Raw genomic sequence first — 111,967 nt, 5'->3', positions numbered from 1 at the left:
GGGCAGGGTGGAGATCGGCAACTGAAGCTGCAAGTTTCAAGCTGCAAGCGGCAAGTGAGGAGCGAGTAGCGTCGCCACCGCTTTCTCTTGCAGCTTGCAGCTTAGAGCTTGCAGCTCGTAGTTGGGCGGATAAACTCGCTCCCCATGAACCTCGACACCCGCATCAAATTCCGCCACCTGCTGTGCTTTCTCGAAATCGCCCGCCAGGGCAGTTTCGCCAAGGCCGCCGATGCCGTGGCCATCACCCAGCCGGCGATTTCCAAGACCCTCAAGGAACTGGAAGACCTGTTGCAGACCCGTTTGTTCGAACGGGGCCGCCAGGGCGTCGAACTCACCCCTGCCGGCGTGCGCTTCATGCGCTACGCCGGTCCCTGCGTGCAGGCCCTGCGCGAAGGGGTGAGCACCCTGCGCGGCGAGGAGCACGCGCCGCCGCAGGTGCGGGTCGGGGTGTTGTCCACGGTGGAAAGCCTGCTGATGCCGGAGGTCATCTGCCGCCTGCACCAGCGCCACGCCGCGCTGGTGGTCAGTGTCTCCACCGGGCCGAGTGCGCACCTGCTGGCGCAGTTGCATGTCGGCGATCTGGATCTGGTGATCGGCCGCATGACCGACAGCCCGCAGATCCAGGGCCTGCTGTTCGAGCACCTGTACAGCGAGTCGATGTCCCTGGTGGTGCGTCCCGGACATCCCTTGCTGGCCCGCCCGACGGTGGAGCGCAGTCTGCTCGGCGATTACCCGCTGGTACTGCCGCTGGCCGGCACCACCATTCGCAAGCACGCTGACAGCCTGTTCGTGCAATGCGCCATCGAACAGCCGCGTCAGCGCCTGGAAACCCTGTCTCCGGCCTTGAGCCGGCGTTATGTGCAAGGCAGCGATGCGATCTGGGTGGCACCCCGGGATGCGGTGCGGGTCGATCTCGATCGCGGTGAACTGTGCGAGCTGGACCTGGGCGTGAGCGAGCCGGGGGGCTCGGTGGGGATCTGCAGCAATGCGGCGTTGCCGTTGCCGCTGCCGGCTCAATGGCTGTGTGAAGTGTTGCGCGAAGTTGCAGCGCAGTACCGCGATGGTGCCTATCCCTGAGCGGCGCACCACCACGTTTGGTGCACGCTGGCCGTCGATGCTGGCCCTGTGCCGGGCCGCTTCATGAAGACCTGTTCATCTGGCTGAACTTATAGGGCTTTTCTCGTTCCTATTGCCGGTAGCCATTGGTCGTGGCCGCCTGATATTCTCGCGGCTTTACCCGATTGCCCCTTTGGCGCATGAACAAGGAAATAGCATGAAACAGCATCGGTTGGCGGCTGCGGTTGCCCTGGTTAGCCTGGTCCTGGCGGGTTGCGATTCGCAGACCAGCGTCGAGCTGAAAACCCCGGCACAGAAAGCCTCCTACGGTATCGGCCTGAACATGGGCAAGAGCCTGGCTCAGGAAGGCATGGACGATCTCGATTCCAAGGCCGTGGCCCAGGGCATCGAAGACGCCATCGGCAAGAAAGAACAGCGCCTGAAAGACGAAGAGCTGATCGAAGCCTTCGCCGCGCTGCAGAAACGCGCCGAGGAGCGTCTGGCCAAGCAGAGCGAAGAATCCGCCGCTGCCGGCAAGAAGTTCCTCGAAGAGAATGGCAAGAAGGCCGGTGTCACCACCACCGCTTCCGGCCTGCAGTATGAAGTCGTGAAGAAGGCCGACGGCCCGCAGCCCAAGCCGACCGACGTTGTGAGCGTTCACTACGAAGGCAAACTGATCGACGGCAAGGTGTTCGACAGCTCCGTCGAGCGTGGCGCGCCGATCGACCTGCCGGTCAGCGGCGTGATTCCAGGCTGGGTCGAAGGCCTGCAACTGATGCACGTTGGCGAGAAGATCAAGCTGTACATCCCGGCTGACCTGGCCTACGGCGCCCAGAGCCCGAGCCCGATGATCCCGGCCAACTCGGTCCTGGTCTTCGACCTCGAACTGCTGGCGATCAAGGATCCGGCCAAGCTGGACGCGCCTGAAGCCGAAGCTGAGGCACCCGCCGCTCCGGCCAAGTAATCCGGTCGATGCTGTTGTCAAACGCCCCGTATGCACGGGGCGTTTTCATTTGTGGCGCCGGATGCAAGCCTGGCTGGCGTCAGACGGTGAGACGCTCGTAAAACGATTGCGCGTTGAAACAAGTGTGTAAAAAACGCCCGATTTGACCTCGGCCCTTGTCTGCCGGGAGTCGCGGGCGGGAAATGAAGCTCTGTTCACAAGGTTATCCACAATTAATGTGGATAACCTTCCCGGCCCCGCCGTTGGAGGACACATGAAAGCACCGTGGAATTTCGCCCGTTTCCTGCCACTCGCCGAGCGCCTCTTGAGTCGCGGTCGCCTGCCGGCACTGTTGTTCGCCGTGGCCCGCAAGGGGCCGCGGCTGGGCCAGCTCAGGGAGGATGTGCGGTTGCTGCAAGCCCTGTGCGTCGCCTGGTGGCGCGGCGAATACCGGGCGATCAGCCCAAGGGCACTGGTGACCATCGTCGCCGGGTTGCTGTATTTCGTCAGTCCGCTGGACGCGATTCCGGATTGGCTGCTGGGTGTCGGGCTGCTGGATGACATCGCGGTACTGGGCTGGGTGCTCAAGACCGTGAGCGACGAGCTGGAGGCTTTCCGTGCCTGGCGCCAGCGCCAGTCGCCGGAAAAACTGCGGGTGGTCGAGCGCCTCCCGGATACACCCGAAGCGCTGCGCCTGGAGCAGGGAAAAGGCTGAGCGAAGCGGCGCTGCTGCAATTCTCTTGTTGGCTGGTAATATTATTGGCATAACGATTATGCCTACAGATTACATGCGAGATGTCCGACAAGGGGGGTTGTAATGGCTATTCAGGTAATCAGCCGAGATGGTCAACCCGAGTACGCGGTTGTTCCCTGGGATCAATACCAGGCGTTGCTCAAGGCGGCAGGGGTGTCAGAGACTGCCCCGGCCGCTGATCACGCCGACCAAGCACCTTCCACACCGACCAGTGCGCCCGCTTTGAGCGAGCTGGCGGCGCTGCGTCAGGCCAAGGGCCTGGCACTGGAGCAGCTGGCACGCACCGTGGGCATCAGCCCTCACTACCTGGCGATGATCGAAAGCGGCGAGCGCCTGCCGGATTCGGCGATTCGACGCAGTCTGGCCTGGGAACTGGGCCTGCCTGGCTGGAGCGATCCGTCATGAGCGCGGTACGGATCAGCCGACAACACTGGGAAGGGCTGCTGGGCGAGCTGGATGTCGCCCGCCGCCAGCGCCATCTGCTCACCTACCGTGCACTGCTGGAGCGGCTGCAACTGCCGAGTCCGGCCATGCAGACCCTGACGGCGGCGCTGGAGTACCTGGCGGTGCTCGACGCCCGCGCCGAGCAGCCACTGCGCAGCTCGCTGGTGATCAGCCAGGGCGCCAGCAGGTTGCCGCGTACCGGTTTCTTCGAATGCGTGGAGCGCCTGGGGCGTTTCTCCGGGCCGTCGGACGGCATGGCTGCGGCGTCCTGGCACGCCTCCGAGGTAGTGCGGGTTTTCGAATTCAGCTATCCGGAAGCGGACTGATCAGGCGGCAGACGTATCGATCAGGTACAGGCTGTGTCCCGCAGTCTCTTTCGCATGGTGCTTGGCCTGCGAAGCAAGGTCGGCCAACTGATCGGCATCCAGGTGCGCGCACGCCTCAGGGCGCAGTTGCACGACGCCGATGGAGAGCGATAGCAAGGGAAACTCCTGGCGCTGGCCCAGGCGGTTGTGAGCGATGAAACAACCCGCGTCAAGGTGTTCGGCGCGGTGGAAACGCCGGCACTGTTTCTGAAAGTCTTCCAGCAGTACGTCCAGCCGCTGCTGCCAGTCTTGTGAGCCCAATACCAGCATGAAGTCGTCGCCGCCGATGTGGCCGACGAAGTCGCGGCTGGGATCTACCCGTTCATTCAGGCACTGGGCCAGGCACAGCAGCACTTCGTCCCCGCGGGCATAGCCATAGATATCGTTGAAAGGCTTGAAGCTGTCGATATCGACGTAGCAGATGGTCGCCTGGCGCTTTTGCTGCAGCAGGCGTGTCAGGCACTGCTGGATCGGCACATTGCCCGGCAGCAGGGTCAGCGGATTGGCATAGCGGGCTTGCTGGATCTTCTGTTCGGTAATCAGCTTGAGCACGTCGATGACCCGGCCAAGACCCACGTAGCGGCCCTGCTGGGTGATGATGAAATCTTCCTCGATACGCTGCCGTGCACGGCTGGTCAGCAAGCGGCTGACGGTCTGCAGCGACTGGCTCAGTTCCACGGCAAGAAAATCGTCGCTCATCAATCGGCTGATCGGTTTGCGCGCGAACAGATCGGTGGCGAAGGGCTTGAGCAAGGCATCGGAGAGCGAATGGCGATGGACGATGCCGATCGGCCGCTGGTGTTCGTCGAGTACCGCCAGCGAGTTGAGGTTGGCCTGGCGGCGGAACGCTTCGAGCACTTGCGGCGTGGCGGTGTTGCCGATCACTGCCTGCTGCTCGATGAGCAGGGCGCTGAGGTCCGAGGCTTCATCGGTCAGCGCCGGCACCTGGCTTGGCACCGGGCCTGGGAGCAACTGTGCGGCGTCGCGCGGGGGCTGTTCCTGGGGGCGGCAGATGAAATAACCCTGGACCAGATCGACGCCCATGTCGGTCAGTACCGTCAGTTCTTCGGCCAGTTCGATGCCTTCGGCGATCACCTGGGCGCGCGATGCCTTGGCGATCTGCAGGATGGACCCGACGAACTCGCGCTTTACCGCATCCAGATGAATGCCGTCGATGAAATGGCGGTCGATCTTCACGTAGTCCGGGCGCAGTTCCGACCACAGACGCAGGCTCGAATAACCGGCGCCGAGATCGTCCAGGGCAATCGAGAAACCCATGTCGCGGTAGTGATGCAGGGCGTTGTAGAGCAACTGGAAGTCGTCGGTCGGGGTCTGCTCGGTCAGTTCGATCACCACCTGGCTGGCGGGAATGCCGAGATTCTGCAACAGCCGGAGGGTCAGCCCGGACTGGTACTGCGGCTCCAGCAATGACTCGGGCGAAACGTTGAGGAACAGCTTGCCTTCCAGTTTCTGCTGGCTGAACCGTCGGCAGGCACTTTCCCGGCAGGCGATTTCCAGTTCGGTCAGGCGGCCGGCATGGCGGGCCACGGCAAACAGGTTGATCGGTGAGTGCAGCGGGCTGTTGGACGGTCCCCGGCTCAGGGCCTCGTAACCCAGGATGCGGCGTTCGGAGAGGCGGACGATGGGCTGGAACAGGCTGTGCACGCCGTTTTGAGTCAGGATGGAACTCAAGGCGCTGAGCTGTTCAGTCATGGTCATGTCGTTACTACCCCGGACAAAAAAAGGACCGGAGGCGTATGGCCCCCGGTCCTTTATTTCACGACAGTTTGATGACTGTTTGATGACCAGACATCATCCGCTCATACTATTTTGCCATTATCGATTCAGTGCTTGGCCACTGCCGAATTCAGGCTCAGGTAATCCAGCAGGATGCGCCCGGTCTCGCTCAGGTAGGCGTCGTCTTCCGGCTTGGTATCGTCCGGCTCGGCGGGGATCGCGTCCTCGTCTTCCTTCTTCAGTTCCTTCAGCGGCTCTTCCCCCTTGGCCTTGCGCCGGGTGTTTTCCAGCGCCAGTTGCTTGCCTTCGATATCGGCGTGCTGGGCGCGGCGCTCGACCTCGTTGAGGCTGACGGTCTTCTCGCTCATCAGCTTCTGGGTCAGGGCCAGGCGGTCGCGGATGTAGACGAACTCCGGGTCCTTGGCGCTGCGGCTGTCGTGGCGGATCTTGAGCTGGGCCAGGAATGGCTTGAACGGGTCGCTCGCGGGTTTGATCGCCGGGCGGATGGTGTCCCATGGCATGGCTTCGGGCAGCGCGCTTTCGCCGATTTCCTTGGTGTCGATGATCGACGGGTAATCGATGTCAGGCAGCACGCCCTGGTGCTGGGTGCTCTGGCCGGAAACCCGGTAGAACTTGGCCAGGGTCAGCTTCAGCTCGCCGTGGTTGAGCGGCTGGATGGTCTGCACGGTGCCCTTGCCGAAGGTCTGGCCGCCGATGATCAGTGCGCGGTGGTAGTCCTGCATGGCACCGGCGAAGATCTCCGAGGCGGAGGCCGACAGGCGGTTGACCAGCAGTGCCAGCGGGCCTTTGTAGAAGGCGCCGGTGTTTTCGTCTTCGAGCACGTCCACGCGGCCATCGCTGTTGCGCACCAGCACGGTCGGGCCCTTGTCGATGAACAGGCTGGTCAGCTCGGTGGCTTCCTGCAGGGAGCCGCCGCCGTTGTTGCGCAGGTCGATGACCACGCCGTCGACTTTTTCCTTCTGCAGTTCGGTGAGCAGTTTCTTCACGTCACGGGTGGTGCTCTTGTACTCCGGATCGCCGGCACGGAAGGCCTTGAAATCGAGGTAGAAGGCCGGGATCTCGATGATGCCGAGCTTGTAGTCGCGGCCATCCTGCTTGAGGTTGAGCACGGATTTTTTCGCCGCCTGCTCTTCGAGCTTCACGGCTTCGCGGGTGATGGACACGACCTTGCTGGTCTGGTCGTTCGGCGCATTGCTGGCCGGGATCACTTCAAGGCGCACCACCGAGCCTTTCGGACCGCGGATCAGCTTGACCACTTCGTCCAGGCGCCAGCCGATCACGTCGACCATTTCCTTGTCGCCCTGGGCCACGCCGATGATCTTGTCGGCCGGAGCGACCTGCTTGGTCTTGGCGGCAGGGCCGGCCGGTACCAGGCGGACGATCTTGACCTGATCGTTGTCGCTCTGCAGCACGGCGCCGATGCCTTCCAGCGACAGGCTCATGTTGATGTCGAAGTTTTCCGCGTTGTCCGGCGACAGGTAGTTGGTGTGCGGGTCGTAGGACTGGGCGAAGGTGTTGATGTAGGCCTGGAAGATGTCTTCGGAGCGGGTCTGGTCCAGGCGCGAAAGCTGGTTCTTGTAGCGCTTGGTCAGCAGTTCCTGGATGGCCTTGGGTTCCTTGCCGGCGATCTTCAGGCGCAGCACCTCGTCTTTCAGGCGTTTGCGCCACAGGTCGTCGAGCTCGGCGTCATTCTTCATCCAGGCGGCGTCCTTGCGGTCCACCAGCAGGGTTTCGTTGACGGTGAAGTCGATCTTGTCGATGCCCTTGTTCAGCTCGGCCAGGGTGAAGTCCAGACGAGACTTCACACGGTCCAGGTAGCGCTTGTAGATATCGAAGCCGGGCTCCAGGTTGCCGCTCTTGAGGAAGTCGTCGAACTGCGTCTTCCACTTGTCGAACTCGGCGATGTCGCTGCCGGTGAAGTAGATGCGCGCGGGATCGAGCAGCTTGATGTAGCTGTCGTAGATGATGATCGAGCGGGCATCGTTGAGTGGCGGCTTGCTGTAGTGGTGGCGCTTGAGCAGCTCGACCACGTTGAGGCTGGCGACGACCTGGTCGCGATCCGGATGCAGCGACTCCCAGCTGTTGGCGGCCAGCGCATTACCTGCCAGGGGCAGACTGGCGAAGCCGATCAGCAGGGCGAGGGCGGTGCTGGGAAGAAACTGCTTCATGCTGATTCGACGCGGGGGCAATTGATAACGCATAGTGGGCCGTCTTTGAATTCGCCGGCTCCACAAGAGCCGGTCGCATAATGCAAAAAGCCCGGGGCCACAGCACCCGGGCTCAGTCTTGACATCAACTATGGAGGCACTGTGAAGGCATTGCAAGGCGTTGACGGACATGTGGAGTGGGTTGAGGCGACAAGTCCAGCCTGCGATGTAGGTCAAGTGCGGATTCGTGTCGCCGCCGCTGGCCTCAATCGTGCCGACCTGCTGCAACGTGCCGGGCTCTACCCGCCGCCGCCGGGGGCGAGCGAATACCTTGGCCTGGAGTGTTCCGGAGTGATCACCGAAGTGGGCGCGGGTTCGTCCTGGCAGGTGGGTGACCGGGTCTGTGCGTTGCTGGCCGGTGGCGGCATGGCCGAGGAAGTGGTGGTAGACGCCCGTCATGTGCTGCCGGTGCCCGAAGGCCTGAGCCTGCACGAGGCGGCGGCGGTGCCTGAGGTCTACGCCACGGCCTGGCTGAACCTGTTCCAGCTCGGCGGCCTCAAGCCCGGTGAGAAGGTGTTGCTGCACGCGGGGGCCAGTGGTGTGGGCTCGGCGGCGATCCAGTTGTGCAAGGCCTTCGGCAGTCCGTGCTGGGTGAGTGTCGGTTCCTCCGAGCGGCTGGCCTACTGCGAAGGCCTGGGCGCCAGCGGGGGTGTGGTCCGTGGTGATGATCTCGAAGCGCTGAACGACTTCGCGCCGTTCGATGTGGTGCTCGATCCGGTGGGCGCCAGCTATGCCGCGCTCAACCTCAAGCTGCTGGGGCGCGATGGCCGCTGGGTCATCATCGGCCTGATGGGCGGGCGCAAGGCCGAGGTGGACATGGCGCTGCTGCTGGGCAAGCGCATTCAGGTCACCGGTTCGACCCTGCGCAACCGCGCCGAGCAGTTCAAGGCTGATCTGCTCAGTGATCTGCAGCAGCATGTCTGGCCGCTGTTCGCCGAAGGCCGGTTGAAGCCGCAACTGGTGGGTAGTTTCCCGATCAAGGATGCCGAAGCGGCGTTCGAAGAGCTGGCAGGGAACCAGGTGTCCGGCAAGCTGGTGCTGGTGATCGACCCGGAACTGGTGTGATGTCGAGGGCCTCATCGCTGGCAAGCCAGCTCCCACGGTGGGAGCCGGCTTGCCGGCGATGGGGCCCTGATTGGGTCGACGTCAGGTCCAGGCCAGCACCGGCCAGCCATTCTTCTCGGCATGCTCGCGCAACACCGGGTCCGGGTTCACCACATTGGGGTGATCCACCTTCAGCAACAGCGGCAGGTCATTGCGCGAGTCGGAGTAGAAGCTCGCCCCTTCAAGGTTCTCTTCTTCCTGATCCAGCCATTCCAGCAAGCGGGTGATCTTGCCCTCGCGGTAGGTCAGCACGCCTTCGGTACGGCCGCTGTAGACGCCGTTGACCACTTCCAGATTGATCGCCAGGAATTCATCGATCCCCAGTCGCTCGGCAATCGGTCCTACCAGATGCTCGCCCGAGGCGGAAATTACCAGGATGCGGTCGCCGTTGCGCCGGTGTTCGGCGATGCAGCGGCAGGCGTCGCTGAAGATGATCGGTTCGATGAAGTCCTCGACCCAGGGTTCCACCAGGTGCGCGACCTCGTCGGGGGTGCGCCCGGCCACGGGTTCCAGGCTGAAGGCCATGTAGTCCTCCATTGCCAGGTGGCCCTTGCCGTAGGCCTCCATCAACTCGTGGTCGCGGCGCAGGAAAGACTCCCCGTCGACCCAGCCCAGGCGGGCCATCTGCTCGCTCCAGAGCGAGGCGCAGTCGCCGTGGATCAGGGTTTCGTCGAGATCGAAGATCGCTAAAGCCATTCAATAAAACTCCTGTTCGGCCCTAGGCGACTTCGCGCAGGGCTGTGGGATCGATCGACAAGGATACCCGTTGTCCGTCCGGATAGAGATCGGCGGACGAGCGGTTGAGCACGTCTACCAGCACCTCCACGCCACGGGCTTCGACCCGGTAGCGGATGATGTTGCCGAGCAGGCTGTGGCTGCGGACCTGCCCGTCCAGCTCGCCGTCCAGGCTCAGGGCGATGGCTTCCGGGCGGATCGCCAGGCGGCTGCTCACCGGGCGCTGCAGCAGGCGGCTGGCGCTGTCGGCGTCGAGCAGGTTGTAGTTGCCGATGAAGCCCGCGGCGAAGGCGTCTACTGGCGCGGTATAGAGGGTTTCGGCGTCGCCGCTCTGGACGATCTTGCCCTGGTTCATCAGGAAGATGCGGTCGGACATCGTCAAGGCTTCTTCCTGGTCATGGGTGACGAATACCGTGGTCAGCCCCAGCTCGCGCTGGATCTGGCGGATCTGCTCGCGCAGGTGCTTGCGGATCCGGGCGTCGAGGGCCGACAGCGGTTCGTCGAGCAGCAGCAGGCGTGGCCGGGTCACCAGCGAGCGGGCCAGGGCCACGCGCTGGCACTGACCGCCGGAGAGCTGGTGCGGATAGCGCCCGGCGAAGTCCTGCAGCTCGACCATGCGCAGCACTTCATCGACCCGGACCTGACTGTCTTCGCCCTTGACCTTCTGCATGCGCAGGCCGAAGGCGACGTTCTGTGCCACGGTCATGTTGGGAAACAGCGCGTAGCTCTGGAACACCATGCCGATCCCGCGCTTCTGCGGGCTCTGTGGCACCAGGTCGTGGCCATCGAGGAGGATCTTGCCGCTGTCCACCGGGGTCAGTCCGGCGATGCAGCGCAGCAGCGTGGACTTGCCGCAGCCGGAAGGACCGAGCAGGGTGATGAACTCGCCGCGGCGGATGTCGAAATTGATGTCCTTGAACACCGGGCTGCCGGCGTAGGTCTTTTCCAGGTTCTGGATGCTGACGAAGCTCATATCAGGTCTTGTCCTTGTTCAGACGGTTGGCTGCCCAGGTCAGCACCAGCACGAAGAGGAAGTAGGAAATCACCAGGGCACTGTTGAAGTGGCCGCTGCTGTTGCGCATGTTGTTGAGGTACACCTGCAGGGTCTCGTAGCGGGTGCCCACCAGCAGGTTGGCGAAGACGAACTCGCCGAACAGGAACGAGAACGACAGCAGCAGCGCCACCATCAGGCCCTTGCGCAGGTTCGGCAGTACCACCAGGAACGCCGCCTGCCAGGTGCTGGCGCCGAGCAGTTGGGCGGCGTCCATCAGGTCGCGCAGGTTGATGGCCTGGAGGTTGTTGGTGATCGCCCGGTACATGAACGGGAGGGCCACGGTGAAGTAGCAGCCGATCAGGATCCACGGCGTTCCGACCATGGCCATCGGCCCGGAGCCATACAACTGCAACAGGCCCACCGAGGACACCACCGGCGGCACCGCGAAGGGCAGCAGGATGAGGACGTTCATCAGCGCGTCGAGCCGTGGGAAGTGGTAATGCACCACGAACAGCAGCGGCAGGATCAGGAGCACCGACAGCACCAGTGCGCCCACGCAGACCAGCAGCGACTGGGCGAAGGCGGTGAGGAAGCGCGGGTCGCTCCACAACGCCAGGTACCACTTGAAGGTCAGGCCGCTGGGCAGCAGGCTCGCCGACCAACTGGTGGAGATCGAGTAGAGCAGGGTGCCGGCCAGCGGCAACAGCAGGATCAGGAACAGCACCCACACCACCAGGCGATGGTAGAGACTGCTGCGACCGGGTTCAGCGCGCGACATGGTAGCTCCTCTTCAGCAGCCATTGATGGACCAGGGTGACCAGGGTCATGAGCCCGACGAGGATGATTGCCAGGGCGCTGGCCAGGTTCGGGTCCAGGGAAATGTCGCCGGCCACCAGTGCAGCGATGCGAATCGGCAGTACGTTGACGTTGCCGGTGGTCAGCGCGTAGACCGTGGCGTAGGCGCCCAGGGCATTGGCCAGGAGGATGACGAAGGTGCCCAGCAGTGCCGGCGTCAGCACCGGCAGGCCGATGTGCCGCCAGTACTGCCAGGCGCTGGCACCGAGCAGCGAGGCGGATTCGCGCCAGTCTTCGCGCAGGGCGTCGAAGGCCGGGTAGAGCAGCAGCACGCCGAGGGGAATCTGGAAGTAGGTGTAGAGGATGATCAGCCCGGTCTTGGAGTACAGGTTGAAGTCCTCGATCAGTCCGGCCTGTTTCAGGGCCAGGGTCAGGGCACCGTTGAAGCCGAGCAGAATGATGAAGGCGAAGGCCAGCGGCACACCGGAGAAGTTGCTGGTCATGTTGGCGAAGGCGTTGACGAAATCCCGCAGGCGCGAATCCACCTGTTGCAGCGAGTAGCTGCCGAGGATGGCGACGAGGATGCCGAACAGGCTCGACCAGAAACTGATCTCGAGGCTGTGCTGGATCGCCTGGCGGTAGAACTTCGAGGCGAAGATCTTGCTGAAGTTGTCCAGTCCCCAGCCGCTTTCGGCCTGCAGGCTGTGGATCGCGACCCATGCCAGCGGGGCGATCTGGAAAATGATGAAGAACACTGCGAAGGGCAGCAGGCACAACAGGGCCAGCCACTTGCCGCGGGAAAACGGATTCACGAGAGCAGCTCCCGGCAGAACGGTTTGTCGTGGTCCACGCCGAGCAGTTCGCAAATCGTGCCGCACAGCTCGGTTTGCAGGGGCTTGGCGTTGGGGTCGAGGCTGAAGCCGTCGCCGAAGACGAACAGCGGCACATCGCGCTCTTCGGGCAGCAGGCCGTTGTGCGAACGGTCGTTGTTCATGCCGTGATCGGCGGTCACCACCACCTGATAGCCCTCGGCGAGCCAGGTAGCGAGGTAGTCGGCCAGCAGGATGTCGGCCGTGCGGGCGCTGTTGCGGTACTGGCTGCTGTCCAGGCCGTGGCGGTGGCCGGCATCGTCGATGTTCATCGGGTGCACTAGCAGGAAACCGGGGTGGTACTTGCGGCGCAGGTACTCGGCATCGGCGAACAGGTGCGAGTCCGGGTAGTGGTCGGCGTAGTAGAACAGGCCATGCTGGATCGGCAGCTTCGGCGCATGGGTGTGACGGTCGCGCACCGCATCGAAGGGCGTGCGGTTGTACAGCTCGCTGACCCAGTGATAGGCCGCGGCGGCAGTGCCGACCCCGGCGTCACGGGCGTAGTGGAAGATGCTGCGCTCGCGGGACAGGCGCGAGACCTGGTTGTGCACGATGCCGCTGTCGATGGGCGGCACGCCGGTGAGAATGCATTCATAGAGCGGGCGGGACAGCGCCGGCAGCTCGCATTCGAGGCGGTACAGCGCGGCACGGTCGGCTTCGACGTAGGCGTGCAGGTGGCCCATGGCATGGTGGGCGACCTGATGGTTGAGGCCGTCGAGCAGGACCAGGATGACGTTGTGTTTCATTGCAGAGCTCCGCAGGACAGTGTGTGCCTCATCACAGGCAAGCCAGCTCTGTGGGAGCTGGCTTGCCAGCGATTGGGCCGCAAAGCGGCCCCAGGGGCTTCACTCCATCTCGATGATGACCTGCTCCTGCCACTTCTGCGGCAGTGCCTTGGAGGTCGCTTCCCAGGCAGCGGCGTCCTTGATCGGCTGGGCCGCGCGGTATTGCTCGTTCGGCAGCAGCTTGGCCTGGACGTCGGCCGGCAGCTTCAGGTGCTCGGCGCGGATCGGCCGGGCGTGGCCGATGGCCAGGTTGGTCTGGCCGGCATCGCTGAAGATGTATTCGCGGGTCAGCTTGGCCGCGTTCGGGTGCTTGGCGTATTTGTTGATGATGGTGGTGTAGCCGGAGATCACCGAACCATCGGACGGGATCAGCACTTCGAAGCGCTTGGGGTCGATCTGTTCGCGGTAGCTCAGGCCGTTGAAGTCCCAGACCACGCCGACTTCCACTTCACCCTTTTCCAGGGTCTGGATGGTCGGGTTGGCCAGCGACAGACGCTTCTGCTGGGCCAGCTTGGTGAACAGTTGTAGGCCCGGCTCGATGTTGGTCTCGTCGCCCTTGTAGGCGATGGCGGCGGCCAGTACACCGTTGGCGGCCTGGGCAGCGGTGCCGACGTCGCCAATGGCGACCTTGTACTTGCCTTTCTCCAGGTCATGCCAGGTTTTCGGAATGTCTTCTTCCTTCACCAGTTGCTTGTTGATGATGAAGGCGATGGTGCCGGTGTAGGCCAGTGCCCAGTGACCGTCCTTGTCCTTGGCCCAGTCGGGCACCTGGTCCCAGCTGCTCGGCTTGTATGGCTGGGTCACGCCCTTGGCCACGGCGATGGGGCCAAAGGCAGCACCGACGTCGCCGATGTCGGCGCTGGCGTTGTCTTTCTCGGCGTCGAACTTGGCCACTTCCTGGGCCGAGCTCATGTCGGTGTCCATGTGCTTGAGGCCGTACTTGCTCGCGAGATCGGCCCAGGTCCCCTTCCAGTTGGCCCAGGCGTCGGGCATGCCGACACTGTTGACCGTGCCTTCCTTGCGGGCAGCGTCTTCGAGGGCTTTGAGGTCGGTGTCGGCGGCCACGGCCGCATGGGACAGGGCAATGCTCGCGCCTAACAGAGAGGCCAGGAAAAGCTGTTTCATCCGAAGCTCCTTAATGGGGGTGCCTTGCAAAACGTGTGAGGGGTGGGACGTCGTTGCGTTTCGGTTGGTCTAGGTCAGCAATACCTGCGCCAAGGTAGGGATGTTGCATGACAGTTTGATGTCGGGTGCCAAGTCCCCCGGCTGTCGACCGACCTTGGAAATACAGCGTAGACCAGATGCAAAGTCCCGTTATCCGCGGCTTTCGATGGCCCTCGGGATGACCGTTGGGCGGTCTTGTCATCTGCTGTTCATTTGTTTTGCCTAGGCTTGAGACGTTTTTCCGGTGCTGCGTGGCTGCTCCCTGATGGGGCGCGCGGGTGCTGGACTAGTCCAGAAAGGAACCCTTTGATGCATGCACTGGCGCCACGTGCAGTAACAGCGATCTGCCACGCCCTGCAGGAACAGATCGAACACGGTTTGCTCGCTCCCGGCTGCAAGCTGCCGGCCGAGCGCAAGCTCAGCGAGGTGTTTGACACCACCCGGATCACCCTGCGCGAGGCGCTGGTGCAACTGGAGGCTCAGGGGCTTATCTATCGCGAGGAGCGGCGCGGCTGGTTTGTCGCGCCAGAGCGGTTGACCTACGACCTGATCCAGCGCAGCCACTTCCATGCGATGGTTCGCGACCAGGGAAGAACGCCGGCGACCGAACTGTTGTCGGCACGGCTGTTGCCGGCGGCTGCGGCGATCTGTGCGCGGCTGCAGCGGCCGGCGCTGTCCAGCGTAATCCAGATCTGCCGCTTGCGGCGCATCGACGGGAGGGCGGTGCTGTACGCCGAGCACTACCTGAACCCGGATTACTTCCCGGGCATCCTCGAGCACGACCTGGGCCAGTCGCTCACCGAAATCTATGCCCGCCACTACGGCATCCAGTATGGGCGGGTGTGTTTCGAGATTTTGCCCACCGCCTTGCCGGCGGCGGCTGCCTCGGCCTTGAAGGTTTCACCGGGCAGCGCCGGTCTGCATATCACCCGGGTCAACAGCGATCAGTCGGGGCGGTTGATCGACTGCGACCTTGAATATTGGCGGCATGATGCGATCCGCATTCGGGCGGATGCCGGTTAGGCCTTCTCGCTACCGGTCGCGGTGTTGGCGCTGGTCGTGGTGCCGCCGGACGAGGTGAGTACCTGCACCGACAGGCGCGGTGTAGCGAGGTCCAGCCCGGCCTCGTCGAGCTTGCGCTTGAGCGCCAGGTTGAAGGCCCGTGAAACCTCCCACTGCTTGATCGGCGCGGTCTTGAAGCGCGCCCGCAGGACAGCCGAGCCGGACTCGAAACTCTCCACGCCCTGCAATTCCAGCGGCGACCAGATATTGCGCCGCTGCAGCGGGTCGTTGCGCATTTTTTGCCCGACATCGCGGATCAGGGTGATGGCCTGGTCGATGTTCATGCTGTGGGGAATGGCGATGCGGAAGATCGCGTAGCCGAACTCGCGGGAGTAGTTCTTGATGCTCTTGATCTCGCTGAACGGGATGGTGTGGACGATGCCGTCGATGTCCCGCAGGCGCACGGTGCGGATGGTCAGGCCCTCGACCGTGCCGAGGTGGCCGCCGACATCGACGTAGTCGTCGATGGCCAGGGAGTCCTCGATGATGATGAACAGGCCGGTGATGAGGTCGGCCACCAGCGACTGTGCGCCGAAACCGATCGCCAGGCCGATCACGCCGGCACCGGCCAGCAGCGGCGTGACGTTCATGCCCATGTTCGCCAGGGCGACGATCAGGGCAATGATGAAGATGGCCACGAACAGCACGTTGCGGATCAGCGGCATCATGGTCTGCGCACGGGCGTTGGCCAGGCCCTTGCGCGAGCGCGTGAGGGCGTGGTGCACGGCAGTGTCGGCGAGAATCCACACCAGCCAGGCGGCGATCAGCGTACCGGCCAGCCCCGCCAGGCGCATGGCCACTTCATGACCGTCGCCCTCGGCGAAGGTGATCAGTGAGAAGCCCCAGACCCGCAGGCCCAGTTCGATGAACACCAGCCAGATGCCCAGGTGTACCAGGGTGTAGCCGAAGCTGCGCAGGCGTTCGGTGTACACCGCCTGGCGACGGTTGGCACGGCGGGGCTTGAGGGCATGGCGGCGGACCAGGCCGTTGATCACCATGCACAGGATCACCAGCACGGTGCACATCAGCGACTGGCGCAGGGCGGTGCTGGTGTCACCGGCGGAAACGAAGGTGGCGAACAGCGAGATGCCCACCAGAACCAGCGCCGGCATCCACCAGAAGCTGCCGAGGATCTCGATGGTGTCGCTCAGCGCCTTGCGCTTGAGGCGCTGGGCCAGCGGCTGGTTGCGGATCAGGTGGGCGATGGGGCGGCGGAAGCGCAGGATGAACAGCGCGGTGGACAAGGCCGCCAGCACATTGGCCAGGGTCGCCAGGGCGTGGGCCAGGTGACCGCCGAGGGCCAGGGACAGGCGCGGGTCGTTCATCGCCTCGCCGAAGGCGGCGAAGCTGCCGATCAGCCACAGCGGGCGGAATGCCTGGTGGCGGAGGATGTGCAGGGCGCGATGGCGGTGAGGGCCGTCGAGCAGGGAAAAGGCGATCACGCAGATGGCCGAGAAACAGGTGCCCACCACCAGCGCGTAGGCCAGCACCATCGCCAGGGATTTGCCCAGGGACGAGGGCAGGGCGAAGCTCAGGTACACCGTGATCAGCAATGCCACCAGCCAGGGGCCCAGCTTGCGCAGGGCGAAGCGCACCAGGTCCCAGGTGCGCGGGTGTTGCGGCAGCTCTTCGGTGAGACCGAAGCGCAGTCGTACCTGATGGCCGATCCAGTTCAGGGACCAGGCCAGCAGGCTCCACAGGGCGATGATGCCGATGAAGCCGAAGAACATTGACGGCCATTGCTGCACCGGAACCTTGAGGGCGACGAGTTCGATCTGCGCCAGTTCCATTTCCTCGGCCCAGCGCTTGAACGGGCTGGCTTCGCCGCTGAACTGCTTTTCCAGCTCGGCGAAGGTGCTGCCGATCAGCCCCAGGACACCTTGTTCCGGCTCGGGCTGGGCCTTGCGCGTGCTGTCGCGGAGTTTCTTCAGGTCGGTCAGCAGGCGGGTACGCTGCTGATCGTTTTCCAGGGTGGTGATGACTTCGTCGAGGGATTTGCCCAGCGGCTCGCTGGCCTCCGGCTGGGCGGTGCTGCCGCCGCCGAGCAGGTTGGGCAGGCCGGCGGCCTGGGCCTGGCCGGTGGCGCCGCAGAGAAACAGGAGCAGAACAAGGCAACGCAGGAAGGCGGGCACTGGGCGATCAACCTCAAACACAGGTGGTTGGCGCAGTGTAGAGGATTTGTCAGGTCAGTTTCTCGAGGATCTTCCAGACCATGATGCCGAGTATGGAAAGCATGCCGAGCCACATCATCAGTACGCCCCAGTTGCTTTCGCGCTTGCTGAAGCCGATGGTCAGCAGGATCAGGCCGGCCAGCACCGGAAGGAACATCGAGTGGAACGCGGACATGCGCAAGGTCCTTCTTCTTCCTGGGAAAAGTCAGGCTTGAGCATAGGCGCTAAATGACGGGGCGAGGTTGACCGGTGTCACAGACTGCGCGAACGGGCTCGCTCGCGCAGGGCGCAAACCGCGGGGCAGAGAGCCCCGCGCGGGGTCACGGCAGCTCGCGGCTGCGGTAGAAGGCAGTCAGTACCTTGACCAGGTGAGCCAGGTCATGGCTGCCGCACAGCTCGCGGATCGAGTGCATGGCGAAGGTCGGCAGGCCGATGTCGACGGTGCGCACCCCCAGGTGACTGGCGGTGATCGGGCCGATGGTGGAGCCGCAACCCATGTCGCTGCGCACCACGAAGCTTTGCACCGGTACTTCCTCGGCCATGCACAGGTGGCGGAAGAACCCGGCGGTTTCGCTGTTGGTGGCGTAGCGCTGGTTGTTGTTGACCTTGATCACCGGGCCGGCGTTGAGCTTCGGGCCGTGGTTGCCATCGTGCTTGTCGGCGTAGTTGGGGTGCACGCCGTGGGCGTTGTCGGCCGAGACCAGCAGCGAGCGCTGGATGGCGCGGACGAAATCATCGCCCTCGGGCAGCAGGCGGCGCAGGGTCTGCTCAAGCATCGGACCGTCGGCGCCGCAGGCCGAGCAGGAGCCGACTTCCTCGTGGTCGTTGCACACCAGCACGCAGGTTTCGTCGCTATCGGCGTTGAGCAATGCCTGAAGGCCGGCGTAGCAGGACAGCAGGTTGTCCAGTCGCGCACCGGCGATGAACTCGCCGTGCAGGCCGATCAGGGCGGCGTCCTGGGTGTCGTAGAAGCTCAGTTCGTAGTCCAGCACCACATCGGCGATCAGGCCGTGTTCCTTGGCCAGTTGCTCGGTGAGGAGGGCGCGGAAGTCGACGCGTTCGTCACCGGCAACCTGGGCCAGGATCGGCGGCAGTTCCAGTTGCGGGTTGATCGCCCAGCCTTCGTTGGCGGTGCGGTTGAGGTGAATCGCCAGGTTGGGGATTACGGCGATCGGCAGTTTGAAGTCCACCAGTTGGCTTTCTACCTTGCCGTCGCGGCGGAAGGTGACGCGACCGGCCAGGGACAGGTCGCGGTCGAACCAGGGCGCGAGCAGGGCGCCACCGTAGACTTCGACGCCCAGTTGCCAGAAGCCGTGGCGTTGCAGCTCGGGCTGCGGCTTGACCCGCAGGCACGGGCTGTCGGTGTGGGCGCCGACCAGGCGGATGCCGTCGAGCAGCGGCGAGTGGCGACCGAGCTTGATGGCGATGATCGAGGAATCGTTGCGGGTCACGTAGTAGCGACCACCGGGCACCGTGGCCCAGCTGTCGCGCTCGTCCAGGCGCTGGTAACCGGCGGCTTCGAGGCGCTTGACCAGGCTGGCGGTGGCGTGGAACGGGGTGGGAGAGGCTTTGAGGAAATCAATCAGGCCTTGGTTCAGGGCGTCGCGCATAAGTCACTCCAGACAGCAGTGGCGGGAGTTTGAAGCTGCAAGCTTCAAGCTGCAAGCCTCAGTTCGGCGTGCCAATGCCGGCAACTTGCAGCTTGCAGCTTATGACGTGGCGCTCAAAACGGCGCCGGACACTCGAACCTGAGGCGCTCGCCGCTCACCGGGTGGGTAAAGCTCAGCATCGAGGCATGCAGGCACAGCCGCTCATGGGCAGCGAGGGCCTCGGGGTTGGCGTAGAGGCGATCGCCCAGCAGCGGGTGGCCGATGGACAGCATGTGCACGCGCAACTGGTGCGAGCGGCCGGTGATCGGGGTCAGCTCGACGCGGCAGTGGTTGCCGCAGCGCTCGACGATGCGCCAGAAGGTCAGGGCATGCTTGCCTTGCTCGTGGTCCACCACATGCCGCGGCTTGGTTGGAGGGTCGTAGCGCAAGGGCAGGTCGATGCTGCCGCTGTCGCGCTCCGGCTGGCCCCAGCACAGGGCGGTGTAGGCCTTTTCGGTCTCGCGGTCGTGGAACTGCCGGGACAGCTCGCGGTGGCTGTCGGCGTTGCGCGCCAGAAGGATGATGCCCGAGGTTTCCCAGTCCAGGCGGTGGACGATCAGGGCGTCGGGGTAGCCGTTTTCCTGCAGGCGGGTGATCAGGCAGTCCTTGTTGTCTTCGGCCCGGCCAGGCACGGACAGCAGCAAGGTCGGCTTGTTGACCACCAGAATGGCGTCATCCTCGTGGAGGATGTGAACGTTGGACAGCGGCATTGAGTGTTCTCTGCAAATGCCAACGGCGACGGCCAGGCCCGGGCTTGTTCAAGCCCGGCCCGGCCGTCGCCGTGGCAGGTTGCCCGGGACGCCGATCAGCGTTCGGGCAGGGTGATGTTGAGTTCGAGGATCGAGCAGCTGCCCTGGTTCTCCAGAGCCACCTGTACGTCGTCGTTGCCGATGTTGACGTACTTGCGGATCACTTCCACCAGCTCTTTCTGCAAGGCGGGCAGGTAATCCGGAGTGCTGCGCTGGCCACGCTCGTGCGCCACGATGATCTGCAGACGCTCTTTCGCTACCGACGCACTGCTTTGTTTCTGTCTGCCACGAAAGAAGTCAAGAAGGTTCATGGTTTACTTACCTCCAAACAGGCGCGCGAAGAATCCTTGCTTCTGCACATCGACGAAGCGCAATGGCTTCTCTTTACCCAGCAGACGGTCGACCGTGTCGCTGTATGCCTGGCCGGCATCGCTCTGGTCGTCGAGGATTACTGGAATGCCCTGGTTCGAGGCCTTGAGCACGGCTTGGGACTCTGGAATCACACCCTTGAGCTTGATCGCCAGGATCTCTTCGACGTCGGCGATGCTGAGCATTTCGCCTTTTTCGACGCGCTCGGGGTGGTAGCGGGTGATCAGCAGGTGTTCCTTGATCGGCTCCTCGCCGTTTTCGGAGCGGCGCGATTTGCTCGACAGGATGCCCAGCATGCGGTCGGAGTCGCGGACCGAAGAGACTTCAGGGTTGGTCACGACGATGGCCTCGTCGGCGAAGTACATCGCCAGGTGCGCGCCCTTCTCGATACCGGCCGGGGAGTCGCAGATGACGTAGTCGAAGGTTTCCTTCAGTTCCATCAGGACCTTCTCGACGCCTTCCTGGGTCAGGGCATCCTTGTCACGGGTCTGGCTGGCGGCCAGCACGTACAGGTTCTCGAGGCGCTTGTCCTTGATCAGGGCCTGCTGCAGGTTGGCTTCGTTGTTGACCACGTTGACGAAGTCGTACACCACGCGGCGTTCGCAGCCCATGATCAGGTCGAGGTTACGCAGGCCGACGTCGAAGTCGACGATCACTGTCTTGTGCCCGCGAAGCGCGAGGCCGGTACCGATGGCGGCGCTGGTGGTGGTCTTGCCCACACCACCCTTGCCGGAAGTAACCACGAGAATCTTGGCCAAGGTGTATCACCCCTAAAAATGATGAAAAAGGACGATCGGTCCCAAAAATGCAAAAACGGCAACAATCTGATCAAGTTGCGCGGAAAATGGCGGCAGTATCCGTTAAAGGCGGGTGATGTTCAACACGTCGCCGGACAGGCTGACCTGCACGCCGGCACCCCAGAGCGGATCGCGGCGCAGGTCTTCGGAGACCTTGTACTGTCCGGCGATCGAGACCAGTTCGGCGGTCATCTGCTGGCAGAAGATCCGCGCCCTGGTATTGCCTTTGATACCCGCCAGTGCACGCCCCCGCATTGGCCCGTACACATGGATGTTGCCATCGGCGAGAAGTTCCGCGCCGGGACTGACCGTTGACACGACTACCAGATCGCCACCTTGAGCATAGATCTGTTGGCCGCCCCGTACAGGCGTGGTGATGATCTTGGTCGGCCGCACTGCGGGCTCGGCCGGCGCAGGTGCAGGCGCTGGCTCGGGTTTCTTCACCTCGACTTCCGGCTCCACCGGCCGCTCGCGGGCACCGGAGGGTGGAAGCACCGGCAGGTCGATGGCGATGGCAGCGGCGATGTCCTCGATGCGGCTGGCACGGATCGCCAGGGTACGCAGGCCGTGCTGGCGGCAGATGCGCATCAGGCCCGGCAGATCCACCGCGCCTTCGTCGGCAGGCAGCTTGTCCAGCGCCAGCACCAGCGGGGTATTGCTGAAAAAGTTCGGCGCCTGGGCGACCTTGGCCGCCAGTTGCCGGTCGAGACCTTCGAGGTTGTTCTGGGCAAGCTCCAGCACGGTGATGGCGAGCATGCTGCCCTTGAGCTGGAACACGGGTGCGGAGTCGGGCGTCTGGGTTTGGCTCATGGTCTGCGTCGAGGCGCCTTGTTGCGAAAAAAGTGCCCAGACTTATAACGAGAACGCCGGTTAGCCGCAACCCGCGCCGAACCGTTGTAGAATGCCCGGCCTTTTTCTTCCCGGAATCTTGAATGGATCGCCCGCGTTTTCGTCGTTATTTCCTGCACCCGCGTTTCTGGCCGCTGTGGCTGGGGCTTGGCCTGCTCTGGCTGATCGTCCAGCTTCCGTACCCGGTTTTGCTGGGGATCGGCCGCGTTCTGGGCGCGCTCATGTACCGCGTGGCGGGCGCCCGGCGAGCCATCGCGGCGCGCAATCTGGAACTGTGCTTCCCTGAACTGCCGTCCGTCGAGCGGACTCGCCTGCTGAAGGAAAACTTCGCCTCCACTGGCATCGCGTTCTTCGAAATGGCCATGAGTTGGTGGTGGCCAAAGGCCCGTCTGGCGCGCCTGGCGCACATCGAGGGGCTGGAACACCTGCAGGCCGCCCAGCGTGATGGCCAGGGCGCCATCCTCATGGCCCTGCATTTCACCACGCTGGAAATCGGCGCCGCGCTGCTGGGGCAGGAGCACACCATCGACGGCATGTACCGCGAGCACAAGAACCCGCTGTTCGACTACGTCCAGCGCCGCGGGCGCGAGCGTCACAACCTCGATTCGCTGGCGGTGGAGCGTGAAGACGTGCGCGGCATGCTCAAGCTGCTGCGCTCGGGCCGAGCGATCTGGTACGCGCCTGACCAGGATTATGGCGCCAAGCAGAGCCTGTTCGTGCCGCTGTTCGGCATCCAGGCGGCCACCGTGACTGCCACCACCAAGTTCGCCCGCCTGGGCAAGGCGCGGGTGATTCCCTTTACCCAGGAGCGCCTGGCCGATGGCAGCGGCTACCGGCTGGTGATTCATCCGCCGCTGCAGGACTTTCCCGGCGAGACGGAAGAGGCGGATTGCCTGCGCATCAACCAGTGGATCGAACAGGCGCTGCGGGCCTGCCCCGAGCAGTACCTGTGGGCGCACCGGCGCTTCAAGTCGCGTCCACCGGGGGAGCCGAAGCTCTACAAGCGGTAAGTCACATTCATCCCAGGGAGTTGGAGCATGGCAGCAGCGCAACCGGTGACCGGTCTGATCCTTTCAGGAGGCGGCGCCCGTGCTGCCTATCAGGTCGGGGTCCTGGCGGGTATCGCCGACTTGCTGCCGCAAGGTGCGTCCAACCCCTTTCCGGTGATCGTCGGCACCTCCGCCGGGGCGATCAATGCGGTGACCCTGGCCAGCGGTGCCCTGCATTTCGCCGAGGCGATCCGCCGCCTGACCAGCTTCTGGCAGGGCTTTCGCAGTCATCAGGTACTCCGAAGCGACTGGCCCGGCGTAGTGCGCCAGGCCAGTCGCTTCGTCGGTCACAGCCTGCTTGGTCTTGGCCGCCAGGTGCCGGTGGCGCTACTGGACAGTTCGCCCCTGCGCGGCCTGCTCACCGAACACCTTGACCTGCAGGGCATCGGCCACGCCATCGAACAGCACTGCCTGAGGGCGGTGGCGGTGACGGCGTTCGGCTATGAGTCCGGCCAGGCGGTAACCTTCTATCAGGGCCGTGGCGCCATCGATCCCTGGCTGCGCCACCGGCGCATCGGCCTGCCGACCCGGCTGACTGTCGAGCACCTGCTGGCCAGTTCGGCGATCCCGCTGCTGTTCGCGCCGGTCAAGCTCGGCCATGAGTACTACGGCGACGGCGCGGTGCGGCAGTCGGCGCCCATCAGCCCGGCGCTGCACCTGGGCGCAAACCGGATTCTTGTCGTCGGCGTGAGCGGGAACCCGCGCGGGCCGTCGGCCAATGTTCCGGCCCAGCGCATCTACAGCGGCCAGCCACCGAGTCTGGCGCAGATAGGCGGCCATCTGCTCAACAGTACCTTCATCGACAGCCTCGAAGACGATCTGGAACTGCTCCAGCGCCTCAATCACCTGAGCCATCTGGTGCCGGAGCAGGCGCAGCCGCGGCGCCTGGGGCTGGCGCCGGTGGAGGTGCTGGTGGTTGCGCCGAGCCAGCCGCTGGACGAGATCGCCGCGCGCCATCGTCGCGAGTTGCCGGCGGCCCTGCGCCTGTTCCTGCGTGGACCGGGGGCGACCAAGACCAGTGGTGCCGGGGTGCTCAGCTACCTGCTGTTCGAGGCCGGCTACTGCAGCGAACTGATCGAGCTTGGCCGGCGCGATGCCCTGGCCAAGCGCGACGAGCTGTGCGGCTTCCTTGGCCTGCCGCCTATCCGCAACTGATCTCTATTCGGCAATCTGCAGCTTGCGCGACTCGGTATAGACGTAGCGCACTTTCTCGTACTCGAACGGCGAGTTCATCTGGCCGTAGCGGAAGTTGGTGGTATAGCGCTTGTCGATGGCGCGCAGGACCCAGATTTCCGGATGGTTGCTGCTCACTTCGGCGACGTTGAGGAAGTTGATCTGGTTCTCGGCACTGTAGTCCACCACCAGGCCGCCGGTGTCGCGCAGGTTGGACGGGCCGAGGATCGGCAGCATCAGGTACGGGCCGTCCGGAACGCCATAGAAGCCAAGGGTCTGGCCGAAGTCTTCGTTCTGTTTCGGGATGCCCATCAGGGTGGCCGGGTCCCACAGGCCGAAGACACCGATGGTGGTGTTCATCAGCAGCCGCGCGGTGATGTCCAGGGAGCGCTTGCCCTTGAACTGCAGCAGGCTGTTGAGCAGGTTCGGCACATCGCCCAGGTTGCCGAAGAAGTTGCTGACGCCACTGCGCACGAACTGCGGGGTGACGTAGCGGTAGCCGTTGACCACCGGCAGGAACACCCATTGGTCGAAGCGGTAGTTGAAGTGGTACACCCGACGGTTCCACGACTCCAGCGGGTCATAGACTTCCAGGGCGTTGAGGGTCGAGCGCTCGAACTCGCGCTGGTCCAGCCCGGGATTGAACTTGAGTTCCTTGAGCGGCTCGGTGAAGCCGTCGGTGTCGAGGACACTGGTCGCAGGCGCGGTTTCTTCGGCGAAGGCCGGCGCGGTGGACAGCAGCAGGGCGGTGATCAGCAAGCGTTTAACCACGGAAGAACTCCAGCATGTCTTCGCTGTTGACGCGATAGTTGAGGTTGCCGCAATGGCCGCCGTGGGGGTACAGGGTCAGCCGGTCGCCGAAGGTCTTGCGCAGGAAACCGATATCGCCGGGGCCGAGGATCAGGTCGTCGGCGTTGTGCATCACGGCGATCTTCGGCGATTTGCTCAGGTAGTCCTGCAGGGCGTAGAGGCTGACCTGGTCGATCAGTTGCAGCAGGCTGCCGCCGTCGGTGCGGGCGCGCCACATGGGAATCACCTGCTCGGTCAGGTAGCAGTCGAAATCGCATTGCAGTGCGCGCTTGAAGAAGGGGGTCAGGCTGCTGCCTTCGGTGATGGGAAATTTCGGCGGGATGATCAGGCCACGACGGTTGATCAGGTCCGACGTGAACGCGATATCGGCGGCGGAGAAGCGGAACGAGCTGCCGATCAGCATCGCCATCTGTTCGTTGGACAGGTGCTGGCGCGACTGCTGGAAGTCGTAGAGCAGCGCATCATTGAGGTCGATGTAGCCTTTCTGCTGGAAATAGCGTGTCAGCTTGGTCAGCACCAGCTCATAGAAGGTGGTGTGGCTGGTGACGCCCTTGACCTCGGTCTGCACCAGGCGGTCGAGGTTGCTGATGGAGGTGTAGAGGTTCACCGGTGGGTTGAGCAGCAGCACGCGCTTGAAGTTGAAGCTGCGCCGGGTTTCGTCCAGGTGGCTGACGAAGGCTGCATCGAGGGCGCCGAGGCTGTAGCCACTGAGGTAGAACTCCTTCACTGGCAGGCGCGGGTGCTGGGCGCGCACGCCCTGCATCACCCGGTACAGGTCTTCGGCATCCTCGCTGCTGACCCCGGGGGTGGCGAAGCGCGAGGCGGCGCTCATGAAGTCGTAGCTGGTGGGCGAGGACAACTGCACCACATGGAAACCGGCCTTGTAGTACAGGCGCTTGAGGTATTCATTGATGCTGGCGTTGTATGGCGCGCCTGTGCCGGCGATCAGGAAGATCAGCGGCGCCTCTTGGTCCTGGCGGGCCAGGCGGTAGCGCAATTTCTTCACCGGCCAGAAGTTGTCCGGCAGGGTGAAGGCCCGTTCCGGACGCAGGTTGAGGTCGTAGTCTGACTGATCGATCTCGTCGTCGGTCGGCACTTCGGGCCGCAGGTCCGGCGGCGTGGTGGCGATGGTCGCCTCGAAGGGGTTAGTCAGTGGATAGCCGTAGGTGGCGGCATCGATGTCCGCCGCCGACGCGGCCGCACTCAACAGAAGGCCACCCAGCAGGGCAGCCAGGCGCAGTGGTCGAAACATGACGGATCCCCGGAAAAAGGCAAGTAAGCGTTTTGCTATGGTCCAGCCTAGGACATCTGTGTTACCGGCAAAGTTGCCGGCCGCCACGGTATTTGTGGTGCCTGATGTTGCCGTGCCGGGCTTGACCGCTGCAACAATTGGTTCCATTTCTCTTGAGGTTAAAAATAGCCGAGCCCGGCGCTTTCGCCTTGCGCAGACGCTGTGGGGGATTATGCTGGGCGCCGATTTTTCTGATTGCGAGGTCACCCATGTCCCAGCGTTTGCCGTTGATCGCCTTGTTGCTGTTCGTGCCGTTGTGGCTGGCCGCCAGTTACGGGGTTCGCTACGGGTTCATGGAAGACCCGCAGTGGGTCGGTGTCTGCTCGGCGCAGGTGCAGGTCTGGGAGTGCCAGGTGCGTTCCACGCTGGGATTGACCATCCACTTCCGCATCCTGGCGTGGATTGCCCTGGGTCTGGCGCTGGCGGGGACGTTCATCCGGCACCGGGCCGGACGCTGGCTGGCGGTGCTGGGGCTGGTGGCGGGGATTCCGGCGCTGGTGCTCTACACGGCGAGCATTGCCGTGTTCGCGGTGGTGCTGGCGGGGTTGAGGCTGGTTCGCAAGCCTGTTCATTGAATGTCAGGGCCTCATCGCTTGCCAGCGATGAGGCCCTGACGCGTTACCGGGTCTTCAGGCAGCGCCACAGCGCCAGGGTCATCAGCACACTGATCGCGGCCCATCCCCAGGCCTGCTGGCTGGCCAGTCCTTCCCGATACAGCTGCGGCACGATGCCGACACCGACGATGACCGCCAGCAGTGTCACTTCCGCCTTCGCGACCTTCACCGGCCGCAGCAGGTATACGAGCGCCGGCAGCACGAACGCCGCGCTGGGGAAGCTGCGATAGCGCGGATCGAACACCAGCGCCAGCATGCTCACCGCCGCCGCGAAGCCGGCTGCCAGCACCCACCATCCTGCCCGGGCTTCAAGCCAGGCAAACGCCCGCTGCCGCCCGCCTTCGCGGGATGCCAGCGCCAGCGCACCATGGGCCAGTACCAGCAGGTTCAATCCCGCCAGCAGTACGACCCACAGCCACTCGCCAACGAAGCGGCTGTTGGTCCGCGCCAGTTCGCCCCACAGGCCGATGCTCGCTGCGCCGATCGCCGCCAGCAGTGGCAGGGCCAGGGCGTTGCGGGTGTTGCGCACCGGACCGGCCAGCAGCAGGGTGGCAAGGAACAGCGCCACGCTCGCGGCCAGCCATTGCGGCCAGAACGCCAGGTTGCTCACCGGCCCTTCGAGGATGCCCTTGTCGTGACGGTCGGCGTCGTACAGGCCCCAGTAGCCGCCCACTGCGCCCTCGCTGGCCCGTTTCCAGGGTTGGTCGAAGGCTTCGATCAGGTTGTAGTGCCAGCCGTTCTTTTCGGCCATGGCGACGAAACCGCGAATGAACAGCGCTTCGTTGACCCGGCTGGGCACGGCCGTTTCACGCTGACGGCCTTCGCTGGGCCAGCCGGTTTCGCCGATCAGGATGTCCTTGGGGGCGAAGCGTTCGCCGAATTCACGACGGATATCGCCGACATGGGCCAGGGCATCGTCGATGCCACGCGGGTCGTCTTCCCAGTAGGGCAGCAGGTGGATGGTGAGGAAGTCCACCGCCGGGGCGATCTGTGGATGCTGCAGCCAGAATTCCCAGACGTCGGCGTAGGTCACCGGTACCTGCACCTGGCTTTTGACCCGGGCGATGAGTTCGGCCAGACGGTCGCCGGTGACCTCCTTGCGCAGCAGGGTCTCGTTGCCGACGATCACCGCGCGCACCACGTCGGGGTTGGCGTTGGCCGAGGCGATCAGCGCGCTGATTTCCTTGTCGGTGTCCACCGGGTTGCCATTGACCCAGGCGCCGAGCATCACTTTCAGCCCGTACTTGCGAGCAATGTCGGGGATGCCTTCGAGGCCGGTCATGGAATAGGTGCGGATGCACTCGAAGCGTTTCGACAGCAGCGCCAGGTCGGCGTCGATGCGCTCCGGGCGCAGGGTGAAGGGCTGGTCGAAGGGCGACTGGTCCTTGTCGAACGGAGTGTAGGAGGCGCATTGCAATTTGTGCGTGGCGCTGGCGGCGTCGGGCAACACCACCGGCTTGCCGAGCCCGTACCAGAGCCCGGCGAGGGCGAACAGGCCGAGCAGGCAGGCGAACAGGTAGGGCGGCAGCGCAAAGCGGGCAGTCGAGGACATGGAGCGTTCCGGCTGAGGTGACAAAGCCGCCAATACTACCCGCAAACCTCCTGCCGTTTGCCCTTGCCATGCAAAGTTCGGGCGGGATTTTTCGTGGCCCCCGTGATTGCTGGCGGTGCTGGCAATCTGGTGTCGTTTCTCGATGTTTCGAGGTCGCTGGCAGATCAGGTTCGTCGTCGGCCGAGGTTGATGATGGACGCATCAGTACTCCACTGATGGCGGTCGCGGTTCAGTGGTTGGGGCGTGAAGGGGGCGCCGTGCACCAGAACAAGACGTGGCCCGAACACCGTCGGGGCATGACTATCCGTGAAGTGACAAGGGGAAGCTTTGATGAAAATGCGACGACTCCTGGGGGCGGGCACCGCCCTGGTATTGGCAATGAGCGCCGTGACGGCGATGGCCAAGGAAGTGAGTATCGGCTACGTCGATGGCTGGGCCGACAGTGTGGCGACCACCCATGTGGCCGCCGAGGTCATCAAACAGAAACTGGGCTACGACGTGAAAGTCCAGGCCGTGGCGACCGGGATCATGTGGCAGGGTGTGGCCACCGGCAAGCTCGACGCCATGCTCTCGGCCTGGTTGCCTGTCACTCACGGCGACTACTGGGCGAAGAACAAGGACAACGTGGTCGACTACGGCCCCAACTTCAAGGACGCCAAGATCGGCCTGATCGTGCCGGAATACGTCAAGGCGCAATCGGTCGCCGACCTCAAGACCGACGACAGCTTCAAGAAGAAAATCGTCGGCATCGACGCCGGTTCCGGTGTGATGATCAAGACCGAACAGGCGATCAAGGACTACGACCTGACCGGCTACAAACTGCAGGCCAGCTCCGGCGCGGCCATGACCGCCGAACTGGGCCGTGCCTACGCCAAGCAGCAGTCCATCGCGGTCACCGGCTGGGTGCCGCACTGGATGTTCGCCAAGTGGAAACTGAAATTCCTCGAAGACCCGAAAGGCGTGTACGGCGCCGCGGAAACCGTCAACAGCATCGGCAGCAAGGAACTGGCGACCAAGGCGCCGGAAGTGGCGGAGTTCCTGAAGAAGTTCTCCTGGCAGTCGAAAGACGAAATCGGCGAGGTCATGTTGGCCATTCAAGAGGGCGCAAAGCCCGACGCAGCCGCCAAGGACTGGGTGGCCAAGCACCCGGAGCGAGTGGCCGAATGGACCGGCAAATAATGGCCTGATGCCTCTATCCTGAGCCTTCCAGGGCCGCCCCCGGTTTTCGCCGGTGGGCGGCCCTTGCGTTTGCGGGCTGTTACCGACTTTGCAAAAGACTTTTACATCTAAGACTAAGGTCGTCTGGAGCGCGTTCATCAGCAGCATAAAGTGGAGGCGGGTTCTACCTAATCTGTGCTGCGAGGACAAAAACAATGAACGACAGCATTTACCTCTCGATACAAAACAGCCCGCGGTTCAAGGAGCTGGTGTCAAAACGGGAACGATTCGCCTGGATTCTCTCGGTGATCATGCTCGGGCTTTACTCTGCTTTCATTCTCCTGATTGCCTACGGTCCCCACATCCTGGGTACCAAGATCAGTCCTGATTCATCGATCACCTGGGGTATTCCCCTGGGCGTTGGACTGATCCTGTCGGCCTTCATCCTCACCGGTGTCTATGTGCGTCGCGCCAACGGTGAATTCGATGAGCTGAACAACGCAATCCTCAAGGAGGCTCAGCAATGATCCGGCGTGTACTGGCAACCCTGGCCATCGGCGCGTTCGCACCCGCCGTCTGGGCCGCCGACGCGCTGACCGGCGCCGTCGAGAAACAACCGCTGAACGTCGCGGCGATCCTCATGTTCGTCGCCTTCGTCGGTGCCACCCTGTGCATCACCTACTGGGCTTCGAAGAAGAACAACTCGGCGTCCGACTACTACGCCGCCGGCGGCAAGATCACCGGCTTCCAGAACGGCCTGGCGATCGCTGGCGACTATATGTCCGCGGCGTCCTTCCTGGGGATTTCCGCCCTGGTGTTCACCTCCGGCTACGACGGCCTGATCTACTCGATCGGCTTCCTCGTCGGCTGGCCGATCATCCTCTTCCTGATCGCCGAACGCCTGCGCAACCTGGGTAAATACACCTTCGCCGACGTGGCGTCCTATCGTCTGGGCCAGAAAGAAATCCGCACCCTGTCGGCCTCCGGCTCGCTGGTGGTGGTGGCCTTCTACCTGATCGCGCAGATGGTCGGTGCCGGCAAGCTGATCCAGCTGCTGTTCGGCCTTGACTACCACGTTGCGGTGATCCTGGTCGGTATCCTGATGTGCATGTACGTGCTGTTCGGCGGCATGCTGGCGACCACCTGGGTACAGATCATCAAGGCGGTGCTGCTGCTGTCCGGTGCCAGCTTCATGGCGCTGATGGTGATGAAACACGTCAACTTCGACTTCAGCCAGCTGTTTTCCCAGGCTATCGCCGTTCACCCGAAAGGCGAGGCAATCATGAGCCCTGGCGGCCTGGTGAAAGACCCGATCTCGGCCTTCTCCCTGGGCCTGGCGCTGATGTTCGGTACGGCTGGCCTGCCGCACATCCTGATGCGCTTCTTCACCGTGAGCGACGCCAAGGAAGCCCGTAAATCGGTGTTCTACGCCACCGGCTTCATCGGCTACTTCTACATCCTGACCTTCATCATCGGCTTCGGCGCGATCCTGCTGGTCAGCACCAACCCGACCTTCAAGGACGCCGCTGGCGCCCTGATCGGTGGCAACAACATGGCGGCGGTGCACCTGGCCGACGCAGTAGGCGGCAGCATCTTCCTCGGCTTCATCTCGGCCGTGGCCTTCGCCACCATCCTCGCGGTGGTTGCCGGCCTGACCCTGGCCGGTGCCTCGGCGGTGTCCCATGACCTGTACGCCAGCGTATGGCGCAAGGGCAAGGCCAACGAGAAAGACGAGATCCGTGTGTCGAAGATCACCACCATCGCCCTGGCGGTGCTGGCCATCGGCCTGGGTATCCTGTTCGAAAGCCAGAACATCGCCTTCATGGTGGGCCTGGCATTCTCCATCGCGGCCAGCTGCAACTTCCCGGTCCTGCTGCTCTCGATGTACTGGAAGAAGCTGACCACCCGTGGCGCCATGATTGGTGGCTGGATGGGCCTGATCAGTGCCGTGGCGCTGATGATCCTCGGCCCGACCATCTGGGTGCAGATCCTGCATCACGAGAAACCGATCTACCCGTACGAGTACCCAGCGCTGTTCTCCATGATCATCGCCTTCGTCGGTATCTGGTTCTTCTCGATCACCGACAAGTCCAAGGCGGCCGACGAAGAACGCGCGCTGTTCTTCCCGCAGTTCGTCCGTTCCCAGACCGGCCTGGGGGCCAGTGGTGCGGTCTCACATTGATTAGCTGCAAGTTGTAAGCGGCAAGCTGCAAGAGGAAGCCGGCGTAAAGCCGGCTTTTTCTTGCAGCTTGTTTTTATGCGGTACGAAAGTGTCGCTTCACTCGGGCTGCTCTTTCTTGCGGCTTACAGCTTGAAACTTGCAGCTGAGTTACGCACCGCGCGAATCATATATAGCCGAGCAACAGCAATATCAGCAGCACGATCAGCACGGTACCGATGATGCCCGATGGCCCGTAGCCCCAGCTTCTGGAGTGGGGGAATACCGGCAGACCACCGATCAGCAGCAGGATCAGGATGATGATGAGAATTGTGCCCATGACGATTCCTCTGGTTTCGGTCGGATGGGCAGACCTGGCGTTCAGGCCCGCTTGTCATTGTGATACCTGGCGGGCGTAGAAAGTTTAATCGGCTTGGTTTAGTTGCAAGCTTCAAGCTTCAAGCTGCAAGTAAAAGCGGCCGCGGCGGCTCCTGCTTTTTCTTGCAGCTTGAAGCTTGCAGCTTGTAGCTATGCCGGGCTTTGCCCTAGCCATTCAGCAACCTGATAGCCCTCGGGGCCGCGCCGGGCCTTCGCTACACTGGCCTTCACCGTCAAGCACACAAGGCAGCTGGCTATGCAGAACCGCATGATGATCACGGGCGCGGGATCCGGTCTGGGTCGCGAAATCGCCCTGCGCTGGGCCCGCGAGGGCTGGCGACTGGCGCTGGGGGATGTCAACGAAGAGGGCCTGCGCCAGACGCTGGCACTGGTTCGCGAGGCGGGCGGTAGCGGCTTCGTACAGCGCTGCGACGTGCGCGACTACAGCCAGTTGATCGCCCTGGCCCAGGCCTGCGAAGAGCATTTCGACGGCATCGATGTGATCGTCAACAACGCGGGTGTGGCGTCCGGCGGCTTCTTCAGCGAGCTCTCGCTGGAGGACTGGGACTGGCAGATCGCGATCAACCTGATGGGCGTGGTCAAGGGCTGCAAGGCGTTTCTACCGCTGCTGGAACGCAGCAAAGGCCGGATCATCAATATCGCCTCCATGGCCGCGCTGATGCAGGGTCCGGCCATGAGTAACTACAACGTTGCCAAGGCTGGCGTGGTGGCGCTGTCGGAAAGCCTGCTGGCGGAGCTGCGTCAATTGGACGTGGCCGTGCATGTGGTCTGTCCGTCGTTCTTCCAGACCAATCTGCTGGACTCGTTCCGCGGCCCGACTCCGGCGATGAAGGCTCAGGTCGGCAAGTTGCTGGAAAGCTCGCCGATCAGCGCCGCCGATATTGCCGACTACATCTACCAGCAGGTCGCCCGCGATCAGTTCATGATCCTGCCCCATGAGCAGGGACGCATGGCCTGGCATCTCAAGCAGCATGATGCCCAGGCGCTCTACGACGAGATGGCAGGCATGGCGGAAAAAATGCGCGCCAAGGGCCGCCAGGCCCAATCCTGACGGGGGAATCGGGTATCCTCGGCGCTTTGCCAGCATTGGGGATGCCCGTGGTCAACTACCTGTTGTTCTTTCTCGCCGCGGTCTTCGAGATCGCCGGCTGCTACGCCTTCTACCTGTGGCTGCGCCTGGGCAAGAGCGCCTGGTGGATCGCCCCGGCCCTGCTCAGCCTGACCCTGTTCGCTTTGTTGCTCACCCGTGTCGAAGCGGCCTACGCCGGGCGCGCCTATGCGGCCTATGGCGGGATCTACATCGTCACCTCGTTGCTGTGGCTGGCGGTTGTCGAGAAGGGGCGGCCGCTGGGCAGCGACTGGATCGGCGCGGCGCTCTGCGTCGTGGGTGCGACGGTGATCCTGCTCGGGCCGCGTTTACAGGGACAGGGATGAGCTTGTAGGAGCTGCCTGTAGGTCTATTCCGTTGCGGATGTAGTCCATCTCTCTTTTGCCGTCGGACCATTGAAGCGAATTATCTCGACAGCCAGTCTCCGGATTCACCTTGAAAAGGAGGATTCCGGAATGCTGGTCATAGGAAGAGAAGTCGGAGAGGTCATCAACATCGGCAACGATATCAAGCTCAAGGTCCTCGCCGTGGACGGCGGCACCGTGCGTTTCGGCATCAGTGCACCGCGCAATGTCGAGATTCATCGCGGGGAAATCTACAAACGGCTGATGGAACAGCTGGAAAAAGAGGCGCAGGCCAGTTGAAGCGGCGCTTCAGTCGAACAGCTCTTTCGGCACGTCGTGCTTGGGCAGCAGCTGGCATTGCTGGCTGTCGAGGTCGAAGAGGATGAACGCCTGGCCCTTGGCCAACGCCTGGCGTACCCGCAGCACGCGGGTTTCCAGAGGGGTGTCGTCACCGTTGTCGGTGCCGTCGCGGGTGACGAAATCCTCGATCAGGCGGGTCAGGGTCTCGGCTTCGAGTTGGTCGTAGGGGATCAGCATGGTGTGGGGCCTTCAGGTTCGATGGCACATGCTACCTGTTTTGTCGTGGGCAATGGCCCTACCGCTTGCCAGCGGTAGGGCCTTCAGGGTCGATCAATCCCTTCGGCCAAGCACCTCTTCCACCGCCGGCACCCGGGTGTCGCTCTCCATCTGCGCATCATGTTCCAGTTGGTGACTGAAGCGCTCCAACGAACTTCCCGCCGGGTGCGAGTCGGCGGCGAACACCGGCGGGCTCAGCAGATAGGCGCCCAGCAGGCGGCTCAATGCCGCCAGGCTGTCGATATGAGTGCGCTCGTAGCCGTGGGTGGCGTCGCAGCCGAAGGCCAGCAGTGCGGTGCGGATATCGTGCCCTGCGGTGATTGCCGAATGGGCATCGCTGAAGTAGTAGCGGAACAGGTCGCGGCGTACCGGCAGCTTGTGTTCGTTGGCCAGGTGCAGCAGGTGCCGCGACAGGTGGTAATCGTAAGGCCCCGATGAGTCCTGCATCGCCACGCTCACTGCGTGTTCGCTGGAATGCTGGCCGGGGGCGACCGGGGCGATGTCGATGCCGACGAACTCGCTGACGTCCCAGGGCAGGGCGCCTGCGGCACCGGAGCCGGTTTCCTCGGTGATGGTGAACAGCGGATGGCAATCGATCTGCGGCTGCTGCCCGCTTTCGACGATCGCCTTGAGCGCCGCCAGCAGCGCCGCCACGCCGGCCTTGTCATCCAGGTGGCGGGCACTGATATGCCCGCTTTCGGTGAACTCCGGCAACGGATCGAAGGCGACGAAGTCGCCGATATTGATGCCCAGCGACTCGCAGTCGGCGCGGGTCGCGCAGTACGCGTCCAGACGCACCTCGATGTGTTCCCAGCTCACCGGCATCTGGTCGATGGCGGTATTGAAGGCGTGCCCGCTGGCCATCAGCGGCAGCACGCTGCCGCGCAGCACGCCATTGTCGGTAAACACGCTCACCCGGCTGCCCTCGGCGAAGCGGCTCGACCAGCATCCCACCGCGGCCAGGCCCAGGCGGCCGTTGTCCTGCAGGCTGCGCACGCTGGCGCCAATGGTGTCCAGGTGTGCCGAGACGGCGCGGTCGGGAGAATTCTTGCGACCCTTCAGGGTGGCGCGGATGGTGCCACGCCGGGTCAGTTCGAAAGGAATGCCCAGCTCTTCCAGGCGCTCGGCGACGTAGCGCACGATGGTGTCGGTAAAGCCGGTGGGGCTGGGGATCGCCAGCATTTCCAGCAAGACTTTCTGCAGATAGTTCAGGTCCGGTTCGGGTAGCGGGACAGACATTACGCCCTCCTGGGTTCAGGTCATCGGCCGGCTGTGGGGAAACAGCAGGTCGACGAAACGTTCGGCAGTGGGTTGTGGTTCGTGATTGGCCAGGCCGACCCGCTCGTTAGCTTCGATGAACACATGGTCGGGCTGATCGGCGGCGCGGACCATCAGGTCCAGGCCGACTACCGGGATGTCCAGTGCCCGGGCAGCCTGCACCGCGGCTTCGGTAAGGCTGGGGTGCAGCCGTGCGGTGACGTCTTCGAGGCAACCGCCGGTGTGCAGGTTGGCCGTGCGCCGCACTGCCAGGCGCTGCCCGGCGGGCAGCACGTTGTGGTAGTCGACGCCGGCGGCCTGCAGCGTGCGCTGGGTTTCGTCATCCAGCGGGATGCGGCTTTCGCCACCGGTGGCGGCCTGACGCCGACGGCTCTGTGCCTCGATCAGCGCGCCGATGCTGTGCAGACCGTCGCCGATCACTTCCGCCGGATGGCGAATGGCGGCGGCCACCACCTCGAAGCCGATGACCACGATGCGCAGGTCCAGGCCTTCATGGAAGCTTTCCAGCAGCACGCGGCTGTCGAAACGGCGGGCCTGTTCGATGGCGTGATTCACTTCTTCGAGCGTGGTCAGGTTGACCGCCACGCCGTTGCCTTGCTCGCCGTCTACCGGCTTGACCACCACCGCGCCGTGGTCTTCGAGGAAGGCCAGGTTGTCGTCGGCATTGCCGGCCAGTTGCTGGGCCGGCACCTTGAGGCCGGCAGCGGCCAGGGTACGGTGGGTCAGGAGCTTGTCCTGGCACAAGGTCATGCTTACGGCGCTGGTGAGGTCGCTCAGGGATTCCCGGCAGCGCACCCGTCGCCCGCCGTGGCTGAGGGTGAACAGGCCGGCATCGGCGTCGTCGACCTGCACGTCGATACCGCGCTGGTAGGCTTCCTCGACGATGATCCGCGCGTAGGGGTTGAGCCCTGCTTCCGGGCCGGGGCCCAGAAACAGCGGCTGGTTGATGCCGTTCTTGCGCTTGACCGCGAAGGTCGGCAGGTTGCGAAAGCCCAGCTTGGCGTAGAGGCGCTTGGCCTGGCGGTTGTCGTGCAGCACCGACAGGTCGAGATGGCTGAGCCCACGGCTCATGAAGTGCTCGATCAAGTGCCGCACCAGTACTTCGCCAACGCCCGGCCGGGTGCTGTTGGGGTCCACCGCCAGGCACCAGAGGCTGCTGCCCAGTTCCGGATCGTCGAAGGCCTTGTGGTGGTTGAGGCCCATGACGCTGCCGATCACCGCGCCGCTGTCTTCGTCCTCGGCCAGCCAGTACACCGGTCCGCCAAGATGGCGCGGGGTCAGCAGGGCGGTGTTCACCGGCAACATGCCACGGGTCAGGTACAGGGTGTTGATCGCCTGCCAGTCCTCGTCGCTCTGCGCCCGGCGGATGCGGAAACCGCGGAACACCCGCTGCGCCGGGCGGTAGTCGCTGAACCACAGGCGCAGGGTATCGGAGGGGTCGAGGAACAGTTGCTGCGGGGCCTGGGCCAGCACCTGTTGAGGCGCCGCGACATACAGGGCGATGTCCCGCTCGCCGGCACGCTCTTCCAGCAGTGCACTGGCCAGCAGGCCCGGCTCGGGGTAGGTGTGGCCGATCAGCAGGCGGCCCCAGCCGCAATGCAGGGCACGGGGCTCGTCGCTGGGTTCGTTGCCGTCACCGGCCAGGCGCGCCTGCAGGCGCTCGTAAGAGGGCACCTGGCCGCGCAACAGGCGTTGGCCGTAGGCGGATGCATGAGGCTTCATCAGTCAGATTCCTTGCTCGCTGAGCCACAGGTTGAGGGCCGCCAGTTGCCAGAGTTTCGAGCCGCGCAGCGGGGTGAGCTGACCGTGCGGGTCGCTCAGCAGGCGGTCGAGCATGGCCGGGTTGAACAGGCCGCGGTCCTGGCTCGGGTCCAGCAGCAGCTCGCGCACCCAGTCCAGGGTGGCGCCTTGCAGGTGCTTGAGGCCGGGCACCGGGAAGTAGCCTTTCTTGCGGTCGATCACTTCGCTGGGGATCACCAGCCGCGCCGCTTCCTTGAGCACCTGCTTGCCGCCGTCGGGCAGCTTGAAGCGCGCCGGAATCCGCGCCGACAGCTCCACCAGGCGATAGTCGAGGAACGGCGTGCGCGCTTCCAGGCCCCAGGCCATGGTCATGTTGTCGACCCGCTTGACCGGGTCATCCACCAGCATCACCGTGCTGTCCAGGCGCAGTGCCTTGTCCACCGCGTCGCGGGCGCCGGGCTGGGCGAAGTGTTCGCGGACGAAGTCGCCGGCGGCGTCGTGTTCCAGCAGCCAGGGCAGCTGCACAGTGTCACGGTACTCGGCGTGGCTGCGGTCGAAGAAGGCGGCGCGGTAGGCGGCCAGCGGGTCGCTGGCGCCATCCACCTGCGGGTACCAGTGGTAGCCGGCGAACAACTCGTCGGCGCCCTGGCCGCTCTGTACCACCTTGCAGTGTTTGGCCACTTCCCGCGACAGCAGGTAGAAGGCAATGCAGTCATGGCTGACCATCGGCTCGCTCATGGCGCGGAAGGCCGCTGGCAACTGGGTGATGATCTCGCGCTCGTCGATGCGCAACTGGTGATGGCGGGTGCCGTAGTGGCTGGCGATCAGGTCCGAGTACTGGAATTCGTCGCCGCGTTCGCCGCCGGCATCTTCAAAACCGATGGAGAAGGTCGACAGGTCGTCGACGCCGGCCTCGCGCAGCAGACCTACCAGCAGACTGGAATCGACGCCGCCCGACAGCAGCACGCCGACGTCTACCGCCGCACGCTGGCGAATGGCGACGGCTTCGCGGGTGCTGTCCAGCACGCGGTCGCGCCAGTCTTCCAGGCTCAGGTCGTGCTCGTCGCTGCGCGGGCCGTAATGCAGGCTCCACCAGGTCTGTTGCTGGGCGCGACCCTGGGCGTCGATGCGCATCCAGGTGGCCGGCGGGAGTTTTTCGATGTTCGCCAGCAGGGTGCGCGGGGCAGGCACCACGGCGTGGAAGTTCAGGTAGTGATTGAGTGCGATCGGGTCCAGCACCGGATCGATATCGCCGCCCTTGAGCAGCGCCGGCAGGCTGGACGCGAAACGCAGGCGCTGGCCGTTGCGCGACAGGTACAGCGGCTTGACGCCGAGGCGGTCGCGGGCGAGGAACAGTTGCTGGCGGTCGCGTTCCCAGATCGCCAGGGCGAACATGCCGTTCAGCCGTGGCAGCAGTTGCTCGCCCCAGGCGTGGTAGCCCTTGAGCAGCACCTCGGTGTCGCCGCCGGAGTGGAAGGTGTAGCCGAGGCTTTCCAGCTCGCTGCGCAGTTCCGGGAAGTTGTAGATGGCGCCGTTGAACGCCAGGGACAGGCCCAGTTGTGCATCGACCATGGGCTGGGCCGAACCGTCGGACAGGTCCATGATCTTCAGCCGCCGGTGACCCAGGGCGATCGGGCCCTGGCTGTGAAAGCCCCAGGCGTCCGGGCCGCGAGGCGCCAGGTGGTGGGTGATCCGTTCAACCGCGGCGAGGTCCGCCGGGCGCGAAGGGGTGTCTACAGGGGTGAAACGTAACTCTCCAGCTAATCCGCACATAAGTCCTTACCGGTTTTGCCGTTGGGGAAGGTGCCCGAAAGGTGGGCACTCAGGAACTGACCGGTGCGAATCCTGGGAGTTTTAGATCGATATGGAATAAGCGCGAAGGTGACGGACCGCAGGGCGGTCCGATCACTGGCTGGCGGCGTCTGTGCCGGACGAGGTGTCAGGTCTTGCCGCGCTTGATCTCCCGAAGCATGAAGCGGTTCGGATGACAGGCCTCGGCCATCTCCCGTGGCACCGGCAACGCATCGCCGTTGATCCAGGCCGCCACCAGCTCGCCACACAGCGGCGCGGTGATCAGCCCGCGGGAGCCATGCCCGCTGTTCACATACAGGCCTTCGAGCCACGGGCACTGCGCCTCGGGGATCAGCCGCGCATTCTTCGCCAGCGCCGCATAGGTGTCGGCGAAGCGGGCCGCGTCCGCCACCGGGCCTACCAAGGGCAAGTAGTCCGGGGTGGTGCAGCGGAAGGCGGCCCGACCCTGCAGGCGCTGCGGATCGCACTGGTCGATCTCCAGGCGTTGCGCCAGGTCGGTGGAGATGTCCTCCAGCAGCCCCAGGTTACTGCGGTGTTCTTCCACGGTTGGCGTCAGCTCGGTGGCGTGGAAGTCGAAGCTGGCGCCGAGGGTATGTTCGCCATGTCGTGGCGGAGCGACGTAGCCATCGGCGCACACCACCGTTTGCAACGCCTGACTGGCGGCGGTCACCGGCAGGCGGGTGACCTGCCCGCGAATACGTTTGAGCGGCAAGCCGGCCGCGCCTTCGAACTGCTGGATGTCGGCAGCACCGGCCAGCACCACTGCCGCTGCCGAGGCCAGCAGGCGATCGCCGTCCCACGCTTGCCAGAGGCCATCGGCCTTGCGCAGTTGCACCACGTTGGTGTGGGTAAGCAGCTTGACGCCCGGCTGGCCGGCCTGCCAGTGGCACAGCGCCGGCGGATGGACCCAGCCGCCTTCGGGGTAGAACAGGCCACCGCTGGCCAGTGTCACCCCGGCAATGGCTTCGGCTTGCTGACGGTCCAGGCGCTGGACCAGTTCGTCGCTGAAGGCGCTGGCCAGTTGCGCCTGGCGCTGGTCTTCCTTGTCGTCGAAGGCCAGTTGCAGCACGCCGCAATCGTCCCAGTCGCTGCCGCGCTGCAAGCGCTCCAGCAGTCGGCGGGTGTGGCCGAAACCGCTGACGATCAACTGCGAGAGCAAGGTGCCGTGGGCCGAGAGTTTCAGGTACAGCACGCCTTGCGGATTGCCCGAGGCTTCCCGCGCCGGGGCATCGTGGCGCTCCAGCAGACTGACCTGCCAGCCGCGGGCGGCGAGGCTGGCGGCGCTGGCGCAACCGGCCAGTCCGGCGCCGATCACCAGGGCCTGGCGCGGACCTGTCACCGTCGCCGGGCGGCGATACCAGGGCGCCGCAGGCACCAGGGCCGGTTGTTCCGCCGGCCAGCCGTTGAATACGCCGCGCAGCACTTCCCATTTCTTGCCGATGCCGGGAATCCGTTTCATGGTGAAGCCCACCGCAATCAGGGCGCGCCGTACCCAGCCGGTGCTGGTGAAGGTGCCCAGAGTGGTGCCCGGTACCGAGAGCCGGCCCAGTTGCGCGAACAGTTCCGGGGTCCACATATCGGGGTTTTTCGCCGGGGCGAAGCCGTCGAGGAACCAGGTGTCGATGCGGGCGTCCAGCTTCGCGAACTGCTCGCTGGCGTCGCCGATCATCAGGGTCAGGCTGACCCGGCCATTGTCGAAAAGAAAGTGCTGGTAACCGTCGTGCACCGCCACGTACTGCTCTAGCAAGGCCTTGCCCAGGGACGCCAGTTCGGGCCACAGGGCGAGGGCGCGGCGCAGGTCGTCGCGGGTCAGGGGAAATTTCTCGGCGCTGATGAAATGCAGGCGGGTGCCGGCGGGGGCGAGCTGGTTGAACAGTTGCCAGGCGCACAGGAAGTTCAGCCCGGTACCGAAGCCGGTTTCGCCGATGGTCATGCAACTGCCGGGCGCGAGGCTGGCCAGGCGCGAGCGCAGGTCGTTCTGCTCGACGAACACATGTTCGGTTTCTGCCAGGCTCTGGTCCTTGGAGAAGTAGATGTCGTCGTACTGCCGCGAATGCGGGCGGCCGTGTTCGTCCCAGTCGATCTGGGCGTGGCGAGGGGCGGGGGTATCGGTCATAAGCGGCTCGGCAACAGCGGATGGCGCATTCTAGCCGATCCCCCGAAGGCTGTTTGATCTGGCGCAACAGGGCGGCTGCCGGGATGAAAATCGGAGCCGACAAAACCGATGGCGATCCGCTAGTCTTGCTTATCCAAGAAGGAGCCTGGACATGTTTGAATCCGCCGAAATCGGTCATGCGATCGACAAAGAAACCTACGAAGCCGAAGTGCCCGCCCTGCGCGAGGCCTTGCTCGAAGCCCAGTTCGAACTCAAGCAGCAGGCGCGTTTTCCGGTCATCGTGCTGATCAACGGCATCGAAGGTGCCGGCAAGGGCGAGACGGTCAAACTGCTCAACGAATGGATGGACCCGCGCCTGATCGAGGTGCGCACCTTCGACCAGCAGAGCGACGAGGAGCTGGCCCGGCCACCGGCCTGGCGCTACTGGCGGGCGCTGCCGGCCAAGGGAAGGATGGGCGTGTTCTTCGGCAACTGGTACAGCCAGATGCTGCAGGGCCGGGTGCATGGCCAGTTCAAGGATGCGGTGCTGGACCAGGCCATCAATGGTGCAGAGCGCCTGGAGCAGATGCTCTGCGACGAGGGGGCGCTGATCTTCAAGTTCTGGTTCCACCTGTCCAAGAAGCAGATGAAGGCGCGGCTCAAGGCGCTCAAGGACGACCCGCAGAGCAGTTGGCGCATCAGCCCGCTGGACTGGCAGCAATCGGAAACCTACGACCGCTTCGTGCGTTTTGGCGAGCGCGTGCTGCGCCGTACCAGCCGCGACTACGCGCCCTGGCATGTCATCGAGGGGTCCGATCCGCACTACCGTAGCCTCGCGGTCGGGAGAATCCTGCTCGAAGGCCTGCAGAACGCGCTCAAGACCGAGGGTAATCCCAAGCAGCCAACCCATATCGCGCCCTTGAGCGAGAGCATCGACAAACTCAGCCTGCTACAGAGCCTCGACCTCGGCGTGCGCCTGGGCAAGAACGACTACCAGGAGCAATTGCTCGCCGAACAGGCGCGGCTGGCCGGCTTGCTGCGGGACAAGCGCATGAAGCATCACGCGCTGGTGGCGGTGTTCGAGGGCAACGACGCGGCGGGCAAGGGCGGAGCGATCCGCCGTGTGGCCGCGGCACTGGACCCGCGTCAGTACCGGATCATTCCGATTGCTGCGCCCACCGAAGAAGAACGGGCACAACCGTATTTGTGGCGGTTCTGGCGGCACATTCCGGCACGCGGCAAGTTCACCGTGTTCGACCGGTCATGGTACGGGCGGGTGCTGGTTGAGCGGGTCGAAGGCTTCTGTACGCCAACCGACTGGATGCGTGCCTACGGCGAGATCAACGACTTCGAGGAACAGTTGAGCAATGCCGGTGTGGTGGTGGTGAAATTCTGGCTCGCCATCGATCAGCAGACTCAGTTGGAGCGTTTCCAGGAGCGTGAGGAGATCCCGTTCAAGCGCTTCAAGATCACCGAGGAAGACTGGCGCAACCGCGACAAGTGGGACCTCTACGCCAAGGCCGTCGGCGACATGGTCGATCGCACCAGCACCGAGATCTCGCCCTGGACCCTGGTGGAAGCCAACGACAAGCGCTGGGCACGGGTGAAAGTGCTGCGCACCATCAACGATGCGCTGGAAGCGGCGTTTCGCAAGCACAAGAAGTGAACAGACAAGGCCAGGCGAGTACGCCTGGCCTGCTGATTCAGCCCTTGCCACCGGCCTCGAGCATCTGCTCGGGGCGCACCCACTGATCGAACTGGGCGTCGGTCAGGTAGCCGAGGGTCAGCGCCGCTTCCCGCAGCGTGGTGCCTTCGGCATAGGCTTTCTTGGCGATTTCCGCCGCCTTGTCGTAACCGATGTGCGGGTTGAGCGCGGTCACCAGCATCAGCCCGCGCTCCAGGTGCGCGGCCATCTGTTGCGGGTCGGGCTCGATTCCGGCCACGCAATGCTGCTGGAAGTTGCGGCAGCCGTCGGCCAGCAGTTCGATGGACTGCAGCAGGTTGTGGATGATCACCGGCTTGAATACGTTGAGCTGCAGGTGGCCCTGGCTTGCGGCGAAGCTGATCGCGGTGTCGTTGCCCATTACCTGGCAGGCCAGCATCGACAGGGCTTCGCACTGGGTGGGGTTGACCTTGCCGGGCATGATCGAGCTGCCCGGCTCGTTGGCCGGCAGGCGCACTTCCTGGAAGCCGGCGCGTGGGCCGGAGCCAAGCAGGCGCAGGTCGTTGGCGATCTTCATCAGGGCCACCGCAAGGGTTTTCAAACCGCCGGCAAGGGCGGTCAGCGGTTCGTGGCCGGCGAGGGCGGCAAATTTGTTCGGTGCGGTGACGAACGGCAGCCCCGACAACGCTGCCAGCTCCGCAGCAATAGCTTCGGCGAATCCGTGCGGTGCATTCAGCCCCGTACCCACCGCCGTGCCGCCCTGGGCCAGTTCGCACACCGCCGGCAGGGCCGAGCGGATGGCCCGCTGGGCGTAGTCGAGCTGAGCGACCCAGGCCGAGACTTCCTGGCCGAAGGTAATGGGCGTGGCATCCATCATATGGGTACGGCCGGTCTTGACCAGCCGCATGTGTCGCGCCGACAACTCCGCCAGCCCCTCGGACAGCTCGGCGATGGCCGGCAGCAGGTGCTCATGCACGGCCTGGGCGGCAGCGATGTGCATGGCGGTGGGGAAGCAGTCGTTGGAGCTCTGCGAGCGGTTGACGTGGTCGTTGGGGTGGACCGGATCCTTGCCGCCGCGGCCCTTGCCCGCCAGTTCGTTGGCCCGGCCGGCGATCACCTCGTTGACGTTCATGTTGCTCTGGGTGCCGCTGCCGGTCTGCCAGACGACGAGCGGGAACTGGTCGTCATGCTGGCCGTCGAGCACCTCGTCGGCGGCCTGTTCGATCAGGCGGGCGATGGCGGCAGGCAGGTCGCCGTTGCGGTCGTTGACGCGTGCAGCGGCTTTTTTCACCAGCGCCAGGGCGTGCAGAACGGCCAGCGGCATGCGTTCCTTGCCAATGGCAAAGTTGATCAGCGAGCGCTGTGTCTGGGCGCCCCAGTAAACCTGATCCGGAACTTCGACCGGGCCGAGGCTGTCAGTTTCGATGCGGCTCATGCGTTACCCACTCCTTATGCAAGATGCTAGGTCTGACCAAGCAGTTTAGGCCCTCGTTCAAAGGGCCGGTTCCATAGTCTTCCGGACTATTGAGCAGTCGCTCCCGTCGGCGCAGAATGCTCTACGCTGGAAACACTCACTTACTCTTTTAAGGAATTCCGATGACCCGTCTTCGCGCCCTTTGCACGGCTGTCGCTCTGGTTTGCGCCAGCGGCCAGGTGTTTGCCGCTACCGCCAGCCACAATGCCGCCGCCGAGAGGTTCCTCACGCTGGCGCACGCCGACAAGCTCGGAACCCCGGTCTACATGCAAGTGCAACAAATGTTCGCGCAGCGCTTCCAGCAGACCAAGGCACCGGAGTCGAAGAAATCCGTGCTCGACAGCTATCAGGCCAAGGCCAATGCTGCCCTGGACAACGCCATCGGCTGGAACAAGATCAAGCCAAAGATGGTTGACCTGTACACCGCCACCTTCACCGAGCAGGAGTTGAAGGACCTGGTGAAGTTCTACGAGTCGCCGCTGGGCAAGAAAGTGCTGAGCGAGATGCCCAAGGTCACCCAACAGTCGGCGCAGCTGACCCAGCAAAGCCTGGAACCTGCCGTACCGGTGGTGAACAAGCTGCTGGAAGACATGACCAAGGAACTCGACCCGAGCGCCGGCAAGGCCGCTCCTGCCAAGAAGCCTTGAGCGGAGCCGGGTGATGTCGATGCAGCAGAAGATCGAGCAGAGCCTGTCGGCGCTGGCGCCCCGGCACCTGCAGGTTCTGGATGAAAGCCACATGCACAGCCGGGGCACCGAGACCCACTACAAGGCTGTGCTGGTCAGCGAGCAGTTCGAGGGGCTGAACAGCGTCAAGCGCCACCAGAAGGTCTACGCCACCCTGGGTGACCTGATGGGGCAGTTCCACGCTCTGGCGCTGCACACCTACACCCCGCAGGAATGGGAAAAAGTCGGCGCCGCGCCGGCATCGCCCACCTGCGCCGGAGGCAGCAAGCACTGATTTCGCTTTCAGGCTTTGCTAGAATCCGCACCCGCGCCGCTTGTCGGCGCGTTTTTATTTGTATTTTTCACCCGGTCCGCCCTTTGCGAGGGCAACTACTGGAGAGTTGAACGCATGACCCAACCCATCGTCGTGGCGGCGCTGTACAAGTTCGTCACCCTGGAAGATTACGTCGAGCTGCGCGAGCCATTGCTGGCCTGCATGGAAGCCAACGGCGTCAAAGGCACTCTGCTGCTGGCCGAGGAAGGCATCAACGGCACCGTTTCCGCCACCCGCGAAGGCATCGACGGGCTGCTGGCCTGGCTGCGCAACGACCCGCGCCTGGTGGACGTGGACCACAAGGAGTCCTACTGCGACGAACAGCCGTTCTACCGCACCAAGGTCAAGCTCAAGAAAGAGATCGTCACCCTCGGCGTGCCCGGCGTCGATCCGAACAAGGCCGTCGGCACCTACATCGAGCCGCAGGACTGGAACGCCATCATCAGCGACCCGGAAGTGCTGCTGATCGATACCCGCAACGACTACGAAGTCGCCATCGGCACCTTCGAGGGCGCTATCGACCCGAAGACCACCACGTTCCGCGAGTTCCCCGACTACATCAAGGCCAACTTCGACCCGTCCCGCCACAAGAAGGTCGCCATGTTCTGCACCGGCGGCATCCGTTGCGAAAAAGCCTCGAGCTATATGCTCGGTGAGGGTTTCGAAGAGGTCTATCATCTTAAGGGCGGGATCCTGAAATACCTTGAAGAGGTGCCTCAGGACCAGAGCAAGTGGCAGGGTGACTGCTTCGTCTTCGATAACCGGGTCACCGTGCGCCACGACCTGACCGAGGGCGACTACGACCAGTGCCACGCTTGCCGCCATCCGGTCAGTGCCCAGGACCGGGCCTCGGAGCACTATTCGCCAGGCATCAGTTGCCCGCATTGCTGGGACACCCTGAGCGAGAAGACCCGCCGCAGCGCCATCGACCGGCAGAAGCAGATCGAACTGGCCAAGGCCCGCAACCAGCCGCACCCGATCGGATACAACTACCGCAAAGCCGAGGTGTGATGCATGACTGCTCGCCTGCTCTATGTCATGGACCCGATGTGCTCCTGGTGCTGGGGGTTCGCGCCGGTGGCTGCGGCGCTGATCGCCCAGGCGCGGCAGGCGGGGGTCGAAACCCGGCTGGTGCTGGGCGGCCTGCGTACCGGTAGCTCGGCGCTGGATGCCTCGACCCGGCGCTACATCCTCGAACACTGGCAGGCGGTCAACGAAGCCACCGGCCAGACGTTCCAGCTCGATGGTGCCATGCCCGACGGCTTCGTCTACGACACCGAGCCTGCGTGCCGGGCGCTGGTCACGGCCCGCAGCCTTGATCCGGAAGCGGTCTGGCCACTGCTGGCGTTGATCCAGCAAGCGTTCTACCAGCGTGCCGAAGACGTGACCCTGGCGCCAAAGCTGGTGGAGCTGGCCGAACAGGCCGGCTTCGACCGCGCGCGTTTCGCCGCGGCGTTCGCCAGTGCCGAGCAGCGCAGCGCCACGGCCGCCGACATCAGCTGGGTCCAGGACCTGGGCATCGCCGGCTTCCCGACCCTGCTGGCCGAGCGCAACGACCAGCTTGCCTTGCTGACCAATGGCTACCAGCCGCTCGACGCCCTCGAGCCGCTGTTGGGCCGCTGGCTGGAGCGCGCCGCTTATGCTTGATCTGCCAGGCTCGCCCGACCCGGTTCCCGGGCCTGCGGCGGCGTCTGCCGATCGCCTGAGCTGGGCGGAAATCCGTCGCCTGGCCCTTCATCACAAGAAAGCCCTGTGGATCGCCAACGGCGTTGCCGTGCTGGCGGCGCTGTGCAGCGTGCCGATTCCGCTGTTGCTCCCGCTGCTGGTGGACGAGGTCCTGCTCGGTCATGGCGATACCGCGCTGAAGTGGATGAACCAGCTGCTGCCGTCCAACTGGCAGGTCGCGGCGGGTTATATCGGCCTGATGCTCACGGTGACGCTGGTGCTGCGCTGCTGCGCCCTGGCCTTCAACGTGGTTCAGGCCAAGTTGTTTGCCGGCCTGGCCAAGGACATTGTCTACCGCCTGCGCATCCGCCTGATCGAGCGCCTCAAGCGCATCTCCCTGAGCGAGTACGAAAGCCTGGGCAGCGGGACGGTCACCACTCACCTGGTGACTGACCTGGACACCCTCGACAAGTTCGTCGGTGAAACCCTCAGCCGTTTCCTGGTGGCCATGCTCACCCTGACCGGCACTGCGGCAATCCTGATCTGGATGCACTGGCAGCTGGCGCTGCTGATCCTGTTGTTCAACCCCTTGGTGATCTTCGCCACGGTGCAATTGGGCAAGCGGGTCAAGCACCTGAAGAAACTGGAAAACGACAGCACCTCGCGTTTTACCCAGGCCCTGACCGAAACCCTCGATGCCATCCAGGAAATCCGCGCCGGCAACCGCCAGGGCTATTTCCTCGGGCGGCTTGGCCTGCGGGCCCAGGAGGTGCGCAATTATGCCGTGGCCTCGCAATGGAAAAGCGATGCCAGTGGGCGGGCCAGCGGCCTGTTGTTCCAGTTCGGCATCGATATCTTCCGCGCCGCGGCCATGCTCACCGTGCTGTTCTCCGACCTCAGCATCGGCCAGATGTTGGCGGTGTTCAGTTACCTGTGGTTCATGATCGGCCCGGTGGAGCAGTTGTTGAACCTGCAGTACGCCTACTACGCGGCGGGCGGGGCACTGAGCCGGATCAACGAACTGCTGGCCCGTGCCGATGAGCCGCAGTTCCCCGGCGGTGCCGATCCGTTCCAGGGCCAGACCACCGTGGGTATCGACGTCCGCGGTCTGCGCTTCGGTTATGGCGAGGAGCCAGTGCTGGACCAATTGAACCTGTCGATCGCGCCGGGCGAGAAAGTCGCCATCGTCGGCGCCAGCGGCGGTGGCAAGAGTACGCTGGTGCAATTGCTGCTGGGGCTCTACAGCGCCCAGGCCGGGAGCATCCGCTTCGGTGGCGCGACCTTGCAGGACATCGGCCTGGAAACGCTGCGTGAAAACGTCGCCGTGGTGCTGCAGCACCCGTCGCTGTTCAACGACACCGTGCGGGCCAACCTGACCATGGGGCGCGACTGCAGCGATGACGCCTGCTGGCAGGCCCTGGCCATCGCGCAACTGGATGGCACCATCCGCGCCTTGCCCCAGGGCCTCGACAGTGTGGTCGGCCGTTCCGGAGTACGGCTTTCAGGGGGGCAGCGCCAGCGCCTGGCAATTGCCCGGATGGTTCTGGCCGAGCCCAAGGTGGTGATTCTCGACGAAGCCACGTCGGCCCTCGACGCGGCGACCGAATACAACCTGCATGAAGCCCTCGCGCGCTTCCTCAGCGCCCGCACGACCTTGATCATTGCCCATCGCCTGTCGGCGGTGAAACAGGCGGACCGGGTGCTGGTGTTCGATGGCGGGCATGTGGCGGAAGATGGCGGTCACCAGCAACTGATCGCCGAAGGCGGGCTCTACGCCAAGCTGTATGGGCATCTGCAACAAAGCTGATTGCGACATCGCGTGAACCGCGGTGAGAAATTGCTTTTTGCCATGAAGGCAAATGGCCTAGTCTGTGCGGTAGCCGCGAAGAAAACAGGGTGGGGTGACCCACCGGCTCTGCTGCAAGGGACTTCATGAAGGGAAAACGGACGCTCGGGGCGCCCAGCCTGCTGGGACTCATCTGGCCATTTGTCGCCGTGGTGCTGTTTCAGGCACTGCTGGGCGGCATCAGTCTTTATTCGATGTCCGCCATGCGCGCTTACGTCGGCGGGGAAAGCCTCTGGTCCAAGGGCCAGAAAGATGCCATCTATTACCTGAGCCTGTACGTCGACAGTCGCGACGAAGAGCATTTCCAGAAATACCAGCAGGCACTGGCCATTCCCCTGGGCAGTCATCGCCTGCGCCTGGCCCTCGACCGCGAACCACCGGATCTGGAAGCGGCGCGCCAGGGCATCCTCGCCGGCGGCAACCATGCCGACGATGTGCCCAGCATCATCTGGTTCTATCTCAACTTCCGTAACGTGAGCTACATGGACCAGGCCATCCGTCTATGGCAGGTGGGCGATGGCTTTCTCGATGAGCTGGCCCGGGTGGCCGACGAGATCCATGAAGGGATCGTCAGCCATCGGGCGACGCCCCGCGATCTGATGGACTGGAAGCGCCGCATTCTGGCGATCAATGAAGGCGTGTCACCACCGGCCCGGGCGTTCAGTGATGCCCTGGGTGAAGGTTCGCGCATGCTGCTGCGGGTGTTGCTGGTGGTCAACCTGGCCACTGCGCTGTTCCTGATCGCACTGGCCTGGATGCGTTCGAGCAAGCTGTTGGCTCAGCGCCAGGCCTTCGCCAGCGCGCTGCAGGTGGAAAAGGAGCGGGCGCAGATCACCCTGGCATCCATCGGCGACGGGGTGATCACCACCGATGTCGAGGGCTGCATCATCTATATGAACGCCGCTGCCGAACAGCTGACCCACTGGGATGCCGGCCATGCCCATGGCCTGCCACTGGCGGCGCTGTTCAGCGTACTGGACGACAACGCCGAGAAAGACAACCTGACCCTCACCGAACACATCCTCAATGGTGCGCTGCGTGGCGGCAGCGAGCACATCCGCATGATTCAGCGCCTGGACGGCAGTACGGTGTCGGTGGCCCTTGTGGGGGCGCCGATCATGAACGAGGGGCGGGTCAGCGGCATCGTACTGGTGCTCCACGACATGACCCAGGAGCGTCAGTACATCGCCAACCTGTCCTGGCAGGCCACCCATGACGCCCTCACGGGCCTGGCCAACCGTCGGGAGTTCGAATACCGGCTGGAGCAGGCCCTGGCCGACCTGGCCCGGCAATCGGCGCGGCACTCGTTGATGTTCCTCGACCTCGACCAGTTCAAGCTGGTCAACGACACCAGCGGTCATGCTGCCGGCGACGAGCTGTTGCGACACATCTGCGCCGTGCTGCAGTCAGTGTTGCGCGAGGGCGACGTGCTGGCACGGCTGGGCGGCGACGAGTTTGGCGTGCTGCTGCAGAACTGTCCGCCGGAGCAGGCCGAACGCATCGCCGAGAACCTGCGCCAGGCAGTGCAGAGCCTGCACTTCGTGTGGAAGGGACGACCCTTCATGAACACCGTCAGCATTGGCCTGGTGCATCTGAACCAGGCGCCGGGCTCGCTGGAGGCGGCCTTGCGGGCGGCGGACATGGCCTGCTACATGGCCAAGGAAAAAGGTCGCAACCGGGTTCAGCTCTACCACGCCGACGACACCGAGCTGTCGGTACGCTTCGGCGAGATGGCCTGGATCCAGCGCCTGCATATCGCCCTGGAGGAAAACCGTTTCTGTCTGTATGCCCAGGAGATCGCCGCCATCGACCCGGAGGAGCGTGGTGGCGGGCACCTGGAGATCCTGCTGCGCCTGCACGACGAAAGCGGGCGGATCATCCTGCCCGACAGTTTCATACCCGCCGCCGAGCGTTTCGGCCTGATTACTGCGCTGGACCGCTGGGTGGTGCGCAGTGTGTTCAAGGTCATCCGCCAGTGCCTGGACGAAGGGCGCGAAGGGCCACTGGCGATGTGCTCGATCAACCTGTCGGGCAACAGCATCGGCGACGACAAGTTTCTCGACTACCTGCGGCGGGAGTTCAGCGAGTCGGGCGTACCGCCTGAGCTGGTGTGTTTCGAAATCACCGAAACCAGTGCCATCGCCAACCTCGGCAGCGCGATCCGCTTCATCAACGAGCTGAAGGGACTGGGCTGCAAGTTCTCCCTCGATGACTTCTGCGCAGGCATGTCGTCGTTCGCGTATCTGAAACATTTGCCTGTAGACTTCCTCAAGATCGACGGAAGTTTCGTCAAGGATATGCTCGATGATCCGGTCAACCGGGCGATGGTCGAAGTGATCAACCACATCGGCCACGTCATGGGCAAACGCACCATCGCCGAGTTTGTCGAGACGCCGTTGATCCAGCAGGCCTTGCAGGAAATCGGTGTCGACTACGCCCAGGGTTTCCTGATCGAGCGACCGCAGATCTTCTCCTGCGACAGCCTGTTGCGTCAGCGTGACGCCGCCAGGCCGTTGCTGTTCGGATCGCCGGAGGCCAATCGCTGACGCTTTCTTTCCAGATCACAAGGACAAGGAGCTGACAGTGATTGATACGTTCGTTCGTACGGGTCCATTGATGGACGCCACGAGTTATCCCCTCTGGGCCCAACGGCTGATTCAGGAATGCAGCGCGAGCAAGCGCCGGGTGGTGGAGCACGTGTTCTACCAGCGCATGCGCGATGGCCAGTTGGGCAGCCGGGCCATGCAGCAGTACCTGATCGGTGGCTGGCCCGTGGTTGAGCAGTTTTCCGTGTACATGGCCCATAACCTCACCAAGACCCGCTACGCCCGCCATCCCGGCGAGGATATGGCGCGCCGCTGGCTGATGCGCAACATCCGCGTCGAACTGAACCACGCCGACTACTGGGTGCACTGGTGCGAGGCCCATGGTGTCAGCCTCGACGACTTGCAGGCGCAGGACGTACCGGCAGAGTTGCAGGGCTTGAGCGATTGGTGCTGGCACACCTGCATTGCGGATTCGCTGGTGGTGGCCATGGCGGCCACCAACTACGCGATCGAAGGGGCGGTGGGCGAGTGGTCGGCGGTGGTCTGTTCCACCGGTGCCTACGCCGAAGGCTTCCCCGAGGAAGGCCGCAAGCGTGCGATGAAATGGCTGAAGATGCATGCCCAGTACGACGATGCCCATCCATGGGAAGCGCTGGAGATCATCTGTACCCTGGCCGGCAACAGTCCCGACAAGGCACTGCAGGCTGAACTCAGGCGGGCCATCTGCAAGAGCTACGACTATATGTTCCTGTTCCTGGAGCATTGCCTGGCGCTGGAGCAGGCGCAGTCGTACCAGGGCGCGCGCGTGCGCGGCGCCCTGGCGCAGGGTTGAGGCTTACTGGGCGTTGAACGCCTGACCGTTGACCCCGGTGCTGTCCGGGCCCATCAGGTAGAGGTAGACAGGCATGATGGCCTCGGGCAGCGGGTTGTCCTGAGGATTCTCCGCAGGATAGGCCTGGGCGCGCATGCTGGTGCGGGTCGCGCCCGGGTTGACGCTGTTGGCCCGTACCGGGGCCACGCCTTCCACTTCGTCCGCCAGGGTCTGCATCAGGCCCTCGGTGGCGAACTTCGACACGCCATAGGCACCCCAGTAGGCGCGGCCCTTGCGGCCGACGCTGCTGGAGGTGAACACCACCGAGGCGTCTTCCGACAGTTTCAGCAGCGGCAGCAGGGTCTGGGTGAGCATGAACATGGCATTGACGTTGATGTGCATCACGCGCATGAAATTGTCGCCAGACAACTGCTCCAGCGGTGTGCGCGGGCCAATGATCGAGGCATTGTGCAGCAGCCCGTCCAGGCGGCCGAAAGCGTTCTCGATCATCACCGCCAGTTCGTCGTACTGATGCGGCAGGGCGGTTTCCAGGTTGAACGGAATGACCACCGGCTGTGGGTGGCCGGCGGCTTCGATCTCGTCGTAGACCTCGGTCAGGTTGGCTTCGGTCTTGCCCAGCAGCAGCACGGTGGCGCCGTGGGCGGCAAAGGTCCTGGCGGCTGCCGCGCCGATGCCGCGACCGGCGCCGGTGACCAGGATGACCCGGCCTTTGAGCAGGTCGGGGCGAGCGGAATAGTCGAACATGAGGGTTGCCTCGGAAAAATGGCTTCGATCACCCGCGGGCCGGCGTCACTGCCGGCCCGGCATGGCTCAGGGATGCGGGCTCAGCAACCGCACAGGGCGTTGTCGAGGACCTTGCGCAGTTCCAGGGGATGGTCGACCACCACATCCGCGCCCCAGTTGTTGGGGTTGTCCTCTGGATGAATATAGCCATAGCGCACGGCGGCCGTGCGGGTGCCGGCATCGCGGCCGGACTCGATGTCGCGCAGGTCGTCGCCGACGAACAGTACGCTGGCCGGGTCCAGGTCGAGGGTCTTGCAGGCAAGGATCAGAGGCTCGGGGTCCGGCTTGCTGTTCTTGACGTGATCCGGGCAGATCAGCAGCGACGAGCGCTCGGCCAGGCCCAGGCGCTGCATGATCGGCTCGGCGAAACGCACCGGCTTGTTGGTAACCACGCCCCACAGCAGGTTGCCACGCTCGATGTCGGCCAGCAGCTCGGCCATGCCGTCGAACAGCTTGCTGTGCACCGCGCAGTCACGCTGGTAGCGCTCCAGGAACTCCAGGCGCAGCGCTTCGAATTCCGTAGCCTGCGGGTCGATGCCGAAGGTGGCTTCGACCATGGCCCGGGCGCCACCGGAAATCACGTCGCGAATGGTCTTGTCGGCGACCGCCGGCAGGCCGCGGTCGGCGAGCATCGCCTGGCAGATGGCGATGAAGTCCGGCGCCGTGTCGAGCAGGGTGCCGTCCATGTCGAAAAGTACTGCTCGCAAACGCATGCTCATTCCTCGCGAAGGGTCTGGATCATGTAGTTGACGTCAACGTCGGCAGCCAGCTTGTAGTGCTTGGTCAGCGGGTTGTAGGTCAGACCGATGATGTCCTTGACGCTGAGGCCGGCGGCGCGACTCCAGGCGCCCAGCTCGGACGGGCGGATGAACTTCTTGAAGTCGTGGGTGCCGCGGGGCAGCAGCTTCATGATGTATTCGGCGCCGATGATGGCGAACAGATACGCCTTCGGGTTGCGGTTGATGGTGGAGAAGAACACCTGGCCACCCGGCTTGACCATTTTGAAGCAGGCCCGGATCACCGAGGACGGGTCGGGTACGTGCTCGAGCATTTCCAGGCAGGTGACCACGTCGAACTGCTCGGGCATTTCCTCGGCCAGGGCTTCGGCAGTGATCTGCCGGTACTCGACGTTCACCCCGGATTCGAGTTGATGCAACTGGGCCACTGCCAGCGGCGCCTCGCCCATGTCGATGCCGGTCACCGTGGCGCCGCGCAGGGCCATGGCCTCGCTGAGGATGCCGCCGCCGCAGCCGACGTCCAGGACCTTCTTGCCGGCCAGCTTGACCCGCTCGTCGATCCAGTTGACCCGCAGCGGGTTGATGTCGTGCAGCGGCTTGAATTCGCTTTCCCGGTCCCACCAGCGATGGGCCAGGGCCTCGAACTTGGCGATTTCGGCGTGGTCGACGTTGCTCATGGAACAGTCCTCTGAAGCTGTGAAAATTCGTTTGCGGCAGCCAGGCTGCCGTCAGTCATTCGGTTGGCCGGCAATCCGCTGGCCCCAGGCGATGGCCCGGGCGGTCAGGGCCTGTTCGTCCATCCGGGTCAGGCGGCCGTCTTCCAGCAGCGCCTTGCCGGCGACCCAGACGTGCTTCACGCAGTCACGGCCGCTGGCGTAGATCAGTTGCGACACCGGATCGTAGATCGGTTGCTGCGCCAGCCCCGAGAGGTCGAAGGCCACCAGGTCTGCGGCCTTGCCCGGCTCCAGTGAGCCGGTGAGGTCTTCCAGGCCAAGGGCGCGGGCGCCGTTGAGGGTGGCCATGCGCAGCGCGCGGTGGGCATCCAGGGCACTGGCCGAGCCGGCCACGGCCTTGGCCAGCAGGGCGGCGGTGCGGGTTTCGCCGAGCAGGTCCAGGTCGTTGTTGCTGGCAGCACCGTCGGTGCCGACTGCCACGTTGACCCCGGCCTGCCACAGCCGCTCCACCGGGCAGAAGCCGCTGGCGAGCTTGAGGTTGGATTCCGGGCAGTGCACCACGCTGGTGTTGCTTTCTACCAGCAATGCCAGGTCGTCATCGCTGATCTGGGTCATGTGCACTGCCTGCAGGCGCGGGCCCAGCAGGCCGAGACGTGCCAGGCGTGCCAGCGGGCGCTCGCCGTGCTGTTCCAGGGATTGCTGGACTTCGTTGGCGGTCTCGTGGATGTGCATGTGGACCGGCGCATCGAGCTCTTCAATCACGACCCGGACTTTTTCCAGGTTCTCATCGTTGACCGTGTACGGCGCGTGCGGGCCGAAGGCGACGCTGATGCGCGGATGGTGGCGCAGGTCGCCGAACAGTTCGACACCCAGGTGCAGCCCCTCGTCGAAGGTGCGTGCGCCGGGGATCGGGAAGTCCAGCAGGGGAATGGCGATCTGGGCGCGAATGCCGGCGTCGTGCACGCATTCGCTGGCAATCTTCGGATAAAAGTACATGTCGCTGAAGCAGGTGATGCCGCCCTTGAGCTGCTCGGCGATGGCCAGGTCGGTGCCGTCGCGGACGAAGGCTTCATCGACCCAGCGCCCTTCGGCGGGCCAGATGTGCTCCTGCAGCCAGGTCATCAGCGGCAGGTCGTCGGCCATGCCGCGGAACAGCGTCATCGCGGCGTGGCCATGGGCGTTGATGAGTCCGGGGGCAAGCAGGCAGCCCGGCAGTTCGCGAACCTCGGCGGCCTCGAAGCGACCGGCTTCGTCGCGCGGGCCGATAAAGGCGATCTGGCCATCGCGGATGCCCAGCGCATAGGCCTTGAACACCACGCCGGCCGGTTCGACAGGCACCAGCCAGGAAGGCAGGAGCAGCAGGTCGAGAGGGACGCGAGGCTTGGGCATGGGGACGGGATTCCCTGGGTTGCTGGGGTGGTGGCGAAGTATACCCGAGCGTCCGTGCTTGGGGCTCGTTATAATCGCCGGTTTTTGATGTCCGAATGACGGGGTGAGCATGCGCGATCGACTTCTGGCTGCAGAGAAAGTAAGGGCCATCGATTGGCGTGACGGCACCCTTCACTTGCTCGATCAGCGCGCTTTGCCGTCCGCCGAGCGCTGGCTGGCCTGCAGCGATGCTGCCAGCGTGGCGGAAGCGATTCGCCTCGGCGCTGTCGGTGGTGAGGCGGCGGTCGGTATCAGCGCTGCCTATGGCCTGGTGCTGGCGCTGCGCCAGCGTCTGTCCGCCGGTGGCGACTGGCGTGATGCGCTGGAGGCGGATTTCACGCTTCTGGCCGCGACCCGGCCCGCCGAGTGGACATTGAACCGCCTGCGTGAACGCCTGCAACGGCTCAAGCCCGGAGACGATCCGTCGCAGTTGCTGGAGGCGGAAGCGCTGGCCATTCATGAAAGCGATCGCGAAGCCAACCTCAACATGGCCCAGGCGGGCATGGAGCTGATCCGCAAGTACCAGGGCAGCGAGCAGGCGGTGCTGACCCATGGCAACGCCGGTGCCCTGGCAAGTGGTGGTTTCGGCACAGCCCTTGGGGTGATCCGGGGCGCCTGGCTCGACGGCATGATCGAGCATGTGTGTGTCGACGAAAGCCGTCCTTCCCTGCTAGGAGCCCGCCTGACTGCGTGGGAACTGGCGGCTGACGGGATTCCGGTGACGGTCAATGCCGATGCCGCGGCCGCACACCTGATGAAGACCAAGGGCATCACCTGGGTGATCGTCGGTGCGGAGCGCATTGCCGCCAACGGCGATGTGCTGGGCAGGATCGGGACTTATCAGTTGGCCGTCAATGCGATGCATCACGGGGTGCGTTTCATGGTGGTCGCGCCCGGCTCGTGCATCGACCTGGCACTGGACAGTGGTGATGACTTCCCGTTGGAGGAAGATGCCGGCGCGCAATGGCTCGAGGGGTTCGCCGCCGGGGCAGGGGGCGAGGTCGAGGCCTTCGATCCGGTATTCGACGTGACTCCGGCGGACCTGGTCGACGTGATCGTGACCGAAAAGGGGATCGTCGAACGTCCGGACACCGCCAAGCTCGCGCAGTTGCTGTGCCGCAAGCGCCTGCACTGAGCGCCCGCGAGCGGGGCTGTCGGGCCCCCTTATGCTCAAGCCGGGCGGCGCTTTGCCATACTCCCATGCCCCCGGCGACTGTGATAACATCCGGCGGTTTCCAAGACCGCCCACAGGGGCTGTCTTCACTACGCAGATCCATGGTTTAACTTGTTGATTTGTCGTAAGTCGTTGCGGGGGAGCCCCTCCGTGGCGGCGAGCTTCGTTCCACCCCATATGGATGTGACGAAGTTTCACCAGAAAAAGGAATCAGGCTTCTCATGGGCGAACTGGCCAAAGAAATCCTCCCGGTCAATATCGAAGACGAACTGAGACAGTCCTATCTCGACTACGCGATGAGCGTCATTGTCGGGCGTGCACTGCCCGATGCGCGTGATGGCTTGAAGCCCGTGCATCGCCGCGTTCTGTATGCGATGAGTGAACTGGGTAACGACTGGAACAAACCGTACAAGAAATCCGCCCGTGTGGTCGGTGACGTCATCGGTAAGTACCACCCGCACGGTGACATCGCCGTGTACGACACCATCGTGCGCATGGCGCAGCCGTTCTCCCTGCGTTACCTGCTGGTCGATGGCCAGGGCAACTTCGGTTCGGTCGACGGCGACAACGCTGCGGCCATGCGATACACCGAAGTGCGCATGTCCAAGCTGGCCCACGAGTTGCTGGCCGACCTGCACAAGGAAACCGTGGACTGGGTGCCGAACTACGACGGCACCGAGCAGATCCCGGCGGTCATGCCGACCCGGATCCCCAACCTGCTGGTCAACGGCTCCAGCGGTATCGCCGTGGGCATGGCCACCAACATTCCGCCGCACAACCTCGGCGAGGTCATCGACGGCTGCCTGGCGCTGATCGACAATCCGGACGTCTCGGTCGATGAGTTGATGCATTTCATCCCCGGTCCGGACTTCCCGACCGCTGGCCTGATCAACGGTCGCCAGGGCATCATCGAGGCCTATCGCACCGGTCGCGGCCGCATCTACATGCGTGCCCGATCCACCGTCGAGGACATCGACAAGGTCGGCGGTCGCCAGCAGATCGTCGTCACCGAGCTGCCTTACCAACTGAACAAGGCGCGTCTGATCGAGAAGATCGCCGAGCTGGTGAAGGAAAAGAAACTCGAAGGTATCACCGAGCTGCGCGACGAGTCCGACAAGGACGGCATGCGCATCGTCATCGAGCTGCGTCGTGGCGAGGTTCCCGAGGTCATTCTCAACAACCTCTATGCCCAGACCCAGTTGCAGAGCGTGTTCGGCATCAACATCGTCGCCCTGATCGACGGTCGTCCGCGTCTGCTGAACCTCAAGGACCTGCTCGAGGCCTTCGTTCGTCACCGCCGCGAAGTGGTGACCCGTCGTACCGTATTCGAACTGCGCAAGGCGCGTGAGCGTGGGCACATCCTCGAAGGTCAGGCGGTTGCGCTGTCCAACATCGATCCGGTCATCGCCCTGATCAAGGCCTCGCCGACGCCGTCCGAGGCCAAGGAAGCGCTGATCAGCACGCCGTGGGAGTCCAGTGCCGTGCAGGTGATGGTCGAGCGCGCCGGTGCCGACTCGTGCCGTCCGGAAAACCTCGACGAGCAATACGGCCTGCGCGATGGCAAGTACTACCTCTCGCCGGAACAGGCCCAGGCCATCCTCGATCTGCGCCTGCACCGCCTGACCGGTCTGGAGCACGAGAAGCTGCTGGCCGAGTACCAGGAGATCCTCAACCAGATCGGCGAGCTGATCCGCATCCTCAGCAGCGCCGAGCGCCTGATGGAAGTGATCCGCGAAGAGCTGGAACTGATCCGTGCCGAGTATGGCGATGTGCGTCGCACCGAGATCCTCGATGCGCGCCTGGACCTGACCCTTGGCGACATGATCCCCGAGGAAGAACGCGTCGTTACCATTTCCCACGGCGGCTACGCCAAGACCCAGCCGCTCTCGGCCTACCAGGCCCAGCGCCGCGGAGGCAAAGGCAAGTCGGCCACCGGCGTGAAGGACGAGGACTACATCGCTCACCTGCTGGTCGCCAACAGCCATGCCACCCTGCTGCTGTTCTCCAGCAAGGGCAAGGTGTACTGGCTCAAGACCTACGAGATTCCCGAGGCTTCCCGTGCTGCCCGTGGCCGGCCGCTGGTCAACCTGCTGCCGCTGGAAGAGGGCGAGCACATCACCACGATGCTGCAGATCGACCTCGAGGCCCTGCAGCAGAGCATCGGTGCCGACGAAGAGCTGGATGATGCCGAAGAAGGCGTGATCGAAGGCGAGATCGTCGAGCCCGAGGAGATCGACGAAGAAGACGGCGACACGCCTGAGCTGGTGGCGGAGCCGACTGGCGCCTACATCTTCATGGCGACCGCTTCCGGTACCGTCAAGAAAACCCCGCTGGCACAGTTTGCCCGCCCTCGTTCCAGCGGCCTGATTGCCCTGAAACTCAAGGAAGGCGACACCCTGATCGCAGCGGCCATCACCGACGGCGCCAAGGAAGTCATGCTGTTCTCCGACGCCGGCAAGGTCATCCGTTTCGCCGAAAGCGTCGTTCGCCAGATGGGCCGCGGTGCCCGTGGCGTGCGCGGCATGCGTCTTGGCAAGGACCAGCAACTGATCTCGATGCTGATTCCCGAGTCGGGCGCACAGATCCTGACCGCCTCCGAGCGCGGCTTCGGCAAGCGTACGCCGCTGAGCAAGTTCCCGCGGCGTGGTCGCGGTGGCCAGGGCGTCATCGCGATGGGCACCAAGGGCCGCAACGGTAAGCTGATCGGTGCCATCCAGGTCCAGGAAGGCGAAGAGATCATGCTGATCTCCGACCAGGGCACGCTGGTGCGTACCCGTGTCGGCGAGGTCTCGAGCCTTGGGCGCAACACCCAGGGCGTGACCCTGATCAAGCTCGCCAATGACGAGACCCTGGTGGGCGTCGAGCGGGTTCAGGAGCCTTCCGAAGAGGCCGATGACGAGTTCATCGAAGAGGGTGCCGAGGGCGAAGCGGTGGCAACGGCCGCAGTCCCGGCAGACGATGCGCAAGCCGACGAAGAGGCTTCGCAGGAGTAAGCAGCGCAACAACCCGAGCGGGGCGGCCAGGTTTCTGAAATGCCTGGGTCGCCCCGCTGACCTTACGAGCAGAGCGAGAGTGGATGTGAGCAAACGAGCCTTTAACTTCTGCGCAGGCCCCGCTGCGCTCCCTGACGCTGTCCTGCAGCGTGCCCAGGCCGAAATGCTGGACTGGAACGGCAAAGGCCTGTCCGTGATGGAAATGAGTCACCGTAGCGATGACTACGTGGCCATTGCCGAGAAGGCCGAGCAGGACCTTCGCGACCTGCTGTCCATCCCCTCCAATTACAAGGTGTTGTTCCTGCAGGGCGGCGCCAGCCAGCAGTTCGCCGAGATCCCGCTGAACCTGTTGCCTGAAAATGGCACGGCGGACTACGTGGAAACCGGTATCTGGTCGAAGAAGGCCATCGAGGAAGCCCGTCGCTTCGGCAACGTCAATGTCGCTGCTTCGGCCAAGCCCTACGACTACCTGACGATTCCCGGCCAGAACGACTGGAGCCTGACCCCAGGTGCGGCCTACCTACACTATGCCTCCAACGAAACCATCGGCGGCCTGCAGTTCGACTGGGTTCCGCAGACGGGCGACGTGCCGCTGGTGGTCGATATGTCTTCCGACATCCTCTCCCGTCCGATCGATGTCTCGCAGTTCGGCATGATCTACGCCGGCGCGCAGAAAAACATCGGTCCGAGCGGCCTGGTGGTGGTGATCATTCGCGAAGACCTGCTGGGCCGCGCCCGCAGCGCCTGCCCGACCATGCTCGACTACAAGATCGCGGCCGACAATGGCTCGATGTACAACACGCCTGCAACCTATTCCTGGTATCTGTCCGGCCTGGTCTTCGAGTGGCTGAAGGAGCAGGGCGGTGTCGCGGCGATGGAACAGCGCAACCGGGCGAAGAAAGATCGCCTGTACGGTTTCATCGACAAGAGCGACTTCTACACCAACCCGATCAGCGTGAACGCCCGTTCGTGGATGAACGTGCCGTTCCGTCTGGCCGACGAGCGTCTGGACAAGGCCTTCCTGGCAGGTGCCGATGCCCGTGGTTTGCTCAACCTCAAGGGTCACCGTTCGGTGGGCGGCATGCGTGCCTCGATCTACAACGCCCTGGGCCTGGAAGCGGTAGAGGCGCTGGTGGCCTACATGGCTGAATTCGAGAAGGAACACGCCTGATGTCCGAACAGGAACTCAAGGCGCTGCGGGTGCGCATCGACAGCCTCGACGAAAAGATCCTCGAGCTGATCAGTGACCGTGCCCGCTGCGCCCAGGAAGTCGCACGGGTGAAAATGGCTTCCCTGGCCGAGGGCGAGGAGCCGGTGTTCTACCGGCCCGAGCGCGAGGCGCAGGTGCTCAAGCGCGTGATGGAGCGTAATCCGGGGCCGCTGGGCAATGAAGAAATGGCCCGCCTGTTCCGCGAAATCATGTCCTCCTGCCTGGCGCTGGAGCAGCCGCTGAAAGTGGCCTATCTCGGCCCTGAGGGCACGTTCACCCAGGCTGCGGCCATGAAGCACTTCGGTCACGCGGTGATCAGCAAGCCGATGGCGGCGATCGACGAGGTGTTCCGCGAAGTGGCTGCCGGTGCGGTGAATTTTGGCGTGGTGCCGGTGGAGAACTCCACCGAAGGTGCAGTCAACCACACCCTCGACAGCTTCCTCGAGCACGACATGGTGATTTGCGGCGAAGTCGAGCTGCGCATCCACCATCACCTGCTGGTGGGCGAGAACACCAAGACCGACAGCATCACCCGTATCTACTCCCACGCCCAGTCCCTGGCCCAGTGCCGCAAGTGGCTGGATGCGCACTACCCGAATGTCGAGCGCGTCGCCGTTGCCAGCAACGCCGAGGCCGCCAAGCGGGTCAAGGGCGAGTGGAACTCGGCTGCCATCGCCGGTGACATGGCTGCTGGCCTGTACGGTCTGACGCGCCTGGCCGAGAAGATCGAGGACCGTCCGGACAACTCCACCCGGTTCCTGATGATCGGCAATCAGGAAGTGCCACCGACCGGCGACGACAAGACCTCGATCATCGTGTCGATGAGCAACAAGCCGGGCGCTCTGCACGAGCTGCTGGTGCCGTTCCATGAAAACGGCATCGACCTGACGCGCATCGAGACCCGTCCGTCCCGCAGTGGCAAGTGGACCTATGTGTTCTTCATCGACTTCGTCGGTCACCACCGTGATCCGCTGATCAAGGCCGTCCTGGAGAAAATCAGCCAGGAAGCGGTGGCTTTGAAAGTGCTGGGCTCGTACCCGAAGGCAGTACTCTGAGGCGCGCCCATGCATGAGTTTCTGAACAGGGTCTTGCTCCGTGATTGAAGTCGAAACGCAACAGGGCGGCCCGATCATTGGCCGCCTGGTGGTAGTGGGCCTGGGGCTGATTGGCGGCTCGTTCGCCAAAGGCCTGCGTGAAAGTGGCTTGTGCCGCGAGGTGGTCGGTGTCGACCTCGATCCGCAATCGCGCAAGCTGGCGGTGGAACTGGGTGTGGTCGACCGCTGCGAAGACGATCTCGAGGCGGCCTGCGTCGGTGCCGACGTGATTCAGTTGGCGGTGCCGATCCTGGCCATGGAGAAGTTGCTGGTACGCCTGGCGAGCTTGGATCTGGGGCAGGCAGTGCTGACCGATGTCGGCAGTGCCAAGGGCAATGTGGTGCGTGCGGCGCGTGGCGTCATGGCCGGGCGGTTGTCGCGTTTCGTGCCCGGGCACCCGATCGCCGGCTCGGAGCAGAGCGGGGTGGAGGCCTCCAATGCCGCGCTGTTCCGGCGCCACAAGGTCATTCTGACGCCGTTGGCCGAAACCGATCCGGCGGCGCTTGCGGTGGTTGACCGGCTCTGGCGCGCACTGGACGCCGATGTCGAGCACATGCAGGTCGAGCGGCATGACGAGGTGCTGGCTGCCACCAGCCACCTGCCGCACCTGTTGGCCTTCGGCTTGGTCGATTCGTTGGCCAAGCGCAATGAAAACCTGGATATCTTCCGTTACGCTGCCGGTGGTTTCCGCGATTTCACGAGAATCGCGGGGAGTGACCCGGTCATGTGGCATGACATCTTCCTCGCCAATCGCGAGGCGGTCCTGCGCACGCTGGATACATTTCGCAGTGATCTCGACGCCTTGCGCGACGCGGTCGATGCAGGGGATGGGCACCAGTTGTTGGGCGTTTTCACCCGCGCCCGGGTTGCCCGCGAGCATTTCAGTAAAATCCTGGCCCGTCGGGCCTATGTGGACGCTATGAATTCCAACGACCTGATTTTCCTGGCACAACCTGGCGGCCGCCTGTCCGGACGCATCCGCGTTCCAGGCGACAAATCGATTTCCCACCGCTCGATCATGCTTGGCTCCCTGGCTGAGGGCACCACCGAGGTGGAAGGTTTCCTCGAGGGCGAAGACGCTCTGGCAACGCTTCAGGCCTTCCGCGACATGGGCGTTGTGATCGAAGGTCCGCATCACGGTCGCGTGACCATTCACGGCGTGGGTCTCAATGGCCTGAAGCCGCCGCCTGGCCCTATCTACCTGGGTAACTCCGGCACCTCGATGCGTCTGCTGTCGGGTCTCCTGGCTGCGCAGAGCTTCGATACCGTGCTCACGGGCGACGCCTCGCTGTCCAAGCGCCCGATGAACCGTGTGGCCAACCCACTGCGGGAAATGGGCGCGGTCATCGAAACGGCGGCCGAAGGGCGTCCACCCATGACCATTCGTGGTGGCCATGCGCTCAAGGCGCTGACCTACACGCTGCCGATGGCCAGCGCCCAAGTGAAATCCTGCCTGTTGCTGGCAGGTCTCTACGCCGAGGGCAAGACCACTGTCACCGAGCCGGCGCCGACCCGCGACCACACCGAGCGCATGCTGCGCGGCTTTGGTTATGACGTGACGGTCGACGGTCCGACCGCCTCGCTGGTATCGGGCGGCAAGTTGAGCGCCACCCATATCGAAGTGCCGGCGGACATTTCCTCCGCGGCCTTCTTCCTGGTGGCGGCTTCCATCGCAGAAGGCTCCGAGTTGGTGCTGGAACACGTTGGCATCAACCCGACCCGTACCGGCGTTATCGACATCCTGCGCCTGATGGGCGGTGACATCACCCTCGAGAATCAGCGTGAAGTTGGCGGCGAGCCGGTTGCCGACCTGCGCGTGCGAGGCGCGAAGCTCAAGGGCATCGAGATCCCTGAGCATCTGGTGCCGCTGGCCATCGACGAATTCCCGGTGCTGTTCGTGGCGGCTGCCTGCGCCGAAGGGCGTACCGTGCTGCGTGGCGCCGAAGAGCTGCGGGTGAAGGAGTCCGATCGTATTCAGGTCATGGCTGACGGCCTGCTGGCTCTGGGCGTCAAATGCGAGCCGACGGCAGATGGCATCATTATCGATGGCGGCCCGATCGGTGGTGGCGAGGTCCATGGTCACGGCGATCACCGCATATCCATGGCGTTCAGCGTGGCGTCCCTGCGGGCCAGTGCGCCGATTCGCATCCATGACTGCGCCAACGTCGCCACGTCCTTCCCGAATTTCCTTGCGCTCTGCGCGGAAGTCGGCATTCGCGTCGCTGAAGAGGGCAAGTCGTGAACACACAAGCGCCGGTCATCACCATTGACGGGCCGAGCGGCTCGGGCAAGGGAACGGTAGCTGGATTGCTGGCCCGGGAACTGGGCTGGAACCTGCTCGACTCCGGTGCCCTGTATCGTTTGCTGGCGTTCGCCGCCGGCAACCACGGGGTGGACCTGACCAACGAAGAACTGCTCAAGGCCCTGGCTGCCCATCTGGACGTGCAGTTCATCGCGGCCGAGCCGGGCAAGCTGCAGCAGATCATTCTCGAAGGTGAGGATGTCAGCAACGTCATTCGAACCGAAACCGTCGGGGCCGGGGCCTCGATGGTGGCCTCGCTGCCTGCGGTACGTGAAGCCCTGCTGCAGCGCCAGCGGGCCTTCCAGGAGGCACCGGGGCTGATTGCCGATGGCCGCGACATGGGGACCGTGGTGTTTCCTGACGCGCCGCTGAAGATTTTCCTGACAGCCAGCGCCGAGGAGCGTGCACGCCGCCGTTATCTGCAGTTGAAGGCAAAGGGCGAGGATGTTAGTCTGTCGAGTCTGCTAGATGAGATACGTGCGCGTGATGAACGCGACACCCAGCGCTCGGTGGCCCCGCTCAAGCCGGCCCCCGACGCGATTCAGCTGGATTCGACCGAATTGTCCATCGAGCAGGTGCTGGAACGCATTCGAAGTGAAATCGCGCTGCGCGATATCGCCGGATGACCAGGGAGAATGCAGGATTACCCAGTCAACGTCCTGCAGGCGACCCTTACTATGAACGAAACCCACATTGTCTGGAATGTGGCTGATGGGCGGATTTATCGCCCGAATCTACAGGAATTAAAATGAGCGAAAGCTTTGCAGAACTCTTTGAAGAAAGCCTGAAAACCCTCAACCTTCAACCAGGTGCGATCATCACCGGTATCGTTGTTGATATCGATGGTGACTGGGTTACTGTCCACGCTGGTCTGAAGTCCGAGGGCGTCATCCCGCTCGAGCAGTTCTACAACGAAGCTGGCGAGCTGACCATCAAGGTCGGTGACGAAGTTCACGTTGCGCTGGACGCGGTGGAAGACGGCTTTGGCGAAACCAAACTGTCCCGTGAAAAAGCCAAGCGCGCCGAGTGCTGGATTGTTCTGGAAGCAGCTTTCGCCGCCGAAGAAGTGGTCAAGGGCGTTATCAACGGTAAGGTTAAAGGCGGCTTCACTGTCGACGTTAACGGTATCCGTGCGTTCCTGCCAGGCTCCCTGGTTGATGTCCGCCCAGTGCGCGACACCACCCACCTCGAAGGCAAAGAGCTGGAATTCAAGGTCATCAAGCTGGACCAGAAGCGCAACAACGTTGTCGTTTCCCGTCGCAGTGTCCTGGAAGCCGAAAACAGCGCCGAGCGCGAAGCTCTGCTGGAATCGCTGCAGGAAGGCCAGCAAGTCAAGGGTATCGTCAAGAACCTCACCGACTACGGCGCATTCGTGGACCTGGGCGGCGTAGACGGCCTGCTGCACATCACCGACATGGCCTGGAAGCGTATCAAGCACCCATCGGAAATCGTCAACGTTGGCGACGAGATCGATGTCAAGGTTCTGAAGTACGATCGCGAGCGTAACCGTGTTTCCCTGGGTCTGAAGCAACTGGGCGAAGACCCATGGGTTGCTATCAAGGCACGTTACCCAGAGAGCACCCGCGTAATGGCGCGCGTCACCAACCTGACCGACTACGGCTGCTTCGCTGAGCTGGAAGAAGGCGTTGAAGGTCTGGTGCACGTTTCCGAAATGGACTGGACCAACAAGAACATCCACCCGTCGAAAGTCGTTCAGGTTGGCGACGAAGTGGAAGTCATGGTTCTGGACATCGACGAAGAGCGTCGTCGTATCTCCCTGGGCATCAAGCAGTGCAAGTCGAACCCATGGGAAGACTTCTCTGGCCAGTTCAACAAGGGCGACAAGATCTCCGGCACCATCAAGTCGATCACCGATTTCGGTATCTTCATCGGCCTGGATGGCGGCATCGACGGTCTGGTTCACCTGTCGGACATTTCCTGGAACGAAGTCGGCGAAGAAGCCGTACGTCGCTTCAAGAAGGGCGACGAGCTGGAAACCGTCATCCTGTCGGTTGATCCAGAGCGCGAGCGCATCTCCCTGGGCATCAAGCAGCTGGAAGACGATCCGTTCTCCAACTACGTTGCTGTCAACGACAAGGGCGCTATCGTCAAGGGCACCGTGAAAGAAGTTGACGCCAAAGGCGCCATCATCACTCTGGCCGACGATATCGAAGCGACTCTGAAAGCTTCCGAAATCAGCCGTGACCGCGTTGAAGACGCGCGCAACGTCCTGAAGGAAGGCGAAGAGATCGAAGCCAAGATCATCAGCGTTGACCGTAAGAGCCGTGTCATCAGCCTCTCCATCAAGTCGAAAGACGACGCTGAAGAGCGCGAAGCTATCCAGAGCCTGAAAACTGCTCCGGAAGCTGCAGCTGACACCACCATGGCTGCGCTGCTGCGCGAAGCAATGGCTGCCAAGCAGAACTAAGTTCTGTGCGGTAAAAAAGGGGCGACTTCGGTCGCCCCTTTTTTTGCGCTGAAGAAAGCCGGCGTGCGTGTGCGGGTGACCTGTGCCTTGCTGCATGCGCCTCGGTCAATTGTAACAATCTTGAAATTTTGATTAAGTCAAGAACTGCCCTGTTCAAAACCTCTGGAGCATGCTAAAAACAAAGTAAGCAATGATCTAGCTGCTTGATAACGAAGGGAAAAGTATGACGAAGTCCGAGTTGATCGAACGTATAGTCACCCATCAGGGCTTGCTCTCGTCAAAAGATGTAGAGCTGGCCATCAAGACCATGCTTGAGCAGATGTCACAATGCCTGGCGACCGGAGATCGTATTGAAATCCGTGGCTTTGGCAGTTTTTCCCTGCATTATCGTGCGCCGCGTGTAGGGCGTAACCCCAAGACCGGTCAGTCCGTAAGTCTGGACGGCAAGTTTGTTCCCCACTTCAAGCCTGGCAAGGAGTTGCGGGATCGTGTCAATGAAGATGAGCATCCAGCTCACTGACGGATTATAAAAGGGGTAGATCATGCGCAATATCAAGCGCCTGTTGCTGGCGTTGTTCCTGCTCGCGCTTGGGGTGATCGTGTTGTTTTTCATGCTTGAAAACCAACAGTCGGTATCGCTTGTGCTGTTTGGCTGGGCAGCCCCGGTGGTTCCTGTTTCGGCACTTCTGTTGGCCGCTCTCGTCATCGGCCTGGCCGTCGGTCCTCTTCTGAGTGCATGGGTGGTTTTAAGGGCCGGGCGCCGGGGCGGCAACAAAGTCGCCTGATTGCCACCAAGTCTGTTTCGGTTCGATATTCGGAAAATACCTACAGCGTGCGTGGCGTTCTCCTGCTGAAGCTGCCATGGAGTGTATGGGGTAATGCTACCCCCGCAGTCCGAGGAGCCGCACAGCATGATCTATCCCTCCATTACTCATCACGGCGCCACGCAAGGTGTCACAGGTTCCTGTCACCAGTTGCACCTTGATGCGCAGCGCAGCGTGCTCATCGACTGCGGCTTGCTTCAGGAGGGCGGTGCTCATTCAGGTCGAGTGATCGAGTTTCCCATTGAGGGCGTGAAGGCGCTGGTGGTGACTCACGTCCATCTGGATCATGCGGGCCGAATACCTGATCTGCTTGTAGCGGGTTATCGTGGTCCGATTGTTTGCAGTGAGCCATCTGCGAAGATGCTGCCCCTCGTGCTATGGGATGCCATGAAGGTTTCCGGTTGGGAGGCGGATGCCATCCAGCAGTGTCTGCGCCTATTGGGGCGCCTGGTCATCCCGCTGGCTTTCGATGAATGGTATGACATCGATCCGGCTGCAGAGCCAGGTTGCCGCCTGCGTCTTCAGCGCGCCGGCCATTTGCTGGGTTCTGCCTACGTCGAGTTCGATGTGCATGACGAGCGGCGGCGAGAGAACCGTCGTATCGTATTCTCGGGTGATCTGGGGGCGGGAAATAGTGCTTTGCTGTGCAAGCCCCATTCCCCGGAGCGTGCGGATGTCCTGGTGCTCGAAAGCACCTACGGTGATCGCTTGCATGCAGAGGGTGCCACTCGACGCCAGCGCCTGGAGCAGGTTGTCGAGCGAGCATTGATTGATCGTGGCACCGTCCTGTTTCCGGCATTCAGCGTTGGGCGCACCCAGGAGTTGCTGTTCGAACTTGAAGCAATCCTGCATGACAAGCAGCTTCTCTCGCAGGGCGGTAGTGAGGCATTGCCGAGAGACTCCGGTCCCGTCGACTGGTCGCAGTTGCCTATCATCCTGGATTCGCCGTTGGCCAGTCGGCTCACCGCGGTTTATCGGGAACTGAATGGGTACTGGAACGCGGATGCCCGGCAACTGCTCGGTGACGGGCGAAGTCCCCTCGGCTTTCGCCAGTTGATCAGCATCGACAGTCATCACCAGCATCAGCAAGTGGTCAATTACCTGAAGAGTACCGGCCGTCCGGCTATCGTGATTGCCGGCAATGGCATGTGTTCCAGTGGGCGGATCGTGAACTATCTCAAGGCGATGCTGGGTGACTCGCGGCATGAGGTCGTTTTCACCGGATATCAGGCCCGCGGTACGCCAGGGGCTGTGATACAGGCGTGCGAAGGGGCAGAAGGCTTCGTAATGGTCGATCTCGACGGTGAAATGCATGAGGTGAGGGCAAAGGTTCTGACGGTGGGTGGCTTCTCTGCTCACGCTGACCAGGCTGGGCTGACGCAGTTCGTCTCTGATATCCCCGAATGGCCTGGGCGGATAATCCTCGTGCATGGTGAGGCTGCAGCGAAGGCTGCACTGGCGCGGAAGCTGAGTTCGCATCGGGCGGAGCAGGGGGCAGCAGCGGTGATTGAAATTCCGAATTAGGTTTGGCGCGATGGAGTCAGGGCGCTCTGTCGTGCATCGTCTGTTCGGTGAGTGAATGATTTTGACGCAAGGCCAGATGGATAACATTAGGGGGTCAGGAACTTGAGCGCAGGTTTCCGTTCTGATGGAGTCTAAGTTGAAAAACTCGGGAAGACGCTGTTTCTGCCGATGTTTTGGGTGGTGGAATGATTTAGTGAAAAGGCTGCAGGTTTTTTTCGCTAAATTTTAGCTCTGATCAGCTGTTTTAAGTTCGAGAGAAAGATTCTTGTTTGCTGTAATTCTGGCTGCCTCATAGTGTTGAGCTCGGCATGAAATATGCTGGAATCTTGATGTTCTCTCCTGCTTTTTCATCGAGGCTTATTGGCTATAAGGCGGTGAGGTGGTTGCTGCATGCTGGCGAAGCTTTTTCGGTGGCTGCGGAAGCGGGGCCTGGCCCGCTTCCGGCGCCTCGCGGCAAGAGTTTTTCCTCCGGCTACCTGCCTTCACTGGCTGGGCGAGTCCAACTCGTGCTGGTAGTCAGTAATCAATGTAGGCAGCGTCTGATAATTTCCGCGAATCTTCGGAGAGCGCTTGATATGAAGGATTTGGATGGCGTATTTTAGTCGGCTCAAGGCAGGTGTTAAGTGTTATCATACTTCGCGGTTTAATGTACAGCAGCTGTTATTAATCTGTGGTCAATATATATCAAGGTATGCAGGTTTTTTGTCTGTCGGTGCCGATAGGATAATTTCCACCCTGCACTTGACGGGCGTCAAGGTTTCGGTGTTGGAGTGGGCTTTGTTTTCAGCAGGGACGGAAGGAAATCAGTATTGCCTGCGCAAATGGCTTTGCAATGGAGCAGTTGTATTTCATCGGCTCACTGGTATTAAGCCCTGCGAAATGAACCCTCCTCATTTCGATGCCTTGACGGCGACCCGATCAAGCGAGGCAGGACTGCCATTGGGGGCTCACCCGGGCATTTTCGGAGGCGCTGGAGGCATGGCCTGTCGCAAAGCCCTGCCCCCAAAGCGTCAGGAGTCCTTGTTCATGGGTGCTTCGTTTCGTAGGTCGGGTCGCTCATGAGTTCTGTAGTGTTGTTGACCGGTGCCAGCGGGTTCATCGGCAGGGCTATTTACGAAGACCTCGTGTTGCGTGGCCATACCGTGCGTGCTGCTACTCGTCGTGCGGCGTCGCCAGGCGCCGGCAGCGAGGTTTTCGAGATCGATGGAATTGACGGAACAACCGATTGGCGGGGCGGCCTTGAAGGGGTGGAGGTTGTCATTCATTCGGCTGCCCGAGTGCACGTGATGAATGAGCGGGAGGCCGAGCCTCTGGTGGCTTTTCGCAGGGTCAATGTCGACGGCACTGTCAATCTTGCTCGCCAAGCAGCGGCAGCCGGCGTGAGGCGCTTCATCTTCATCAGTTCGATCAAGGTCAATGGCGAAGCTACGTTGCCTGGACGCCCCTACTGTGCAGATGACGAGCCGGCTCCTGCCGATCCCTACGCGATCTCGAAAATGGAGGCCGAGGCAGGGCTGCGTGAATTGGCGCGTGGCACCGATCTGGACGTTGTGATCATTCGTCCTGTGCTCGTCTATGGTCCTGGAGTAAAGGCCAATTTCCTGACAATGATGCGCTGGTTGAACAAAGGTATTCCGCTGCCGTTTGGCGCAATCGACAACCGTCGAAGCCTGGTGGCTCTGGAAAATCTTGTAGACCTAGTGCACAGGTGCATGACGCACCCGGCGGCAGCCAATCAGACGTTTCTGGTCAGCGATGGCGACGACCTTTCCACTACCTGCCTGTTAAGACGCATGGCACAGGCACTTGGCAAGCCAGCGCGGCTGGTACCGGTTCCGGGACGAGTGCTGACGTTGGGCGCGAACCTGCTCGGTAGAGGAGCTCTCGCGCAGCGCTTGTGTGGATCGTTGCAGGTCGATATCGAAAAAACGCGGTCGCTGCTCGATTGGACGCCTCCCGTCAGCGTTGATCAGGCGCTGGCGCAAACTGCCAGCCATTATCGGGAGCATCTAGGCGAATGACTGAATGGTGGATTGCGCCGCTGGTAGTCCTGGCTTCGTTCCTGATGACGGAGGGCCTGCGTCGTTATGCATTGGCCAAGAGCATCATCGACGTGCCCAATGCACGGAGCTCTCACGCTGTTCCCACCCCCCGGGGTGGCGGTGTGGCAATCGTTGTTTCGTTTTTGCTGGCTCTCGTGGCACTTGGTGCCATGGGCTTGCTCACGCTCCCTTTGGTGCTCGGCCTCGCAGGCGGTGGCGGGCTGATCGCGCTCATCGGTTTCATGGACGATCATGGTCATATCGCAGCCCGATGGCGATTACTGGGGCACTTCATCGCTGCTGGATGGGGATTGTTCTGGTTGAACGGTTTGCCGCCAGTCACCCTGTTTGGCGTCGAGGTCGATCTTGGGTGGGGCGGGGCAATCGTGGCGGCGCTTTACCTGGTGTGGTTACTCAATCTTTATAACTTCATGGACGGGATCGATGGCATCGCCAGCGTCGAGGCCATTTCTGTCTGCCTGGGGGCATGCCTGCTTTACTGGATAAGCGGCTTCGAACAACTGATGGTTTTGCCGATGATCCTGATCTTGTCGGTGAGCGGTTTTCTATACTGGAATTTCCCTCCCGCGAAGATTTTCATGGGAGATGCGGGCAGCGGTTTCCTCGGCATTGTGCTGGGGCTGCTTTCCTTGCAGGCCGCGTGGGCCTCCTCGCAGTTGTTCTGGTGCTGGTTGATTTTGCTGGGCGTGTTCGTGGTGGATGCAACCTTTACCCTGATCCGGCGATTGGTGCGCGGCGAGCGAGTCTATGAAGCACACCGCAGCCATGGCTACCAGTTCGCTTCTCGGCGCGCCGGTGGGCATTTGCCGGTGACGTTGGCGGTGCTGTTTTTGAACGTATGCTGGTTATTGCCAGTCGCCGTGTTCGTCGTGCTGTTTGACCTCGATGGATTCATCGGGCTTCTGGTGGCCTACCTCCCGCTGGTATTTCTGGCAGTGGCTTGCAATGCAGGCGGCCGTGAATAGCGAGTACCTCAATCCTTTGATGAGGCTGGCCGAGGGCTGGACAGGAACGATCTTTTGAGGATAGGAAAGAAAAAGGTGGTCGCAAGAGGCTGGGAAAAAATGCGCGTGGCTCTTCTAAGCCTGCCACGAGCAAAGAAGCGATTGATTCAGGTGCTGGCAGATGTGCTGCTGGTATGGCTTTCCATGTGGCTCGCGTTTGTGGTCCGGCTTGGGATTGAAGAGTCAATAGAGCTGGCTCAGGGCCATTTCTGGTTGTTCATTTGTGCGCCCCTGGTGTCCATTCCCCTGTTCATCAAATTCGGGATGTACCGCGCGGTGATGCGTTACTTCGGTAACGATGCAATGATCGCCATCATCAAGGCGGTCACCCTTTCGGCGCTGATTCTTGGCGTCATTGTCTACTGGTCCGCGAACCACCAGTACCTCGTGCCACGCTCCATCATCTTCAACTACTGGTGGTTGAGCCTGGTCTTGATTGGCGGCTTGCGACTCGCCATGCGTCATTATTTTCTCGGGGACTGGTACGGCGCAGCACAGCACATGCCCTTCAGCACTCGTGATGACGGGCTGCTCAAGGTCGCCATTTACGGAGCCGGCTCAGCGGGCAACCAGCTGGTTGCCGCATTGCGAATGGGCAAGGCAATGCGTCCGGTTGCGTTCGTAGACGATGACCCCAATATTGCCGGGCGGGCGATAGCCGGGCTGAGTGTCTACCCACCTGCAGAAATCCAGAGAATGATCGATGTGACGGGGGCCAATGAATTGCTGCTTGCCGTGCCTTCGATCAGTCGGGCGCGCCGGCGGGAGATCCTGGGCTTGCTGGAAGGATACCCGCTGCATGTTCGCAGTGTGCCCGGCTTCATGGATCTGGCGAGCGGTCGGGTCAAGGTCGATGACCTTCAGGAAGTCGATATCGCCGATTTGCTTGGGCGTGACGCCGTGCCTGCACAAGCTGACTTGCTCGAGCATTGTGTGAAAGGCCGGACGGTGCTCGTGACGGGGGCTGGTGGTTCTATCGGCTCGGAGCTCTGCAGGCAGATACTTGCGCTCCAGCCAACGACGTTATTGCTGCTGGATCATGGCGAGTTCAATCTCTACAGCATCCTCAGAGAGCTCGAGAGCTGTGCCCAGCTCAAGGCAATGACGGCACATATCGTGCCCATTCTTGGGTCTGTACGTAATTTCCCGCAGTTGCTGGACATCATGAGCACCTGGCGCGTTGACACCGTCTATCACGCAGCAGCCTACAAGCATGTACCCCTGGTCGAGCACAATGTCGCCGAGGGGGTGCTGAACAATGTGATGGGGACCTTGAACGCAGCACAAGCAGCGTTGCAGGCAGGCGTGCCCAACTTCGTTCTGATTTCCACGGACAAGGCCGTGCGTCCTACCAATGTCATGGGGTGTACCAAACGTCTGGCGGAGATGGTCCTCCAAGCTCTCAGCCGTGAGCAGATGCCGATCCTGTTCGGTGACCCCGATAACGTTGCAACAGCCAATAGAACGCGGTTCACCATGGTGCGCTTCGGTAACGTCCTGGGCTCTTCCGGGTCGGTCATTCCGCTGTTCCACCAACAGATCAAGACGGGAGGGCCGCTGACGGTCACTCACCCGAACATTACCCGTTACTTCATGACCATTCCGGAAGCTGCCCAGTTGGTGATCCAGGCGGGCTCAATGGGGCAGGGGGGCGATGTTTTTGTCCTCGACATGGGGGAGCCGGTGAAAATCGTCGAGTTGGCGGAAAAAATGATCCACCTCTCCGGCTTGAGTGTGCAGTCCGAGCGCAATCCGCATGGCGACATCGCGATCGAGTTCAGTGGGCTACGACCCGGAGAGAAGCTCTACGAGGAACTGTTGATCGGTGACAACGTCGTGTCGACCCGCCACCCGATGATCATGAGTGCTCATGAAGACTGTTTTGACTGGGATCATCTCAAGGTCCGGCTGGCTGCTTTGCTGAAGGCCATATCCGAGGACGATTACCTGCACGTTCGTTCGCTGTTGCAGGAAATGGTGAGCGGGTATGCGCCGGATGGAGAAATTTTTGACTGGATTCACCAGCAGCGTAGCCAGGAGTCCTGAGAGCGCTGGGGCCGGAGGCGCTTATCTGCTAAGGTGGCCGACACAGTCTGGTGATCGTTCCGGTAATCGTTTTTATTCATGGCGCAAGCACATTTAGCAGGCTGGAACCTACAATCGTTCTCCTTGCGGGGGCGGTGATGCGCCTTGGTTGAATTCAAATAAAGCTTACAGTGGTGTCTGACTCATGAATGTAATTCGTACCGCCTTGCCTGAGGTATTGATCATCGAGCCTCAAGTGTTCGAGGACGATCGTGGCTGGTTCGTCGAAAGCTACAACGAAAGAGCGTTTCATCGTGCATTGAGCGATCTGGGCTTCGACGCACCGAAACCGCTGTTGCAGGACAACAGGTCATTGTCGCGCAAGGGCGTACTGCGTGGGTTGCATTATCAGCGTACACCTCACGCCCAGGACAAGCTGGTCAGTGTGACCCAGGGCGCTATCTTCGATGTCGCCGTGGATATCCGGAAGGACTCGGCAACCTACGGTAAATGGGTCGGCGTCGAGCTGAGCGCTGCCAACCGCAGAATGCTCTGGGTTCCGGCGGGATTCGCACATGGTTTCCTGTCTTTGCAGGACGACACTCAAGTGCACTACAAAGTGAGCGATTATTACGCGAAAGATTGTGAAGGCAGCATCAACTGGGCTGATCCTCAGTTGGCGATCGATTGGCCAGAAGGCATGGAGTTGATCATCAGCCCCAAAGACAAGGACGCGCCTTTACTGGCGGATGCCGTTATCTAGTGTCGCGTTTTATTGGTTCCACTGTGGAGATAAAGTTTTGAACGTGCCTTTTCTGGATTTGAAAAAACTCAACGAAACAATGCGCGATGAGCTGGTGGCTGCCAGCACCCGTGTAATTGAATCCGGTTGGTATATTTCTGGCCCGGAGCTGGAAGCATTCGAGGGCCAATTCGCCGCCTATTGCGGAGTTGAACATTGCCTCGGTGTTGCCAATGGCCTGGACGCGCTGACACTCACGCTGCGCGCCTGGAAGCTGATGGGCAAGCTCACGGAGGGAGATGAAGTCATCGTCCCTGCCAATACCTACATTGCGAGTATCCTCGCAATCACCGAGAACCGCCTGGTTCCCGTATTGGTCGAACCCGATCTGACTAGCTACAACTTGAGCGCTGAAGGAGTCCGGAACGCAATTACCGCTAAAACCAAGGCTATTCTTCCTGTGCATTTGTACGGGCGTCTGGCCGACGTAGCTGCAATCCGGGAAATTGCGGATGCGCACCAGCTTCTTGTGCTGGAAGATTCCGCGCAGGCTCATGGTGCTTCCTGCAGAGGCAGAAAGGCAGGCAATTGGGGAGATGCATCCGGTTTCAGTTTCTATCCAGGCAAAAACCTCGGGGCTCTGGGCGATGCTGGCGCTATCACCACCAATGACTCCGCACTTGCCGAAACACTCAGGGCTTTGCGTAATTATGGCTCTCATGTCAAATACCAGAATATCGTTCAGGGCGTGAACAGCCGCCTGGATGAACTTCAAGCCGCATTGTTGTCCGTGAAGCTGAAGTATCTGGACCAGCAGACAGCTGCTCGCCGTTCCGTGGCCGACAGGTATCTGCGGGGCATCTCCAACGAGCGTCTTGTCATGCCGGTTGCGAAGGCGCAGGCGTTGGCAGAAGATAACGTCTGGCATGTCTTCGTTGTGCGTAGCGATGCCAGAGCGGATCTGCAAAAGCATCTCCAGGAAAAAGGCGTTCAGACGCTCATTCATTACCCCATCCCACCGCATCGTCAGCAAGCCTATGCGTCGTTCAACGACCTTCAGCTTCCTGTCACCGAAACCATCCATGACCAGATCCTGAGCCTGCCGATGAGCCCCTGCATGAGCGAAGAGCAGGTCGCTGCGGTCATCGATGCCTGCAATAGCTTCCGCTGATCGGGGCGACGGGCAAGGGGAAACAGTGGGTGAGCGATCATCGCTGTTTCCCCGGCGCTGGATGAATGATTTCTGACAAAGATCGCGCAGCTTGCGGGGAGTAACGGTACCTTGGAAACGACGAGCAGGTCAGGCTTGAATGAACCGGAGGTTGCAGTGTTGCTGGCGGTATGGAACGGCATGCAGTGGTTGCCGGAACAGTTGGAGTCGATCCGCAAACAGCAGGGCGTAAAGGTCAGCATTTTTGTCAGCGTTGATGTTTCCACTGATGGTACAGAGGCGTGGTTGGAGAACTACGCCAAGGCCTGTCCTTGCTTGAAACTTCTCCCTTCGGGCGTTTTCGGGGGGGCTGCGAAGAACTTCTTCCGTCTGGTTCGGGATGTCGATCTTGCGCCGTTTGATTACGTCGCATTTGCTGATCAGGATGATATCTGGCATGCCGACAAGCTGTATGCTGGCCACTCGGTCATCAGCCAGGGAGCAGCTCAGGCCTATTCAGCGAACGTCTCCGCATTCTGGCCAGATGGCCGTACTTGCCTGATCAACAAGGCGTTTCCTCAGCGTCGATATGACTACCTGTTCGAAGCTGCCGGGCCGGGTTGCACTTACATGCTGAGTCGCCCTGTGGCGGAAGGACTCAAGTCTTTTCTCGAAGCACATTGGCAGGCAATCAATAACGTGGCATTGCACGATTGGCTTGTCTACGCCTGGACGCGTGCTGCGGGATGGACATGGTTCATCGACCCGCATCCGGTGCTGCGTTACCGGCAGCATGAGCAAAATCAGGTAGGGGCCAACAAAGGATGGCATGCCTTGTGGAAGCGACTTCAGCTGGTGAGAGAGGGATGGTATCGCGCCGAAATAGGCAGGATCCATCAGTTGGTGAGTCCATTATTAGCCGGCCAAGGGCTTTTCGGCGAAAAGAACTTGCCCGGTCGTTGGACGTTGTTGGCCAACATTCGTCATCTTCGGCGTTCTGCGAAAGATCGAGCCTTTCTGTTCGCTCTCTTGCTGTTCAACCTTTATTGAGGTTGGTTCTTTATTCCCGGAAGATCCGCACTTTCGAAGCGGGCGTGCCACCCGTTTTTCGCTTTGAAGTCTTCGATGAAGGCCGGGGTCGGGCTGTAGCTGAGTGCGTGATTTGACGCCTCCAGTATGGAGTCGCCAATATCGCAAAGGTAAACACCCGGCTCGCTGCTTCGATAACACATCTCGCCGAACCGGGTAGACATCACTGGCAGGCCGGCCGCGACATATTCATAGTATTTGATCGGATCTACGCTTGCGGTAAGCGGAGTTTGTCGAAAGGGTATAAGGGCGACATCGAAAGTCAGCATCAGGGCAAGTGCGTCTCGATGGCTACAGGCGGGCCGTATTGTCACATTGGCTGGTAAGGCGCCTGAATATCTGTGGCTCAATGGGCCGACAATCATCACCGTGTCCGCAGGGCGCGCACTGGCAAGCTGTATGATCCATTGCCAGTCGAACCATCTTCCAACCGTGCCGATATAGCCAAATACCTTTCCTGTGTCGCGGGGCGCAAGATCGAGAGGGGCCGGCATTGCCTGGGCATCCAGCGCATTGGCCACGAAGCGCACATCGTGGTGCCGGGCACGCCATCTTTCCAGTAATAAAGTCGACGAGGTCATGATCATAGTGGCCAGTGCCCCCACCTTTTTCTCACGCTGCTGCATGGAGACGCGAGAAAGCCCTGAAAAGAAAGCAGGGAAATCGTCCATTGCGTCGTAGACCATCTCGCATTCGGGCAGTGCCCGTGCCAGCCTGAGCGCGAGTTCCGACGGCTTTCCAACGACTATCAATGTCTTGCGCTTTTGAGCGAAGCGCTTGGCCGTCTGGATCAGGGGTGACCAGAACAGCCGGTGGTTGACCAGTCCCGAGAAGGGGAGTGGTTCTATGGGGAGAGCACGAGGCCGCTCAACCTTTACCCAGGGTTCAAGGGCCTCGACACCCGCGTCGTTCCCACGCCTGTGAGCAAGGTCGCTCAGGCGTGGTAAACGACTCGGGTAGGGATCTATCCACAGTACATCACCTTGGGTGACCTGATGAAACCAACGAGCGAATTTCTGCGGGCGTTGGGAAAAGCTGCTCCAGGGTACCGGGGATAGATAGATCAACTGCATCAGGCGAAATGCTTCTTCAGTACTTCAACGATACGTTCTGCGCCTTTGCCGTCGCCGTAAGGGGAGACGCCCCGTGCCATTGCCTTGTAAGCCTCAGGATCGTCAAGGAGCGTTTGCGCCTCGCCAAGGATTCGATCCTTGTTCGGGCCGACCAGTTTGACCACGCCGATGTCCACGGCCTCAGGGCGCTCGGTCTCATCCCGCAGAACCAGGACCGGAACACCGAGGGCAGGGGCTTCCTCCTGCACGCCTCCCGAGTCACTGATGATCAGATAGGCTTTTTTCATCGCGGCGATGAAGGGTGCGTAATCCAGAGGTTGGCACAGAACGATGTTGTCGATACCGCCCAACATCGCGTGAGCGACATCCTTTACGTTTGGATTGGGATGAACAGGATAGAGAATCTGGATATCCGGATTACGTTCGGCCAGTTCCTTGAGTGCTTGACAGATATTCTTGAATGGCTCGCCAAAGTTCTCGCGGCGGTGCGAGGTGACCAGTACCAAGCGCTTGCTGTCATCGGTTTTCACGCCAATTTCCAGCTCTTTGCTGGCGGTCATCAACAGTGCATCGATGACGGTGTTGCCCGTTACATAGATATCTTGCGCAGGAATGCCTTCGCGCAACAGGTTATCACTTGAGCTCTGTGTTGGCGCGAAGTGCCAGCGAGTAAGCCGACCTGCCAGTACCCGATTGGCTTCTTCCGGGAAGGGGTTCTGCATATCCCATGTGCGCAAACCCGCTTCGACGTGGCCGAACGGAATACGTCTGTAGAAACAGGCAAGCGCCATCGCGAAAACAGTGGTGGTATCACCTTGTGCGAGAACGACGTCCGGTTGCTCGTCGACCAAGACCTTGTCGAGCTCCAGCAGCAGGCGTGCCGTGAGCTCCGTAAGGTTCTGATTGGGCTTCATGATGTTGAGGTCGATATCGGGCTTGATGTCGAAAAATGCCATGACCTGATCCAGCATTTCGCGATGTTGCGCCGTAGCGAGGACCCGTACCTGTGCCCAAGGTTGTTTTTTGAGCTCGAGAATGACCGGAGCCATTTTGATTGCTTCGGGGCGGGTACCGACCGTGCAGATAATCTTCATTACAAATGCCTATTCTGGGTGTTGTTCATGGTCGGCGCAGTATCCAGCGTGTCATCACGAAGGTCAGGGGAATACTGATGACAATAACGACCAATGGAGCGAGTTCTTTGGGTAAATCAAGCTGTTCGACAAGGAGGCCCAGCAATACCGCGGAAAGCAGGTACTGCACCAGGTAAACCACGGGGTAGGCCAGCAGGCCCCGCCAGGTCATGGGGGTCTTGAAGACGAAGGTCGAATTCAGCCAGTAGGAAAAAACGATGCCTGCAACATATGCCGAGGCATAGGCGATCTGATAAGACAGTATCAACTGAAGGCAGTAGTAGATTGCATACGTCAACGCAGTGTTCAGCGCACCGCAGACAAGAAACTTGGCAGACTCAATGGAGAGGTGTTGCCGGCTCATGCGCAACTGCTCGTATTGGATGCGGTAAGCCGTGAGAATTCGCTGTAGTCGCGAATATAATCGGTCGCGTCGTACAGATCGGAGGCGAAGACCAGCAGCACCGCATCGCTTGAGTATTTGTACTGGATGCCCCATGTCATGGGGGGCAGGTACAACCCGAGTTCCGGTTTGTCCAGAGTCACTTCCTCGCGGACCCTGCCGTCATCGACCACCACACTGATGCTACCCTTGACCGCTATCAGAAACTGATGGCATCGGTGGTGTGCATGCTCACCCCGGGTATCTGCAGTGGGGACATCGTAGACCAGGAAGTAACGTTTGGGTTCAAACGGTATGTCGCCGGGAAACTCGCCGACTGAAAGGCTGCCGCGCAGGTCGGTAACGGCTTTGAAGGTATGCAGCGTTACCCCTTTGACACGCGTGTTGACGACTCCGGGCTCCGCCGAGCGGGTGGCATTAACGCTGACATCGGAGGAGCGGGCATTGGCGTAGCCAACGATTTTTGCTGGATTGCCGGAGACGATCGCGAAGGGGGGAACAGAGCGCTCGACAACCGCCCCTGCCGTGACGACCGAATTTTCGCCCAGGGTAATACCGGCGTGGATGGTGGCATTGGCCCCGACGAAAGCATGCTGCCGCACAGTAGTGGTTGCGGATGCTGCCGCAGAAGAGGTCGCACCTGCAGGTTCCTGCGAGAAGGTGGCGTTCGGACCGATATACGCATCATCGGCGACCAGGGTGCCGGACCATAGCTGGACACCATTCTTGATCGTGACGCGATCGCCTAGAACGACATCATCCTCAATCAACACACTTTCGCTGATTTTACAGTCCTGGCCGATGCGTGATCCTGCATGAATCCTGGTAAATGCCGAGATGGTCGTATTGGCACCAATGTCACTGCTGTCGCACAGGCTTGCGGGGTGCAGGAAATAGTTCGCCTGTTCACTCTTCATGGTTGAACGTCTCTGTTCTCAATGCGATGGCGATTGGGCGAGTCTTGGTATTTTCGTAGGTTCGCCAGGCGTAGGAGCCAACAATGCCGAGGCCCAGCAAGTTTGCCGCGCCGAGGAAAACGATGACGTTGATGGTCATCGCATACCCAGACACGGTGATGAGCCCGAGTAGTCGAGCAATGGCCACCACGATACCAAAAGCCGCAGCCACGATCGTGGTCGCGGCGCCCAAGCGAGTCAATATCCTGATGGGCAGGTCTGTAAACGCAAAGATGCTGTCCATCATGTAGTTGAATTTCTTGGAAAACGTCCAGGCCGATTGGCCATGTTGGCGTTTCAGTCGAGAGTAGGTAATGGTCTTGCGGCGATACCCCAGCCAGAACACTTGAGCAATCAACGAACTGTGGCGCTCATCGAGCGTCAGCAACGTGTCACGAAACGCTTTGTTGCATCCGAAAACGTCAACCCCACCTTCGGGAATTTCTGCAACGACGTAACGGCGGTACAGTCCCCAGAACGTTTTGGCAGCCAAACGGGACAAAAATGGATCGTCGCGCCCTTCACGGACGCCAAGGACCACATCATGCTCGCCGGTCAGCAATGCATCATTCATCTCTAGCACCAGTTCTGGCGGCTCCTGCAGATCTGCGGCCATGACCGCGAAGCGTTCACCCCTGGCTTTCTGAAGGCCCATTCGAATGGCAGGAAATGAGCCGAAGTTGCGGGTCAGCAAGACCAGTTGCGAGGAAAAGTGCTGGCGGGGAAGCTGCTCGCGGAGGATTTCGTAGCAGCGGTCAGGGCTGCCATCCACCACGAACACCGCTTCGAACTCCTCCGACACGTCGTCATTCAGCTTGCTCACCGCCGCAAGAAGGTCAGGTAGCGATCCCTCATTCTTATAAACGGGAATGATTAAACTTAGCAAAACGGAATACTCCTTATAACGTGCGTTGCCTGACCTTCGAAACGCACCAACGTCGACCTGTTCCCAGGTCGACGATTTCGTTTTGAGCGTGACGCTGGATGTACCCGACGAATTATTATGAACTTCAGAAATTTAAATGGTCGCCGGGCAGCGAATTTTGCATAACGGTATCATGGGGTGGCGTGTTGGGGAACTGGGGCCGGAGTGGGCGGTACAGCGGCGGGTTTACGCCAGAATACACGCTTGAGCCGCATGGCTCGTTTTTCCACCAAGTGCCACGACAAGACCCCGCAGATCAGCGCCAGAGTGCTGGATGCCAGGCAGTTCTGGATTCCGGAGAAATCCGGGAACAGCCAGGCCACCAATTGCTGAGCGGGCCAGCCGTAGAGATAGACGCCGTAAGAGTAATCGCCAAAGCGATCCATCCAGGCAAACTGCTTCAGGAAGCTGACGGTGCAGAAGAAAGTGACGAGCACCAGAATATAGGAATACACAAAACGGTCAGTGTTCAGCGTGATGGCCGCCAGGAACAGGGCGATCAGCAAGTAGTAGGGGCTGACGGGTATGTGCATTCGGTTCATGTAAAGAAACGAACCGATGTAGAAGAACAGGCAGACATGGACCATTGTAGTGTTGTTGCCGAGGTACGCCGTCAATTCGGCATAGTTGCTCCACCCGGCCACAATGGCTACGAAGAACACCGTATTGTACACGGCCCGACTGCGTAGCAGGCCAAATAGATAGACCGCCAGGAGTGCGATGTACAGCCAGACTTCAATAAGGACCGACCAGATAGAGCCATTGATTGCCTGGTTGTGGTTTTCGGTGAACACGCCGGGCAAGAAGAACGCACCTTGGTAGGCAAGCGCCAGGTTGGTGAAGTAGGTCCAGGTTTCTCCGTGAGTCAGGTACTGCGCTGCGGGCAGCGTAGTGGCTATGGTGCCAAGAACGAAGACCACCAATATCAGGTTGACCCACAAGGCGGGAAATATCCGTAGCACACGTGCCACTACATAATTAACGGCTCCGCCCTTGAGGATGCTGGCCGTGACCAGAAAACCGCTGATAAGGAAAAACAGGTCCACGGCGACGCCGCCGGCGAACGCATAATTGGTTGTCCGGGTAACCCAGTCTGGGCCCGCGCTGGCCACAATCGCATTGGTGTGCCCGTAGATGACTGCCAAGGCCGCGATCAATCGGATAAACGTAAGGTTATTGTGCTTGCCGACGAACAGCTCATCCAGTGTCTTCATTTATGAATTGGCTCCAAGCGTAATGGTCAGGCAGTCGGCGCTTGGTGCGTCTGGTTCGATGACAACAGTGCCGTTGGATGCTGCAGCGCCCTGCTGCATGCCTGGGTAGTAAGGCGAGGCAGGGTCCATGGAAACGTGCCACACGGTTCGCAGATCCAGTACGTACGAAAGGTAGTTTCCACCGTGCATGTACCAGGGCGAGAAAGGACTGGCGCCAGCAATGCAGGTTACCGGCGATGCGTTGATGGCGGTCTTGTGATTGGCCAGAAGATCGAAGGACTGGCGGTTTGCCGCAGCGACGTTGTCATACCAGGCTGCAACACTTTTGCGCCCTGGTGTGTCTGTGCTGTAGAGCACCACGGCAAGAATGGCCAGTGTGGCGAGGCCAATGGCTCCCTGGCGTGCGGCTGAGGTTCTCTTGCTCAACTCGAGCAAGGCGATGAACGCCCCACCGAGAATGAAGGGGGTCCAGATGATCTCGTAATACGCGTTGACGTGGTTGGGCAGTACCGAGTAGGGCGCCATGATCGCCAGGCCGGCGCCGATTGGATAGATCGCGCGAGGCAGGCTGCGATCACGGACGCCGATCAAAAGAATGCCCAACGCTGCAATCACAAATGCGGCCAGAATCACGTAACCGTGATGAAGCATCGCCGGGTGCGAAGCGCCCATCAGGTAATGCACGACGGTCTTGGTCACGCCAGTAGGCGAAGTATCGATGAAATAGGGAGACTGGGCGTTGGTCTCGCCCAGGAAGCTCGATGCCGCGATGAACTTCGCTCCTGCAACCGCTACCAGAGCGGCCACCAATGCCCCGCCCCCGACGACTGCGCGTCGCGCAATGGCCTTGTCGCTCTTGATCAGAACATAGGCCAGGGTAAAGGCATAGAAGAGGATGAAGTCTTCCTTGGCCAGTGCCGACAGGATCAGCAGTATTGCGGACAGGTACAAGTACCTGTAACCCTGCTTTCGAGAGTCGACGAACAGCAGATAAGCCGCTGCCAGGCCAAGGCAACCGGACATGGTGTGAGTGATCATGCCGGTATAGCGTGCGTACTCGGCAATGATCGGAGTAGAAAGCGCCGCGACTGCGAACAGCGCCACACTTGGCAGGTACTGACGGATGTTCAGCACTTCGCTGAGGATTTTCCATGCGAAGAACACATAGACAATCGTGAACAACCGTACCGTCCAGATCAGATAATCCGGCCCCATGGAGGACAGAAGGTAGATAAGGCCGGTAGAGAGCGGCCGTATCCACGACCACTCGAACGCACGGGCTCCAAGCGAGTAATTGGAGTAGTCGTCATGATGAACCGGAAGAGCGTTCGGCGCGACGGGCGACACCGAATAATAGGCCATCCAGAAAAACACCAGAGCAATAATGGCGAATGCGGCGATGGAGCGGTAAGCCGGGGTGTTGTAACGCGCAAGCGAATTCATGGCTTATTTTCTCGCTTCCGAGCGATAGCTGTGCGGCACCCAAGTACCCCATTTGGCTTCGTAGAGCGCTTTGTTCTGCTCGAACAATGCCTGCCTGTCAGCGCTGCGCAACTTGTTGAAGGACGCCGAGAGATGGTGGTGAATGAACACGTCTTCAGCACAGGCGACGGAGTGGCCATGCTGCTGGATGCGGCGGCAGTAATCATCGTCTTCGAAGAAGCCCCGGCCGAAAGCTTCGTCCAGCGGGCCGACTTTTTCATAGATATGGCGCGGCATCATGACGCAGAAGAATGCTGCAGTGTGCATCTTGTGAAGTTTGCCAATGTGCATGCGAGTGTATTTCTGCGACTCCTCGATCATTTCTTCCATGTTGGAATAATGAATCTGGATTCTTGCTTCGTTGCCGATGTTGTTGGTGACCGGGCCGATGATGCCAAGGGTGTTGTCACGTTCCAGATGGCGGTAGAGCGTACTGATCCAACCGGGTGTTACGAAGGTGTCATTGTTGAGCAGCACCAGGTACTCGCCATCTGCGATCGCCAGCCCCTGGTTATTGGCTGCCGCAAAGCCCAGGTTGTCGTCATTGAGAAGCACTCGGCGATTGCTGCCGGCAGCCGCCCATTCGCGCAGATAGTCTGGGGAGCCGTCGGCGGAAGCGTTATCGACAACGATGATTTCCAGATTGGTGTAATTGGAGTGCTTGTCGAGGCTGTGCAGACATGCCTTGGTCAGCTCCAGATTGTTGTAGGTCACCACGATCACACTGATACGCGGCCCTTGCTCGGTCGGTGCCTCGATCTCGTCGATCAGCAACTCGGCACGGTGCGCCCAGGTCTGATTACGAGCGAATGCCTGACGTTGCTGAACGTTCTGAGGTGTATCGGCATTGTTCAGTACCTGAGCTACGGCGTCCATGAAGGCTTCGTGGCCCACTGCCGCATGTACTAGGTTGTCGAATTGTCGAATTTCCGGCAGGCCGACAGACACTACCGGTTTGCCCGCACTGAGGTATTCGTAGACTTTTACCGGGTTGGTCGCAAGGGTCAGCGGAATCACCTTGAACGGCAGCAGGCAGACGTCGAAGGCGTGCAGGTATTTCGGTAGTTCGGCGTAAGGTTTCTCGCCAGTGAACACGACATTCGTGTACTTGGCGAGCTGACCGGCCGCGTTGACGGTATCGGCCCCGATCAGCAGGATGGTGTGCTGAGGGAAACGCTGGGCCATGGCCTCGACCAGATCAACGTCGAACCATTCCGCGATAGCACCGTAGTATCCAATGATTTTCTTCGATCCGGAATCCTGGTGCAGTTCCGCAGGAATATTGGCGAAATGTTCATACTCGCCAGCGTTTCTGATCAGGGCACGCCGGGATGTGCTCTTCGCTACCAGCTCATCCAGCCAGGACGAGGTCGTGATAGTGAGGTCGGACTGCGTTACCAGCGCTTTCTCGATGGCGAGCATTTCTTCCGAAACGTTGCCGAAGCCTTCATGGTGATCCATGCAGTCGTAGATGACTCTGCTATTAGGCAGAACGAAGGCGGTTTCGTACCAGAATGGGTGCTGAATCACCGAAACGAGCGAGCCGGAACTTGCCCATTGAAGCACGCGGCCAATGGACGAGCGCAATTGCTGGGTGGTGTCGACACCTGCCGGGTTGTAGTAAACGACAGGGGCTCCCTTGGCAAACAGATTGATCTGGAACAGGCGACCGGCTTCATCCAGTTGCTCGACGTTGAAGCCAGCATCATGGCTGTCAACGAGGTTGACCGAAATATAGAAGACGCGGCGGCCGGCTTTGGCGAGAGCCTGGGCCAGTTGCTGAGGACGCTGGTGGCGGAAGTGCCAGTCGATCACGCCCCAGAAAATATAGTCGGGTACGCCATCCTGTTGTGGTAGCGGCTTGATCTGCGGAAGCGTGACTTCGTCCACCAGAATCGGGGTGCCGACAACTGGGGTTGGCACTCCACGAAGCTTGCGATAGAGCTTGAAGGCTTCGTTGCGCAGGCTTGCCGGCATTGGCAGGCGATTGAAGCCGTTTTTCAGCATGATCTTGAGTAGCAGACGATCCCGAGGTTGCAGGCCTTGTTTCGCCAGTCGTATGGCAAACCGCAAAGGTGCAGTGATTTGCCAGGAATGACTGCTCAGCATTTGCACATGCTGGTTTTGCAGGTGAGCATGCTGGTCTGCGAGTTGCGCCAGCTGTTCCTGAAGAGACTTCTCTCGCTCTGACGAGGCGTTAAGCGCGGAAATTGCCTGAGTGAGCTCTTCCTTGCTTCGGCTGAGTTGGTCGAGCGCCTGGCGGGTTTGATGGAGGATTTCGAGTTCATTGGCTTTCATCAGCTTGCCCGCATTGCTTTCGATTTCAATCCGATCCAGGGTCTGTCCGGATTCCAACGTGTCTTCCTTGTTTGCGTAGATCAAGAGAATTTGCTCACCTGGCCAATAACTGGGGGTTCTATCTTGTGTGCTGATTGAGCGGCAATGGGCAAGAGCCCATTTACCGGTCAGGAAAGGGATATTATCGTAATCGAAAGTGTAAAAGTGTTCATCTATCCGATCATGCTCACGAAAGGGGAGCAAAAGGACGATGAATTTGCTGGCGCGCTCCGCAACTTTCTCCAGAACGGCCCATGGGGTGTGGAAGTGTTCAAGGGTGTTCGAGGAGAACACGATGTCCCACACCCGGCCTTTTTTTTCCTTGAGAAAGTCCGCACAGACGAATTCGTACTGCGGATAGGCTTCCCGCGCTTTGTTGATGGCCTCGGGTGAAAAATCGACGCCGGTAACATTGTTGAATCCGAGCACCTGGGCAAGGCTTGCGGTTCCATCGCCTTGGGCGCAGCCCCAGTCGCAAACGCTTGGATCGTTCTCTTGGCTATATTCCAGCAGCCAGGCAGGCATGAGTTCAGCGGCAATGGTGCTGAAGAATCGACTTTGTTCGCGACCCTGGTGCTCTTCCCAATCGTTGGAAAAGCGATAGTCCCAGTACGTCAGTGAATTGACCTTCCCGGGAGGAGATGTTTGGCTAGGGGGCTTCACGGCGTAGGTCATCCTTCTAGGCGAGTGTGTTTGACGTTACGGAGACAGCCATCCTTGGCATGAATTGGCCAAACGGGTTGCTGGGGAATGAGGATGAGAAGTATTGGGCACCTTCCACATATTCATAGTAATGAATGCTGGCGGAAGAGCGGTTTTCTACCGCTGCGACCAGCAGATATTCTCCCGAGATCAAGGGGTTCTCGAGCTCGAACGTAACTTCCTGAGGCGAGTGTTCGTTGCCGAACCGTTTTCCAAGATTCCACGTGCTGCCAACGATCAGATCAATGCCGGCCAGGTTTTTCAGTGAGAACGACACCGAAAGGCCTTCGCAGGTAGGCAGAATCGCAGGGTTGAAGCGAATCTTGACTGCCATGGGTTCGTATTCGTCAAAGACATTTTTCTGCACGCCGTCGCGACCGAAGAGTCTGGCGCTGAGAATGACGCCGACGTGTGAACCCCAATGGTTGATAGGCTGATGGCGCGTTACTTGCGGTACGGCGGGCTGCTCGACAGTTGGTGCGAGGTCGCCAGAGTCCGGTTTCGCGTCACTGAACAGGTGCTCGTTGTAAAGTGCCGTGATCATGAAAACGTCGCCGATACCTTGCACGCGCCCTTTGTCGAGCCAGACGGCCCGGTCACACAAGGTCCGGACGGCGGCTACATCATGCGAGACGAACAGGATGCTTACTCCTGACGCCTTCATCAGCTTGATCCGATCCAGGCATTTGGCCTGAAAACGTGCATCGCCAACGGATAGCGCTTCGTCGACCACGAGGATGCTCGGATCCGTGTGGATTGCCACCGAAAATGCGAGCCGCACATACATGCCCGAAGAGTAGGTCTTTACGGGCTGGTTAATGAAGTCGCCAATTTCTGCAAAGGCTTCTATGGCGGAAAACTGTCGATCGACTTCCTCTTTGCTCAGTCCCAGGATGGCGGCGTTGAGGTACACGTTTTCGCGGCCGGTGAACTCAGGGTTGAAGCCCGCTCCCAATTCGAGCAGGGCGGCCACGCGCCCCCGGATTTCAATCTCTCCTGAGGTTTGATTGAGTGTGCCGCACAGCATCTGCAGCAACGTCGATTTGCCCGAGCCGTTGCTGCCGATGATGCCGACGGTCTCGCCCGCCTTGATTTCGAACGAAACGTTCCTGACAGCCCAGAATTCCTGGGCATAATTGCGACGGCCACGGCTGAGCATCTGCAGCAAGCGCTGGTGAGGCTTTTCATAGACCTCGTAGCGTTTGCTCAGGTCATTTACTTTAATGGCGATATCAGAGCACATCGGCAAATCCTTTGCGGGTCTTCTGGAACCAGGCAAAACCGCAAATCGCAGTGAGGGTGCCCAATAAATACAGCCATGCCAGCGCGCTGAAGTCTGGCGTCACTCCAAAGGCCAGCACGTTTCGACTCTGTTCGATAATCGTCGCGAGTGGATTCATGCGCAGCCATTCGTGATAAGCGACAGGCAGCGCGCTGATAGGGAAGAAAACTCCCGACATGAACAGCAGAATGGTGCTGAGCATCGCGGTTATCTGGCTGACGTCGCGCAGATAGACACCGAGCGATGCGATCAGCCAACTGAAGCCAAGCGTAGCGAGTACAAGAGGCGCGACCACTAGCGGAAACCAGAGTGCCGTCAGGGGAATGGAGTGATTGAGCACCAGCATGGCGATCAGCAGGACTACGAAGTTGATCGCGGCGTGGAACAAAGCGGACAGGAACGCTGCACAGGGCAGGATCTCAAGCGGGAATACCACCTTTTTGACATAGCTGACGTTGGATGTAATCAAGATGGGAGATCGATTGACGCATTCGGCGAACAGCCCGTGTAACAGCAAGCCGATATAGAGAATGATGGCGAAGTCGGACTTGCTTTCCTCTACAGAAGTTCCCCATCGTGCCTTGAATACGACGGAAAATACGAAAGTGTAGATAATGAGCATCAGGATCGGGTTGAAAAAAGACCATGAGAGGCCCAGAATCGATCCCCGATAACGATCCAGTACTTCCCGTTTGCTCAATTGCACGATCAGTGATTTATTGCGCCAAAAGCTCTTGGCCATTTCCAGTGGGGATGTTGAGTAATTCTGCATTAAAGGGAACGCTCGATCCTGTTTTTCTGGCGGATGCAATATGACGCCGTGGGCGTAGGCGCAAATGCCCGCTCTAGTTGCGTCGATGATGCCTGTGAGGCCTGGTGAGGCGTCGGGGGGGCTCCTTCCTCTGGCGCCATCCTACTGGCCTCGTGGGGACAATGCTAGTGTGGCATTTTGCACGCTGGCGATTTGCTGCAAGTGCCTGCGCGATGACCGTCATGCATTGAAACCCGCTGGGTGCGCTCGTTGGCATCCAATTCGTGGGATGGAGCGAAGCCGGTTTTCGACTTTTTCCCCTAAGCTTGGTCATCGATTGATGATTTTTCCTACAGGCTTTGACGGTTGAACCACACTTTCGGTTTTGTGGCGTTCTCGAGTGCAGTGACGGTTTGCGGCCTGCCGGGATGAGGCCTGTTCTGCGTTGCCCGCGATGGGGCGGTGAGCAATTAACGAGACCGCAGGTTCACCGATTGGTTTCCAAACGAAGGATCGCTATCGTGTGAGCAACTACAGAAGTTGACCAACAGCTATATGGTTTTCATCTCGTCGGCCTAAATAGTACCCGCACTTACTGTCCCCTCTATCCAGTCTTGCATACATTAGTGGCATTCGCCGTCGCTCCGAGGTACGCGCGATTTTTTGCGTTTCAGTTTTTTCTGTAGGGAATAACGGATTTTCCTGACTTGTCGGCGTCGGTCAGGGAGGCTAGTTTTCCGGTGCAGCCAAGGAAATGCTGCCCTCTATCACGTTGTTCAAGGAGTTCTTACATGCGCCATACCTACCTCGCAACCCTGTTCCTGGCTTTCTTCGGCCTGTTTTCCGGTCCTGTCTTCGCAACAACGCAACCGGTATCGCCTCCTGTCGTGGTCGAGCTCCAGCAGGCGACCCTGGACTTGAACAAAGCGGACGCAGTCACGCTGCAGCGTGAGCTCAGCGGCATCGGCAAGACAAAAGCCGAGGCGATCGTGGCCTATCGAGAAGAAAACGGCGAATTCGCCTCTGTGGACGAACTGCTGGAGATCAAGGGCATTGGCAAAGCGCTGCTGGAGCGCAACCGTGACAAACTGACGGTCAACTGATCGGCAGCGCAGGAAGCAGGAAAAGAAGGCCGATCCAGATGATCGGCCTTTCTGAAGAAACTCAGCGATCCTTCGCCTCCTTGGCATCCATCTCCGCATTTCTCTCATGCACGCGTTTAAGCTGCTCTTCTGTCAATGGCAGCTTTTTCGCAGTATCTCGTAGCAACATCAGGCCACCGACAATCGAACCGATGGCCACCACCAGAATCAACCACGCATACCAGGGCATGACGTTCTCCTCTCCACGGCACCACTCGCCGTATTTGTCATTTTGAGTAAAACTTTTCTTCGTTGGTTCAATTATAGGGGCGGCACTCGGTGAGGCCTGCACGTTTGATTCGCGATCATCGGCCCCCGTTGTGTGCCCGCATCGTTTACAATGCGCGCCGTTTTCGACTTGCCAAGAGACCCTGCCCATGTCCGTCTGCCAGACGCCCCTGATTGTCGCCCTGGACTTCCCCACCCGTGACGCCGCCCTGAAATTGGCGGATCAGCTGGATCCTGCGCTGTGCCGGGTGAAGGTCGGCAAGGAGCTGTTCACCAGCAGTGCTTCCGGCATCGTCGAGACACTCTGCAGCAAGGGTTTTGAAGTCTTCCTCGACCTGAAATTCCACGATATTCCCAACACCACGGCGATGGCGGTCAAGGCTGCGGCGGAGATGGGGGTGTGGATGGTCAACGTGCACTGCTCCGGTGGCCTGCGCATGATGTCGGCGTGCCGTGAAGAGCTGGCCAAGCGCAGCGGCCAGCAGCCGTTGCTGATCGGTGTGACCGTGCTGACCAGCATGGAGCGTGAAGACCTGGCCGGTATCGGTCTGGACATCGAACCTCAGGAGCAGGTATTGCGCCTGGCTGCGTTGGCGGAAAAGGCCGGGATGGACGGCCTGGTCTGTTCTGCCCTGGAAGCGCCGGCGCTGAAGGCTGCGCATCCGTCGCTGCAACTGGTGACGCCGGGGATCCGACCGGCAGGCAGCGCCCAGGATGACCAGCGCCGTATCCTGACCCCACGTCAGGCACTGGACGCAGGCTCCGATTACCTGGTAATCGGCCGACCGATCAGCCAGGCGGCCGACCCGGCCAAGGCGCTGGCAGCAGTGGTCGCGGAAATCCGCGGTTAAGGCCAGGCTCGACAAGACGGGGCGCCCAAGGGCGCCCCGTTTTCATTTCAGACCTTCAGCACCAGCTTGCCGAAGTTCTCGCCGCTAAACAGTTTCAAGAGCGTCTCGGGGAAGGTTTCCAGTCCTTCTACTACGTCTTCCTTGCTCTTGAGCTTGCCGCTTGCCAGCCATCCGGCGATTTCCTGGCCTGCCGCGCCGTACTGCGCGACATGGTCCATCACCACGAAACCTTCCATGCGTGCACGGTTGACCAGTAGCGATAGATAGTTGGCCGGGCCTTTCACCGCCTGTTTATTGTTGTACTGGCTGATGGCACCGCAGATCACCACCCGTGCCTTGAAGTTCAGGCGGCTGAGCACGGCGTCGAGGATGTCGCCGCCCACGTTGTCGAAATACACATCAACGCCTTTCGGGCATTCCCGTTTCAAGCCTTCCAGCACGTCTTCGGCCTTGTAATCGATCACGCCGTCGAAGCCCAGTTCTTCCTTCAGGTAGGCGCATTTCTGCGTGCCGCCGGCGATGCCGACCACACGACAGCCTTTGATCTTGGCAATTTGGCCGGCAATGCTGCCCACCGCACCGGCGGCGCCGGAAATCACCACGGTTTCGCCCTCCTTGGGCGCGCCGACATCCAGCAGGGCGAAGTACGCGGTCATTCCGGTCATGCCCAGCGCCGACAGGTAGCGCGGCAGCGGCACCAGCTTCGGGTCGACCTTGTAGAAGCCCTGGGGCTCGCCCAGGAAGTAATCCTGCACGCCCAGCGCGCCGTTGACGTGATCGCCTACGGCGAACTTCGGATTGCGCGAGGCGATCACTTCGCCGACGCCGAGGGCGCGCATCACCTGGCCAAGGCCAACCGGCGGAATGTACGACTTGCCTTCGTTCATCCAGCCGCGCATGGCCGGGTCGAGGGACAGATAAAGATTCTTCACCAGCACCTGACCCTCGGCCGGTTCGCCCACGGGTACCTGTTCGAAACTGAAGTCGTCCCGGGTCACGGCGCCCACCGGGCGTTTGGCGAGCAGGAAGCGGCGATTGGTCTGGGCAGTCATGAGGGCCTCGCGAAGGTTGGGCAAAAGCTTTGTGATAGACCTTCAGCGTGCGCTCGGCAAGCCCGGCGGCTCCAGCGAATACCCGATCATCCAAAAGAATGATGGGGCTGGCAGGTGATAATCACCTGTTTGCATGAAGCATCAACCGGGACCTTGATGATGCTGCCCATCGGCTCTCCTGCCTGTCTAGACTCCCGCCACTATCCCATGTGTCTCAGGAGCTGATCGATGAGCATGACGTTTTCCGGCCAGGTTGCACTGGTCACCGGTGCCGCTGCAGGTATTGGCAGGGCCACGGCGCAGGCATTCGCACAGGAAGGACTGAAAGTCGTGTTGGCGGACCTGGATGCGGCGGGTGGTGAAGCCACGGTGGAGTCGATCCGCGCTGCCGGGGGCGAAGCGATCTTCGTTGCCTGCAACGTCACCAGGGATGCCGAGGTGCAGCAACTGATGGCACGCACCCTCGAAACCTATGGCCGCCTGGACTATGCCTTCAACAACGCCGGCATCGAGATCGAGCAGGGGCGTCTGGCCGAGGGCAGCGAAGCCGAATTCGATGCGATCATGGGCGTCAACGTCAAGGGCGTCTGGTTGTGCATGAAGTATCAACTACCGCTGATGTTGGCCCAGGGCGGTGGCGCGATCGTCAACACCGCGTCGGTGGCCGGCCTTGGCGCAGCACCGAAGATGAGCATCTATGCTGCGTCCAAGCATGCGGTGATCGGCCTGACCAAGTCCGCCGCCATCGAGTATGCGAAAAAGCAGATCCGGGTCAACGCCGTGTGTCCGGCGGTGATCGACACCGACATGTTCCGTCGTGCCTACGAGGCCGATCCGCGCAAGGCCGAATTCGCGGCGGCCATGCATCCGGTGGGGCGTATCGGCAAGGTCGAGGAGATTGCCAGCGCCGTGCTCTACCTGTGCAGCGACGGCGCGGCCTTCACGACTGGCCATGCGCTGACGGTAGATGGAGGTGCCACGGCTATTTGATATCTGCTGCAGGCTGGACCTCGGTACTGCGGCAGGAGCGCCTCAGGCCTTCAGCGACCCCCAGGCAACCGAGCACCAGCACGCTGCCGAACAGGCTCAGCGCGGTGCCCGGCCCAAAGCGGTCGGCAAGCAGCCCGGTGAAAATCACTGGAAGGCTGAAGCCGAGGTAGGCCAGCAGGAAGAAGCCGGCACTGGCGCGGGTCTTTTCCGATCCCGCCAGTGCGGTCACCGCTGACAGCCCTCCCAGGTAGATGAAACCGTAACAGGCACTGCTGGCGCCGACCGCGCCCAGCAACACGGCCGCCAGCACGCCGCTGTGGGCGCCCCAGGCCAGCAGCGCGTAGCTGCATGGCAGCACCAGCAGGCCCAGGCCTGTAGCACGGGCCGCTGCCATGCGTCGGGCCAGAGGCTGGAACAGCAGGCCGCAACTGATCACGCAAAACGTCGACAAGCCCGACCAGTTCGCCAGTTGATGCCGAGCCAGGATCGACGGCATCAATGCGATCACCAGACCGACACAGGCCCACGCCAGCAGAATCGCCAGGCCGTAGGGCACGCTGCCCGCAGGGTAGAAGGGTAGGCGCAACAGTGCGGCCTGACGGCGCGGCGCCGGATCGGGCAGCCGTGATACCGCCAGCAACGCTATCAGCGCCAGGCCGAGTTGCAGGTGGAAGCTTCCGGGGGCCAGCGTTGGTCCGTTCAGCAGGAACAGGCTGGTGGCGGCCGCACCCAGGCCGAAGCCCAGTGAGGTGCTGGCAGTGACCCGGTTGGCTGCGGCGCGGCTATCGCCGCCTCGCATCAGTTCGCACATATAGGCCGTGCCGGTGGCAGAGGCCAGGGCGGTACCTATGCCCAGCAGGACACGGGCGCAGGCCAGGTTGGCAAGGCCGGGGGCAAGCAGCATCAGGATGGTTGCCGCCATCGACAGACCCAGCGCCGTGATGATCAATACCTTGTGCCCGACCCGGTCGGCCAGGCCGCCCAGCAGCAAAAGCACCGGCAGTACGCCGGCGACATAGCCGGAAAAAGCCACTGCCGTCGCCGCCGCTCCCTGTCCGGAGAGTGCCGCGTAGGCTGTGTAGAGTGGGGCCTGGAGATTGACGGCAAAGGTCACCAGGCACAGCGCGAAGGCGAGGATGGCAGAGGTGTGGCGGCTGCTCATGAAAGGCTCCTTGTGGCGATGGCCCGATTTTCGGCTCGCCGCCCTGGAGCGAAAAGGCACAGCCCGAACGCTTTTGTGATTAACTGTTCGGCCAAAAAGAGCGAACACTTGAAGCATGAAACTGACCCTCGACCGCCAGTCGGCGACGCCTTTGGTGCAACAACTTGCCGATGGCCTGCAGGGCTGGATCGCACACCAGCGCCTGCGTCCCGGCACTCGTCTGCCGTCGATTCGGCAGATGGCCAGGGAGCAGGGCGTCAGCCAGTCCTGTGCCATCGAGGCCTATGATCGGCTGGTATCCCTTGGCTGGCTGGAGGCCCGTCACGGCATCGGGTTTTTCGTCGGCGAACGCAAAGGGCAAGGGCCATTCGCCGAAGAGCCCGCGTGGGACGAGGGCGTCGAGGGGCGTTGGCGGTTATTCAGCGGCAATCAGGAAGGCCAGCTTCGGCTGGGTTGCGGCTGGCTGCCCGACAACTGGCGGCAGAGCGACGACATCGCCCTGGCGATCCGCCAGGTCAGCCGTGGCGCCGAGCAGGACCTGTTCGGCTACGGTCCGCCACTGGGTCTGACTGCGCTGCGCCAGCAGATACGCAAGCGCCTCGGTGTCCTGGGCGTACAGGCCCGGCCGGAACAGATCCTCACCACCCAGGGCGCCAGCCAGGCGCTCGACCTGCTGGTGCGCACCTTGCTCAAGCCGGGTGATGAGGTGCTTGTGGAAAGCCCCGGTTACTACAACCTCTACAATCTGCTGCGTCTGCATGGCGTGCAGATGCTGGAGGTGCCGCGCACGCCGCAGGGGCCGGACCTGGAAGTCATGGCCGACGTGCTGCGCCATCACCGACCGCGCTACCTGTTCGTCAACAGCCTCTACCATAACCCCACCGGCACCAGCCTCACGCCTCGCACCGCCCAGCGTCTGCTGGAGCTGGCTGGAGAACATGATCTGCGGATCATCGAGGACGATATCTACGCCGACTTCCAGGAAGGCCCGGCGACCCGCCTGGTGACCCTCGACAGCCAGCAGCGGGTTATCTATCTGGCGAGTTTTTCCAAGACCCTGAGCAGTTCGCTGCGGGTCGGTTATCTGGTCGCCGACCCGGATCTGATCGCACGCCTGGCCGAGGTGAAGATGGTCACCGGTATCGGCGCCTCGCGCTTTACCGAGCAGGTCGTGGCGCAATTGCTCGCCGGTGGGGTATACCGCAAGAGCGTGCAGCGCCTGCGACTGCGCCTGGCCCAACACATGGCCAGTGCCCTCCGCCTGCTGGAAGCCAGCGGCTGGGAGGTGTTTGCCGAACCTTATGGCGGCATGTTCGTCTGGGCCCGTTGTCCAGGCGTCGACTCCGCCCGCTTGCAGCAGATCGCCCAGGCCGAAGGCGTGTTGCTGTCGCCGGGCTCCGCTTTTGACCCCCGGGGTGCCGACAGTGACTGGCTTCGGATCAATGTCGCCTATGCCCAGGACATCCGTGCCCAGGCTTTTTTTCAGGCGGTGGGCAGAGTGTCGTTGCGACGACCTCCAGCTTTCTGAAAACGACGGCGGCCTAGCTTTTTGCCATTATTCCGACGCCAGCGTCTTGTGCAGCCGCAGGCCCCGTTGCCACTCTTGACCCTTGTTTACCCATGGGTTTTCCAGAGTCGGCGCGAGAGGGCAGCGAGCAATGAAGTCAGGCGCAAATGGTGGTTTTGCCAACCTGGGCATGGCCCGCAAGCTGGGGCTGGGATTCACCCTGGTGCTGTTGCTGACCGCCGTGGTGGCGGCTATCGGCATCGCCGCGCTGTACGGCCTCGGTCAGCGTGTCGATGGCCTCAAGCAGATGACCGCGTTCAACGGTTCGGTGCTTGCCCTGCGTCTGCACGAGCAGCGCTTTGCCCAGCGCTCCGATCCCAAGGAAGCCGAGGCGCTGCGCCAAGGGGTCGAGGTGTTGACGGCCCAGGCCGCGCAGACACCGGAACTGGCGGCCAGTGATGTCGGCGCGGCACTGGAGGCGTACCGCAAAGCCTTCGATGAGTTCGTCGAACTGACCCAGGCGAAGGAGCTGGCACTGGACATGGCCAGTTGGTCGGTGTCCAGCGTTGCCAACAACCTCGATGTGCTGCAGTCGGGACTGGCCGATGATGGCACCTGGACGCTGAAGGACTCCCAGGGCCAGAAGGGCGCCGAGTTCGTCGAGCAGGCCGGCCAGGTCGCCCAGGTGGCAAGGCTGATGCTGCTGGCGATGGACGAGGCCCGGGTGCGTCTGGAGCAGAACCGCAAGGGGGCCGAGGAGGTCCGTCAGGGGCGTATCGAGCAGGCGGATCAGGCGGCGGAGCTGGCCGCGCAGCTCAAGGGCAGCATCGAAGACCCGGGCTACCAGAGTGTGCTGGGCGAGGTCACCAACCATATCGCCAGCTTCGGCGAAAAACTGGGTGAATACACCGATCTGCTGGCCCGTGAGCAACAATTGCGTCAGCAGTTGCAGGCGCGTGCAGGGCAGGTGAGTGCGCGGGTCGAGCAGATCAACGCCGCTATCGACGCCGGGATGCAGGCCGAACTGAAGCGCAACGCATTGCTGATTTTCCTGTCGTCCCTGGCGGCCCTGCTGGTGGGTGTTGTCGCGGCGGTGCTGATTACCCGCGCGATCGTCGTGCCGTTGCGCCGGGTCATCGTCCGGGCCCAGGAAATCGCTGCCGGCGACCTGCGCGGCGAGATCACCGTGGACCGGCGTGACGAAGTCGGCCAGATGATGCTGGCCATGCAGCAGATGGGCAGTGGTCTGAGCGGTATCGTCAGCGGTCTGCAGGCCGGCATCGACAAACTGGCCAGCAGCGCCCATACGCTGTCGGCCGTGACCGAGCAGACCAACCGCGAGGTCAGCAGCCAGAAGGACGAGACCGACCAGGTGGCGACAGCGATGCAGGAAATGACTGCCACGGTCCACAGCGTCGCCCGCGATGCCGAGGAAGCGGCCCAGGCCGCGCAGTCGGCGGATGGCAAGGTGGAGAACGGTCAACAGGTGGTGCGCCAGAGCATGCAGCGTATCGAGCGCCTGGCCAGTGCTGCCGATTCGGCCAGCCACAGCATCGAGAACCTGAGTGCCGAGATCCAGCACATCGGCTCGGTATTGGAGGTGATCAAGAGCGTGGCCGAACAGACCAACCTGCTGGCTCTGAACGCCGCCATCGAAGCGGCTCGTGCCGGTGACCAGGGGCGTGGTTTTGCCGTGGTGGCGGATGAAGTCCGGGCGCTGGCCCGGCGGACCCAGCAATCCACCGAGGAAATCGAGCGGCTGGTCAGCAGCCTGCGGGCCAACGCCGAGTCGTCGGTGGCGCAGATTCAGGGCAGTGGCGAACTGGTCAAGCTGGCGGTGGCCGATGCCCTGCAGACGGAAAGCGCCCTGGGCAGCATCGCCGCGGCGGTATCGCTGATTCAGCAGATGAACCAGCAGATCGCGGCGGCGGCGGAACAGCAGAGTTCCGTGGCCGAGGAAATCAGTCGCAGCGTCACGCAGATTCGCACCAGCGCCGACCAGTCGGCACTGGCCATGCGGGGCAACGCCAGCTCGAGTACCGAGCTGGCGCAGTTGGGAACGGAACTGAAAGGAATGGTCGGGCACTTCCGGATCTGACGCCGGAAACGCCTGTCAGGCGCCTTTGCGCCAGTTGAGGATCAGCAGCGTCAGTACCCCGGCGACGATGCCCCAGAATGCCGAGCCGATGGAGAACAGGGTAAAGCCCGAGGCGGTGACCATAAAGGTGATCAGCGCTGCCTCGCGCTCCCTGGCTTCGTTCATCGCCACGCTCAGGCCGTTCATGATCGAGCCGAACAGCGCCAGGGCGGCGATGGACAGCACCAGCTCCTTGGGCAGTGCGGCGAACAGTGCGGCCAGTGTGGCGCCGAAGGTGCCGGCGATCCCGTAGAAGATCCCGCACCAGACCGCAGCGGTGTAGCGTTTGTTCGGGTCTTCATGGGCGTGCGGGCCGGTGCAGATCGCCGCGCTGATGGCCGCCAGGTTGATCCCGTGGGCGCCGAACGGCGCCAGCAGCAACGAGGCGAATCCTGTCACCGAAATCAGTGGCGAAGCCGGCACCTGGTAGCCGTCGGCGCGCAGCACGGCGACGCCCGGCATGTTCTGCGAGGTCATGGCTACCACGAACAGCGGGATGCCGATGCTGATGGTTGCGGCCAGGGAAAAGCTGGGCGTGGTCCACACCGGTGTCGCGACTTCCAGGTTGAAGTGGCTGAAATCCAGCAGGCCGAGCGCGCCGGAGAGGGCCGTGCCCACGATCAGCGCAGCCAGCACCGAGTAGCGGGGTGAAACCCGTTTGATCAGCAGGTAACTGAAGAACATTCCCAGTACGAGCGTGGTGCGGTGTTGCGCGGCGACGAAAATTTCGCTGCCGATCTTGAACAGAATCCCGGCCAGCAGCGCCGAGGCCAGCGACGCGGGAATGCGCCGCACCAGGCGCTCGAAGCTGCCAGTCAGACCGCAGATCACGACCAGCACCGCGCAGGTGATGTATGCACCAATGGCTTCGCCGTAGGTCACGCCCCCCAGGCTGGTGATCAGCAGCGCGGCTCCGGGGGTCGACCAGGCCACCGTCACTGGCGTGCGGTAGCGCAATGACAGGCCGATGCTGCATACCGCCATGCCGATGGACAGCGCCCAGATCCACGACGAGATCTGCGCGCTGCTGAGGCCCGCCGCCTGGCCAGCCTGGAACATCAGCACCAGCGAGCTGGTGTAGCCGGTAAGCATGGCGATAAAGCCGGCGACCACTGCCGACGGTGAAGAGTCGGCCAGCGGCCGCAACTGGGCGGAGGTGGCGTTGGGCATGGTGAAATCCTTGTGCGGGTGTAAGCAGATTTTTCAGACTACCTTGCGACCGGCTGCCGATTGCGGTACAGCAGTCATTGCATTTAGCCGTACAGTCACGGCGCGTTCGTTGAAAGGGGGAGGAACACGATGTACAGGGTCTACGGGGATTACCAGTCGGGCAATTGCTACAAGATCAAGCTGATGCTGCACTTGCTCGATCGGCCCTACACCTGGCAGCCGGTGGATATTCTCAAGGGCGAGACGCAGACGGCGGAGTTCCTGGCGATGAATCCCAATGGCAAGGTTCCGGTGCTGCAACTGGAGGATGGCACCTGCCTGTGGGAGTCCAATGCGATTCTCAATTTCCTTGCCGACGGCAGCGAGTTCCTGCCGTCCGAGCCGCGTCTGCGGACCCAGGTGCTGCAGTGGCAGTTCTTCGAGCAATACAGTCACGAGCCCTACATCGCGGTGGCGCGGTTCATCCAGTTCTACCTGGGGTTGCCGGACGAGCGTCTGGAGGAATACCGCAAGCTGCACAAGGGCGGGCACAAGGCGTTGAGGGTGATGGAGCGGCAACTGGAGGTCACGCCGTATCTGGTGGGCGAACAGTATTCGATCGCCGATGTGGCGTTGTATGCCTACACCCATGTGGCCCATGAGGGCGGCTTCGACCTGGCGGGCTATCCGAAGGTCAGGGAGTGGCTGGCGCGAGTGGCCGAGCATCCGCGGCATGTGCCGATGGTGGATTGATGTCGCTGCTGCTGGCCTCATCGCGGCGAACCGCAGCGATGAGGCTGGTGACTACGCCGCCGAAAAACGCTTGTCCAGGTACTCGATGATCGCCTTGGACTCATACATCCAGATGACCTTGCCGGCTTCTTCGATGCGCAGGCACGGCACCTTGATCTTGCCGCCTTCGTTGAGCAGGGTCTGGCGGTCCTGCTCGTTGTTCTTCGCGTCACGCAGGGCCACTGGCACGTTCAAACGGTGCAGGGCGCGGCGGGTCTTGACGCAGAACGGGCAGGCACGGAACTGGTACAGGCTCAGCCCGCGAGCTTCCTGTTCGACCCTGGCCTGGGCCGCCGGATCGCGCTTGAGCTTGCCGGGACGGCTGATCCAGTCGAGAAAAACGATCACCTCGCCGAGGCCGATCCGCAGTGCTTTGACGATCATGGCAACTCCTCAAAAAGAAAAAGCCGACCTGGGCAGGTCGGCTCGCATGACGCACCCGATCACTTGATCAGGCTGAGAAACTCGCTGCGGGTCGCCGCGTTTTCGCGGAATTCGCCGAGCATCACCGAGGTGATCATCGATGAGTTCTGCTTCTCGACGCCGCGCATCATCATGCACATGTGCTTGGCTTCGATGACCACCGCCACGCCCACGGCGCCCGTGACCTTCTGCACGGCCTCGGCGATTTCGCGGCTGAGGTTTTCCTGGATCTGCAGGCGTCGGGCGTACATGTCGACGATCCGTGCCACCTTGGACAGGCCCAGCACCTTGCCGCTCGGGATGTAGGCGACGTGCGCCTTGCCGATGAAAGGCAGCAGGTGGTGTTCGCACAGCGAGTACAGCTCGATGTCCTTGACCAGGACCATTTCGCTGTTGTCGGAGCTGAACAGGGCGCCGTTGGTCACTTCTTCCAGGGTTTGGTTGTAACCGCGGCAAAGGTACTGCATGGCCTTCGCGGCCCGCTTGGGCGTGTCGAGCAGGCCTTCGCGGGAGACATCCTCGCCGAGTTGGCCGAGGATTGCGGTGTAGTGCTGTTCCAGGGACATGGATCTACCTGTGGTGTATTTCGCAAACGCGAAGGGTACGGCGGCTGTGACGGCGCCGCAAGTGTGACATTACTCGTCGCGACCTTCGAGCATGGTCCGGCGCAGCATGACATACACCGCACCGGTGCCGCCGTGGCGTGCCTGGCAGGAGGTAAAGCCGAGCACCTGCGGGTGCTGGCGCAGCCAGGTGTTGACGTGGCTCTTGATCATCGGGCGCTTTCCGTCGAGACGCACGGCCTTGCCGTGAGTGACGCGCACACAGCGGATTTCGAAGCGGGTGGCTTCGGCGAGGAAGTCCCAGAGGGTTTCCCGGGCCTTTTCCACCGTCATGCCATGCAGGTCGAGGCTGCCTTCGAAGGGAATCTGGCCGATCTTGAGCTTGCGCATCTGGCTTTCCTGAACGCCGTCGCGGCTCCAGTGCAGATCGTCTTCGGGACCCACGTCAATGACGAACTGGTCGGACAGCCCATCGACCACGGTCTGGTCGCTGCGAACGGTCGCATTCTGCCGAAGGTTGGCCAGTTGCTTGCGGTCGCTCTTGGGTTTGCCGGTGTCGGCGCGATCGTGAGTGATCGGCTTGACGCCGCGCATCTCGCTCTTGAACAGGGAAAAATCGTCGTCTTGCATGGGTGTCTCCGCCAGAACGGCGCAGAGTCTACGCAGTCAGTCGTGTTTTTTCATCAAGTGTGGCGACAGGTTCAGCTCGCGGCTGCGGCGCAGACGCAAGCGGCGACGGCGCCAGAGCCACACACCGAGGTACAGCAGCAACAGCCCGCCGCCCAGTATCAGGCTGGCGGCTGCGGGGTTGTCGTTGAGTTCGCCGAGGGCGGCAGGACGGCCCAGCAGGCTGGCGGCACCGGCCATTGCCAGCAGCACGCCGAAGGTTGCCAGCAGGGTGGACAACGCCGCGGCCAAACGAGAACCCCAACTGCCCGCCTGACGCGGGCGAAGGCGCTTGGCGTCGAAACCGTCGGATATTTTCATGCCGATGTCCTCTGTGAATAGCCGGATTCGACCGGATTTCGCCGAGGTGGTTCCGCCCGCCGCCGGTTCAGACCAGGCTGTTGGTCGGGGTCACGCAGGCGAAGTTGTCCGCCATGATCGCCATTTCGCTCTGCTGGATCTGGGCGGCAGCGATGACGCCATCCTTGAACGGCAGGTCGCGGGTGGCGCAGGCATCCTCCACCAGGGTGCAACGGTAGCCGTAGTCCTTGGCCCGACGCACGGTGGTGCTGACGCTGGAGTGGCTCATGAAGCCGCAGACGATCAGGTCGAGGTGGCCGAGGTTCTGCAGGGTCTCGTGCAGGCTGGTGTTCTTGAACGCGTTGGGCATGCGTTTTTCGATGATGATCTCGTCGCCCTGCGGCTCCAGGCCCGGGATGAACTGGCCGCGTGTGCCCTGGGGATCGAACAGGCCGCCGACGGTGCCGAGGTGGCGGACATGGATGATCGGCCGGCCGGCCTTGCGCGCCGCTTCGAGGAGTTTGCCGATGTTCGCCACAGCCTCGTCCATGCCCGAAAGCGCCAGGGGACCGTTCAGGTACTCTTTCTGGGCATCGATGATGATCAGGCTGGCGTTGCTCAGTTTGGCGGGCGGATAGCCGCGGCCACTGAGGTGGAACATCGTCATTGGAACAGACATCAAGGGCTCCTTTGGGTAGGGCTTTTTACCTATTCTCCCCTGCTTGGGCACATATGTGAATCGCTTAGCGTACAACCGGCATGGTTAGTGGCTTTCAGCCAGTCGAGGAAAACACCCATGGACGCGAATGCGGCCAATTGTGTGGCCAGGCTGGTAGAATCACCGGTCGTCTTTCAAGGAGTCTGCCGTGATCACTTCTCGCCTGCGCACGTTGCGCGACCATATCCGCTGGGCCGTCAGCCGGTTCCATGAGCACGACCTGTTCTTCGGGCATGGTGCCGACAATGCCTGGGACGAGGCGCGGCTGCTGGTGCTCGGCTCGGTTCACCTGCCCTGGGAAGTCGCCGACAGCTACCTCGACTGCCGCCTGGAAGACGACGAGCTGGTCAAGCTGCAGCGCCTGCTCAAGCGTCGTATCGAAGACCGCGTGCCGACCGCCTATCTGCTGGGCGAAGCCTGGTTCTGCGGCATGTCGTTCATTGTCGACGAGCGCGTGCTGGTGCCACGTTCGCCCATTGGCGAACTGATCGAAAAACGTTTCGAACCGTGGCTGGCCGATGAGCCAGCACGGATTCTCGACCTGTGCACAGGTTCCGGCTGCATCGGCATCGTGAGCGCCGAGGTGTTCCCCGAGGCCGAGGTGGTATTGGCCGACCTGTCCTTCGACGCCCTCGAGGTCGCCAACCAGAACATCGAGCGACATGGCCTGGAAGAGCGTGTCTTCACCGTCCAGGGCGATGGTTTCTCGGGTTTGCCGGGCCAGCGCTTCGATCTGATCCTGTCCAACCCGCCGTATGTCGACGCCGAGGATTTCGCCGACATGCCGGCTGAGTATCACCACGAGCCGGAGCTTGGCCTGGCCTGTGGCAACGATGGTCTGGACCTGGTGCGGCGGATGCTGGCCGAAGCAGCGGACCACCTGACCGAGAAGGGCTTGCTGATCGTCGAGGTGGGCAACAGCCAGGTTCACGTCGAACAGCTGTACCCGGAAGTGGACTTCGCCTGGCTGGAGTTCGAGCGCGGCGGCCACGGGGTGTTCATGCTCACCGCCGAGCAATGCCGCCAGCATCAGGCACTGTTCGCGTCTCGCGTGTGACCTTGCGCGGGGCCGCGACGGCCCCGCGATTTTCCGTTTAGCGGTGGGTGGCGATCCAGATCAGTAGACCGGCCTGGAACACCGCGAAGGCCACCAGGCAAGTGATGGTGAAGCGCAGGCCGCTGTCTTCGCGTCGGTACTTGGAGACACGCTCGTCGCGCTCGCGCAGTTGCGCTTCCTTCTCCTGCAGTTTCTGCTCGGCCTGCTGCAGCATGTTGGCGGCGTCGATGATCTCGACCCGCTGCAGCTTGTCGGTATTCCAGCCGCCTTTCAATTCGCCCACCTGGCGTTCGACGTAGCGCCCCTTGAGGTGCTGGGCGTCGGCGTACTCCACTTCGATGCCATGGCTGCGCAACACATGATCGCGGCGCAGGCGGGTGTCTTCGTTGAGCGCATCCTTGTTGGCCAGGGCGCCGCCTTCGAGGCGGTAGTGCGACCACTTGCGCTGCGCCCACTGCACGGCCTGGGCGAGCAGGAAGCGACCGATGCCGCGGTTCAGGGGCTCGATCTGCAGGCCGCTGTCGGGGCCGATGGTCACCAGGCGATGCTCATGGTCGACGCGGATATCCAGGGTGTTCTGTTCCTTGCGCACTTTCTGCCCGGGCAGGCGGATCTCCAGGCGCAGCAGGCTGTGTTCCTTGCTGTGACGCTCGGCATAGCCGAACTGGACGAAGCGCAGCGGGCGGGCACCGCTGTTGCGGTCGGTCGGCAGCGGCGCCAGACGCAACAACTGGAAATGTTCGGGGGCCAGATCCGCCCAGGGCAGCGGGGCGGGTTCCGGAGCAACCGGTTCGTCGGTCGCTTCGGCAGCGTCCTGGGTAGGGGCATCAGTCATCACGGCGGTCCTCTTCTAGTACGCGACAGGCAGCCAGCAGCGGCCATGCCTGCATCGGTTCTATCGGCCGGTTCGCCGAGGACTGGAGCCTGATTTGTTCACCCGGATGACAACTGGCGCACAAAAGCGACGATCCGTCGGCCCAGCTCGCTGGCCAGCGGCAGTTCCGGGTTGGTGTAGCTGTCGCGCTGTTGGCCGATGCCTGGCGGGCTGATGCGCAGCATGTGGTTCATGCCATCGATCAGTGCCAGTTCTGCATCGGGGCGGGCGGCCTGCAGGGCGCGGGCGTCGGCCGGACTGACCTGGATGTCGTTGCGACCCTGGATGATCAGTGCCGGAACCTTCAGTCGGCCGAAGGCGGCGGCCGGGTCCTGGCGGAACAGGGAAATCAGGTAGGGCTGTACGCTGGGGCGAAAGACGCTGTGCAGTCCCGGTGGCACGACGTCACTCTGCTGGCCGTGCTTGAGTTGATCGATCAGGACCAGGCTGCGTTTCAGTTCGGCCGGTGGCAGGCGTTCGCCAAGTTGCTCGCGCAGGACCTGGTCCACCGGGCGCCCGCTGCCGGCCAGGGCGATCACCGCGCCGGCACCGGATTGCGGGGCGGCGAGGCTGGCGATCAGTGCGCCTTCGCTGTGGCCGAGCAGCACCAGCGGGCCGAAGCGCGGGTCGGCCTTGATCTTGTGGCTCCAGGCTACTGCATCGGCGACATAGCGCTCGACGCTCAGCGTCCGCTCGTCCGGCGCCGCCGGCAGGCTCTCGGCAACCCCGCGCTTGTCGTAGCGCACGCTGGCAATGCCCTGGGCGGCCAGTTGCAGGGCCAGGCGCTTGAGGATATCGATGCGCCCGACCGCCGGGTTGTTGCCGTCGCGGTCGGTGGGGCCGGAGCCGGCGATGATCAGCACCACCGGTGGCGGAGTATCGGTTCGCGGCAGCAGCAGGCTGCCGTGCAGCACACCCTGGCCGGTGTCGAGACTGACCGGGCGCTGGAACACGGCGGGAGCGGCCTGGGCCAGGCAGGAGGCGAACAGCAGGAACAGGATGGCAAGGCGCGGCATCGTCGGGCTACACGGGACAGGATGCCGATTCGACCGGAGGCTCCGAATAAGGTTCGCCGCCAGGGATGAACTGAAGGGTTCGCCTGCGTATACTGGCGGCCTTGTTCAAATCAGGCTGATTCGCGGAGCGTCCTGCATGTCCGGCAATACCTACGGCAAGCTGTTCACTGTCACCACCGCTGGCGAAAGCCATGGTCCGGCGTTGGTCGCCATTGTCGATGGCTGCCCGCCAGGCCTGGAGATTTCGCTGGAAGACCTGCAGCGCGACCTGGACCGGCGCAAGCCCGGCACCAGCCGCCACACCACCCAGCGCCAGGAAGCCGACGAGGTCGAGATCCTCTCGGGCGTTTTCGAAGGCCGTACCACCGGCTGCGCCATCGGCCTGCTGATCCGCAACACCGACCAGAAGTCCAAGGACTACTCGGCGATCAAGGATCTGTTCCGCCCGGCCCATGCCGACTACACCTACCACCACAAGTATGGCGAGCGCGACTACCGTGGCGGCGGCCGCAGTTCGGCGCGGGAAACCGCCATGCGCGTGGCTGCCGGCGCCATCGCCAAGAAATACCTGGCCAGCCAGGGTATCCGCATCCGCGGCTACATGAGCCAGCTCGGCCCGATCGAGATCCCGTTCAAGACCTGGGATTCGGTGGAAGAAAACGCCTTCTTCAGCCCCGACCCGGACAAGGTGCCGGAGCTGGAGGCCTACATGGACCAGTTGCGTCGTGACCAGGATTCGGTGGGCGCGAAGATCACCGTGGTTGCCGAAGGCGTGATGCCGGGCCTGGGTGAGCCGATCTTCGACCGTCTGGACGCCGAGCTGGCCCACGCGCTGATGAGCATCAACGCGGTCAAGGGCGTCGAGATCGGTGCCGGTTTTGCCTCGGTCGCCCAGCGGGGTACCGAGCACCGCGACGAGCTGACGCCGGAAGGCTTCCTCAGCAACAACGCCGGCGGCATCCTCGGTGGTATTTCCTCTGGCCAGCCGATCGTCGCCCATCTGGCGCTCAAGCCGACCTCCAGCATCACCACCCCGGGCCGCTCGATCGACAAGGACGGCAACCCGGTGGAAGTCATCACCAAGGGGCGTCACGACCCTTGCGTGGGGATCCGCGCCACGCCGATCGCCGAGGCGATGATGGCTATCGTGTTGATGGACCACCTGTTGCGTCATCGCGGCCAGAATGCCGATGTCCGGGTAAGCACGCCGGTCCTGGGCCAGCGCTGATGCCCCGCACCACCCCTTGCGCCACGGCTTGCTGAGCCGTGGCGCTTCCTTACTGGCGGCTGTCCAGTTTCTACCTGTTCTATTTCGCCCTGCTCGGTTCTACCGCGCCGTTCCTGGCGCTGTATTTCGATCATCTCGGGTTTTCCAGCGCACGCATTGGCGAGCTGGTGGCGATCCCCATGCTGATGCGCTGTGTGGCGCCGAACCTGTGGGGCTGGCTGGGTGACCGCAGTGGCCAACGGCTGCTGATCGTGCGCCTGGGCGCACTCTGTACCCTGGGCAGTTTCGCGCTGATTTTCGTCGACAAGAGCTATGCGTGGCTGGCGCTGGTCATGGCCCTGCACGCATTCTTCTGGCACGCCGTGCTGCCGCAGTTCGAAGTCATTACCCTGGCCCATCTGCAAGGCCAGACGGGGCGCTACAGCCAGGTAAGGCTCTGGGGTTCGATCGGCTTCATCCTGACCGTGGTGGGATTGGGGCGCCTGTTCGAGTGGCTGAGCCTGGATATCTACCCGGTGGCGTTGGTGTGCATCATGGCCGGGATCGTCCTGGCCAGCCTGTGGGTGCCCAACGCCCAGCCGGCCGAATCCACCGAGCGGCCGGCGGGGGGCGGCTTCATCAAGCAACTGACCCGCCCCGGTGTGCTTGCTTTCTACGTCTGCGTGGCGCTGATGCAACTGAGCCACGGACCGTACTACACCTTCCTGACCCTTCATCTGGAAAGCCTTGGCTACAGCCGAGGTATCATCGGCATGCTCTGGGCCCTGGGCGTGCTGGCCGAAGTGCTGCTGTTCGTGGTCATGAGCCGGATCCTGGCGCGGGTGTCGTTACGCCGCGTGCTGCTGGCGAGCTTCCTGCTGGGCGCGCTGCGCTGGGTACTGCTGGGCAGCTTCGCCGAACACCTGGCGGTACTGCTGTTTGCCCAGTTGCTGCATGCGGCCACCTTCGGCGCCTTCCATGCCTCGTGCATCGCCTTCGTCCAGCGCAGCTTCGGCGCGCGCCAGCAGGGCCAGGGCCAGGCGTTCTATGCTGCGTTGTCCGGCACCGGCGGCGCGCTGGGTGCGCTGTATGCCGGCTATAGCTGGAAAGCGCTGGGGCCCGGTATCACCTTTAGTATTGCCAGCGTCGCGGCGCTGGTCGCAGCCGTTATCATTGCGACCCGGTTGAAAGAGGACGCTGCCTGAGCGTTCGCACCACGTCTTGAAAGAACAGGAGTTGCCCTTGAGCATCCTCAGCGTTTATCACCAGTCCAGCCCCGATACCCCCAACAAAGTCCTGACCCATGGCGACGACATCGCTGCCACGCTGGCCGAGCAGGGTGTGCGCTTCGAACAGCGGGAACTGGCCGAGCGGATTCGTCCGGGGACAGCCGTAGAGGAGGTGCTGGCCACGCTGGGCAGTCAGCTCGACGCTGCGAAAGGTGACTTCGCTGTGGTCGAAGCGCTCAGTGTCAATCCCGAGCATCCGCAGAAGGAAGAACTGCGCGCTGGCTGGATCGACGAGCGCCGCCACACGGGCGAGGGCGTGCACTTTTTCGTCAGCGGACGAGGCTTGCTGAACCTGCGGATCGGCGAATACGTCTATGCGCTGGTGGGGGAGCGGGGTGACCTGGTCGGCGTTCCGGCGAGGGCGGCGCACTGGCTGGACATCGGCGAGCAACCCAATCTGCTGCTGCTGCAATGGTTCGTGAACGAGGACGGGCGGACGGTCGAATTCACGGGTGATGACAGCGCCCGTCTGTACCCCGGGCTGGACGACACCTTCTAAGCCATCATCACTGCGGTTCGGCGTGTCGGGCAACCGAACCGCAGCGCTGTGCGGCGGTCAGCGGTAGGTTGGCAGCGCGAACCGTTGCTGACTCTGCAGCATCGAGATCACCGGCAACTCGCTGGCTTGTTCCGCCAGATCACGGCGAATGGCGCTGATGGCCCACGACAGCTGTTCAGCATTGTGCAGTTGGCCATACGAGATCGAGCGCTTGACCTGTTTGCCGTCGGCGGCCTTGAGGGTCAGCAGGATGCCGCCGTCCGGGCGGGGTTGAGTGGTGACCTGGTAGGCGGAGAAGACCGAGGCGAATTTTTCCTGAATGAGGTCCATATCAGCTCCTGGCTGTGGGGTGGCAGACATGGAGTGACAGGTGCAGCGACTGTGCCAGTTTTTCTTTTGTTAAAAACTCCTTATAAATCAATGTCTTAAGTTTATTTCTGGGAGAAGGCTCCGTGCATTGTGCAAGGTCGTGCAATTTGCACAGTGCATTTTGCAAGGTTGCTGCGCCAGCCATCCTTTTCTGTCAGAAGAATGGAATTTATCCACTCGTGCATCGGACAAAATCCTCACAGAGCGTTTGGCTTTATTCAGACCAGGAGGTTCCTCATGTCCGATCAACGTCAACCGATCACGATGGATGCCGATGAAGCGGCTGCGTTTGCTGCCGCGGTTTTCGACCAGGCCCGTCAAGGCGATGCACACATGCTCGGGCGGCTTCTGGAAAGCGGCGTGCCGGCCAACCTGCGCAATCACAAGGGCGATACCTTGCTGATGCTCGCCACCTATCACGGTCATCTCGACGCGGTCCGTGTGCTGTTGCGACACGGCGCCGATCCTTCGATCGCCAATGACAAAGGCCAGTTGCCGCTGGCCGGCGCGGCGTTCAAGGGAGACTTGGGGATGGTCCGCCTGTTGTTGGAGCACGGTGTCGATCCCGACGGCTGTGGCGACGACGGACGCACGGCGCTGATGATGGCGGCGATGTTCAACCGTACCGAGATCGTCGACTACTTGCTGCAACACGGCGCCGATCCGCGCCGCCAGGATGTTCGCGGTATCGATGCCCTGGGGGCGGCGCAGACCATGGGAGCACCCGATACCAGCGCGCAGCTGCAGACGCTGGTCGGTTAACGCCCGGGAGGCGTTTGCGGCTATCCTTGGCGACTTTTTTCCAGCGTCGCAGGGCCTTCCCATGAAAAACCAACTGGTCGAACTCATCGGCAAAATCAGTTCCGGCTGCATGACCGAACAGGATATCGAGCGGATCGCCGACGAAGCGGCGCAGGCCTATGCCGATCCCCAGGCGTTTCTTGCCGCCAACCGCGATATCAACTACGACGACACCTTCCCCATCCCGCTGGGCGAGTGGGTGGTAGTCGGCAGCCTGCCGGACACCGTGCTGTTCCAGGCCGATACCTACCCGGACCTGCTCACCTGCATCAGCGACTCGTTCGACAAGAGCGTGCCCTTCAACATCAAGCCCAAGCAACTGGCCAAGGTCGAGCCGCTGACCGCGCTCAACCGGATCCAGATCCAGATGGGCAGCATGAACAAGGAAGCCGGTGGCTATGTGCTGATGAACTTCAGCCAGTTGCTGGACGACGAGTTGCAGATGGTACTGGTCTGCGGCAATGACCTGCCGCGGGTGCTGGAGCTGTGCGCCGAACTGAACATCGCCGCAGCGCCGGCCCTGGAGGCGCTGCGGGTCGCGGTCCACGTTTAACCCAGGGCGGTATCGAGGAACATCATCACCGCAAAGCCACCCATCAGGCCGAGGGTCGCCGAGGTCTGGTGGCCGTTGCGGTGGGTCTCCGGGATGACTTCGTGGGATACCACGAAAATCATCGCTCCTGCTGCCAGGCCCATGCTGACGGGATAGGCAAGGGCGAAGCCGCTGGAAATCCCCAGGCCGATCACCGCGCCGATGGGCTCCATCAGACCCGAGCCGATCGCCACCAGCGCCGCCTTGAGGTTGGACAGTCCGGTGGCGCGCAGGGCCAGGGCCACCGCCAGGCCTTCGGGGATGTCCTGGATGGCGATGGCGCTGGTCAGCGGCAGGCCGACGTTCAGGTCGCCGTTGGTGAAGCTCACGCCGATGGCCATGCCTTCAGGCAGGTTGTGCAGGGTAATGGCCAGCACGAACAGCCAGACCCGATTGATGCGCTCCGCCTGCGGGCCGCAGGGTCCCGTGCTTTCATGTTCGTGAGGGGTGAAACGGTCGAGGCCGAGCATCAGCAGCACGCCCAGGCCCATGCCGATCACCACGGTCAGCGCGGCCGCCGGGCCGCTGCCGGTGATCTCCCGGGCGGCGTCGAGGCCTGGCAGGATCAGCGAGAACGAGCTTGCGGCCAGCATCATCCCGGCGGCGAAGCCGAGCATCACGTCCTGGGTGCGCGAGCTGACTTCGCGCAGCACCACCGCCAGCACCGCGCCGAGGGCCGTGGCGGAAAACCCGGCCAGGCCGCCGAGCATGGCCATGTGCAGGTTTTCCTGATGATCGCCGTGCACGGCGTTCCAGGCGCTGGCGCCCATCAGCCAGAGCACTGCCAGCAGGCTCAGGCCCAGGCCGGCGCTGAGCCAGGGCGTGGTCTGCGCCTGTTGCAGCCAGGCGCTGAACAGCGGAACGGGAGCGGACGTGCTGTGGCTGGACGATGGCGGCATGGGCGATTTCTCCGAAAGGCGATGAAGCGAGTGTAACCAGCCCGCAGGGGCCGGGCCGAGGCAAGCGCGTCTATCGGGCCGATAGCCAGCTATCCTCTGTTCACACTCTTGCATGGGAGCGTCATCATGGGTTCCACGTTCAACGGGCTTGCAGGCCTGATCATCCTCGCCCTGGATATCTGGGCCATCCTCAATGTGATCAAGAGCAGCGCCGGCGGAGGAGCCAAAGTGCTGTGGATCCTCCTGATCATTCTGCTGCCGGTCTTGGGCCTTATTATCTGGGCCATTGCCGGCCCGCGTGGCGACGTCCGTCTTTAGTGACTCAGATCAGCCAGGCGCCTTCGAGCTCCAGCAGCCGTTGCTTGCGCTCCAGGCCACCGG

General features: G+C 62.1%; 106 protein-coding genes and 2 pseudogenes (2 of these 108 only partly in view). 55 read left to right on the top strand and 53 right to left on the bottom strand.

All coding sequences use genetic code 11. The features are described from left to right. From nirD to AC05QJ_RS24500, 6 genes are all read left to right on the top strand, one after another. Positions 1–25, top strand: partial view of a nitrite reductase small subunit NirD gene (gene nirD / locus AC05QJ_RS24525; protein ID WP_476743832.1) — the end only. It extends 335 nt beyond the left edge of the window; the window shows 25 of its 360 coding nt (coding positions 336–360); its start codon lies off the left edge, out of view; it ends in the stop codon at positions 23–25. A 119-nt stretch (positions 26–144) separates the two neighbouring features. Continuing rightward, positions 145–1,077, top strand: a complete 933-nt coding sequence (gene pcaQ / locus AC05QJ_RS24520) for a pca operon transcription factor PcaQ (protein ID WP_476743831.1) — start codon at positions 145–147, stop codon at positions 1,075–1,077. Between the two features lie 196 nt (positions 1,078–1,273). Then, positions 1,274–2,020, top strand: coding sequence for an FKBP-type peptidyl-prolyl cis-trans isomerase (locus tag AC05QJ_RS24515; protein ID WP_476743830.1), 747 nt, complete (start codon positions 1,274–1,276; stop codon positions 2,018–2,020). A gap of 253 nt (positions 2,021–2,273) precedes the next feature. Continuing rightward, the gene (locus AC05QJ_RS24510) at positions 2,274–2,714 is read left to right on the top strand and encodes a YkvA family protein (RefSeq protein ID WP_476743829.1); all 441 of its coding nucleotides are present in this window, start codon (positions 2,274–2,276) and stop codon (positions 2,712–2,714) included. Between the two features lie 102 nt (positions 2,715–2,816). Then, positions 2,817–3,158, top strand: a complete 342-nt coding sequence (locus tag AC05QJ_RS24505; RefSeq protein WP_476743828.1) for a helix-turn-helix domain-containing protein — start codon at positions 2,817–2,819, stop codon at positions 3,156–3,158. Beyond that, the gene (locus AC05QJ_RS24500) at positions 3,155–3,523 is read left to right on the top strand and encodes a hypothetical protein (RefSeq protein ID WP_476743827.1); all 369 of its coding nucleotides are present in this window, start codon (positions 3,155–3,157) and stop codon (positions 3,521–3,523) included. The genes AC05QJ_RS24505 and AC05QJ_RS24500 overlap by 4 nt, the downstream gene beginning before the upstream one ends. Here AC05QJ_RS24500 and AC05QJ_RS24495 read toward each other — a convergent pair whose 3' ends face one another. Next, the gene (locus tag AC05QJ_RS24495) at positions 3,524–5,281 is read right to left on the bottom strand and encodes a bifunctional diguanylate cyclase/phosphodiesterase (RefSeq protein ID WP_476743826.1); all 1,758 of its coding nucleotides are present in this window, start codon (positions 5,279–5,281) and stop codon (positions 3,524–3,526) included. 125 nt (positions 5,282–5,406) lie between these two features. Next, the gene (locus AC05QJ_RS24490) at positions 5,407–7,488 is read right to left on the bottom strand and encodes a carboxy terminal-processing peptidase (RefSeq protein ID WP_476743825.1); all 2,082 of its coding nucleotides are present in this window, start codon (positions 7,486–7,488) and stop codon (positions 5,407–5,409) included. A 141-nt stretch (positions 7,489–7,629) separates the two neighbouring features. On the opposite strand from AC05QJ_RS24490, the gene AC05QJ_RS24485 reads away from it, so the two are divergent. Next, complete coding sequence (locus AC05QJ_RS24485) at positions 7,630–8,592, top strand: NAD(P)H-quinone oxidoreductase (protein ID WP_476743824.1); 963 nt, start codon at positions 7,630–7,632, stop codon at positions 8,590–8,592. A gap of 81 nt (positions 8,593–8,673) precedes the next feature. On the opposite strand, the gene AC05QJ_RS24480 is transcribed toward AC05QJ_RS24485, so the two are convergent. From AC05QJ_RS24480 to AC05QJ_RS24455, 6 genes are all read right to left on the bottom strand, one after another. Beyond that, positions 8,674–9,327, bottom strand: coding sequence for an HAD family hydrolase (locus tag AC05QJ_RS24480; RefSeq protein ID WP_476743823.1), 654 nt, complete (start codon positions 9,325–9,327; stop codon positions 8,674–8,676). Positions 9,328–9,349: 22 nt separating this feature from the next. After that, a complete protein-coding gene (locus AC05QJ_RS24475; protein ID WP_476743822.1) occupies positions 9,350–10,339 on the bottom strand; it encodes an ABC transporter ATP-binding protein in 990 nt (329 codons plus the stop codon). 1 nt (position 10,340) lies between these two features. Next, the gene (locus AC05QJ_RS24470) at positions 10,341–11,138 is read right to left on the bottom strand and encodes an ABC transporter permease (RefSeq protein WP_476743821.1); all 798 of its coding nucleotides are present in this window, start codon (positions 11,136–11,138) and stop codon (positions 10,341–10,343) included. Next, positions 11,125–11,967, bottom strand: a complete 843-nt coding sequence (locus AC05QJ_RS24465) for an ABC transporter permease (protein ID WP_476743820.1) — start codon at positions 11,965–11,967, stop codon at positions 11,125–11,127. Before AC05QJ_RS24465 ends, AC05QJ_RS24470 begins: the two co-directional genes overlap by 14 nt. After that, positions 11,964–12,770, bottom strand: a complete 807-nt coding sequence (locus AC05QJ_RS24460; protein ID WP_476743819.1) for an alkaline phosphatase family protein — start codon at positions 12,768–12,770, stop codon at positions 11,964–11,966. The genes AC05QJ_RS24465 and AC05QJ_RS24460 overlap by 4 nt, the downstream gene beginning before the upstream one ends. A gap of 99 nt (positions 12,771–12,869) precedes the next feature. Next, complete coding sequence (locus tag AC05QJ_RS24455; protein ID WP_476743818.1) at positions 12,870–13,934, bottom strand: ABC transporter substrate-binding protein; 1,065 nt, start codon at positions 13,932–13,934, stop codon at positions 12,870–12,872. A gap of 348 nt (positions 13,935–14,282) precedes the next feature. Between AC05QJ_RS24455 and AC05QJ_RS24450 the strand changes: the two genes are divergently transcribed. Further along, positions 14,283–14,996, top strand: a complete 714-nt coding sequence (locus tag AC05QJ_RS24450) for a UTRA domain-containing protein (RefSeq protein ID WP_476743817.1) — start codon at positions 14,283–14,285, stop codon at positions 14,994–14,996. On the opposite strand, the gene AC05QJ_RS24445 is transcribed toward AC05QJ_RS24450, so the two are convergent. The 7 genes from AC05QJ_RS24445 to minC all read right to left on the bottom strand — a co-directional run bounded on the left by AC05QJ_RS24445 (position 14,993) and on the right by minC (position 21,580). Next, entirely contained in the window at positions 14,993–17,167 is a 2,175-nt protein-coding gene (locus tag AC05QJ_RS24445) for a mechanosensitive ion channel family protein (protein ID WP_476743816.1), read from the bottom strand. The two genes, AC05QJ_RS24450 and AC05QJ_RS24445, sit on opposite strands and share 4 nt — an antisense overlap. Positions 17,168–17,216: 49 nt before the next feature. Continuing rightward, positions 17,217–17,381: a hypothetical protein gene (locus AC05QJ_RS24440; protein ID WP_476743815.1), complete on the bottom strand. Its 165-nt coding sequence runs from the start codon at positions 17,379–17,381 to the stop codon at positions 17,217–17,219. A gap of 145 nt (positions 17,382–17,526) precedes the next feature. Next, a complete protein-coding gene (locus AC05QJ_RS24435; protein ID WP_476743814.1) occupies positions 17,527–18,816 on the bottom strand; it encodes a M18 family aminopeptidase in 1,290 nt (429 codons plus the stop codon). A 113-nt stretch (positions 18,817–18,929) separates the two neighbouring features. After that, complete coding sequence (locus tag AC05QJ_RS24430; protein ID WP_476743813.1) at positions 18,930–19,565, bottom strand: RluA family pseudouridine synthase; 636 nt, start codon at positions 19,563–19,565, stop codon at positions 18,930–18,932. A gap of 95 nt (positions 19,566–19,660) precedes the next feature. Beyond that, positions 19,661–19,915 (bottom strand): cell division topological specificity factor MinE, encoded by a 255-nt coding sequence (minE, locus tag AC05QJ_RS24425; protein WP_476743812.1) that lies wholly within the window; start codon positions 19,913–19,915, stop codon positions 19,661–19,663. Between the two features lie 3 nt (positions 19,916–19,918). Next, positions 19,919–20,731: a septum site-determining protein MinD gene (gene minD / locus AC05QJ_RS24420; protein WP_476743811.1), complete on the bottom strand. Its 813-nt coding sequence runs from the start codon at positions 20,729–20,731 to the stop codon at positions 19,919–19,921. A 102-nt stretch (positions 20,732–20,833) separates the two neighbouring features. Beyond that, on the bottom strand, positions 20,834–21,580 hold the full coding sequence (gene minC / locus AC05QJ_RS24415; RefSeq protein WP_476743810.1) for a septum site-determining protein MinC: 747 nt from the start codon (positions 21,578–21,580) through the stop codon (positions 20,834–20,836). Between the two features lie 122 nt (positions 21,581–21,702). On the opposite strand from minC, the gene AC05QJ_RS24410 reads away from it, so the two are divergent. Together AC05QJ_RS24410 and AC05QJ_RS24405 are read left to right on the top strand one after the other, a co-directional pair. Beyond that, complete coding sequence (locus AC05QJ_RS24410; protein ID WP_476743809.1) at positions 21,703–22,629, top strand: lipid A biosynthesis lauroyl acyltransferase; 927 nt, start codon at positions 21,703–21,705, stop codon at positions 22,627–22,629. Between the two features lie 27 nt (positions 22,630–22,656). Continuing rightward, the gene (locus AC05QJ_RS24405; RefSeq protein ID WP_476743808.1) at positions 22,657–23,823 is read left to right on the top strand and encodes a patatin-like phospholipase family protein; all 1,167 of its coding nucleotides are present in this window, start codon (positions 22,657–22,659) and stop codon (positions 23,821–23,823) included. 3 nt (positions 23,824–23,826) lie between these two features. Here AC05QJ_RS24405 and AC05QJ_RS24400 read toward each other — a convergent pair whose 3' ends face one another. Both AC05QJ_RS24400 and AC05QJ_RS24395 read right to left on the bottom strand, forming a co-directional pair. Further along, positions 23,827–24,612: an MlaA family lipoprotein gene (locus AC05QJ_RS24400; protein WP_476743807.1), complete on the bottom strand. Its 786-nt coding sequence runs from the start codon at positions 24,610–24,612 to the stop codon at positions 23,827–23,829. Beyond that, positions 24,605–25,903, bottom strand: coding sequence for a serine/threonine protein kinase (locus AC05QJ_RS24395; protein ID WP_476743806.1), 1,299 nt, complete (start codon positions 25,901–25,903; stop codon positions 24,605–24,607). The genes AC05QJ_RS24400 and AC05QJ_RS24395 overlap by 8 nt, the downstream gene beginning before the upstream one ends. A gap of 248 nt (positions 25,904–26,151) precedes the next feature. Between AC05QJ_RS24395 and AC05QJ_RS24390 the strand changes: the two genes are divergently transcribed. Next, positions 26,152–26,517 (top strand): hypothetical protein, encoded by a 366-nt coding sequence (locus AC05QJ_RS24390; protein ID WP_476743805.1) that lies wholly within the window; start codon positions 26,152–26,154, stop codon positions 26,515–26,517. 43 nt (positions 26,518–26,560) lie between these two features. On the opposite strand, the gene AC05QJ_RS24385 is transcribed toward AC05QJ_RS24390, so the two are convergent. Further along, complete coding sequence (locus AC05QJ_RS24385) at positions 26,561–28,108, bottom strand: glycoside hydrolase family 17 protein (RefSeq protein ID WP_476743804.1); 1,548 nt, start codon at positions 28,106–28,108, stop codon at positions 26,561–26,563. 330 nt (positions 28,109–28,438) lie between these two features. Between AC05QJ_RS24385 and AC05QJ_RS24380 the strand changes: the two genes are divergently transcribed. The 3 genes from AC05QJ_RS24380 (at position 28,439) to AC05QJ_RS24370 (ending at position 31,448) form a co-directional block, all read left to right on the top strand. Next, positions 28,439–29,287 carry a glycine betaine ABC transporter substrate-binding protein gene (locus AC05QJ_RS24380; RefSeq protein ID WP_476743803.1) on the top strand — a complete coding sequence of 283 codons (849 nt, stop codon included), beginning with the start codon at positions 28,439–28,441 and terminating at the stop codon, positions 29,285–29,287. A gap of 194 nt (positions 29,288–29,481) precedes the next feature. After that, positions 29,482–29,793: a DUF485 domain-containing protein gene (locus tag AC05QJ_RS24375; RefSeq protein ID WP_476743802.1), complete on the top strand. Its 312-nt coding sequence runs from the start codon at positions 29,482–29,484 to the stop codon at positions 29,791–29,793. Then, on the top strand, positions 29,790–31,448 hold the full coding sequence (locus AC05QJ_RS24370; RefSeq protein ID WP_476743801.1) for a cation acetate symporter: 1,659 nt from the start codon (positions 29,790–29,792) through the stop codon (positions 31,446–31,448). Before AC05QJ_RS24375 ends, AC05QJ_RS24370 begins: the two co-directional genes overlap by 4 nt. A gap of 163 nt (positions 31,449–31,611) precedes the next feature. On the opposite strand, the gene AC05QJ_RS24365 is transcribed toward AC05QJ_RS24370, so the two are convergent. Beyond that, positions 31,612–31,770, bottom strand: coding sequence for a DUF3309 family protein (locus AC05QJ_RS24365; RefSeq protein WP_175652484.1), 159 nt, complete (start codon positions 31,768–31,770; stop codon positions 31,612–31,614). A 288-nt stretch (positions 31,771–32,058) separates the two neighbouring features. Between AC05QJ_RS24365 and AC05QJ_RS24360 the strand changes: the two genes are divergently transcribed. The 3 genes from AC05QJ_RS24360 (at position 32,059) to csrA (ending at position 33,575) form a co-directional block, all read left to right on the top strand. Then, positions 32,059–32,874 carry an SDR family oxidoreductase gene (locus AC05QJ_RS24360; RefSeq protein WP_476743800.1) on the top strand — a complete coding sequence of 272 codons (816 nt, stop codon included), beginning with the start codon at positions 32,059–32,061 and terminating at the stop codon, positions 32,872–32,874. 47 nt (positions 32,875–32,921) lie between these two features. Beyond that, positions 32,922–33,257, top strand: a complete 336-nt coding sequence (locus AC05QJ_RS24355; protein ID WP_476748000.1) for a YnfA family protein — start codon at positions 32,922–32,924, stop codon at positions 33,255–33,257. Positions 33,258–33,386: 129 nt separating this feature from the next. Further along, positions 33,387–33,575, top strand: coding sequence for a carbon storage regulator CsrA (csrA, locus tag AC05QJ_RS24350; RefSeq protein ID WP_476743799.1), 189 nt, complete (start codon positions 33,387–33,389; stop codon positions 33,573–33,575). Positions 33,576–33,584: 9 nt separating this feature from the next. Here csrA and AC05QJ_RS24345 read toward each other — a convergent pair whose 3' ends face one another. The 5 genes from AC05QJ_RS24345 to mnmC form a co-directional block, all read right to left on the bottom strand. Continuing rightward, positions 33,585–33,812 (bottom strand): YheU family protein, encoded by a 228-nt coding sequence (locus AC05QJ_RS24345; RefSeq protein WP_330075336.1) that lies wholly within the window; start codon positions 33,810–33,812, stop codon positions 33,585–33,587. A 93-nt stretch (positions 33,813–33,905) separates the two neighbouring features. Then, the gene (locus AC05QJ_RS24340) at positions 33,906–35,090 is read right to left on the bottom strand and encodes an osmoprotectant NAGGN system M42 family peptidase (RefSeq protein ID WP_476743798.1); all 1,185 of its coding nucleotides are present in this window, start codon (positions 35,088–35,090) and stop codon (positions 33,906–33,908) included. Positions 35,091–35,105: 15 nt separating this feature from the next. Further along, a complete protein-coding gene (ngg, locus tag AC05QJ_RS24335; RefSeq protein ID WP_476743797.1) occupies positions 35,106–36,851 on the bottom strand; it encodes an N-acetylglutaminylglutamine synthetase in 1,746 nt (581 codons plus the stop codon). A gap of 3 nt (positions 36,852–36,854) precedes the next feature. After that, positions 36,855–38,642, bottom strand: coding sequence for an N-acetylglutaminylglutamine amidotransferase (locus AC05QJ_RS24330; RefSeq protein ID WP_476743796.1), 1,788 nt, complete (start codon positions 38,640–38,642; stop codon positions 36,855–36,857). A gap of 166 nt (positions 38,643–38,808) precedes the next feature. Then, positions 38,809–40,797: a bifunctional tRNA (5-methylaminomethyl-2-thiouridine)(34)-methyltransferase MnmC2/FAD-dependent 5-carboxymethylaminomethyl-2-thiouridine(34) oxidoreductase MnmC1 gene (gene mnmC / locus AC05QJ_RS24325; RefSeq protein WP_476743795.1), complete on the bottom strand. Its 1,989-nt coding sequence runs from the start codon at positions 40,795–40,797 to the stop codon at positions 38,809–38,811. Positions 40,798–40,948: 151 nt separating this feature from the next. Here mnmC and pap point away from each other — a divergent pair, with 151 nt between their 5' ends. Beyond that, entirely contained in the window at positions 40,949–42,442 is a 1,494-nt protein-coding gene (pap, locus tag AC05QJ_RS24320) for a polyphosphate:AMP phosphotransferase (protein WP_476743794.1), read from the top strand. Between the two features lie 37 nt (positions 42,443–42,479). On the opposite strand, the gene AC05QJ_RS24315 is transcribed toward pap, so the two are convergent. Then, positions 42,480–43,874 carry a class II fumarate hydratase gene (locus AC05QJ_RS24315; protein WP_476743793.1) on the bottom strand — a complete coding sequence of 465 codons (1,395 nt, stop codon included), beginning with the start codon at positions 43,872–43,874 and terminating at the stop codon, positions 42,480–42,482. A gap of 161 nt (positions 43,875–44,035) precedes the next feature. Here AC05QJ_RS24315 and AC05QJ_RS24310 point away from each other — a divergent pair, with 161 nt between their 5' ends. The 7 genes from AC05QJ_RS24310 to AC05QJ_RS24280 all read left to right on the top strand — a co-directional run bounded on the left by AC05QJ_RS24310 (position 44,036) and on the right by AC05QJ_RS24280 (position 51,801). Beyond that, positions 44,036–44,560: a DUF2059 domain-containing protein gene (locus AC05QJ_RS24310; protein ID WP_476743792.1), complete on the top strand. Its 525-nt coding sequence runs from the start codon at positions 44,036–44,038 to the stop codon at positions 44,558–44,560. A gap of 13 nt (positions 44,561–44,573) precedes the next feature. Further along, the gene (locus AC05QJ_RS24305; RefSeq protein WP_476743791.1) at positions 44,574–44,873 is read left to right on the top strand and encodes a BolA family protein; all 300 of its coding nucleotides are present in this window, start codon (positions 44,574–44,576) and stop codon (positions 44,871–44,873) included. A gap of 114 nt (positions 44,874–44,987) precedes the next feature. Beyond that, positions 44,988–45,923, top strand: a complete 936-nt coding sequence (trhO, locus tag AC05QJ_RS24300; protein ID WP_476743790.1) for an oxygen-dependent tRNA uridine(34) hydroxylase TrhO — start codon at positions 44,988–44,990, stop codon at positions 45,921–45,923. A gap of 3 nt (positions 45,924–45,926) precedes the next feature. Continuing rightward, positions 45,927–46,559 (top strand): DsbA family protein, encoded by a 633-nt coding sequence (locus AC05QJ_RS24295; protein ID WP_476743789.1) that lies wholly within the window; start codon positions 45,927–45,929, stop codon positions 46,557–46,559. Next, positions 46,552–48,384 (top strand): ABC transporter ATP-binding protein, encoded by a 1,833-nt coding sequence (locus AC05QJ_RS24290; protein WP_476743788.1) that lies wholly within the window; start codon positions 46,552–46,554, stop codon positions 48,382–48,384. Before AC05QJ_RS24295 ends, AC05QJ_RS24290 begins: the two co-directional genes overlap by 8 nt. Before the next feature lie 125 nt (positions 48,385–48,509). Further along, complete coding sequence (locus AC05QJ_RS24285) at positions 48,510–50,969, top strand: EAL domain-containing protein (protein ID WP_476743787.1); 2,460 nt, start codon at positions 48,510–48,512, stop codon at positions 50,967–50,969. 37 nt (positions 50,970–51,006) lie between these two features. Continuing rightward, positions 51,007–51,801 carry a TenA family transcriptional regulator gene (locus AC05QJ_RS24280; RefSeq protein WP_476743786.1) on the top strand — a complete coding sequence of 265 codons (795 nt, stop codon included), beginning with the start codon at positions 51,007–51,009 and terminating at the stop codon, positions 51,799–51,801. 3 nt (positions 51,802–51,804) lie between these two features. Here the strand turns inward: AC05QJ_RS24280 and AC05QJ_RS24275 are convergent, their stop codons facing one another. The 4 genes from AC05QJ_RS24275 to AC05QJ_RS24260 form a co-directional block, all read right to left on the bottom strand. Next, positions 51,805–52,545, bottom strand: coding sequence for a YciK family oxidoreductase (locus tag AC05QJ_RS24275; RefSeq protein WP_476743785.1), 741 nt, complete (start codon positions 52,543–52,545; stop codon positions 51,805–51,807). An 80-nt stretch (positions 52,546–52,625) separates the two neighbouring features. Then, entirely contained in the window at positions 52,626–53,297 is a 672-nt protein-coding gene (mupP, locus tag AC05QJ_RS24270) for an N-acetylmuramic acid 6-phosphate phosphatase MupP (protein WP_476743784.1), read from the bottom strand. A gap of 2 nt (positions 53,298–53,299) precedes the next feature. Further along, complete coding sequence (ubiG, locus tag AC05QJ_RS24265) at positions 53,300–53,998, bottom strand: bifunctional 2-polyprenyl-6-hydroxyphenol methylase/3-demethylubiquinol 3-O-methyltransferase UbiG (RefSeq protein WP_476743783.1); 699 nt, start codon at positions 53,996–53,998, stop codon at positions 53,300–53,302. 51 nt (positions 53,999–54,049) lie between these two features. Continuing rightward, entirely contained in the window at positions 54,050–55,384 is a 1,335-nt protein-coding gene (locus AC05QJ_RS24260) for a TRZ/ATZ family hydrolase (RefSeq protein WP_476743782.1), read from the bottom strand. Positions 55,385–55,493: 109 nt separating this feature from the next. Here AC05QJ_RS24260 and mtnA point away from each other — a divergent pair, with 109 nt between their 5' ends. The 16 genes from mtnA to AC05QJ_RS24180 all read left to right on the top strand — a co-directional run bounded on the left by mtnA (position 55,494) and on the right by AC05QJ_RS24180 (position 77,006). Then, a complete protein-coding gene (gene mtnA, locus AC05QJ_RS24255; protein WP_476743781.1) occupies positions 55,494–56,558 on the top strand; it encodes an S-methyl-5-thioribose-1-phosphate isomerase in 1,065 nt (354 codons plus the stop codon). A gap of 260 nt (positions 56,559–56,818) precedes the next feature. Continuing rightward, complete coding sequence (gene gyrA, locus AC05QJ_RS24250) at positions 56,819–59,590, top strand: DNA gyrase subunit A (RefSeq protein ID WP_476743780.1); 2,772 nt, start codon at positions 56,819–56,821, stop codon at positions 59,588–59,590. Positions 59,591–59,675: 85 nt separating this feature from the next. Next, positions 59,676–60,761 carry a 3-phosphoserine/phosphohydroxythreonine transaminase gene (serC, locus tag AC05QJ_RS24245; protein ID WP_476743779.1) on the top strand — a complete coding sequence of 362 codons (1,086 nt, stop codon included), beginning with the start codon at positions 59,676–59,678 and terminating at the stop codon, positions 60,759–60,761. Next, entirely contained in the window at positions 60,761–61,855 is a 1,095-nt protein-coding gene (pheA, locus tag AC05QJ_RS24240) for a prephenate dehydratase (protein WP_476743778.1), read from the top strand. Before serC ends, pheA begins: the two co-directional genes overlap by 1 nt. A 73-nt stretch (positions 61,856–61,928) precedes the next feature. Continuing rightward, complete coding sequence (locus AC05QJ_RS24235) at positions 61,929–64,136, top strand: bifunctional prephenate dehydrogenase/3-phosphoshikimate 1-carboxyvinyltransferase (protein ID WP_476747999.1); 2,208 nt, start codon at positions 61,929–61,931, stop codon at positions 64,134–64,136. Next, positions 64,133–64,822: a (d)CMP kinase gene (cmk, locus tag AC05QJ_RS24230; protein WP_476743777.1), complete on the top strand. Its 690-nt coding sequence runs from the start codon at positions 64,133–64,135 to the stop codon at positions 64,820–64,822. The genes AC05QJ_RS24235 and cmk overlap by 4 nt, the downstream gene beginning before the upstream one ends. Positions 64,823–64,944: 122 nt before the next feature. Beyond that, entirely contained in the window at positions 64,945–66,624 is a 1,680-nt protein-coding gene (gene rpsA, locus AC05QJ_RS24225; protein WP_476743776.1) for a 30S ribosomal protein S1, read from the top strand. 223 nt (positions 66,625–66,847) lie between these two features. After that, positions 66,848–67,144 (top strand): integration host factor subunit beta, encoded by a 297-nt coding sequence (ihfB, locus tag AC05QJ_RS24220; protein ID WP_476743775.1) that lies wholly within the window; start codon positions 66,848–66,850, stop codon positions 67,142–67,144. Positions 67,145–67,166: 22 nt separating this feature from the next. Beyond that, complete coding sequence (locus tag AC05QJ_RS24215) at positions 67,167–67,409, top strand: lipopolysaccharide assembly protein LapA domain-containing protein (protein WP_476743774.1); 243 nt, start codon at positions 67,167–67,169, stop codon at positions 67,407–67,409. A 126-nt stretch (positions 67,410–67,535) separates the two neighbouring features. Further along, on the top strand, positions 67,536–68,972 hold the full coding sequence (locus tag AC05QJ_RS24210; protein WP_476743773.1) for an MBL fold metallo-hydrolase RNA specificity domain-containing protein: 1,437 nt from the start codon (positions 67,536–67,538) through the stop codon (positions 68,970–68,972). Between the two features lie 1,058 nt (positions 68,973–70,030). Beyond that, on the top strand, positions 70,031–70,993 hold the full coding sequence (locus AC05QJ_RS24205; RefSeq protein WP_476743772.1) for a UDP-glucose 4-epimerase family protein: 963 nt from the start codon (positions 70,031–70,033) through the stop codon (positions 70,991–70,993). After that, complete coding sequence (locus AC05QJ_RS24200; RefSeq protein WP_476743771.1) at positions 70,990–72,000, top strand: MraY family glycosyltransferase; 1,011 nt, start codon at positions 70,990–70,992, stop codon at positions 71,998–72,000. Before AC05QJ_RS24205 ends, AC05QJ_RS24200 begins: the two co-directional genes overlap by 4 nt. A gap of 99 nt (positions 72,001–72,099) precedes the next feature. Then, positions 72,100–74,085 (top strand): polysaccharide biosynthesis protein, encoded by a 1,986-nt coding sequence (locus AC05QJ_RS24195; protein WP_476743770.1) that lies wholly within the window; start codon positions 72,100–72,102, stop codon positions 74,083–74,085. Between the two features lie 184 nt (positions 74,086–74,269). Continuing rightward, on the top strand, positions 74,270–74,827 hold the full coding sequence (gene rfbC, locus AC05QJ_RS24190) for a dTDP-4-dehydrorhamnose 3,5-epimerase (RefSeq protein ID WP_476743769.1): 558 nt from the start codon (positions 74,270–74,272) through the stop codon (positions 74,825–74,827). After that, positions 74,814–75,977, top strand: coding sequence for a DegT/DnrJ/EryC1/StrS family aminotransferase (locus AC05QJ_RS24185; RefSeq protein ID WP_476743768.1), 1,164 nt, complete (start codon positions 74,814–74,816; stop codon positions 75,975–75,977). The genes rfbC and AC05QJ_RS24185 overlap by 14 nt, the downstream gene beginning before the upstream one ends. Before the next feature lie 135 nt (positions 75,978–76,112). Next, complete coding sequence (locus tag AC05QJ_RS24180; RefSeq protein WP_476743767.1) at positions 76,113–77,006, top strand: glycosyltransferase; 894 nt, start codon at positions 76,113–76,115, stop codon at positions 77,004–77,006. Here the strand turns inward: AC05QJ_RS24180 and AC05QJ_RS24175 are convergent. From AC05QJ_RS24175 to AC05QJ_RS24130, 10 genes are all read right to left on the bottom strand, one after another. Beyond that, a complete protein-coding gene (locus AC05QJ_RS24175; RefSeq protein ID WP_476743766.1) occupies positions 77,000–78,118 on the bottom strand; it encodes a glycosyltransferase family protein in 1,119 nt (372 codons plus the stop codon). The genes AC05QJ_RS24180 and AC05QJ_RS24175 overlap by 7 nt on opposite strands. Beyond that, positions 78,118–79,212: a non-hydrolyzing UDP-N-acetylglucosamine 2-epimerase gene (gene wecB / locus AC05QJ_RS24170; protein WP_476743765.1), complete on the bottom strand. Its 1,095-nt coding sequence runs from the start codon at positions 79,210–79,212 to the stop codon at positions 78,118–78,120. Before wecB ends, AC05QJ_RS24175 begins: the two co-directional genes overlap by 1 nt. Positions 79,213–79,237: 25 nt before the next feature. Then, positions 79,238–79,615: a GtrA family protein gene (locus tag AC05QJ_RS24165; protein ID WP_476743764.1), complete on the bottom strand. Its 378-nt coding sequence runs from the start codon at positions 79,613–79,615 to the stop codon at positions 79,238–79,240. Continuing rightward, positions 79,612–80,571, bottom strand: a complete 960-nt coding sequence (locus tag AC05QJ_RS24160; RefSeq protein ID WP_476743763.1) for a WxcM-like domain-containing protein — start codon at positions 80,569–80,571, stop codon at positions 79,612–79,614. The genes AC05QJ_RS24165 and AC05QJ_RS24160 overlap by 4 nt, the downstream gene beginning before the upstream one ends. Then, positions 80,561–81,496, bottom strand: a complete 936-nt coding sequence (locus tag AC05QJ_RS24155; RefSeq protein WP_476743762.1) for a glycosyltransferase family 2 protein — start codon at positions 81,494–81,496, stop codon at positions 80,561–80,563. Before AC05QJ_RS24155 ends, AC05QJ_RS24160 begins: the two co-directional genes overlap by 11 nt. Positions 81,497–81,666: 170 nt before the next feature. After that, on the bottom strand, positions 81,667–82,749 hold the full coding sequence (locus AC05QJ_RS24150) for an acyltransferase family protein (protein WP_476743761.1): 1,083 nt from the start codon (positions 82,747–82,749) through the stop codon (positions 81,667–81,669). Continuing rightward, complete coding sequence (locus AC05QJ_RS24145) at positions 82,750–84,192, bottom strand: hypothetical protein (RefSeq protein ID WP_476743760.1); 1,443 nt, start codon at positions 84,190–84,192, stop codon at positions 82,750–82,752. Between the two features lie 3 nt (positions 84,193–84,195). After that, positions 84,196–87,231 (bottom strand): glycosyltransferase, encoded by a 3,036-nt coding sequence (locus tag AC05QJ_RS24140; protein WP_476743759.1) that lies wholly within the window; start codon positions 87,229–87,231, stop codon positions 84,196–84,198. 16 nt (positions 87,232–87,247) lie between these two features. Continuing rightward, on the bottom strand, positions 87,248–88,513 hold the full coding sequence (locus tag AC05QJ_RS24135) for an ABC transporter ATP-binding protein (protein ID WP_476743758.1): 1,266 nt from the start codon (positions 88,511–88,513) through the stop codon (positions 87,248–87,250). After that, positions 88,503–89,294 carry an ABC transporter permease gene (locus tag AC05QJ_RS24130; protein ID WP_476743757.1) on the bottom strand — a complete coding sequence of 264 codons (792 nt, stop codon included), beginning with the start codon at positions 89,292–89,294 and terminating at the stop codon, positions 88,503–88,505. Before AC05QJ_RS24130 ends, AC05QJ_RS24135 begins: the two co-directional genes overlap by 11 nt. A gap of 800 nt (positions 89,295–90,094) precedes the next feature. Here AC05QJ_RS24130 and AC05QJ_RS24125 point away from each other — a divergent pair. Further along, positions 90,095–90,406, top strand: a complete 312-nt coding sequence (locus AC05QJ_RS24125; RefSeq protein WP_476743756.1) for a ComEA family DNA-binding protein — start codon at positions 90,095–90,097, stop codon at positions 90,404–90,406. A gap of 61 nt (positions 90,407–90,467) precedes the next feature. Here AC05QJ_RS24125 and AC05QJ_RS24120 read toward each other — a convergent pair whose 3' ends face one another. Then, the gene (locus AC05QJ_RS24120) at positions 90,468–90,635 is read right to left on the bottom strand and encodes a DUF2897 family protein (RefSeq protein ID WP_476743755.1); all 168 of its coding nucleotides are present in this window, start codon (positions 90,633–90,635) and stop codon (positions 90,468–90,470) included. Positions 90,636–90,822: 187 nt separating this feature from the next. On the opposite strand from AC05QJ_RS24120, the gene pyrF reads away from it, so the two are divergent. After that, a complete protein-coding gene (gene pyrF / locus AC05QJ_RS24115) occupies positions 90,823–91,524 on the top strand; it encodes an orotidine-5'-phosphate decarboxylase (RefSeq protein WP_476743754.1) in 702 nt (233 codons plus the stop codon). 47 nt (positions 91,525–91,571) lie between these two features. On the opposite strand, the gene AC05QJ_RS24110 is transcribed toward pyrF, so the two are convergent. Continuing rightward, positions 91,572–92,576, bottom strand: coding sequence for an NADP-dependent oxidoreductase (locus AC05QJ_RS24110; protein WP_476743753.1), 1,005 nt, complete (start codon positions 92,574–92,576; stop codon positions 91,572–91,574). Between the two features lie 228 nt (positions 92,577–92,804). Here AC05QJ_RS24110 and AC05QJ_RS24105 point away from each other — a divergent pair, with 228 nt between their 5' ends. Further along, the gene (locus tag AC05QJ_RS24105) at positions 92,805–93,566 is read left to right on the top strand and encodes an SDR family oxidoreductase (protein ID WP_476743752.1); all 762 of its coding nucleotides are present in this window, start codon (positions 92,805–92,807) and stop codon (positions 93,564–93,566) included. Here the strand turns inward: AC05QJ_RS24105 and AC05QJ_RS24100 are convergent. After that, positions 93,559–94,728 carry an MFS transporter gene (locus tag AC05QJ_RS24100; RefSeq protein ID WP_476743751.1) on the bottom strand — a complete coding sequence of 390 codons (1,170 nt, stop codon included), beginning with the start codon at positions 94,726–94,728 and terminating at the stop codon, positions 93,559–93,561. The two genes, AC05QJ_RS24105 and AC05QJ_RS24100, sit on opposite strands and share 8 nt — an antisense overlap. Positions 94,729–94,843: 115 nt before the next feature. Between AC05QJ_RS24100 and AC05QJ_RS24095 the strand changes: the two genes are divergently transcribed. From AC05QJ_RS24095 to AC05QJ_RS24085, 3 genes and pseudogenes are all read left to right on the top strand, one after another. Then, on the top strand, positions 94,844–96,256 hold the full coding sequence (locus AC05QJ_RS24095; RefSeq protein WP_476743750.1) for an aminotransferase-like domain-containing protein: 1,413 nt from the start codon (positions 94,844–94,846) through the stop codon (positions 96,254–96,256). Positions 96,257–96,386: 130 nt separating this feature from the next. Continuing rightward, a pseudogene (locus AC05QJ_RS24090) lies at positions 96,387–97,421 on the top strand (methyl-accepting chemotaxis protein); the annotation flags it as partial. Positions 97,422–97,850: 429 nt separating this feature from the next. Beyond that, positions 97,851–98,333, top strand: a pseudogene (locus tag AC05QJ_RS24085) (methyl-accepting chemotaxis protein); the annotation flags it as partial. A 15-nt stretch (positions 98,334–98,348) separates the two neighbouring features. Here the strand turns inward: AC05QJ_RS24085 and AC05QJ_RS24080 are convergent. Further along, entirely contained in the window at positions 98,349–99,542 is a 1,194-nt protein-coding gene (locus tag AC05QJ_RS24080; protein WP_476743749.1) for a benzoate/H(+) symporter BenE family transporter, read from the bottom strand. A gap of 129 nt (positions 99,543–99,671) precedes the next feature. Between AC05QJ_RS24080 and AC05QJ_RS24075 the strand changes: the two genes are divergently transcribed. Further along, positions 99,672–100,274 (top strand): glutathione S-transferase family protein, encoded by a 603-nt coding sequence (locus AC05QJ_RS24075; RefSeq protein WP_476743748.1) that lies wholly within the window; start codon positions 99,672–99,674, stop codon positions 100,272–100,274. Positions 100,275–100,325: 51 nt separating this feature from the next. Here the strand turns inward: AC05QJ_RS24075 and AC05QJ_RS24070 are convergent, their stop codons facing one another. The 5 genes from AC05QJ_RS24070 to AC05QJ_RS24050 all read right to left on the bottom strand — a co-directional run bounded on the left by AC05QJ_RS24070 (position 100,326) and on the right by AC05QJ_RS24050 (position 102,944). Beyond that, positions 100,326–100,697: a glutathione S-transferase N-terminal domain-containing protein gene (locus tag AC05QJ_RS24070; protein WP_476743747.1), complete on the bottom strand. Its 372-nt coding sequence runs from the start codon at positions 100,695–100,697 to the stop codon at positions 100,326–100,328. 59 nt (positions 100,698–100,756) lie between these two features. Further along, on the bottom strand, positions 100,757–101,302 hold the full coding sequence (gene folE / locus AC05QJ_RS24065) for a GTP cyclohydrolase I FolE (protein WP_476743746.1): 546 nt from the start codon (positions 101,300–101,302) through the stop codon (positions 100,757–100,759). A 69-nt stretch (positions 101,303–101,371) separates the two neighbouring features. Continuing rightward, entirely contained in the window at positions 101,372–101,929 is a 558-nt protein-coding gene (locus AC05QJ_RS24060) for a Smr/MutS family protein (RefSeq protein ID WP_476743745.1), read from the bottom strand. 36 nt (positions 101,930–101,965) lie between these two features. Next, positions 101,966–102,286: a hypothetical protein gene (locus AC05QJ_RS24055; protein WP_476743744.1), complete on the bottom strand. Its 321-nt coding sequence runs from the start codon at positions 102,284–102,286 to the stop codon at positions 101,966–101,968. A 67-nt stretch (positions 102,287–102,353) separates the two neighbouring features. Next, positions 102,354–102,944: a cysteine hydrolase family protein gene (locus AC05QJ_RS24050; protein ID WP_476743743.1), complete on the bottom strand. Its 591-nt coding sequence runs from the start codon at positions 102,942–102,944 to the stop codon at positions 102,354–102,356. Positions 102,945–103,131: 187 nt separating this feature from the next. Between AC05QJ_RS24050 and prmB the strand changes: the two genes are divergently transcribed. Further along, positions 103,132–104,040, top strand: a complete 909-nt coding sequence (gene prmB, locus AC05QJ_RS24045) for a 50S ribosomal protein L3 N(5)-glutamine methyltransferase (protein ID WP_476743742.1) — start codon at positions 103,132–103,134, stop codon at positions 104,038–104,040. A gap of 37 nt (positions 104,041–104,077) precedes the next feature. Here prmB and AC05QJ_RS24040 read toward each other — a convergent pair whose 3' ends face one another. Continuing rightward, positions 104,078–104,875 carry a hypothetical protein gene (locus AC05QJ_RS24040; protein ID WP_476743741.1) on the bottom strand — a complete coding sequence of 266 codons (798 nt, stop codon included), beginning with the start codon at positions 104,873–104,875 and terminating at the stop codon, positions 104,078–104,080. A 98-nt stretch (positions 104,876–104,973) separates the two neighbouring features. Continuing rightward, the gene (locus tag AC05QJ_RS24035) at positions 104,974–105,930 is read right to left on the bottom strand and encodes an alpha/beta hydrolase (RefSeq protein ID WP_476743740.1); all 957 of its coding nucleotides are present in this window, start codon (positions 105,928–105,930) and stop codon (positions 104,974–104,976) included. 136 nt (positions 105,931–106,066) lie between these two features. On the opposite strand from AC05QJ_RS24035, the gene aroC reads away from it, so the two are divergent. From aroC to AC05QJ_RS24020, 3 genes are read left to right on the top strand one after another with little or no spacing between them, the layout of a single operon-like run. After that, the gene (gene aroC, locus AC05QJ_RS24030) at positions 106,067–107,158 is read left to right on the top strand and encodes a chorismate synthase (protein ID WP_476743739.1); all 1,092 of its coding nucleotides are present in this window, start codon (positions 106,067–106,069) and stop codon (positions 107,156–107,158) included. A gap of 38 nt (positions 107,159–107,196) precedes the next feature. Then, positions 107,197–108,342: an MFS transporter gene (locus tag AC05QJ_RS24025; RefSeq protein ID WP_476743738.1), complete on the top strand. Its 1,146-nt coding sequence runs from the start codon at positions 107,197–107,199 to the stop codon at positions 108,340–108,342. 37 nt (positions 108,343–108,379) lie between these two features. Then, positions 108,380–108,925: an acireductone dioxygenase gene (locus AC05QJ_RS24020; RefSeq protein ID WP_476743737.1), complete on the top strand. Its 546-nt coding sequence runs from the start codon at positions 108,380–108,382 to the stop codon at positions 108,923–108,925. Positions 108,926–108,982: 57 nt separating this feature from the next. Here AC05QJ_RS24020 and AC05QJ_RS24015 read toward each other — a convergent pair whose 3' ends face one another. Further along, a complete protein-coding gene (locus AC05QJ_RS24015) occupies positions 108,983–109,255 on the bottom strand; it encodes a DUF3509 domain-containing protein (protein ID WP_476743736.1) in 273 nt (90 codons plus the stop codon). A gap of 276 nt (positions 109,256–109,531) precedes the next feature. On the opposite strand from AC05QJ_RS24015, the gene AC05QJ_RS24010 reads away from it, so the two are divergent. After that, on the top strand, positions 109,532–110,056 hold the full coding sequence (locus tag AC05QJ_RS24010) for an ankyrin repeat domain-containing protein (protein WP_476743735.1): 525 nt from the start codon (positions 109,532–109,534) through the stop codon (positions 110,054–110,056). A 61-nt stretch (positions 110,057–110,117) separates the two neighbouring features. After that, positions 110,118–110,648 carry a hypothetical protein gene (locus AC05QJ_RS24005; protein WP_476743734.1) on the top strand — a complete coding sequence of 177 codons (531 nt, stop codon included), beginning with the start codon at positions 110,118–110,120 and terminating at the stop codon, positions 110,646–110,648. Here AC05QJ_RS24005 and AC05QJ_RS24000 read toward each other — a convergent pair. After that, a complete protein-coding gene (locus AC05QJ_RS24000) occupies positions 110,645–111,586 on the bottom strand; it encodes a ZIP family metal transporter (protein ID WP_476743733.1) in 942 nt (313 codons plus the stop codon). The genes AC05QJ_RS24005 and AC05QJ_RS24000 overlap by 4 nt on opposite strands. A gap of 126 nt (positions 111,587–111,712) precedes the next feature. Here AC05QJ_RS24000 and AC05QJ_RS23995 point away from each other — a divergent pair, with 126 nt between their 5' ends. Then, on the top strand, positions 111,713–111,904 hold the full coding sequence (locus AC05QJ_RS23995) for a PLDc N-terminal domain-containing protein (RefSeq protein ID WP_476743732.1): 192 nt from the start codon (positions 111,713–111,715) through the stop codon (positions 111,902–111,904). Positions 111,905–111,908: 4 nt separating this feature from the next. On the opposite strand, the gene AC05QJ_RS23990 is transcribed toward AC05QJ_RS23995, so the two are convergent. Beyond that, positions 111,909–111,967, bottom strand: partial view of a methylated-DNA--[protein]-cysteine S-methyltransferase gene (locus tag AC05QJ_RS23990; RefSeq protein WP_476743731.1) — the 3' end only. The gene runs 415 nt beyond the window's last position; 59 of the gene's 474 nt are visible here — the last part of the coding sequence; its start codon lies beyond the right edge, outside the window; it ends in the stop codon at positions 111,909–111,911.

The sequence above is a fragment of the Pseudomonas sp. TUM25319 genome (genome assembly GCF_056388475.1).
This window is presented reverse-complemented; position numbering and strand designations above follow the sequence as displayed.

Bases quoted from the DNA above. Each gene is read 5' to 3' on its own strand.
- pcaQ (WP_476743831.1), top strand. From the start codon at position 145: ATGAACCTCGACACCCGCATCAAATTCCGCCACCTGCTGTGCTTTCTC.
- AC05QJ_RS24515 (WP_476743830.1), top strand. From the start codon at position 1,274: ATGAAACAGCATCGGTTGGCGGCTGCGGTTGCCCTGGTTAGCCTGGTC.
- AC05QJ_RS24510 (WP_476743829.1), top strand. From the start codon at position 2,274: ATGAAAGCACCGTGGAATTTCGCCCGTTTCCTGCCACTCGCCGAGCGC.
- AC05QJ_RS24505 (WP_476743828.1), top strand. From the start codon at position 2,817: ATGGCTATTCAGGTAATCAGCCGAGATGGTCAACCCGAGTACGCGGTT.
- AC05QJ_RS24500 (WP_476743827.1), top strand. From the start codon at position 3,155: ATGAGCGCGGTACGGATCAGCCGACAACACTGGGAAGGGCTGCTGGGC.
- AC05QJ_RS24495 (WP_476743826.1), bottom strand. From the start codon at position 5,281: ATGACCATGACTGAACAGCTCAGCGCCTTGAGTTCCATCCTGACTCAA.
- AC05QJ_RS24490 (WP_476743825.1), bottom strand. From the start codon at position 7,488: ATGAAGCAGTTTCTTCCCAGCACCGCCCTCGCCCTGCTGATCGGCTTC.
- AC05QJ_RS24480 (WP_476743823.1), bottom strand. From the start codon at position 9,327: ATGGCTTTAGCGATCTTCGATCTCGACGAAACCCTGATCCACGGCGAC.
- AC05QJ_RS24475 (WP_476743822.1), bottom strand. From the start codon at position 10,339: ATGAGCTTCGTCAGCATCCAGAACCTGGAAAAGACCTACGCCGGCAGC.
- AC05QJ_RS24470 (WP_476743821.1), bottom strand. From the start codon at position 11,138: ATGTCGCGCGCTGAACCCGGTCGCAGCAGTCTCTACCATCGCCTGGTG.
- AC05QJ_RS24460 (WP_476743819.1), bottom strand. From the start codon at position 12,770: ATGAAACACAACGTCATCCTGGTCCTGCTCGACGGCCTCAACCATCAG.
- AC05QJ_RS24455 (WP_476743818.1), bottom strand. From the start codon at position 13,934: ATGAAACAGCTTTTCCTGGCCTCTCTGTTAGGCGCGAGCATTGCCCTG.
- AC05QJ_RS24450 (WP_476743817.1), top strand. From the start codon at position 14,283: ATGCATGCACTGGCGCCACGTGCAGTAACAGCGATCTGCCACGCCCTG.
- AC05QJ_RS24440 (WP_476743815.1), bottom strand. From the start codon at position 17,381: ATGTCCGCGTTCCACTCGATGTTCCTTCCGGTGCTGGCCGGCCTGATC.
- AC05QJ_RS24435 (WP_476743814.1), bottom strand. From the start codon at position 18,816: ATGCGCGACGCCCTGAACCAAGGCCTGATTGATTTCCTCAAAGCCTCT.
- AC05QJ_RS24430 (WP_476743813.1), bottom strand. From the start codon at position 19,565: ATGCCGCTGTCCAACGTTCACATCCTCCACGAGGATGACGCCATTCTG.
- minE (WP_476743812.1), bottom strand. From the start codon at position 19,915: ATGAACCTTCTTGACTTCTTTCGTGGCAGACAGAAACAAAGCAGTGCG.
- minC (WP_476743810.1), bottom strand. From the start codon at position 21,580: ATGAGCCAAACCCAGACGCCCGACTCCGCACCCGTGTTCCAGCTCAAG.
- AC05QJ_RS24410 (WP_476743809.1), top strand. From the start codon at position 21,703: ATGGATCGCCCGCGTTTTCGTCGTTATTTCCTGCACCCGCGTTTCTGG.
- AC05QJ_RS24405 (WP_476743808.1), top strand. From the start codon at position 22,657: ATGGCAGCAGCGCAACCGGTGACCGGTCTGATCCTTTCAGGAGGCGGC.
- AC05QJ_RS24395 (WP_476743806.1), bottom strand. From the start codon at position 25,903: ATGTTTCGACCACTGCGCCTGGCTGCCCTGCTGGGTGGCCTTCTGTTG.
- AC05QJ_RS24390 (WP_476743805.1), top strand. From the start codon at position 26,152: ATGTCCCAGCGTTTGCCGTTGATCGCCTTGTTGCTGTTCGTGCCGTTG.
- AC05QJ_RS24385 (WP_476743804.1), bottom strand. From the start codon at position 28,108: ATGTCCTCGACTGCCCGCTTTGCGCTGCCGCCCTACCTGTTCGCCTGC.
- AC05QJ_RS24380 (WP_476743803.1), top strand. From the start codon at position 28,439: ATGAAAATGCGACGACTCCTGGGGGCGGGCACCGCCCTGGTATTGGCA.
- AC05QJ_RS24375 (WP_476743802.1), top strand. From the start codon at position 29,482: ATGAACGACAGCATTTACCTCTCGATACAAAACAGCCCGCGGTTCAAG.
- AC05QJ_RS24370 (WP_476743801.1), top strand. From the start codon at position 29,790: ATGATCCGGCGTGTACTGGCAACCCTGGCCATCGGCGCGTTCGCACCC.
- AC05QJ_RS24360 (WP_476743800.1), top strand. From the start codon at position 32,059: ATGCAGAACCGCATGATGATCACGGGCGCGGGATCCGGTCTGGGTCGC.
- csrA (WP_476743799.1), top strand. From the start codon at position 33,387: ATGCTGGTCATAGGAAGAGAAGTCGGAGAGGTCATCAACATCGGCAAC.
- AC05QJ_RS24345 (WP_330075336.1), bottom strand. From the start codon at position 33,812: ATGCTGATCCCCTACGACCAACTCGAAGCCGAGACCCTGACCCGCCTG.
- AC05QJ_RS24340 (WP_476743798.1), bottom strand. From the start codon at position 35,090: ATGTCTGTCCCGCTACCCGAACCGGACCTGAACTATCTGCAGAAAGTC.
- ngg (WP_476743797.1), bottom strand. From the start codon at position 36,851: ATGAAGCCTCATGCATCCGCCTACGGCCAACGCCTGTTGCGCGGCCAG.
- AC05QJ_RS24330 (WP_476743796.1), bottom strand. From the start codon at position 38,642: ATGTGCGGATTAGCTGGAGAGTTACGTTTCACCCCTGTAGACACCCCT.
- mnmC (WP_476743795.1), bottom strand. From the start codon at position 40,797: ATGACCGATACCCCCGCCCCTCGCCACGCCCAGATCGACTGGGACGAA.
- pap (WP_476743794.1), top strand. From the start codon at position 40,949: ATGTTTGAATCCGCCGAAATCGGTCATGCGATCGACAAAGAAACCTAC.
- AC05QJ_RS24315 (WP_476743793.1), bottom strand. From the start codon at position 43,874: ATGAGCCGCATCGAAACTGACAGCCTCGGCCCGGTCGAAGTTCCGGAT.
- AC05QJ_RS24310 (WP_476743792.1), top strand. From the start codon at position 44,036: ATGACCCGTCTTCGCGCCCTTTGCACGGCTGTCGCTCTGGTTTGCGCC.
- AC05QJ_RS24305 (WP_476743791.1), top strand. From the start codon at position 44,574: ATGTCGATGCAGCAGAAGATCGAGCAGAGCCTGTCGGCGCTGGCGCCC.
- trhO (WP_476743790.1), top strand. From the start codon at position 44,988: ATGACCCAACCCATCGTCGTGGCGGCGCTGTACAAGTTCGTCACCCTG.
- AC05QJ_RS24295 (WP_476743789.1), top strand. From the start codon at position 45,927: ATGACTGCTCGCCTGCTCTATGTCATGGACCCGATGTGCTCCTGGTGC.
- AC05QJ_RS24290 (WP_476743788.1), top strand. From the start codon at position 46,552: ATGCTTGATCTGCCAGGCTCGCCCGACCCGGTTCCCGGGCCTGCGGCG.
- AC05QJ_RS24285 (WP_476743787.1), top strand. From the start codon at position 48,510: ATGAAGGGAAAACGGACGCTCGGGGCGCCCAGCCTGCTGGGACTCATC.
- AC05QJ_RS24275 (WP_476743785.1), bottom strand. From the start codon at position 52,545: ATGTTCGACTATTCCGCTCGCCCCGACCTGCTCAAAGGCCGGGTCATC.
- mupP (WP_476743784.1), bottom strand. From the start codon at position 53,297: ATGCGTTTGCGAGCAGTACTTTTCGACATGGACGGCACCCTGCTCGAC.
- ubiG (WP_476743783.1), bottom strand. From the start codon at position 53,998: ATGAGCAACGTCGACCACGCCGAAATCGCCAAGTTCGAGGCCCTGGCC.
- AC05QJ_RS24260 (WP_476743782.1), bottom strand. From the start codon at position 55,384: ATGCCCAAGCCTCGCGTCCCTCTCGACCTGCTGCTCCTGCCTTCCTGG.
- mtnA (WP_476743781.1), top strand. From the start codon at position 55,494: ATGCGCGATCGACTTCTGGCTGCAGAGAAAGTAAGGGCCATCGATTGG.
- gyrA (WP_476743780.1), top strand. From the start codon at position 56,819: ATGGGCGAACTGGCCAAAGAAATCCTCCCGGTCAATATCGAAGACGAA.
- pheA (WP_476743778.1), top strand. From the start codon at position 60,761: ATGTCCGAACAGGAACTCAAGGCGCTGCGGGTGCGCATCGACAGCCTC.
- rpsA (WP_476743776.1), top strand. From the start codon at position 64,945: ATGAGCGAAAGCTTTGCAGAACTCTTTGAAGAAAGCCTGAAAACCCTC.
- ihfB (WP_476743775.1), top strand. From the start codon at position 66,848: ATGACGAAGTCCGAGTTGATCGAACGTATAGTCACCCATCAGGGCTTG.
- AC05QJ_RS24215 (WP_476743774.1), top strand. From the start codon at position 67,167: ATGCGCAATATCAAGCGCCTGTTGCTGGCGTTGTTCCTGCTCGCGCTT.
- AC05QJ_RS24210 (WP_476743773.1), top strand. From the start codon at position 67,536: ATGATCTATCCCTCCATTACTCATCACGGCGCCACGCAAGGTGTCACA.
- AC05QJ_RS24205 (WP_476743772.1), top strand. From the start codon at position 70,031: ATGAGTTCTGTAGTGTTGTTGACCGGTGCCAGCGGGTTCATCGGCAGG.
- AC05QJ_RS24200 (WP_476743771.1), top strand. From the start codon at position 70,990: ATGACTGAATGGTGGATTGCGCCGCTGGTAGTCCTGGCTTCGTTCCTG.
- AC05QJ_RS24195 (WP_476743770.1), top strand. From the start codon at position 72,100: ATGCGCGTGGCTCTTCTAAGCCTGCCACGAGCAAAGAAGCGATTGATT.
- rfbC (WP_476743769.1), top strand. From the start codon at position 74,270: ATGAATGTAATTCGTACCGCCTTGCCTGAGGTATTGATCATCGAGCCT.
- AC05QJ_RS24185 (WP_476743768.1), top strand. From the start codon at position 74,814: ATGCCGTTATCTAGTGTCGCGTTTTATTGGTTCCACTGTGGAGATAAA.
- AC05QJ_RS24175 (WP_476743766.1), bottom strand. From the start codon at position 78,118: ATGCAGTTGATCTATCTATCCCCGGTACCCTGGAGCAGCTTTTCCCAA.
- wecB (WP_476743765.1), bottom strand. From the start codon at position 79,212: ATGAAGATTATCTGCACGGTCGGTACCCGCCCCGAAGCAATCAAAATG.
- AC05QJ_RS24165 (WP_476743764.1), bottom strand. From the start codon at position 79,615: ATGAGCCGGCAACACCTCTCCATTGAGTCTGCCAAGTTTCTTGTCTGC.
- AC05QJ_RS24160 (WP_476743763.1), bottom strand. From the start codon at position 80,571: ATGAAGAGTGAACAGGCGAACTATTTCCTGCACCCCGCAAGCCTGTGC.
- AC05QJ_RS24150 (WP_476743761.1), bottom strand. From the start codon at position 82,749: ATGAAGACACTGGATGAGCTGTTCGTCGGCAAGCACAATAACCTTACG.
- AC05QJ_RS24145 (WP_476743760.1), bottom strand. From the start codon at position 84,192: ATGAATTCGCTTGCGCGTTACAACACCCCGGCTTACCGCTCCATCGCC.
- AC05QJ_RS24135 (WP_476743758.1), bottom strand. From the start codon at position 88,513: ATGTGCTCTGATATCGCCATTAAAGTAAATGACCTGAGCAAACGCTAC.
- AC05QJ_RS24130 (WP_476743757.1), bottom strand. From the start codon at position 89,294: ATGGCCAAGAGCTTTTGGCGCAATAAATCACTGATCGTGCAATTGAGC.
- AC05QJ_RS24125 (WP_476743756.1), top strand. From the start codon at position 90,095: ATGCGCCATACCTACCTCGCAACCCTGTTCCTGGCTTTCTTCGGCCTG.
- AC05QJ_RS24120 (WP_476743755.1), bottom strand. From the start codon at position 90,635: ATGCCCTGGTATGCGTGGTTGATTCTGGTGGTGGCCATCGGTTCGATT.
- pyrF (WP_476743754.1), top strand. From the start codon at position 90,823: ATGTCCGTCTGCCAGACGCCCCTGATTGTCGCCCTGGACTTCCCCACC.
- AC05QJ_RS24110 (WP_476743753.1), bottom strand. From the start codon at position 92,576: ATGACTGCCCAGACCAATCGCCGCTTCCTGCTCGCCAAACGCCCGGTG.
- AC05QJ_RS24105 (WP_476743752.1), top strand. From the start codon at position 92,805: ATGAGCATGACGTTTTCCGGCCAGGTTGCACTGGTCACCGGTGCCGCT.
- AC05QJ_RS24100 (WP_476743751.1), bottom strand. From the start codon at position 94,728: ATGAGCAGCCGCCACACCTCTGCCATCCTCGCCTTCGCGCTGTGCCTG.
- AC05QJ_RS24095 (WP_476743750.1), top strand. From the start codon at position 94,844: ATGAAACTGACCCTCGACCGCCAGTCGGCGACGCCTTTGGTGCAACAA.
- AC05QJ_RS24080 (WP_476743749.1), bottom strand. From the start codon at position 99,542: ATGCCCAACGCCACCTCCGCCCAGTTGCGGCCGCTGGCCGACTCTTCA.
- AC05QJ_RS24075 (WP_476743748.1), top strand. From the start codon at position 99,672: ATGTACAGGGTCTACGGGGATTACCAGTCGGGCAATTGCTACAAGATC.
- AC05QJ_RS24070 (WP_476743747.1), bottom strand. From the start codon at position 100,697: ATGATCGTCAAAGCACTGCGGATCGGCCTCGGCGAGGTGATCGTTTTT.
- folE (WP_476743746.1), bottom strand. From the start codon at position 101,302: ATGTCCCTGGAACAGCACTACACCGCAATCCTCGGCCAACTCGGCGAG.
- AC05QJ_RS24060 (WP_476743745.1), bottom strand. From the start codon at position 101,929: ATGCAAGACGACGATTTTTCCCTGTTCAAGAGCGAGATGCGCGGCGTC.
- AC05QJ_RS24055 (WP_476743744.1), bottom strand. From the start codon at position 102,286: ATGAAAATATCCGACGGTTTCGACGCCAAGCGCCTTCGCCCGCGTCAG.
- AC05QJ_RS24050 (WP_476743743.1), bottom strand. From the start codon at position 102,944: ATGTCTGTTCCAATGACGATGTTCCACCTCAGTGGCCGCGGCTATCCG.
- AC05QJ_RS24040 (WP_476743741.1), bottom strand. From the start codon at position 104,875: ATGACTGATGCCCCTACCCAGGACGCTGCCGAAGCGACCGACGAACCG.
- AC05QJ_RS24035 (WP_476743740.1), bottom strand. From the start codon at position 105,930: ATGCCGCGCCTTGCCATCCTGTTCCTGCTGTTCGCCTCCTGCCTGGCC.
- aroC (WP_476743739.1), top strand. From the start codon at position 106,067: ATGTCCGGCAATACCTACGGCAAGCTGTTCACTGTCACCACCGCTGGC.
- AC05QJ_RS24015 (WP_476743736.1), bottom strand. From the start codon at position 109,255: ATGGACCTCATTCAGGAAAAATTCGCCTCGGTCTTCTCCGCCTACCAG.
- AC05QJ_RS24010 (WP_476743735.1), top strand. From the start codon at position 109,532: ATGTCCGATCAACGTCAACCGATCACGATGGATGCCGATGAAGCGGCT.
- AC05QJ_RS24005 (WP_476743734.1), top strand. From the start codon at position 110,118: ATGAAAAACCAACTGGTCGAACTCATCGGCAAAATCAGTTCCGGCTGC.
- AC05QJ_RS24000 (WP_476743733.1), bottom strand. From the start codon at position 111,586: ATGCCGCCATCGTCCAGCCACAGCACGTCCGCTCCCGTTCCGCTGTTC.
- AC05QJ_RS23995 (WP_476743732.1), top strand. From the start codon at position 111,713: ATGGGTTCCACGTTCAACGGGCTTGCAGGCCTGATCATCCTCGCCCTG.